The organism is Streptomyces sp. NPDC058664, assembly GCF_042716635.1.
Lineage (GTDB): Bacteria > Actinomycetota > Actinomycetes > Streptomycetales > Streptomycetaceae > Streptomyces.
In genome coordinates this window covers 1-109,751 of the sequence record NZ_JBHXRW010000010.1, presented here as the reverse complement: position 1 = coordinate 109,751, position 109,751 = coordinate 1, and the positions used below count along the sequence as shown (strand labels likewise).

Annotated in this window: 108 protein-coding genes, 4 pseudogenes and 1 riboswitch (1 of these 113 running past the window's edge); of the genes and pseudogenes, 51 read left to right on the top strand and 61 right to left on the bottom strand. The window is 73.1% G+C overall.

Annotation, left to right across the window (positions count from 1 at the left end; all coding sequences use genetic code 11):
• From ACFWUY_RS11110 to ACFWUY_RS11080, 7 genes are all read left to right on the top strand, one after another.
• Positions 1 to 371, top strand: the 3' portion of a protein-coding gene (locus tag ACFWUY_RS11110) for a roadblock/LC7 domain-containing protein (protein WP_384105365.1). Its footprint begins 43 nt before the window's first position; 371 of the gene's 414 nt are visible here — the last part of the coding sequence; its start codon lies beyond the left edge, outside the window; it ends in the stop codon at positions 369 to 371.
• A 197-nt stretch (positions 372 to 568) separates the two neighbouring features.
• Positions 569 to 1,750 carry a DUF6397 family protein gene (locus tag ACFWUY_RS11105; RefSeq protein ID WP_384105362.1) on the top strand — a complete coding sequence of 394 codons (1,182 nt, stop codon included), beginning with the start codon at positions 569 to 571 and terminating at the stop codon, positions 1,748 to 1,750.
• 72 nt (positions 1,751 to 1,822) lie between these two features.
• Positions 1,823 to 3,370, top strand: coding sequence for an ATP-dependent DNA ligase (locus ACFWUY_RS11100; RefSeq protein ID WP_384105359.1), 1,548 nt, complete (start codon positions 1,823 to 1,825; stop codon positions 3,368 to 3,370).
• A 115-nt stretch (positions 3,371 to 3,485) separates the two neighbouring features.
• Positions 3,486 to 3,863, top strand: coding sequence for a hypothetical protein (locus ACFWUY_RS11095; protein ID WP_384105357.1), 378 nt, complete (start codon positions 3,486 to 3,488; stop codon positions 3,861 to 3,863).
• Between the two features lie 189 nt (positions 3,864 to 4,052).
• A complete protein-coding gene (locus ACFWUY_RS11090) occupies positions 4,053 to 4,838 on the top strand; it encodes a polysaccharide deacetylase family protein (RefSeq protein WP_384105354.1) in 786 nt (261 codons plus the stop codon).
• A gap of 281 nt (positions 4,839 to 5,119) precedes the next feature.
• The gene (locus ACFWUY_RS11085; RefSeq protein WP_384105351.1) at positions 5,120 to 5,929 is read left to right on the top strand and encodes a hypothetical protein; all 810 of its coding nucleotides are present in this window, start codon (positions 5,120 to 5,122) and stop codon (positions 5,927 to 5,929) included.
• Positions 5,926 to 6,297, top strand: coding sequence for a peptidase inhibitor family I36 protein (locus ACFWUY_RS11080; protein ID WP_384105348.1), 372 nt, complete (start codon positions 5,926 to 5,928; stop codon positions 6,295 to 6,297). Before ACFWUY_RS11085 ends, ACFWUY_RS11080 begins: the two co-directional genes overlap by 4 nt.
• A 160-nt stretch (positions 6,298 to 6,457) precedes the next feature.
• Here the strand turns inward: ACFWUY_RS11080 and ACFWUY_RS11075 are convergent, their stop codons facing one another.
• The 4 genes from ACFWUY_RS11075 to ACFWUY_RS11060 form a co-directional block, all read right to left on the bottom strand.
• Positions 6,458 to 7,645 (bottom strand): globin domain-containing protein, encoded by a 1,188-nt coding sequence (locus tag ACFWUY_RS11075; RefSeq protein WP_384105345.1) that lies wholly within the window; start codon positions 7,643 to 7,645, stop codon positions 6,458 to 6,460.
• A 71-nt stretch (positions 7,646 to 7,716) separates the two neighbouring features.
• Entirely contained in the window at positions 7,717 to 8,160 is a 444-nt protein-coding gene (locus ACFWUY_RS11070; RefSeq protein WP_384105342.1) for an RrF2 family transcriptional regulator, read from the bottom strand.
• A 97-nt stretch (positions 8,161 to 8,257) separates the two neighbouring features.
• Complete coding sequence (locus ACFWUY_RS11065) at positions 8,258 to 8,707, bottom strand: peroxiredoxin (protein WP_384105339.1); 450 nt, start codon at positions 8,705 to 8,707, stop codon at positions 8,258 to 8,260.
• A 206-nt stretch (positions 8,708 to 8,913) separates the two neighbouring features.
• Positions 8,914 to 9,504 carry a PadR family transcriptional regulator gene (locus tag ACFWUY_RS11060; protein ID WP_384105336.1) on the bottom strand — a complete coding sequence of 197 codons (591 nt, stop codon included), beginning with the start codon at positions 9,502 to 9,504 and terminating at the stop codon, positions 8,914 to 8,916.
• 147 nt (positions 9,505 to 9,651) lie between these two features.
• Between ACFWUY_RS11060 and ACFWUY_RS11055 the strand changes: the two genes are divergently transcribed.
• From ACFWUY_RS11055 to ACFWUY_RS11045, 3 genes are all read left to right on the top strand, one after another.
• Entirely contained in the window at positions 9,652 to 10,137 is a 486-nt protein-coding gene (locus ACFWUY_RS11055) for an SRPBCC family protein (RefSeq protein ID WP_384105332.1), read from the top strand.
• Between the two features lie 173 nt (positions 10,138 to 10,310).
• Positions 10,311 to 10,715 carry a hypothetical protein gene (locus tag ACFWUY_RS11050; RefSeq protein ID WP_384105329.1) on the top strand — a complete coding sequence of 135 codons (405 nt, stop codon included), beginning with the start codon at positions 10,311 to 10,313 and terminating at the stop codon, positions 10,713 to 10,715.
• A gap of 160 nt (positions 10,716 to 10,875) precedes the next feature.
• Positions 10,876 to 11,184 (top strand): CU044_2847 family protein, encoded by a 309-nt coding sequence (locus ACFWUY_RS11045; RefSeq protein WP_384105326.1) that lies wholly within the window; start codon positions 10,876 to 10,878, stop codon positions 11,182 to 11,184.
• A gap of 28 nt (positions 11,185 to 11,212) precedes the next feature.
• Here ACFWUY_RS11045 and ACFWUY_RS11040 read toward each other — a convergent pair whose 3' ends face one another.
• The 4 genes from ACFWUY_RS11040 to ACFWUY_RS11025 all read right to left on the bottom strand — a co-directional run bounded on the left by ACFWUY_RS11040 (position 11,213) and on the right by ACFWUY_RS11025 (position 15,384).
• Complete coding sequence (locus tag ACFWUY_RS11040) at positions 11,213 to 12,028, bottom strand: ABC transporter permease (RefSeq protein ID WP_384105324.1); 816 nt, start codon at positions 12,026 to 12,028, stop codon at positions 11,213 to 11,215.
• Between the two features lie 22 nt (positions 12,029 to 12,050).
• The gene (locus ACFWUY_RS11035) at positions 12,051 to 12,983 is read right to left on the bottom strand and encodes an ABC transporter permease (protein ID WP_384105321.1); all 933 of its coding nucleotides are present in this window, start codon (positions 12,981 to 12,983) and stop codon (positions 12,051 to 12,053) included.
• Between the two features lie 9 nt (positions 12,984 to 12,992).
• Positions 12,993 to 14,195 carry an ABC transporter substrate-binding protein gene (locus tag ACFWUY_RS11030; RefSeq protein WP_384105318.1) on the bottom strand — a complete coding sequence of 401 codons (1,203 nt, stop codon included), beginning with the start codon at positions 14,193 to 14,195 and terminating at the stop codon, positions 12,993 to 12,995.
• A 151-nt stretch (positions 14,196 to 14,346) separates the two neighbouring features.
• Entirely contained in the window at positions 14,347 to 15,384 is a 1,038-nt protein-coding gene (locus ACFWUY_RS11025; RefSeq protein WP_384105315.1) for an ABC transporter ATP-binding protein, read from the bottom strand.
• Positions 15,385 to 15,515: 131 nt separating this feature from the next.
• Here ACFWUY_RS11025 and ACFWUY_RS11020 point away from each other — a divergent pair, with 131 nt between their 5' ends.
• A complete protein-coding gene (locus tag ACFWUY_RS11020; protein WP_384105312.1) occupies positions 15,516 to 16,364 on the top strand; it encodes a FadR/GntR family transcriptional regulator in 849 nt (282 codons plus the stop codon).
• Positions 16,365 to 16,599: 235 nt separating this feature from the next.
• The gene (locus ACFWUY_RS11015; RefSeq protein WP_384105544.1) at positions 16,600 to 17,307 is read left to right on the top strand and encodes a cache domain-containing protein; all 708 of its coding nucleotides are present in this window, start codon (positions 16,600 to 16,602) and stop codon (positions 17,305 to 17,307) included.
• Positions 17,308 to 17,375: 68 nt separating this feature from the next.
• On the opposite strand, the gene ACFWUY_RS11010 is transcribed toward ACFWUY_RS11015, so the two are convergent.
• Positions 17,376 to 18,986, bottom strand: coding sequence for a poly(3-hydroxybutyrate) depolymerase (locus ACFWUY_RS11010; RefSeq protein ID WP_384105309.1), 1,611 nt, complete (start codon positions 18,984 to 18,986; stop codon positions 17,376 to 17,378).
• A gap of 170 nt (positions 18,987 to 19,156) precedes the next feature.
• Here ACFWUY_RS11010 and ACFWUY_RS11005 point away from each other — a divergent pair, with 170 nt between their 5' ends.
• Positions 19,157 to 19,660, top strand: a complete 504-nt coding sequence (locus ACFWUY_RS11005) for a tetratricopeptide repeat protein (protein WP_384105307.1) — start codon at positions 19,157 to 19,159, stop codon at positions 19,658 to 19,660.
• A gap of 143 nt (positions 19,661 to 19,803) precedes the next feature.
• Here ACFWUY_RS11005 and ACFWUY_RS11000 read toward each other — a convergent pair whose 3' ends face one another.
• Both ACFWUY_RS11000 and ACFWUY_RS10995 read right to left on the bottom strand, forming a co-directional pair.
• Positions 19,804 to 20,124, bottom strand: coding sequence for a cupin (locus ACFWUY_RS11000; protein WP_384105304.1), 321 nt, complete (start codon positions 20,122 to 20,124; stop codon positions 19,804 to 19,806).
• Positions 20,121 to 21,383 (bottom strand): MFS transporter, encoded by a 1,263-nt coding sequence (locus ACFWUY_RS10995; RefSeq protein WP_384105302.1) that lies wholly within the window; start codon positions 21,381 to 21,383, stop codon positions 20,121 to 20,123. Before ACFWUY_RS10995 ends, ACFWUY_RS11000 begins: the two co-directional genes overlap by 4 nt.
• A gap of 132 nt (positions 21,384 to 21,515) precedes the next feature.
• Between ACFWUY_RS10995 and ACFWUY_RS10990 the strand changes: the two genes are divergently transcribed.
• Positions 21,516 to 22,460 (top strand): LysR substrate-binding domain-containing protein, encoded by a 945-nt coding sequence (locus tag ACFWUY_RS10990; protein ID WP_384105299.1) that lies wholly within the window; start codon positions 21,516 to 21,518, stop codon positions 22,458 to 22,460.
• Here ACFWUY_RS10990 and ACFWUY_RS10985 read toward each other — a convergent pair.
• Positions 22,415 to 23,710: a M20 family metallopeptidase gene (locus ACFWUY_RS10985; protein ID WP_384105296.1), complete on the bottom strand. Its 1,296-nt coding sequence runs from the start codon at positions 23,708 to 23,710 to the stop codon at positions 22,415 to 22,417. The genes ACFWUY_RS10990 and ACFWUY_RS10985 overlap by 46 nt on opposite strands.
• A gap of 99 nt (positions 23,711 to 23,809) precedes the next feature.
• Positions 23,810 to 24,262 carry an Lrp/AsnC family transcriptional regulator gene (locus ACFWUY_RS10980; RefSeq protein ID WP_384105293.1) on the bottom strand — a complete coding sequence of 151 codons (453 nt, stop codon included), beginning with the start codon at positions 24,260 to 24,262 and terminating at the stop codon, positions 23,810 to 23,812.
• Positions 24,263 to 24,368: 106 nt separating this feature from the next.
• On the opposite strand from ACFWUY_RS10980, the gene ACFWUY_RS10975 reads away from it, so the two are divergent.
• Positions 24,369 to 25,328 carry an SMP-30/gluconolactonase/LRE family protein gene (locus tag ACFWUY_RS10975; RefSeq protein ID WP_384105289.1) on the top strand — a complete coding sequence of 320 codons (960 nt, stop codon included), beginning with the start codon at positions 24,369 to 24,371 and terminating at the stop codon, positions 25,326 to 25,328.
• A 46-nt stretch (positions 25,329 to 25,374) separates the two neighbouring features.
• On the opposite strand, the gene ACFWUY_RS10970 is transcribed toward ACFWUY_RS10975, so the two are convergent.
• The 3 genes from ACFWUY_RS10970 to ACFWUY_RS10960 all read right to left on the bottom strand — a co-directional run bounded on the left by ACFWUY_RS10970 (position 25,375) and on the right by ACFWUY_RS10960 (position 28,320).
• Positions 25,375 to 27,021, bottom strand: coding sequence for an acyl-CoA dehydrogenase family protein (locus ACFWUY_RS10970; RefSeq protein WP_384105286.1), 1,647 nt, complete (start codon positions 27,019 to 27,021; stop codon positions 25,375 to 25,377).
• Positions 27,005 to 27,622: a TetR/AcrR family transcriptional regulator gene (locus ACFWUY_RS10965; protein ID WP_384105283.1), complete on the bottom strand. Its 618-nt coding sequence runs from the start codon at positions 27,620 to 27,622 to the stop codon at positions 27,005 to 27,007. The genes ACFWUY_RS10970 and ACFWUY_RS10965 overlap by 17 nt, the downstream gene beginning before the upstream one ends.
• A gap of 113 nt (positions 27,623 to 27,735) precedes the next feature.
• The gene (locus tag ACFWUY_RS10960) at positions 27,736 to 28,320 is read right to left on the bottom strand and encodes a TMEM165/GDT1 family protein (RefSeq protein WP_384105280.1); all 585 of its coding nucleotides are present in this window, start codon (positions 28,318 to 28,320) and stop codon (positions 27,736 to 27,738) included.
• Between the two features lie 298 nt (positions 28,321 to 28,618).
• Here ACFWUY_RS10960 and ACFWUY_RS10955 point away from each other — a divergent pair, with 298 nt between their 5' ends.
• From ACFWUY_RS10955 to ACFWUY_RS10935, 5 genes are all read left to right on the top strand, one after another.
• On the top strand, positions 28,619 to 29,236 hold the full coding sequence (locus tag ACFWUY_RS10955) for a TetR/AcrR family transcriptional regulator (RefSeq protein ID WP_384105277.1): 618 nt from the start codon (positions 28,619 to 28,621) through the stop codon (positions 29,234 to 29,236).
• Positions 29,233 to 30,729, top strand: coding sequence for an MFS transporter (locus tag ACFWUY_RS10950; protein WP_384105274.1), 1,497 nt, complete (start codon positions 29,233 to 29,235; stop codon positions 30,727 to 30,729). Before ACFWUY_RS10955 ends, ACFWUY_RS10950 begins: the two co-directional genes overlap by 4 nt.
• A gap of 1 nt (position 30,730) precedes the next feature.
• On the top strand, positions 30,731 to 31,840 hold the full coding sequence (locus ACFWUY_RS10945) for a PP2C family protein-serine/threonine phosphatase (RefSeq protein WP_384105271.1): 1,110 nt from the start codon (positions 30,731 to 30,733) through the stop codon (positions 31,838 to 31,840).
• A 177-nt stretch (positions 31,841 to 32,017) separates the two neighbouring features.
• Positions 32,018 to 33,496, top strand: a complete 1,479-nt coding sequence (locus ACFWUY_RS10940) for a CocE/NonD family hydrolase (protein ID WP_384105269.1) — start codon at positions 32,018 to 32,020, stop codon at positions 33,494 to 33,496.
• The gene (locus tag ACFWUY_RS10935; RefSeq protein WP_384105264.1) at positions 33,460 to 33,627 is read left to right on the top strand and encodes a hypothetical protein; all 168 of its coding nucleotides are present in this window, start codon (positions 33,460 to 33,462) and stop codon (positions 33,625 to 33,627) included. The genes ACFWUY_RS10940 and ACFWUY_RS10935 overlap by 37 nt, the downstream gene beginning before the upstream one ends.
• Before the next feature lie 56 nt (positions 33,628 to 33,683).
• Here the strand turns inward: ACFWUY_RS10935 and ACFWUY_RS10930 are convergent, their stop codons facing one another.
• The 4 genes from ACFWUY_RS10930 to ACFWUY_RS10915 form a co-directional block, all read right to left on the bottom strand.
• Positions 33,684 to 34,268, bottom strand: a complete 585-nt coding sequence (locus ACFWUY_RS10930; protein WP_384105258.1) for a nucleosidase — start codon at positions 34,266 to 34,268, stop codon at positions 33,684 to 33,686.
• Positions 34,269 to 34,363: 95 nt separating this feature from the next.
• Positions 34,364 to 34,573, bottom strand: a complete 210-nt coding sequence (locus tag ACFWUY_RS10925) for a DNA-binding protein (RefSeq protein WP_384105254.1) — start codon at positions 34,571 to 34,573, stop codon at positions 34,364 to 34,366.
• A 114-nt stretch (positions 34,574 to 34,687) separates the two neighbouring features.
• Positions 34,688 to 36,061 (bottom strand): VWA domain-containing protein, encoded by a 1,374-nt coding sequence (locus ACFWUY_RS10920; RefSeq protein ID WP_384105249.1) that lies wholly within the window; start codon positions 36,059 to 36,061, stop codon positions 34,688 to 34,690.
• A complete protein-coding gene (locus ACFWUY_RS10915) occupies positions 36,058 to 36,927 on the bottom strand; it encodes an AAA family ATPase (RefSeq protein WP_384105245.1) in 870 nt (289 codons plus the stop codon). Before ACFWUY_RS10915 ends, ACFWUY_RS10920 begins: the two co-directional genes overlap by 4 nt.
• A gap of 182 nt (positions 36,928 to 37,109) precedes the next feature.
• Between ACFWUY_RS10915 and ACFWUY_RS10910 the strand changes: the two genes are divergently transcribed.
• Positions 37,110 to 38,510, top strand: a complete 1,401-nt coding sequence (locus ACFWUY_RS10910) for a PP2C family protein-serine/threonine phosphatase (protein ID WP_384105242.1) — start codon at positions 37,110 to 37,112, stop codon at positions 38,508 to 38,510.
• A 137-nt stretch (positions 38,511 to 38,647) separates the two neighbouring features.
• On the top strand, positions 38,648 to 39,013 hold the full coding sequence (locus ACFWUY_RS10905; protein ID WP_384105239.1) for a luciferase family protein: 366 nt from the start codon (positions 38,648 to 38,650) through the stop codon (positions 39,011 to 39,013).
• Between the two features lie 17 nt (positions 39,014 to 39,030).
• On the opposite strand, the gene ACFWUY_RS10900 is transcribed toward ACFWUY_RS10905, so the two are convergent.
• A complete protein-coding gene (locus ACFWUY_RS10900; protein ID WP_384105235.1) occupies positions 39,031 to 39,546 on the bottom strand; it encodes a PaaI family thioesterase in 516 nt (171 codons plus the stop codon).
• 112 nt (positions 39,547 to 39,658) lie between these two features.
• Between ACFWUY_RS10900 and ACFWUY_RS10895 the strand changes: the two genes are divergently transcribed.
• The 3 genes from ACFWUY_RS10895 (at position 39,659) to ACFWUY_RS10885 (ending at position 41,787) form a co-directional block, all read left to right on the top strand.
• Positions 39,659 to 40,132 carry a winged helix-turn-helix transcriptional regulator gene (locus ACFWUY_RS10895; protein ID WP_384105231.1) on the top strand — a complete coding sequence of 158 codons (474 nt, stop codon included), beginning with the start codon at positions 39,659 to 39,661 and terminating at the stop codon, positions 40,130 to 40,132.
• A 130-nt stretch (positions 40,133 to 40,262) separates the two neighbouring features.
• On the top strand, positions 40,263 to 41,132 hold the full coding sequence (locus tag ACFWUY_RS10890) for a YhjD/YihY/BrkB family envelope integrity protein (protein ID WP_384105229.1): 870 nt from the start codon (positions 40,263 to 40,265) through the stop codon (positions 41,130 to 41,132).
• 160 nt (positions 41,133 to 41,292) lie between these two features.
• Complete coding sequence (locus ACFWUY_RS10885) at positions 41,293 to 41,787, top strand: NUDIX domain-containing protein (protein WP_384105225.1); 495 nt, start codon at positions 41,293 to 41,295, stop codon at positions 41,785 to 41,787.
• Positions 41,788 to 41,839: 52 nt separating this feature from the next.
• On the opposite strand, the gene ACFWUY_RS10880 is transcribed toward ACFWUY_RS10885, so the two are convergent.
• Positions 41,840 to 42,361, bottom strand: a complete 522-nt coding sequence (locus tag ACFWUY_RS10880) for a hypothetical protein (RefSeq protein WP_384105222.1) — start codon at positions 42,359 to 42,361, stop codon at positions 41,840 to 41,842.
• Between the two features lie 106 nt (positions 42,362 to 42,467).
• Between ACFWUY_RS10880 and ACFWUY_RS10875 the strand changes: the two genes are divergently transcribed.
• From ACFWUY_RS10875 to ACFWUY_RS10865, 3 genes are all read left to right on the top strand, one after another.
• Positions 42,468 to 43,103 (top strand): DUF6629 family protein, encoded by a 636-nt coding sequence (locus tag ACFWUY_RS10875; RefSeq protein ID WP_384105219.1) that lies wholly within the window; start codon positions 42,468 to 42,470, stop codon positions 43,101 to 43,103.
• Between the two features lie 7 nt (positions 43,104 to 43,110).
• Positions 43,111 to 43,326 carry a hypothetical protein gene (locus ACFWUY_RS10870; RefSeq protein ID WP_384105216.1) on the top strand — a complete coding sequence of 72 codons (216 nt, stop codon included), beginning with the start codon at positions 43,111 to 43,113 and terminating at the stop codon, positions 43,324 to 43,326.
• 125 nt (positions 43,327 to 43,451) lie between these two features.
• Positions 43,452 to 43,949 (top strand): peptidylprolyl isomerase, encoded by a 498-nt coding sequence (locus ACFWUY_RS10865; protein ID WP_384105213.1) that lies wholly within the window; start codon positions 43,452 to 43,454, stop codon positions 43,947 to 43,949.
• Between the two features lie 130 nt (positions 43,950 to 44,079).
• Here ACFWUY_RS10865 and ACFWUY_RS10860 read toward each other — a convergent pair whose 3' ends face one another.
• The 3 genes from ACFWUY_RS10860 to ACFWUY_RS10850 all read right to left on the bottom strand — a co-directional run bounded on the left by ACFWUY_RS10860 (position 44,080) and on the right by ACFWUY_RS10850 (position 47,554).
• Positions 44,080 to 44,490, bottom strand: coding sequence for a hypothetical protein (locus ACFWUY_RS10860; protein WP_384105210.1), 411 nt, complete (start codon positions 44,488 to 44,490; stop codon positions 44,080 to 44,082).
• A 135-nt stretch (positions 44,491 to 44,625) separates the two neighbouring features.
• On the bottom strand, positions 44,626 to 44,874 hold the full coding sequence (locus tag ACFWUY_RS10855) for a type B 50S ribosomal protein L31 (RefSeq protein ID WP_384105207.1): 249 nt from the start codon (positions 44,872 to 44,874) through the stop codon (positions 44,626 to 44,628).
• 112 nt (positions 44,875 to 44,986) lie between these two features.
• Positions 44,987 to 47,554: a SpoIIE family protein phosphatase gene (locus tag ACFWUY_RS10850; RefSeq protein WP_384105204.1), complete on the bottom strand. Its 2,568-nt coding sequence runs from the start codon at positions 47,552 to 47,554 to the stop codon at positions 44,987 to 44,989.
• A 159-nt stretch (positions 47,555 to 47,713) separates the two neighbouring features.
• Between ACFWUY_RS10850 and ACFWUY_RS10845 the strand changes: the two genes are divergently transcribed.
• Positions 47,714 to 48,478 carry an alpha/beta fold hydrolase gene (locus tag ACFWUY_RS10845; protein WP_384105201.1) on the top strand — a complete coding sequence of 255 codons (765 nt, stop codon included), beginning with the start codon at positions 47,714 to 47,716 and terminating at the stop codon, positions 48,476 to 48,478.
• 124 nt (positions 48,479 to 48,602) lie between these two features.
• Complete coding sequence (locus tag ACFWUY_RS10840) at positions 48,603 to 49,889, top strand: phosphoribosyltransferase family protein (RefSeq protein ID WP_384105197.1); 1,287 nt, start codon at positions 48,603 to 48,605, stop codon at positions 49,887 to 49,889.
• On the opposite strand, the gene ACFWUY_RS10835 is transcribed toward ACFWUY_RS10840, so the two are convergent.
• The gene (locus ACFWUY_RS10835; RefSeq protein WP_384105194.1) at positions 49,883 to 50,767 is read right to left on the bottom strand and encodes a transglycosylase SLT domain-containing protein; all 885 of its coding nucleotides are present in this window, start codon (positions 50,765 to 50,767) and stop codon (positions 49,883 to 49,885) included. The two genes, ACFWUY_RS10840 and ACFWUY_RS10835, sit on opposite strands and share 7 nt — an antisense overlap.
• 4 nt (positions 50,768 to 50,771) lie before the next feature.
• Positions 50,772 to 50,955, bottom strand: a riboswitch (cyclic di-AMP (ydaO/yuaA leader).
• 341 nt (positions 50,956 to 51,296) lie between these two features.
• Between ACFWUY_RS10835 and ACFWUY_RS10830 the strand changes: the two genes are divergently transcribed.
• Positions 51,297 to 51,959 (top strand): hypothetical protein, encoded by a 663-nt coding sequence (locus ACFWUY_RS10830; RefSeq protein ID WP_384105191.1) that lies wholly within the window; start codon positions 51,297 to 51,299, stop codon positions 51,957 to 51,959.
• Between the two features lie 24 nt (positions 51,960 to 51,983).
• Here ACFWUY_RS10830 and ACFWUY_RS10825 read toward each other — a convergent pair whose 3' ends face one another.
• Positions 51,984 to 52,862 carry a LysR family transcriptional regulator gene (locus ACFWUY_RS10825; RefSeq protein ID WP_384105188.1) on the bottom strand — a complete coding sequence of 293 codons (879 nt, stop codon included), beginning with the start codon at positions 52,860 to 52,862 and terminating at the stop codon, positions 51,984 to 51,986.
• A gap of 71 nt (positions 52,863 to 52,933) precedes the next feature.
• Between ACFWUY_RS10825 and ACFWUY_RS10820 the strand changes: the two genes are divergently transcribed.
• Positions 52,934 to 53,875, top strand: a complete 942-nt coding sequence (locus tag ACFWUY_RS10820) for a DMT family transporter (protein WP_384105185.1) — start codon at positions 52,934 to 52,936, stop codon at positions 53,873 to 53,875.
• On the opposite strand, the gene ACFWUY_RS10815 is transcribed toward ACFWUY_RS10820, so the two are convergent.
• Positions 53,872 to 54,309 (bottom strand): nitroreductase family deazaflavin-dependent oxidoreductase, encoded by a 438-nt coding sequence (locus tag ACFWUY_RS10815; protein ID WP_384105182.1) that lies wholly within the window; start codon positions 54,307 to 54,309, stop codon positions 53,872 to 53,874. The genes ACFWUY_RS10820 and ACFWUY_RS10815 overlap by 4 nt on opposite strands.
• 170 nt (positions 54,310 to 54,479) lie before the next feature.
• Here ACFWUY_RS10815 and ACFWUY_RS10810 point away from each other — a divergent pair, with 170 nt between their 5' ends.
• From ACFWUY_RS10810 to ACFWUY_RS10800, 3 genes are all read left to right on the top strand, one after another.
• The gene (locus ACFWUY_RS10810; protein WP_384105179.1) at positions 54,480 to 55,271 is read left to right on the top strand and encodes an alpha/beta fold hydrolase; all 792 of its coding nucleotides are present in this window, start codon (positions 54,480 to 54,482) and stop codon (positions 55,269 to 55,271) included.
• Positions 55,272 to 55,430: 159 nt separating this feature from the next.
• Positions 55,431 to 56,414, top strand: coding sequence for a threonine/serine dehydratase (locus ACFWUY_RS10805; protein ID WP_384105175.1), 984 nt, complete (start codon positions 55,431 to 55,433; stop codon positions 56,412 to 56,414).
• Positions 56,415 to 56,496: 82 nt separating this feature from the next.
• Positions 56,497 to 57,030 (top strand): GNAT family N-acetyltransferase, encoded by a 534-nt coding sequence (locus ACFWUY_RS10800; protein WP_384105172.1) that lies wholly within the window; start codon positions 56,497 to 56,499, stop codon positions 57,028 to 57,030.
• 29 nt (positions 57,031 to 57,059) lie between these two features.
• Here the strand turns inward: ACFWUY_RS10800 and ACFWUY_RS10795 are convergent, their stop codons facing one another.
• Both ACFWUY_RS10795 and tpx read right to left on the bottom strand, forming a co-directional pair.
• Positions 57,060 to 58,334 carry a serine hydrolase domain-containing protein gene (locus ACFWUY_RS10795; protein WP_384105169.1) on the bottom strand — a complete coding sequence of 425 codons (1,275 nt, stop codon included), beginning with the start codon at positions 58,332 to 58,334 and terminating at the stop codon, positions 57,060 to 57,062.
• Positions 58,335 to 58,633: 299 nt separating this feature from the next.
• The gene (gene tpx, locus ACFWUY_RS10790) at positions 58,634 to 59,134 is read right to left on the bottom strand and encodes a thiol peroxidase (protein ID WP_384105166.1); all 501 of its coding nucleotides are present in this window, start codon (positions 59,132 to 59,134) and stop codon (positions 58,634 to 58,636) included.
• Between the two features lie 125 nt (positions 59,135 to 59,259).
• Here tpx and ACFWUY_RS10785 point away from each other — a divergent pair, with 125 nt between their 5' ends.
• The 3 genes from ACFWUY_RS10785 (at position 59,260) to ACFWUY_RS10775 (ending at position 62,270) form a co-directional block, all read left to right on the top strand.
• Positions 59,260 to 60,270 carry a GlxA family transcriptional regulator gene (locus ACFWUY_RS10785; protein ID WP_384105541.1) on the top strand — a complete coding sequence of 337 codons (1,011 nt, stop codon included), beginning with the start codon at positions 59,260 to 59,262 and terminating at the stop codon, positions 60,268 to 60,270.
• Between the two features lie 145 nt (positions 60,271 to 60,415).
• The gene (gene gap / locus ACFWUY_RS10780; protein ID WP_384105163.1) at positions 60,416 to 61,414 is read left to right on the top strand and encodes a type I glyceraldehyde-3-phosphate dehydrogenase; all 999 of its coding nucleotides are present in this window, start codon (positions 60,416 to 60,418) and stop codon (positions 61,412 to 61,414) included.
• A 199-nt stretch (positions 61,415 to 61,613) separates the two neighbouring features.
• Positions 61,614 to 62,270, top strand: a complete 657-nt coding sequence (locus tag ACFWUY_RS10775) for a hypothetical protein (RefSeq protein ID WP_384105161.1) — start codon at positions 61,614 to 61,616, stop codon at positions 62,268 to 62,270.
• Positions 62,271 to 62,345: 75 nt separating this feature from the next.
• On the opposite strand, the gene ACFWUY_RS10770 is transcribed toward ACFWUY_RS10775, so the two are convergent.
• Together ACFWUY_RS10770 and ACFWUY_RS10765 are read right to left on the bottom strand one after the other, a co-directional pair.
• On the bottom strand, positions 62,346 to 62,897 hold the full coding sequence (locus ACFWUY_RS10770) for an HAAS signaling domain-containing protein (RefSeq protein WP_384105158.1): 552 nt from the start codon (positions 62,895 to 62,897) through the stop codon (positions 62,346 to 62,348).
• On the bottom strand, positions 62,894 to 63,265 hold the full coding sequence (locus tag ACFWUY_RS10765) for a PadR family transcriptional regulator (RefSeq protein WP_384105155.1): 372 nt from the start codon (positions 63,263 to 63,265) through the stop codon (positions 62,894 to 62,896). The genes ACFWUY_RS10770 and ACFWUY_RS10765 overlap by 4 nt, the downstream gene beginning before the upstream one ends.
• A 155-nt stretch (positions 63,266 to 63,420) precedes the next feature.
• On the opposite strand from ACFWUY_RS10765, the gene ACFWUY_RS10760 reads away from it, so the two are divergent.
• Positions 63,421 to 64,431, top strand: coding sequence for a LacI family DNA-binding transcriptional regulator (locus tag ACFWUY_RS10760; RefSeq protein ID WP_384105152.1), 1,011 nt, complete (start codon positions 63,421 to 63,423; stop codon positions 64,429 to 64,431).
• Positions 64,432 to 64,569: 138 nt separating this feature from the next.
• On the opposite strand, the gene ACFWUY_RS10755 is transcribed toward ACFWUY_RS10760, so the two are convergent.
• The 8 genes from ACFWUY_RS10755 to ACFWUY_RS10720 form a co-directional block, all read right to left on the bottom strand.
• Positions 64,570 to 64,911 carry a hypothetical protein gene (locus ACFWUY_RS10755; RefSeq protein ID WP_384105149.1) on the bottom strand — a complete coding sequence of 114 codons (342 nt, stop codon included), beginning with the start codon at positions 64,909 to 64,911 and terminating at the stop codon, positions 64,570 to 64,572.
• A gap of 550 nt (positions 64,912 to 65,461) precedes the next feature.
• Complete coding sequence (locus ACFWUY_RS10750; RefSeq protein WP_384105146.1) at positions 65,462 to 66,064, bottom strand: hypothetical protein; 603 nt, start codon at positions 66,062 to 66,064, stop codon at positions 65,462 to 65,464.
• Between the two features lie 229 nt (positions 66,065 to 66,293).
• A complete protein-coding gene (locus ACFWUY_RS10745; RefSeq protein ID WP_384105143.1) occupies positions 66,294 to 66,689 on the bottom strand; it encodes a VOC family protein in 396 nt (131 codons plus the stop codon).
• Between the two features lie 180 nt (positions 66,690 to 66,869).
• Positions 66,870 to 67,484 carry a hypothetical protein gene (locus tag ACFWUY_RS10740; protein ID WP_384105140.1) on the bottom strand — a complete coding sequence of 205 codons (615 nt, stop codon included), beginning with the start codon at positions 67,482 to 67,484 and terminating at the stop codon, positions 66,870 to 66,872.
• Positions 67,481 to 69,163 carry a serine/threonine-protein kinase gene (locus ACFWUY_RS10735; RefSeq protein WP_384105137.1) on the bottom strand — a complete coding sequence of 561 codons (1,683 nt, stop codon included), beginning with the start codon at positions 69,161 to 69,163 and terminating at the stop codon, positions 67,481 to 67,483. Before ACFWUY_RS10735 ends, ACFWUY_RS10740 begins: the two co-directional genes overlap by 4 nt.
• A gap of 180 nt (positions 69,164 to 69,343) precedes the next feature.
• Positions 69,344 to 70,024 (bottom strand): histone-like nucleoid-structuring protein Lsr2, encoded by a 681-nt coding sequence (locus tag ACFWUY_RS10730; RefSeq protein WP_384105134.1) that lies wholly within the window; start codon positions 70,022 to 70,024, stop codon positions 69,344 to 69,346.
• A gap of 173 nt (positions 70,025 to 70,197) precedes the next feature.
• Positions 70,198 to 70,923, bottom strand: coding sequence for a response regulator (locus tag ACFWUY_RS10725; protein WP_384105131.1), 726 nt, complete (start codon positions 70,921 to 70,923; stop codon positions 70,198 to 70,200).
• The gene (locus ACFWUY_RS10720; protein ID WP_384105128.1) at positions 70,920 to 72,059 is read right to left on the bottom strand and encodes a sensor histidine kinase; all 1,140 of its coding nucleotides are present in this window, start codon (positions 72,057 to 72,059) and stop codon (positions 70,920 to 70,922) included. Before ACFWUY_RS10720 ends, ACFWUY_RS10725 begins: the two co-directional genes overlap by 4 nt.
• A 214-nt stretch (positions 72,060 to 72,273) precedes the next feature.
• Here ACFWUY_RS10720 and ACFWUY_RS10715 point away from each other — a divergent pair, with 214 nt between their 5' ends.
• Positions 72,274 to 72,597, top strand: coding sequence for a DUF6223 family protein (locus tag ACFWUY_RS10715; protein WP_384105124.1), 324 nt, complete (start codon positions 72,274 to 72,276; stop codon positions 72,595 to 72,597).
• Between the two features lie 300 nt (positions 72,598 to 72,897).
• Here ACFWUY_RS10715 and ACFWUY_RS10710 read toward each other — a convergent pair whose 3' ends face one another.
• A complete protein-coding gene (locus ACFWUY_RS10710; RefSeq protein WP_384105121.1) occupies positions 72,898 to 73,938 on the bottom strand; it encodes a vWA domain-containing protein in 1,041 nt (346 codons plus the stop codon).
• A 332-nt stretch (positions 73,939 to 74,270) separates the two neighbouring features.
• Between ACFWUY_RS10710 and ACFWUY_RS10705 the strand changes: the two genes are divergently transcribed.
• Positions 74,271 to 76,157: an AMP-dependent synthetase/ligase gene (locus ACFWUY_RS10705; protein WP_384105118.1), complete on the top strand. Its 1,887-nt coding sequence runs from the start codon at positions 74,271 to 74,273 to the stop codon at positions 76,155 to 76,157.
• 277 nt (positions 76,158 to 76,434) lie between these two features.
• Here ACFWUY_RS10705 and ACFWUY_RS10700 read toward each other — a convergent pair whose 3' ends face one another.
• The 10 genes from ACFWUY_RS10700 to ACFWUY_RS10655 form a co-directional block, all read right to left on the bottom strand.
• Entirely contained in the window at positions 76,435 to 76,992 is a 558-nt protein-coding gene (locus ACFWUY_RS10700; protein WP_384105116.1) for an NUDIX domain-containing protein, read from the bottom strand.
• 232 nt (positions 76,993 to 77,224) lie between these two features.
• Positions 77,225 to 78,436, bottom strand: coding sequence for a protein-L-isoaspartate O-methyltransferase (locus ACFWUY_RS10695; RefSeq protein WP_384105113.1), 1,212 nt, complete (start codon positions 78,434 to 78,436; stop codon positions 77,225 to 77,227).
• Positions 78,437 to 78,781: 345 nt separating this feature from the next.
• Complete coding sequence (locus ACFWUY_RS10690) at positions 78,782 to 79,564, bottom strand: class I SAM-dependent methyltransferase (RefSeq protein WP_384105110.1); 783 nt, start codon at positions 79,562 to 79,564, stop codon at positions 78,782 to 78,784.
• Positions 79,561 to 80,184: an NUDIX domain-containing protein gene (locus ACFWUY_RS10685; RefSeq protein ID WP_384105107.1), complete on the bottom strand. Its 624-nt coding sequence runs from the start codon at positions 80,182 to 80,184 to the stop codon at positions 79,561 to 79,563. Before ACFWUY_RS10685 ends, ACFWUY_RS10690 begins: the two co-directional genes overlap by 4 nt.
• A 106-nt stretch (positions 80,185 to 80,290) precedes the next feature.
• Positions 80,291 to 81,358 (bottom strand): phosphotransferase, encoded by a 1,068-nt coding sequence (locus ACFWUY_RS10680; protein ID WP_384105104.1) that lies wholly within the window; start codon positions 81,356 to 81,358, stop codon positions 80,291 to 80,293.
• Complete coding sequence (locus ACFWUY_RS10675) at positions 81,355 to 83,412, bottom strand: ABC transporter ATP-binding protein (RefSeq protein WP_384105101.1); 2,058 nt, start codon at positions 83,410 to 83,412, stop codon at positions 81,355 to 81,357. The genes ACFWUY_RS10680 and ACFWUY_RS10675 overlap by 4 nt, the downstream gene beginning before the upstream one ends.
• A 766-nt stretch (positions 83,413 to 84,178) precedes the next feature.
• Positions 84,179 to 85,048 (bottom strand): oxaloacetate decarboxylase, encoded by an 870-nt coding sequence (locus ACFWUY_RS10670; RefSeq protein ID WP_384105098.1) that lies wholly within the window; start codon positions 85,046 to 85,048, stop codon positions 84,179 to 84,181.
• A 275-nt stretch (positions 85,049 to 85,323) separates the two neighbouring features.
• On the bottom strand, positions 85,324 to 85,722 hold the full coding sequence (locus ACFWUY_RS10665; RefSeq protein ID WP_384105538.1) for a DUF2267 domain-containing protein: 399 nt from the start codon (positions 85,720 to 85,722) through the stop codon (positions 85,324 to 85,326).
• A 199-nt stretch (positions 85,723 to 85,921) separates the two neighbouring features.
• Positions 85,922 to 86,335, bottom strand: a complete 414-nt coding sequence (locus ACFWUY_RS10660) for a DUF2267 domain-containing protein (RefSeq protein ID WP_384105095.1) — start codon at positions 86,333 to 86,335, stop codon at positions 85,922 to 85,924.
• A gap of 123 nt (positions 86,336 to 86,458) precedes the next feature.
• Positions 86,459 to 86,893, bottom strand: a complete 435-nt coding sequence (locus ACFWUY_RS10655; RefSeq protein WP_384105093.1) for an Hsp20/alpha crystallin family protein — start codon at positions 86,891 to 86,893, stop codon at positions 86,459 to 86,461.
• 132 nt (positions 86,894 to 87,025) lie between these two features.
• On the opposite strand from ACFWUY_RS10655, the gene ACFWUY_RS10650 reads away from it, so the two are divergent.
• Entirely contained in the window at positions 87,026 to 87,706 is a 681-nt protein-coding gene (locus ACFWUY_RS10650; RefSeq protein ID WP_384105091.1) for a type III effector protein, read from the top strand.
• A 402-nt stretch (positions 87,707 to 88,108) separates the two neighbouring features.
• Here the strand turns inward: ACFWUY_RS10650 and ACFWUY_RS10645 are convergent.
• Positions 88,109 to 88,196 (bottom strand): annotated as a pseudogene (locus tag ACFWUY_RS10645).
• Between the two features lie 36 nt (positions 88,197 to 88,232).
• Complete coding sequence (locus ACFWUY_RS10640) at positions 88,233 to 88,967, bottom strand: hypothetical protein (RefSeq protein WP_073814360.1); 735 nt, start codon at positions 88,965 to 88,967, stop codon at positions 88,233 to 88,235.
• Between the two features lie 322 nt (positions 88,968 to 89,289).
• On the opposite strand from ACFWUY_RS10640, the gene ACFWUY_RS10635 reads away from it, so the two are divergent.
• Positions 89,290 to 90,924, top strand: a complete 1,635-nt coding sequence (locus ACFWUY_RS10635; protein WP_384105535.1) for an ABC-F family ATP-binding cassette domain-containing protein — start codon at positions 89,290 to 89,292, stop codon at positions 90,922 to 90,924.
• Positions 90,925 to 91,238: 314 nt separating this feature from the next.
• On the opposite strand, the gene ACFWUY_RS10630 is transcribed toward ACFWUY_RS10635, so the two are convergent.
• From ACFWUY_RS10630 to ACFWUY_RS10615, 4 genes are all read right to left on the bottom strand, one after another.
• On the bottom strand, positions 91,239 to 92,444 hold the full coding sequence (locus ACFWUY_RS10630; RefSeq protein ID WP_384105532.1) for a VWA-like domain-containing protein: 1,206 nt from the start codon (positions 92,442 to 92,444) through the stop codon (positions 91,239 to 91,241).
• Between the two features lie 158 nt (positions 92,445 to 92,602).
• On the bottom strand, positions 92,603 to 93,919 hold the full coding sequence (locus tag ACFWUY_RS10625; protein ID WP_384105088.1) for an AAA family ATPase: 1,317 nt from the start codon (positions 93,917 to 93,919) through the stop codon (positions 92,603 to 92,605).
• Positions 93,920 to 94,045: 126 nt separating this feature from the next.
• Complete coding sequence (locus ACFWUY_RS10620) at positions 94,046 to 95,656, bottom strand: hypothetical protein (RefSeq protein WP_384105085.1); 1,611 nt, start codon at positions 95,654 to 95,656, stop codon at positions 94,046 to 94,048.
• 120 nt (positions 95,657 to 95,776) lie between these two features.
• Positions 95,777 to 96,856: an RICIN domain-containing protein gene (locus ACFWUY_RS10615; RefSeq protein ID WP_384105082.1), complete on the bottom strand. Its 1,080-nt coding sequence runs from the start codon at positions 96,854 to 96,856 to the stop codon at positions 95,777 to 95,779.
• A 199-nt stretch (positions 96,857 to 97,055) separates the two neighbouring features.
• Between ACFWUY_RS10615 and ACFWUY_RS10610 the strand changes: the two genes are divergently transcribed.
• Entirely contained in the window at positions 97,056 to 97,412 is a 357-nt protein-coding gene (locus ACFWUY_RS10610; RefSeq protein ID WP_384105079.1) for a phage holin family protein, read from the top strand.
• A 179-nt stretch (positions 97,413 to 97,591) separates the two neighbouring features.
• On the opposite strand, the gene ACFWUY_RS10605 is transcribed toward ACFWUY_RS10610, so the two are convergent.
• From ACFWUY_RS10605 to ACFWUY_RS10590, 4 genes are read right to left on the bottom strand one after another with little or no spacing between them, the layout of a single operon-like run.
• On the bottom strand, positions 97,592 to 98,629 hold the full coding sequence (locus tag ACFWUY_RS10605; protein WP_384105076.1) for a DUF5914 domain-containing protein: 1,038 nt from the start codon (positions 98,627 to 98,629) through the stop codon (positions 97,592 to 97,594).
• A complete protein-coding gene (locus tag ACFWUY_RS10600; protein WP_384105072.1) occupies positions 98,626 to 99,732 on the bottom strand; it encodes a phytoene/squalene synthase family protein in 1,107 nt (368 codons plus the stop codon). Before ACFWUY_RS10600 ends, ACFWUY_RS10605 begins: the two co-directional genes overlap by 4 nt.
• Positions 99,729 to 101,249, bottom strand: coding sequence for a phytoene desaturase family protein (gene crtI, locus ACFWUY_RS10595; protein ID WP_384105069.1), 1,521 nt, complete (start codon positions 101,247 to 101,249; stop codon positions 99,729 to 99,731). Before crtI ends, ACFWUY_RS10600 begins: the two co-directional genes overlap by 4 nt.
• Positions 101,246 to 102,595: a polyprenyl synthetase family protein gene (locus tag ACFWUY_RS10590; protein ID WP_384105066.1), complete on the bottom strand. Its 1,350-nt coding sequence runs from the start codon at positions 102,593 to 102,595 to the stop codon at positions 101,246 to 101,248. Before ACFWUY_RS10590 ends, crtI begins: the two co-directional genes overlap by 4 nt.
• A gap of 260 nt (positions 102,596 to 102,855) precedes the next feature.
• On the opposite strand from ACFWUY_RS10590, the gene ACFWUY_RS10585 reads away from it, so the two are divergent.
• The 7 genes and pseudogenes from ACFWUY_RS10585 (at position 102,856) to ACFWUY_RS10555 (ending at position 109,641) form a co-directional block, all read left to right on the top strand.
• Positions 102,856 to 104,043, top strand: a complete 1,188-nt coding sequence (locus ACFWUY_RS10585) for a lycopene cyclase family protein (RefSeq protein ID WP_384105063.1) — start codon at positions 102,856 to 102,858, stop codon at positions 104,041 to 104,043.
• A gap of 123 nt (positions 104,044 to 104,166) precedes the next feature.
• Positions 104,167 to 104,886 carry a class I SAM-dependent methyltransferase gene (locus tag ACFWUY_RS10580; protein ID WP_384105060.1) on the top strand — a complete coding sequence of 240 codons (720 nt, stop codon included), beginning with the start codon at positions 104,167 to 104,169 and terminating at the stop codon, positions 104,884 to 104,886.
• Positions 104,887 to 104,894: 8 nt separating this feature from the next.
• Positions 104,895 to 106,451, top strand: coding sequence for an FAD-dependent oxidoreductase (locus ACFWUY_RS10575; protein WP_384105529.1), 1,557 nt, complete (start codon positions 104,895 to 104,897; stop codon positions 106,449 to 106,451).
• 59 nt (positions 106,452 to 106,510) lie between these two features.
• A pseudogene (locus ACFWUY_RS10570) lies at positions 106,511 to 106,754 on the top strand (transposase); the annotation flags it as partial.
• 363 nt (positions 106,755 to 107,117) lie between these two features.
• Positions 107,118 to 107,324: a hypothetical protein gene (locus ACFWUY_RS10565; protein ID WP_384105057.1), complete on the top strand. Its 207-nt coding sequence runs from the start codon at positions 107,118 to 107,120 to the stop codon at positions 107,322 to 107,324.
• A 552-nt stretch (positions 107,325 to 107,876) separates the two neighbouring features.
• Positions 107,877 to 108,744 (top strand): annotated as a pseudogene (locus ACFWUY_RS10560) (GNAT family N-acetyltransferase).
• 102 nt (positions 108,745 to 108,846) lie between these two features.
• A pseudogene (locus ACFWUY_RS10555) lies at positions 108,847 to 109,641 on the top strand (IS5 family transposase).
• Positions 109,642 to 109,751 lie beyond the last annotated feature (110 nt).

Sequence of the window (109,751 nt, the reverse complement as noted above, 5' to 3'; positions counted from 1 at the left end):
CCCAGCGGGTCGGATTCATACGGCACGCGCTGGTGCTGTCGAACGACGGCCTGGTGACGGGCGCGAGCAGCGGGCTCGCGCGCGAGGACGCCGAGCACCTGGCCGCCGTCTCGTCCGGTCTGCACAGCCTCGCCCGGGGTTCGGGCCGGCACTTCCGGGCGGGCAGGGCGCGGCAGACGATGGTGGAGTTCGACGAGGCGCTGCTCTTCGTGACGGCGGCGGGTGAGGGAAGCTGCCTGTGCGTCCTGAGCGCGGCGGAGGCGGACGTCGGCCAGGTGGCGTACGAGATGACGCTGCTGGTCAACCGGGTCGGCGAACACCTCGGCGTGGCTGCGCGACAGCCGGGCCGTCCGGGCGGCGGTGTGCTCTGACGCCTCGAGTCCGGCGCCCTGAGTCCGGCGCCTGAGACCGAGTCCGTTCGTCCTTCCCCTCGTCCCGCCGTCCCTCCGTCCGCGCGCAGAGGTGTTGTCCACAGACCGTGCGGGGGTCGTCACTCTACGTTACATTCTTGGTGTGGGGCGGAAGGGCCGCGTCACGGGGAACACGGACGTACGGGGAGGGCCACGGCATGACGGTGGACGAAGGGGCGCGCACGGTGACACCGGGGCGGGCCGCACAGGAACTGGAACTGAGGCGCGAGGAGTTCCGGCTGGCGGTCCAGCTCGGCCTGGTGAGGACGGCGCAGGTGCGAGAGGGCGGCGGACAGCGGCGGATCGAGCGGTGCGAACTCGACCGTCTCAAGGCCGCGCCGGACTTCCCGGCCGGCCTGCGAGAACGGGTGCGCGCGGTCGGAACCGGGGAGGCCGCCGCGCTTCTGGAGATCACCCCGGACCGGTTCACCAGGCTGGCCAGGACGGGACACGTCAGCCCGGTGCGGTTCTCCCTGAACCGCTACCGGGCGGTGGTGTGGACGTATCTCGCGGAGGAGGTCGCCGAGTTCGGCCGCACCTGCCCGGAGCTGCTCACCGGCCGACTGCCCCTGGACCTCCGCGAACGCCTTGCCGCGCACGAGGACCGGCGGCCCGGGAACTGGCGGGCTCGACGGCTCGCCGTGCTGCTCCGCACCGCGGGCGACTCCTGGGCACGGGCCGCCGCCATCGCCTCGCAGCTCGACCCGGTGCAGGTGGCCGAGGTCGTCGACGATCCGTACGAGCGCGCCCACCTCGACCGGCTGCGGCCGGCGCCACCGCCGGGGGTGCCGGTGCGGGCCCCGGCACGGGAGATCGCCGAGCGCCTCACCCGGGCCGACGACCCGGACGAGATCCTCTGGCAGCGGACGAGTCTGGTGCTCGCCCTGGACGAGGCGCGCGCCGAGCGGCCGGCTCCGTACCCCGGCGAGACCGGCGCCGTCGTGCCGGGCGTCGCGGCGGCGGTCCTGGCCGGCGGCTGGGTACCGGTGGCGCCGCGGCCACCGGTACCGACCAGGGCGCCCGTACTGACCAGCGCGCCCGTACCCGCTGTGCGGCCCGGGGTTCCCGTGCCGACCGGATCCTCCGGGGTTTCCGCGCCGCCCGTGCCGGTGGTGCCGCTCGGGGCGGCGGCCGTGCCGTGGGGCGGCCCCGAGGCTCCGCCCGTACCACCGCCCCCGTCCTCGCCGCCCACGGCGGTGCCGGTTCCGGCGGGGCGGCCTGCGGTGACCGACCGTCCGCCGGGCCGTGCGGCACGCGGCAAGCTTCTCGACAGGTTCCGCCGCAGGAGGGCGGACGCCGGACGGGGCGCCGGCCGGAAGCGCCCGGTGTCCTGGCCCTGACGCCGTCGCCCGCGGGCGATCTCGCGGAGGTGTCGGCATGCGGCGCTCGAGGGGTGTGGGGAGGATGGGCCCATGCTGCTCGCCCGTGTCGCGGAGGTGTCCCGGGAGGTCGCCGCCGCCTCCGCGCGTTCGCGCAAGATCGGACTCCTCGCCGAGTTGTTCGCGGAGGCCGCGCCGGAGGAGAGCCCCCTCGCCATCGCGTACCTGTCGGGCCGGCTTCCGCAGGGACGGATCGGGGTCGGGTGGAGCGTCCTCAAGGGCGTCGTCCCACCCGCGGTGCCTTCCGTCGAGCAGCCGATCCTCACGCTCGGACGGGTCGACGAGGTGATGACGGAACTCGCCGAGGTCTCCGGGCCGGGCGCCCGCGCCGCGCGGACCCGCATCGTCCACGCCCTGTTCGCCGCCGCCACCCACGACGAACAGGAACTCCTGCTGCGGCTGCTCACCGGCGAGGTGCGGCAGGGAGCCCTCGACGCCATCGCCCTGGAAGGAGTCGCCCGGGCGGCCACCGTGCCCGCCGCCGAACTTCGGCGCGCCGTGATGCTCGAAGGCGCGCTGCCCCCGGTCGCCCGGGCGGTGCTCGCCGAGGGCGGCGCCGCCCTCGACCGGTTCGCCCTGCGGGTCGGCAATCCCGTCCAGCCCATGCTGGCGCACACCGCCGCATCCGTCACCGAGGCGATCACCGCCCTCGGGCCCTGCGTCGTGGAGGAGAAGTTCGACGGCATCCGCGTCCAGGTCCATCGGCGCGGGGACGAGGTCCGCGTGTACACCCGCTCGCTCGACGACATCACGGGCCGGCTCCCCGAAGTGGTGGCGACCGCCCGCGCGGTGCCCGGCGACGCGTTCATCCTGGACGGCGAGGTGATCGCCCTCGACGCCGGTACGGGACGCCCCGTGTCCTTCCAGTCCATCGCGTCCCGGGTCGGTTCCCGCGTCGACGTGGCCGGCGCGCGGGCGGCCCTGCCCCTCACCCCCGTGTTCTTCGACGTCCTCGCGGTCGACGGAGAGGGCCTGATCGACCGGTCGGGCCGCGAACGGCACGAGGTCCTCACCCGACTGCTCCCCGAGGCCCAGCGGGTCCGCCGGGTCGTCGTCACCGACCCGGCGGACCCTGAGCAGACCGGCGCGGCCGAGCGGTTCTTCACCGACACACTGGCCCGCGGGCACGAAGGCGTCCTGGTCAAGGCGCTGGACGCGCCGTACGTCGCCGGCCGCAGAGGACGCACCTGGCTGAAGGTGAAACCCGTCCACACCGTCGACCTCGTCGTCCTCGCCGCCGAACGGGGCCACGGGCGCAGGACCGGGCTCCTCTCCAACCTCCACCTCGGTGCCCGCGCCGCCGACGGAGGCTTCGTCATGCTCGGCAAGACCTTCAAAGGACTCACCGACGAGATGCTGCGCTGGCAGACCGAGCGGCTCGGAGAGCTCGTCGTGGAGGACGACGGATTCACCGTACGGGTACGGCCCGAACTCGTCGTCGAGGTCGCCTATGACGGGCTCCAGACCTCGACGCGCTACCCGGCCGGTGTCACCCTCCGCTTCGCCCGTGTGGTGCGCCACCGTCCCGACAAGCCGGCCTCGGAGGCCGACACGGTCGAGGAGATCACCGGCCGTCGCTGAGTCGCCGGGTGGGCCTCGCGCGACGACGTCCCCCGAGAGATGCTGGAGTCGTGCCACGACGAGTGCCGGTACGACGAGCGCGGGATGCCCCGAGCGACCGGCGGGCCGCGAGGAGATGAGCGACGTGTACGACTTGCACATCGACACCGACGTCACCGTGCAGCTGTGCGACTGCAGCCAGGAGGACGCCCAGGCCGTCTTCGACGTCCTCGACGGCGTCTACCGGCTGGAGGACACGGCGGCTCCGGGGCCACAGACGGCCACGGGACCTTCCCCCACCGTCTGGACGTCCACCTACGACACGGCCGGGGGCCCACACGAGGAAGTGCGTCCCACGCGTCTGACCTCCCCGATCAACGCCACGCTCACCGGCGGGTACCACGCCGTCGACGAGGTCGAGAAGGTGCTCGCCGCCGGCTTCGACATCCAGTCCCTGCACTCCGTCTCCGGTGATCAGGAGACCGAGGCCCGGCTCCTGCTCGCCTCCCGCTGAGCGGACGGATCGTACTCCCCGGACGGAGCGGACGGGCGCCGTCCGGGGTTCACGTGTGCCCGTACGGCGGAAGGACCCCGCCGATCTTCCCGGTATACACCGTGTGTAGAGTGCTCGTTCGGCCCTGACCCGCCCTGACCAGGTGGTTTCCGGCCGCATCGAAGACATCACCGGGAAAGCGGGTTCACCATGTTCCGATCCAGGCCGGGCCGACGCACGGGGGCCGTCGCCGTCCTGTTCGCCGCCGCGTCGCTGATGCTGACGCTCGGCGGCTGCGGAGTCGACACCGTCACGCCGCAGGACGCCAGAGGAGACGGTGGAACGGACGACAAGGCGGGCTCCACGGCCCGCCGCGTCGACTGCGCCAAGGTCAAGTGCATCGCCCTGACCTTCGACGCGGGGCCGGGCAAGGACACCCCCCGGCTCCTCGACATACTCAAGGAGAAGAAGGTCCCCGCGACCTTCTTCCTGCTCGGCCGCAAGCACGTCGACCGCTACCCCCAGGTGGTCAAGCGCATCGCCGACGAGGGGCACGAGGTCGCCAACCACACCTGGACCCACCGGATCCTGACCGATCTGGACGCGGCGGAGGTCCGTGACGAGCTGTCCCGCACCCAGGACGCCGTCGAGAGGATCACCGGCCGGAAGCCCACCCTCATGCGCCCGCCGCAGGGCCGTACCGACGACACGGTGTCCGACGTCAGCCGGGAACTCGGGCTCGCCCAGGTCCTCTGGAGCGTCACCGCCAAGGACTACTCCACGACCGACTCGGCCCTCATACGGCAGCGCGTGCTCGAACAGGCGCACGGCGACGGGATCATCCTGCTCCACGACATCTACGACGGCACGGTCCCCGCCGTCCCGTCGATCATCGACGAACTCAAGCGGCGGGGCTTCACCTTCGTGACGGTGCCGGAGCTCCTTGCCCCCGGCACGGCCGAGCCGGGCGCCGTCTACCGTCCCGAGAAGGACTGACAAGCCCCCCGAAAGGGGGTGAGGTGACTCACATCCCCCACTCGGGAACGCTCGGAACATTCGGGAAAGGTTTACCGTTCATACGTATGTGACTGCGAAGGGGTCCGGTCCCCAAGGTCCCCCCCAGAGGTGACCGCCCTTCGTGTCACGGCGAGCGGCCCCGGTTGGAATCCCCCGTCCAACCGGGGCTCTGTCGTTCCCGGCCCCTCCCGCACGGCACGTCGACGGCGCCCGAGGGGCGCGCGCCCCGGCGCGTTCGACTCGTTCGAGTGAGGCCCGGCATGGTGGTTCCGCACCCGGGCAGTGATCTTCCCGAGCCGTCGATCCGATCACTCGCCGACCGCTCCGACCAGGGACGATCGCAGGAGGGGACCACTTTGCTCCGCACCACCTCGCGCACCCGCCACGTACTCCTGACCGCGGCGGCCGCGCTCCTGATCTCCGCCTGCACCGCCGTCGGGCCCGGAGCGTCCGGACCCCCCGGGGTCCCCTCCGATCCGGCGGCTCAGGACGCCCTCCTCAAGGCCGCCGAGCACCGGCTCGTCGCCGACTGCCTCGACGGTCAGGGGCTTTCCCTGTCGTCCAGGCCCCGCGCCCCGGACGAGGACCGGGCCTTCCGGGCGGCGCTCTTCGGCACCGGCCCCCGGGAACTCTCCGTCACCCTCGCCACGGGCGCCACGGTCACCGCCCACGAGGACGGCTGCCTCGCCTCCGCCCGCCACCGGCTCTACGGTGACCAGCGCCGCTGGTTCCGGGCCCAGGTCGTCGTCGACAACCTCCGTGCCGAGGCCCAGGCCCGGATGGGCGCCGACCCGGACCACCGTGCGGCACTCGCCCGCTGGACCCGGTGCGTGACGCCTCCCGACCGGCCCCGCCCCGCCCGCCCCGACCCGGCCGCCGCCACCCGCTGCGCCCGCGAGAGCGGACTCGACGAGGTCCGTGCGCGGCTGGAGGACGCCGAGCTGACCACGGTGCGCACGCTGCGCCGCGGTGAGCTCGCCACATACCGGCAGCTGCGCGACCGCGCGCTGCGGCGGGCAGCCGAACTGCCCGCGCCCACCCACCCGCAGAAAGGCCCCACCCCCTCGTGAAGCGACTTCTCGTCACCACCGCCGCGGCGCTGTTCGCCGCCACCGCCGGCCTGGCACTCGCCACCTCCGCGGGGGCCGCCGAATGCCCCAGCGGCGAGTTCTGCGTCTGGCAGAACTCCGACTTCGGCGGTCAGCGCGCCAACTGGAGCGGAGACGACGGCTGGTGGGAGAGCTGGATCTCCGACACCGACTCCTCCTGGGCCAACCACGGCATCTCAGGACCCGGCATCAAGGACCACGTCCAGGTGTACGAAAGCGCTTGGCAAGGCGGCAGCATGACCATCTGTCTCGCTCCGGGACAGGAGGTCGGTTACAACGGCGCGGCGAACGACCGCGGCGACTCCCACGTCTGGTCGACCGGCTGCTGACCCGCCCCGCGCCCCCGACCGCCGGGGGGCGGCCGGGGGCGCGGGGCCGGGTATCGCGCATGCCCGGACCCCGTCCGTCCGGTTCCCGCGTTCCCGTCCTGCTTCCGTCGTGGCGGCCGTACTTCCCGGCCGTCCCCCCCCCCGTGGTCTCGTGAGTGGGTCAGCCTTCGTGGCCGAGCCACAGATCGGGCCCGAACACCTCGTAGTGGACGTCGGCGGCCTCGATGCCCCGGCCGATGAGATCGCCGCGGACCGCGCGGAGGAAGGGCAGCGGCCCGCACAGGTACGCGGTCATGCCGGCCGGCAGGTCGAGCGCGGTGACGTCCGCGCGGCCCGGACGAGCCCCGGAGTCGCCCGGCTCCTCGTACCAGAGGTGGAGCGTTCCCTGCGGCAGCGCGTCCACGAGGCGCCGCAGCTCGGCGGCGTGCGCGTGGGACGCGGGGGAGCGGTCGGCGTGCACGACCACGACCGGCCGGGTCGAGCCGGTCGTCGCGAGGTGGTCGAGCATGGCCAGCATCGGGGTGCTGCCGATTCCGGCGGAGGCGAGCAGCAGGGGGCTGTCGCCCTCGGGCAGGACCAGGTCGCCGAAGGGTGCGGAGACCTCCACCGCGTCCCCGGCGCGGGCGTGGGCGTGCAGCCAGGAGGAGACCTCGCCGGCCGGGTCGCCGTCGACCCGCTTCACGGTGATCCGCCACTGGGGCCGCTCGGGCGCGGCGGACAGGCTGTACTGGCGGATCTGCCGGGCGCCGTCGGGCAGCGTGACCTGGACGCTCACGTACTGGCCCGGCCGGAACGCGGCCGCGGGGGCCCCGTCGGCGTGACGCAGGACGAAGGACACCGTGTCGGCCGTCTCCTCCGTCCGCTCGACGATCTCCATGGACCGCCAGACCTGGCCCTCGGCGACACCGGCTTCCTGGTAGAGCCGGGCCTCCACGGCGATCAGTGCGTTGGCCATCAGCCAGTACACCTCGTCCCAGGCCCGCGCGACCTCGGGAGTCACGGCGTCACCGAGAACCTCGACGATCGCGGCGAAGAGGTGCTCGTGCACGATCTTGTACTGCGCGGACGTGACGCCGAGCGAAGCGTGCTTGTGCGCGATCCGGGAGAGCATGACGTCGGGACGGGTGTCCGGCCGCTCCAGCAGGGCGACGGCGAAGGCGGCTATGGAGCCGGCGAGTGCCTGCCGCTGCTCGCCGCTCGTCTGGTTGCCCCGGTTGAACAGGTCGCGCAGAAGCTCGGGATGAGCGGCGAAGAGGCGCCCGTAGAAGCGCTCGGTGATCCGGTCGAGCGCGCCGCCGACGGCGGGCAGGGTGGCGCGGACGACCGGGACGGCCTGCTCGGACAGCATGAGAACTCGCAATCTGGTAGATCATCTACGTATTTAAGAGCGCGCGGGTGCGTCTTGTGCGCGCGCACGGCTCAGGCGGTGGGGCGTGAGGTGAGGGAGAGGAGCAGGGGGCCGGTCGGTGAACTCACGAGCTCGGCCACGGTCAGGGGGTCGAGCACCCGGTAGAAGGCCTCCTGCGCCTCGCGCAGCGCCCCCCGCAGCCGGCAGGCGGTGCGCAGCGGACACGGTGGATCGCCCTCACAGGCGACGACCTCCTCCTCGCCCTCCAGGGTGCGTGCCAGCCAGCCCACGGAGGAGTGCCTGCCCCGTTCCGTCAGAACCAGGCCGCCACCACGGCCGCGCCGGGCCTCGACCACATCGAGGTGCTGAAGCCGGGTGACCACCTTCGCCATATGGGCGTAGGGCACGTCCAGCGTCTCCGCCACCTCTCGGGTGGTGACGGATTCCTCCGGGTCGATGACCGCCAGGCGCATCACGGCGCGGAGCGCCAGGTCGGTGAATTTCGTCAACCTCACGCCGTGACCGTATCAAAGTGGTATTCCAGATATGCATTAAGGGTGGGCGGTCGACCCGCCCACCCTCATGCTCACGCGCGTGCGTCCTTCCCGCGGTTCAGGCGCCGCGCAGAGCGGCGAGGGCGCGGTCGGCGTGCGCGCTCATCCGCAGCTCGCTGCGCACGACCTCGCGCACCCGCCGGTCCTGGCCGATCACGAAGGTGACCCGCTTCGTCGGCGCGAGCGAGAACCCGCGCTTCACGCCGAACCGTTCCCGTACGGCACCGTCCGTGTCGGACAGCAGGGGATAGCCGAGGGAGTGCCGCTCGGTGAACTCCCGCTGCCGCTCCACCCCGTCGGAACTGATCCCCACGGGCAGCGCGCCGACGGCGCGGAACTCGGCCGCGAGGTCGCGGAAGTGACAGGCCTCGGCGGTGCAGCCCGGGGTCATCGCCGCCGGGTAGAAGAAGAGGACGACCGGTCCTTCGGCGAGCAGCCCGGTCAGGGAGCGCGGGGCGCCCGTCTCGTCCGGGAGGCTGAAGTCCTCGACGAGGTCACCGACGTTCATAGAGGCCCGTCCCCGATCCGTCCCTGTGAGCCGCCGGCGCTTCCGGTGGCCGCGGCCGGTGACGTTACCGCAGAGTAAGGCCGGCGTCACCCCGCATCGTCCGGCCCACGTCCCTGCCCTGGCCCGCCGAACCGCTGCCCTGGCCCGTCCGACCCCGCCCTGGTCCGCCGAACCCCTGTCCGGCGCCTGTGCGAGCGCGCGGCCGGTCACGCCTGTCGCGCCGCCTCCGGCGTTCCGCTCCGCGCCGCGGCGCGCCGGTCGAGCACGGCGAGGGCCCGCTCGCCCCAGCGCAGGTTCTCCTCCTCGAAGAACCGGCCGCGCATCAGGGTGAGGTACGGGCCGATCCGCTCCGCCTCCGCGAGGTACCGCTCCTCGTCCCGGCCGTCGAGCATCCACTCGCGCAGCCGGTCGTATCGGGCCAGCTTCGTCCGGGCCGTCTCCATCCGCTGGGCCACGAACCCGCGGACGGCCGTCGTGTCCCCCTCGTCGCAGGCCTGCACCTGCACCATCAGCTCGTCACGGACGGCGCTGGGGCGCGGCGGAGTCGACGTGTAGGCCGCCAGATCCCGCAGTCCCGGCTCGGTGAGACTGAACATCCGTTTGTTGGGACGCCGTTCCTGCTGCACCACGCGCGCCGTGATCAGTCCGGCCTCCGCGAGCCGGTCCAGCTCGCGGTAGAGCTGCTGCGGGGTCGCGGCCCAGAAGTTGGCGACGGACACGTCGAAGATCTTGGCCAGGTCGTATCCGGATGCCTCGCCCTCCAGCAGAGCTGCGAGGACGGCGTGCTTGAGCGACATCCGGACACGCTAGCAGCACGTTGAATAGTTTCCTCCGCACCTATTCAACGCGTATTCCGGGGGCCGTACGGGCGTCCTTCGCTGGCAGGTCCGTCCGGCGCCTGCCTAGGCTGGAGGGAGGGGACGGCAGACCCGAGGGGCAGCGCGATGGACAGCAGCACGTTCGTCTACACCAGCTACATGCGGACCACTCCCGACGAGCTCTGGAAAGCGCTCACCGACCCCGTGTTCACGCGCCGGTACTGGGGCGTGGCCTTCGAGACGGAGTGGACCCCCGGCTCGACCATGGTCTGGGACGAGGGCGGACGCAGGACCGCCGACCCCGAGCAGGTCGTCCTCGCCGCCGAGCCCGGCCGCCTCCTCTCGTACACCTGGCACACCTTCACCCCGGCCTGGGCGGAGGCCGTGCACCTCGACCAGGAGGTGTACGAGCGTCTCGCCCGGGAGCGCCGGTCCCGGGTGACCTTCGCGATCGAACCCACAGGGGACACGGTCAAGCTCACGGTCACCCACGGCGACCTGGAGGCCGACGGTCTGATGCGGGAACTGATCGGCGAGGGCTGGCCCGCGATGATCTCCAGCCTCAAGTCCCTCCTGGAGACGGGCGAAGAGCTCCCGGAGCCGCCCCGCTGACGCGCGGGAACGCGTCAGGGATCCTCCCGCCGACCGCTGGCCCATTCGAGTCGTCTCGTCCGTCGCTCCGCCGCCACGCCCGCCGCCTTGATCATCTTTTTCTCCTCTCATCCGCTTTGATGCTGAGGTCGGCACCGTCCGCCGACGTCGTCCGGAAGGGGAGAGTGTCCGACGTGCCTCCACACAGATACGTACAGGGGTGGGGAGCGCTCTCCCTGGCCGTCGGGGCCGTGCTCGTCGGTACGGCGGCCCAGTGCTCCCCCGGCCCCGACCGGCCGTCCGACCCGGCGCCCGATCCCACCACCGTCGTCTCGGTGGACGGCTGCGGCGCCGGCGGCCTCTGCTCCGCACTCCGCCACACCGTGCTCCGCCACACCGTCGTACTCGGTGGCGACGGGCCCGTCCTCACCGGGGACCCCGTCACCCTCGACGAGCCGCCGCTCTCCGGGCCGGTGGAACTCGCGCTGCGCACGAACCTGAGCTGGCCCGCATGGCTGCGGGGGAGCGCCCTCGCGGCGAGCACCACCGGCACGCCCTCCCCGGGCCCCGCGGCGACCGTCCTGAGGCCGGCCCTCTGACCGGGATCCCTCCCGCGTACGCGGCCGGCACCCCCCGGAACATCCAGACCCAGGGCGCGGCGCGCGTCCCGGGCCGGTCCCCCCCGGTGATACTGACGGCCTGCCGCTTCCCCTTCCCGCTTCCCCCTTTCCCTTTCCTCGCCGACCGCAGGGAGCTTCGATGACGGACATCACCCAGGTCGACGTCGGGGACGCGACCCTCTTCGTGGAGGCGCGGCGCCTCGGCCCCGACACGGAACTCGAAGGGCTCGGGGGACGCCTGCCCGACCTCTCCGCGGTCACCGAGGCGCTCTCCTCCTTCGCCGGACAGATCGGGGACGCCCTCCACCGGGCGGCCCCCGACCGCGCGACCGTCGAGTTCGGCTGTCAGCTCGGCCTGGACGCCGGCAGGCTCACCGCGCTGGTCGTCCAGGGCAGCGCGAACGCGAGCCTGCGCGTCACCCTCGAATGGGAGAAGCCTTCCCCTTGAGCGGGGGCCCCTGCGGGCCGCCGTGTCGTCACACCCGTCCGCCCCCCGCCGTGTCCGAGGACAACCGCTGCGCCGCGTAGATCGGCACCACCGAGAGCAGCACGAGCGCCGCCGCCACCACGTTCACGACCGGGGCCTGCTGGGGCCGGGTCATGTTGTTGAAGATCCACACCGGCAGTGTCTGCACCCCTGGGCCCGCCGTGAACGTCGTCACCACGATCTCGTCGAAGGACAGCGCGAACGCGAGCAGTCCGCCCGCGAGGAGCGCCGACCGCAGCAGCGGGAAGGTGATGTCCCGGAAGGTGCGGAAGGTGTGGGCCCCCAGGTCCATCGCCGCCTCCTCGTAGGAACCGGGCAGCCGCCGCAGCCGGGCCACCACGTTGTTGAAGACCACCACGATGCAGAAGGTCGCGTGGCCCACCACCACCGTGAACATCCCGAGGCCCACGCCGAGCGGTTCGAGGACCGTGCCGAAGGCCGAGTTGAGCGCGATGCCCGTGACGATGCCGGGCAGCGCGATCGGCAGCACCACCGCGAAGGAGACGGCCTCGCGCCCGAAGAAGGCGTACCGCTGCACCGCGAAGGCGATGAGCGTGCCCAGGACGAGGGCCACCGCCGTCGCCGCGAGCCCGGCCTTGACCGAGGTCCACAGCGCCGCGCGGGCCCCCTCGTTGTCCCAGGCCGCCGCCCACCAGTCGAGTGTGAGGCCCGGCGGCGGCCAGCTCGCCGAGCGGTCGGGATTGAACGAACCGAGCAGCACGAGCAGCAGCGGCAGATAGATCGCGGCGAAGCCGAGACCGGCCGCGGTGCGCAGCGCGATCCGCGCGGGACGGGAGAGGTTCATCGGTCGGGGTCCTTCCGGCCGGTCACAGGCTGCGCAGCGCGCCGGAGCGCCGCACCGCGAGCAGGTACACCACGATGACGGCGACCGGCACGGTGCCGAGCGCGGCGGCCAGCGGCAGGTTGAGGGTGACGTTGGAGTAGACGAGGTTGCCGATCAGCTGGGTCTTGCCGCCGACGATCTGCACCGTGATGTAGTCGCCGAGGCTGAGCGAGAAGGTGAAGACGGACCCGGCCGCCACCGCCGGCCACACCAGCGGCAGGACCACGGAGACGAAGGTCCGCCCGGTCCTCGCGCCGAGGTCGGCCGAGGCGTGCAGCAGGCTCTCCGGGAGCTGGACGAGCGCCGTGTGGATCGGCAGCACCATGTACGGCAGCCAGAGGTACGTCAGGACGAGCACCGTGGCCGTCAGGCCGTACCCCGGCCCGCTCAGACCGAAGGGCCGCAGCGCCCAGTCCAGCGGACCGCCCTCGGAGAGGATCAGCCGCCACGCGTACACCTTCACGAGGTAGCCGGCCCAGAGCGGCATGAGCAGCGCCACCACGAGGAGCGGCCGGCGGCGGGGGTGCGCCACCCGGGCGGTGTAGAAGGCGAGCGGGAAGGCGAGGACGGCGCAGAGCGCGGTCACCGCGAGGGCGACGGAGACGGTGCGCAGGGCGACGGTCCGGTAGACGGGTGAGGTGAGCAGTTCCTCGAAGTTGCGCGAGCTCCAGATCCGTACGACCTCGGAGGTGAAGCTGTCGGTCGTCCAGAAGGCGGAGAGGAACAGGGCGGCGAGCGAGCCGAGATAGGCGAGGACCAGCCAGAGCAGCGGCGCGGTGAGCAGGGCCGCGAGCCGCAGCCGGGGCCGTCGGTGCAGGGCTCCGGCGAGCCGCCGGACGGATCCGGCGGCTCGCGCGGCGGGCTCGGGGGACGGCCCGGAAGGCTTCGGAGCGACTCCGGGGGAGAGCGTGGTCATGGGGTCGGGTCAGCCCTTGATCTCGGTCCAGGCCTGGACCCACTTGGCGTACGGCACGCAGCGCGCGTCCGTCCGGCCGTCCAGGCACTGCTCGATCGGCGTCGTCCAGAAGTGGACCTGCTTCCAGTACGTCTCGTCGGTGGCGTGGAAGACGGCGCAGTGGTTCTTGTCGGCGGTCTCGGCGCAGGACTTGGCGTTGGCCGGGGCCTCGCCGAAGTACTCGGCGACCTGGGCGTTGGTCTTCGGCGAGACGATCCAGTCGAGCCACTTGTAGGCGCAGACGGGGTGCTTGGCCTTGGCGGAGACCATCCAGGTGTCGGACCAGCCGGTGGACCCCTCCTTCGGCAGGACCGCCTCGATCTTCGCGCCCTCGGCCTTGGCGAGGTTGGCGATGACCTGCCAGCTGGTGCCGACCACCGAGTCGCCGCTCTTGAACGCGGAGATCTCCTTGAGGTAGTCGCTCCAGTACTCGCCGATGTGCTTGTTCTGCTCCTTGAGCAGGGCCACGGAGGCGTCGAACTGCTTCTGGTCCAGGGCGTAGGGGTTCTCGATGCCGAGTTCGGGCTTCGTCGCCCTGAGGTAGAGGGCGGCGTCGGCGAGGTAGATGGGCGAGTCGTAGGCGGTGACCTTGCCGGTGTGCGCCGAGGCCTTGTCGAAGACGGCGGACCAGGAGTCGGGGGCGGGCTTCACCTTCTCCGTGTCGTACATGAGGAGGTTGGCGCCGCGGCCGTGCGGGATGCCGTAGGCGACGCCCTTGACGGAGTTCCACTCCTTGTTCTTGAGCCCGGCGAAGACATCGGCGTAGTTCGGCACGAGGGCCGTGTTCACGGGGGCGGCGTCACCGGACGCGATGAGCCGCAGGGACGCGTCGCCGGAGGCGGAGACGGCGTCGTACGCGCCGGTCTTCATCAGCGAGACCATCTCGTCGGAGGTGGCCGCCGTCCTGGTGTTGACCTGGCAGCCGGTCTGCTTCTCGAAGGCGCTGACCCAGTCCACCTTCGGGTCGTTGGAGCCGTCCTCGACGTATCCGGCCCAGGCGATCAGATTGACCTGACCCTCGGCCTCGCCGAGGGCGGTCGGGGCCTTGAGGTCGGGCGGGTTGAGGCCGCCGGCCTTGCCGGAACCGGCCGGGTCGGCCGATCCGCAGGCGGTGACGAGAAGCAGACAGGAGGCGGCCGCGGCTGCGGTCAGGAGGGAACGGTGCGGGCGCACGTGATTCTCCGTTGCGTGAGAGGGCGTACGGGGACGGGGCCTTACGGGAGCAGGGCCTTCACGGGGACGAGGTCGTGACGACGGGGTTGTACGACCACGGGCGCGGCCCCGGCCGTCGGGCGGCGCGGCGGGAGCCCCGCCCCAGCGGGTGTCACAGGGCGTCGGGAACGCGCACGGCGTGGTGCGGGTGCCAGCGGAGGCCGACCCGGGCGCCCCGGAAGGCGGCGAGGTCGGCCGAGGAGATGTCCAGGTTCTGCTGGAGGGCGGTGAGGCGGCCGCCCGCGTCGAGGTCGACCAGGAAGCGGGTGGAGTCGCCGAGGTAGACGACCTCGGCGACCGTGCCGACGGCGGTCGCGAGCCCGGGCTCGCCCGGGGCGGCGTCGTCGTCGAGGACGCGGATCTTCTCCGGCCTGATGCTGTACGTGCCCGGCGCCCCGACGAGCCGGCGGGCGGTGTCCCCGCTCAGCAGGTTGGAGGTACCGACGAAGCCGGCGACGAACGGCGTCGCGGGACGCTCGTAGATCTCGGCGGGGGAGGCGACCTGCTCGATCCTGCCCTGGTGGAAGACGGCGATGCGGTCGCTCATGGTCAGCGCCTCCTCCTGGTCGTGGGTGACGAACACGAAGGTGATGCCGACCTCCCGCTGGATCTGCTTGAGCTCCACCTGCATCCGCTCGCGGAGTTTGAGGTCGAGGGCGCCGAGCGGTTCGTCGAGCAGCAGCACGCGGGGACGGCCGACCAGCGCCCGGGCCAGGGCGACCCGCTGGCGCTGGCCGCCGGAGAGCGCGGCGGGCCTGCGCCGCCCGAGGCCGTCGAGTCCGACCCGGGCGAGCTCGGCACGGGCCCGCACCAGCCGCTCGGCGCGGGGCACCCCGCGCACCTTGAGGCCGTAGGCGACGTTCTGTTCGACCGTCATGTGCGGGAAGAGGGCGTAGTCCTGGAAGACCGTGTGCACGTCCCGCTCGAAGGGGGCGAGCCGGGTGACGTCGCGACCGGCCAGCTCGACGGTGCCGGCGCTCGGTGCCTCGAAGCCGGCGATCATCCGCAGCACGGTCGTCTTGCCGGAGCCCGAGGGGCCGAGCATCGAGAAGAACTCACCGTCGGCGATCTCGAGGTCCACCCCCGCCACGGCCTCGGTCTTCCCGTAGGTCTTGCGGAGTCCCGTCAGCCGGATCGCCATTCCCTCCATGGGCGGGAACCTTTCTGGTGCGGTGGAGCGTTGCTCGGGCGTGGGCATAAACATATGAAGTCATAGTTCAAATCTCAAGACCCCCTTAAGGTAAAGGCTGAGTCAACGCTCGACGCGCGAGGTGGTTAACCGTGAGACCAGACGGCAGGCCCGGCGACGGGGGCGCGGCCGGGACGGGCGCCGCCCGCAGGGCCGTCTTCACGCCCGTCGACACCCGGGCGCGGGTCGACACCGTCGTCCGCCGCATCGGCGACGCCATCGAGCTCGGACTCCTCGCCGACGGGGAGCAGTTGCCCGGCGAGACCGAACTCGCCGGACAGCTCGGCGTCTCCACCGTGACCCTCCGCGAAGCCCTCATGGCCCTGCGGCAGCAAGGACTCGTCACCACCCGCCGGGGCCGCGGCGGCGGCAGCTTCGTCACCCTGCCCGACAGCCCCCCGGAGGAGCGGCTGCGGGCCCGCCTCGCCGACTGGTCCACCGAGGAACTCCGCGATCTCGGCGACCACTGGGCCGCCGTCTCCGGAGCGGCCGCCCTGCTGGCCGCCCGGCGCACCCAGCCCGGCGACCTGCGCCCCCTCGTCCGTACGGCCGAGGAACTGGCCGGCGCCGACGACCCGGCGACCCGCAGCCGGCTCTACGGCCGCTTCCACGTCGAACTCGCCGCCGCCGCCCAGTCCGCGCGCCTCACCCGCGAGGAGATCACCCTCCAGACGGACCTGGGCGCCCTGCTCTGCCTCGTCCTCGACGACCCCGGCCACCTCGACGAGGTGGCGGATCGTCACCGCGCCGTGATCTCCGCCGTGCAGGATGAGGCCGACGAGCGGGCCAGAACGCTCGCCGAGACGTGCGTACGGGAGTCGGTGGGGCGGCTGATCGCGCTGCGCCTCGCCATCCCCGGGCGCGCACCCGAGCCTCGTTCCGAGGAGGACACGCATGGGCAGCAGCACCGGGCTCGCGGGCCGCACGGCGGCCACCGCTGACACCCCGCGCACCGAAGACCCGGCCCCGACCCCGTACCGCGAGACCGAAGGCCCCGCCCCGGAGCCGTCGGAGACGGGCCCCGGCCATGTTCCGGACGCACGCGGTGACGGCGTCGGGCCCGGCCCTGGTCCTCTCGGTGGCGCCGCGGACCCGGGCCCCCTCGGCACTGCCACCGACCAGGTCTCCCTCGGCGCCGCCGCCGGCCAGGGCGCCCTCGGGGACGTCGTCGCGCGTGTGCGGGGCACGCTCGACGAGGTCTTCGCCGTCGTCGCCGCGACCGGCGAGGACACCCGCGGCCTGCTCGCCGAGCTGACCGGCTCCGGCCGGGAGGCACTCGCCGCCGACCTCGCGGCGCTGCGGCCGGGTCTGCGTGACCGGCTCGAGGGGCAACCGCTCGTCTCCGGCCTCGGCTTCGTCGCCGCGCCCGGTCTCCTCGGCGACGTGCCGGGCTGGCTGGAGTGGTGGCAGCGCGGGCCCGGCGGAGCCGGCCGGCCGCTCCTGCTCGATCTGGACCCCGAGCACTCCGCGTACTCCGACTACACCCACTGGGACTGGTACACCCTGCCCCGTGAGACCGGCCGACGTGCCGTCGCCGGGCCGTACGTCGACTACCTCTGCTCCGACGAGTACAGCCTGACGCTCTCCGCCCCCGTCGTGTCCGACGACCGCTTCGTGGGGGTGGCCGCCGCCGACGTCTACCTCCGCCACTTCGAGGCGGCGGTGCTCCCGGTGCTCCAGCGGCTGTCCGGCCCGGCCCGGCTCGTCAACGCGCGCGGCCGGGTCGCCGCCTCCACCGACCCGGCCCACCTCGTCGGATCCCTCAGCAAGGGACCCGACTTCGGCGCCGTCCTCGCGGGGCCGCCGACCGAGCGGCACGCCGACGGACTGCGGCTGCTGCCCTGCGAGGGCACCCCGCTCGTCCTGGTCACCGCGGGGAACTGAGACGGGGCGGGGCCAGGACCCGAGCCCCGCCCCACCCCGCTACCGGTAGACCACCGGTGCCCGGCCGTCTACCGGTACTCGACCGTCAGCGTCACCGGCGCGTCCCGGTTCACGAACAGATACGCCGTCCCGGCCGGCGCCGCCGAGAACCCGAGCCGGAACTGCGTGACCCCGCCCCGGTTCAGCGCCGCGAGCGCCTCCGCCGACAGATCCGTCGACACCGCGCTCCCGGAGGAGAACGCGTCGATCCGCGCCGCACCCGCCACCGAGGCCGCCGCGGACCAGTCCGACGGCTCGACCGCGCAGCCCCCGAAACAGCCCGTGCGCAGGTCCGCCAGGAGCCGATTGCCCGCAGGGGACGCCCACGGATCGCCCGATCCGCCGGACCGGGTGACGGTCATCCAGGCCCGGGTGATCTCCTTGCCGGCCGGAATCAGCGAGGTGTCGAAGGAGACGAGCGACCGGTTCACCTTGCCGTCCGTGCCCCGGCCGAGCGCGAGCCCGGACAGGTCCTCCAGGGTGCCGACCGCCGCCCCCGAGCCGTCCGCCGCCGCCTTCACGTACCCGTCCTCGGCGTCCGCGCTGGACAGGACCGTCCGACCGGACGCGGGCGGCGGTGTCCCGGTGCCGCGCAGGGCCCGCACCATGCCCATGACCGCCTCGATCTGCTTGCCGCCGCGCCGCGCGTAGGCCGTGTCGCCGAGGTAGCCCCACCAGTTCCAGCAGCCGTTCGGGTTCTCCAGGGTCGCGGTGGGCGCCGCCTGCGGATACAGCACGATCATGTCGTTGGTGTCGGCGTACTCGTTCAGGTACGCGTTCTCCACGAACCGGGTCCCGAACCCCTGGTACGCGTACCCCTGCTTGCAGCCGTGCAGGGCCACGAGCAGCCGGCAGCGCGCCCCCTCGGCGCAGGACGCCGGCACGTACGCGAAGCCCTCCGCGCCCATCGAGAGCGCCGACGCCGAGCCGCCCGGCGCGTACGCGTTCTGGTCGAAGCGGATCAGCGAGCCGCCCGTGCCGGACCCGGGCGCCGCGACCGAGCCGAAGAGGTGGCCGAGGAGCGCTCCCTCCGCGTCGATCCCGCAGTTGTTCAGATACGGACTCTGCGTCACCGTGCAGGAGTTGGGGCCGAGCGGAGTGATCCAGGCGTGCCCCGCCGCCGTCGACCGGTTGTACTGGACCCGGGCGCCGAAACGGCCGTAGTAGTCGGCGAGCGCGTCCACCACCGGCCGTTTCACCGTCGAGTCGCCCGAGCCGCCGAAGACGTACACCGGGTCACCGGCCAGATTCTCCACCGGGTCGACCTGCCCCTGCGCCGACCGGTCGCGGGTGGTCTGCTCCAGCGCGGCGAGCTGGAGGTTCTGCGTCGTCTCCATACAGGCGTTGAGCGCCGTGGCGAGCTGTCCGCGAGCACAGTCGTACGGCCCGGAGGCGAACACCGCGGAGCCCTCGAACGTACCCGAGTACGCCACGTGCAACTGGGTGGCCATGTAGCCGCCGGACGACACGCCCGCACTGAACACGGAGCCGATGTCGTACGCCTGGAGCGTGCCCGGCACGGGCGGGGGAGCGGCGGCCCCGGCGGGGGCCGGGGTCGGGAAGAGGGCCGCGGCGGCGCAGAGCAGCAGCGCCGCGAACCGGCGTGGCCCGCGACGGCGGGCAGGGCGGGGTGAACGCATGGGAGCTCCCGGATGACTGGTTCCTGACGGAGGGGTCGGCCGGGAGGCTACGGGTGGTACGGAGCCGTCCTCCATGGGCGAGGACGCCACAATCCGGCCCGCCCGGTATGGCGCCCCGTCACCTGGCAGCCGCCGCGAGGCCACCGGCGGCGAGCTGCGAGGATGCCCCCATGAAGCCTGACGAGGAGAAGAACGGCCTGCTGGCCGAGGCGGTCGCGCTGCGCGAACAGGGGCGGAGGGAGGAGGCCCGCGAGCGGCTCGTCGCACTCGCCGCCCAGCACCCGGACGACGCCGGGATCGCGTACCAGACGGCCTGGGCGCACGACGTCCTCGGCCTGGAGGCGGCGGCGGTGCCGTACTACGAACGCGCCCTCGCGGGGACCGGGCTCGGCCCCGAGGACCGGCGCGGGGCACTCCTCGGGCTCGGCAGCACCTACCGGGTCCTCGGACGCCACGAGGAGGCCGTGGCCCTCCTCACCGACGCCGTCGAGGAGTACCCCGAGGACGGTTCCCTGCGGGCCTTCCTCGCGATGGGCCTCTACAACACGGGCCGCCACCACGAGTCGGTCCGGCTGCTGCTCCGGCTGCTCGCCGCGACCAGCGAGGACCCGTCCGTCCGCGCGTACCGCCGGGCCATCGAGCACTACGCCGAGGACCTCGACGCGACCGAGTGAGGCGAGACGGGCGGACCGGTGAGACGGGCGTGACGGGGCGAGGTCCGTCCGCGAACCCTCGATCGCGTCCGACCGTCAGCCGTGTACGACCGTCAGCCCTTCACGACCGTCAGCCCTTCACGACCGTCAGTCCTTCACGGCCGTCAGTCGTTCACCGCCGTCAGGAGCACCACCGCGTCCTCCAGGGCGGTGAGCCCGTGCCGCTCCTTGGGGAGCATCCGCAGCGTGCCCGACGGAAGCTCCTCCGCCCACCCGGCCGCCGTCAGGTTCACCCGGCCCCGGAGCACCTGGAGGCTCGCGGCCGGCGGCGCGTTGTGCTCGTCGAGGGACGTGCCCGAGGTCAGGGCGATGACGGTCTGCCGCAGCACCCCGTCGTGCACCATCAGATGGGCGCTGCGCCCGTGCGGCGCGGTGCGGGCCGCGGCCATGTGCTCGTCGGCGAGGGCGGTGAGGTCCAGCTTCATGTCTCTCCCTGCGGGGTGCGCGGGCGGATACCCCCAGCCTCCCGTGTGACGTCGGGTACGCAACTCGGGGCCGCCGGTCGTGCGGAGAGCGCCGCCACCAGGACGCCGACGGCGACGAACGCCCCGGCGGCGAGCAGGGCGGCCGACCAGCCGTGCGCGGCGTACAGCCAGGACCCGGTGAGGGACCCCAGGGCGCCGCCGCCGAACGTGGCCAGCATGAAGACGGTGTTGACCCGGGCCGCCACGACCCGGCCGATCCCGAAGATCCGTGCCTGGTTGGCCACCTGGCAGCAGCTGACCCCGAGGACCAGCAGGTTCGCCCCGGCCACCAGGGCCGTGGGGGAGTACGGGACGAGGCCCGCCGTGCCGAGGCCGAGTCCGGCGATCAGCAGCCCGCCGGAGCTCACGGCCCCGGCCCCGTACCGGTCGGTGAGCGCCCCGGCCGTCGCCGAGAGCAGCGCGGCGGGCAGGGTGAGCGCTCCGAAGAAGCCGGCGGCACCCGGCCCGTACCCCAGCGGCGGGGCCGCCAGATGGAAGGCGAGCACCGCCCAGAACACGCTGAACGCGGCGAAGACGCAGGCCCCGAGCAGCGCGGAGACCCGCAGTTCCCCGTGGACGGAGAGGAGCCTGGGCAGTCCCGCCAGGAGCGCGGCGTACGAGGTGCGACCGGGTGTCCCGAGCCGCTCGGGCAGCCGGCGCGGCAGGAAGCACAGCAGGGCGGCCGTGGCCACGGCCGCCACCAGGTACGCGACCCGCCAGCTCCCGCTCGCGTCCGTCACGGCGCCCGAGACCGTACGGGAGAGTGTGGAGCCCAGCGTCAGCCCGAGACCGACCAGGCCCACGACCCGGCCTTGCCGCCCGGGACCGGCGAGGACCGCCGCCACCGGGGTGAGGATCTGCGGCAGCACCGTCGTGGTGGACAGCGCGAGCGTCGCGAGCGTCAGTGTGAGCACGTCGGGGGCCGCCGCCGCGACGAGCAGCGCGGCGGTGGTGAGGGCGAGCAGCACCGAGGTGAGACGGCGCAGCCGCGCGGTGTCGGCCAGTGGCACGAGCAGCAGGATGCCGAGCGCGTACCCGATCTGGGCCGCCGAGGCGATCAGGCCCGCCGTCCGCTCCGAGACGTCGAGACCACGGGCGACGGCGGCGAGCAGTGGCTGCGGGAAGTAGATGTTGGCCACGGTGACCGCTCCGGCCACGGCGAACAGCGGGACGTTCACGGGCCGGGCGGGCTCGGGGGTGGATCGGGGGCTCGGTTCCACGGACTCTCTTCCGGGTGGGGAGGCTGACGCCTCCAGGCTCCTCGCCGAGGACCCGGCGGAACAAGGTGGCATCATGAAACCGGCGTTGAGCCGGACTCAACGATCGGCGTTCAACGCTCACCAGGGGGGAAGATGCTCGAACGCCACGAACTGGAGACGTTCCTCACGCTCGCCGAGGAGCTCCACTTCGGGCGCACCGGGGAGCGTCTCGGCGTCTCCACCGGGCGGGTCAGCCAGACCGTCAAGAAGCTGGAGCACCGCGTCGGCACCCCGCTCTTCGCCCGCACCAGCCGCAGCGTCCGGCTCACTCCGGTCGGCCGGCGCCTGTACGAGGACCTCCTGCCCGCCCACCGGCAGCTCCGCGCGGCCGTGGAACGCGCCATCGAGGCCGGACGCGGACTCCACGGCAGGCTGCGCACCGGCTTCGGCACCCCCTGGGGCGGCGAACTGCTCGCGGCCGCCGCCGACACGTTCCTCGCCCGGCACCCCGGCTGCGAGATCACCCTCCACGAGGTCCCCCTCGACGGCGGGGTCCGGCCCCTCCAGGACGGCGAACTCGACATCCAGCTCACCGCCTTCCCGGTGCGCGAGCCGGACCTCACCACCGGGCCCGTCGTCCTCCACGACGACCGCGTCCTGCTGCTGCCCGCCGCCCACCCCCTGGCCGCCCGTTCGTCCCTCTGCCTCGACGACCTCGGCGACCTGCCCCTGATCACCACCGGCGGCGCGAACTCCAGCCGCTGGCTCGACCACCACCACCCCCGGCGCGCCCCGTCCGGAGCGCCTCTCGCGCGGGGCCCGGTCGCCTCGACCTGGCAGGAGGTCCTCTCGCACGTCTCGGCGGGCCGGGGCGCCGCCCCCGGGGCCGCGCTCGGTGCCCGCTACCACCCCCGCCCCGGCGTCGCCTACGTCCCCCTGCGCGACTCCCCGCCCCTCGCGTACGGCCTGGTCTGGCCCACCGCCGCCGACTCCGCCCTGCTCCGGGCCTTCGTGGCGGCGGTCGGCGCGCAGCGGACCCGAGGCGAGACCGCTCAGCCGCCGGCACGCGGGACGAGCGCCCCCGTCAGATGGTCGTAAGCCACGTGCGCGTGGAGCCGGACGCCGGTGACGAGGGTGTCGTCGTCCGCGTAGAAGCGCGGGTTGTGGTTGGTCACCAGACCGCGTCCGCCCGGCACGGGAACCGGCCGGCCGGACGCGTCGAGCGTCGCGTCCTGGACGCCGAGCATCACGTACAGGCCGCCGAACCGGCTCACGAACTCGGAGACGTCGTCGTACCCGAGGGTTCCTCCCGTCTCCACCACCCGCTTCTCGCCCACCACCCGGCGGAAGGTCGGCAGTCCCGCCTCGACCCACGGACCGCTGTTGTGCACGGGCGGCACGGACTGCAGGTACTCCACCGAGGCCGTCGCCCCGTACGCCGCCGCCGAGTGCTCCGCGAGCGTCGTGAGGCGTCGCTGGACCCGCTCCATGTCGGACTCCACGGCGCAGCGGACCGTGCCCCACAGCGTCACCGTCTGCCCCACGATGTTGAAGCGGCCGACGTCCTCGACGTGCCCGATCGTCACCGTGACCGGATCGAAGGCCGAGACCTGCCGGTACAGCTGGCCGATGCCCGTCAGGACCGCCCCCACCGCGGGCATCGGGTCGATGCCCTCCCAGGGGGTGGAACCATGGGTCTGCTCGCCGGTGACGACGATGCGGACGAGGGTGGAGGCACCGTACTGGTTGCCGGTCCGGTACCCCACGTACCCCTTCGGATGGGGCGTCACGTGCAGCCCGAACACCATCGTCGGCACGGGGTCGACGAAGGCGCCCGCCTCGACCATCGCCCGCGCCCCGCCCTCCTCGGTCACCGGGGGGCCCTCCTCGGCGGGCTGGAAGACGAGGAGCACCGTGCCCGGCAGCCGGTCGCGGACCCCCGTGAGCACCGTCGCCGCGCCGAGCAGCGCCGCCGTGTGGCAGTCGTGCCCACAGGCGTGCGAGACGGGGAACGGGCCGCCCGGATAACCGGCGTCGACCACCTCGGACGCGAAGTCCGCCCCGCACAGGTCCCGCACCGGCAGCGCGTCCATGTCCGCCCGCAACGCCACGACCCGCTCCCCCGGGGCCCCGCCGCGCAGCACGCCGACGACCCCGTGCCCGGCGATGTCCGTACGCACCTCGTCGAGACCGAGGGCGCGCAGCTGCTCCGCCACCAGGCGGGCCGTGTTCACCTCACGGTTGGACAGCTCCGGATGCCGGTGCAGATGGCGCCGCCAGGCCACCACCCGCTCCGCCACCTCGGCCGCCCGCCGGTCCAGTTCGTCGTGGATCGCCTCGCTGCCCAACGGGGACCCCTCTCGTTCCGGCCGTGGCCGTGGGACACATGTCCCACCAGCCTCCCATCCGGAGCGCGCCCCGGCACCGCCTGCGCCGGGGCCCGGGTCCTACGCCCGATCGGCGATCTGCGGGGAGAGCGGCCGCTCGAAGAAGGTCTCGAGCACCACCGTGGCCTGCGTGCCGCTGACTCCGTCGATGGCGTAGATCCGGCGCAGCACGTCCTGCAGCTGTTCGGTGGTCGCGGTCCTGACCTTCACCAGCACCGAGGCGCTGCCGGCGATGACGTGTGCCTCCAGGATCTCCGGCAGGGCGGCGAAGTCCTCCGCCGAATCGCCCATCCAGGAGGACGACTCCACCAGCACGTAGGCGAGGACGGCGCTGCCCACCGCGGCCGGGTCCACCTCGACGGTGGTGCGCCGGATCACGCCCCGTTCCCGCAGTTTCCGCACGCGCTCGTGGGCGGCTCCGGCGGACAGGCCGACGGCCCGGCCCAGTGCGGCGTAGGACTGGGTGGCGTCCTGCTGGAGTCGGGCCAGCAGGACCCGATCGAGGTGATCCACAGTTCTCCGTTCGGCATGTTCTTGTGCTGACCGTAGCTCATCCTGCATTCTTCGCTGCGGGCAGGATGAGATTCGGTGATCGATGCTTCCAGGAAGGCAGGTTCCCATGACCGGCGAGGGCCCCGGGCTGTACGAGATGCTCGACGACCGGTTCCGCACCGGACGGTGCATGAACGGCGACGAGGCGCTGGAGGTCCTGTACACCGGCTGCCGCTGGGCCGAAGGGCCGGTCTACCTGCCCGCCTGGCGCCAGGTGATCTGGAGCGACATACCCAACGACCGGATGCTGCGATGGGACGAGGAGACGGGCGCCGTCGGCGTCTTCCGTCGCTCCGCCGGTCACACCAACGGCAACACCCTCGACCTCCAGGGCCGTCTGATCACCTGTGAGCAGGGCAACCGCCGCGTGACCCGCACCGAACACGACGGCACCGTCACCGTGCTGGCGGACCGGTGGAACGGCAAGCGCCTGAACAGTCCGAACGACGCGGCGGTCAAGTCCGACGGAACCATCTGGTTCTCCGACCCCGACTTCGGCATCACCAGCGACTACGAGGGCTACCGCGCGCAGAGCGAGATCGGCTCGAACAACGTCTACCGCGTCGATCCGGCGACGGGCGAGGTGCGGCTGGTCGCCGACTGCCTCGCCGCGCCGAACGGGCTGGTCTTCTCGCACGACGAGCAGCGGCTGTTCGTCTCCGACACCCGTGCGGGGTTCATCCGGGTCTTCGACGTGCGCGACGACGGCACCCTGTCCGAGGGCAAGGTCTTCGCCGACGCGGCGGCCCGCGAGCGGGCGCGCTTCGACAACCTCCGCTTCGACGACGCCGGACGGCTGTGGGCCGCCGCGATGAACGACGGCGTGCACTGCTACGACCCCGACGGGACCCTGATCGGGCGGCTCAACGTCCCCGAGGCCGTCGCCAACATCTCCTGGGGCGGCGCCAAGCGCAACCGGCTCTTCATCACCGCCGAGACCAGCCTCTACTCGGTCGTCATGGGCGTCACGGGCACGCACCCGACCGGCCCGGGGCACCGGCCCTGGCTGGACACGGCGCCCCGGTGAGCCCGCGACCCCAAGGGGCCGGGTGACGGGCCGGACCGTCACCCGCCTAGGCGGCGTCCGGGCCGCTCCGCGCGATGATCGCCGCCGTGTCCACTCCGGCCGGCAGCGTGCCGAAGGCGAGGCCCCGGTCGCCGTCGAGCCGGGAGGCGCAGAACGCGTCCGCCACCGCCGGGTTCCCGTGCCGTACGAGCAGCGAGCCCTGGAGCACGAGCGCGAGCCGCTCGACGAGCCGCCGCGCCCCGTACGCCACCGCGTCCGGGTCGCCGAGCCCCGCGAGGTCCTTGCGCAGGCCCGCGACCGCCGCGTCAAGGCGGCGGTCGGCACCCGCGCCCCGGTCGACCTCCGCGAAGTACGCCTCCACGGCCTGCGGCTGACGGGCCATCGCCCGCAGCACGTCGAGCGCGGCCACGTTCCCCGAGCCCTCCCAGATCGACGGCAGCGGCGACTCCCGGTAGAGCCTCGGCAGGCCCGAGTCCTCCACGTACCCGTTGCCGCCGAGGCATTCGAGGGCCTCCGCCGCGTGCGCGGGCGCCCGCTTGCACACCCAGTACTTGGTGACCGCCAGACCGAGCCGCCGCAGCTGCTCCTCCTCCGCGTCGCCGCGCGTCGCCCGGTCCACCGCCCCGGCGAGCCGCAGCGCCGCGACCGTGGCGGCCTCCGCCTCCACGGCCAGGTCGGCCAGGACGTTCCGCATCAGCGGCTGGTCGACGAGCCGCGCCCCGAACGCCTCGCGGTGCCTGGCGTGGTGCACCGCCCGGACGAGCCCGAGGCGCATCCCGGACGCCGAGCTGATGGCGCAGTCGAGCCGCGTCATGTTGACCATCCGGATGATGGTGGCGACCCCGCGCCCCTCCTCGCCGACCAGCCGGCCGAGGGCACCCTCGTACTCGATCTCGGAGGAGGCGTTGGACCGGTTGCCCAGCTTGTCCTTGAGTCGCTGGAGACGGATCGCGTTGCGGCTGCCGTCCGGCAGCACCCGGGGCACCAGGAAGCAGGACAGGCCGCCCGGCGCCTGCGCGAGGGTGAGGAAGACGTCCGACATCGGCGCCGACGTGAACCACTTGTGACCGGTCAGGGCGTACAGGCCGGGCTCGCCCGCCGGGACCGCCCGGGTGGTGTTCGCGCGGACGTCCGAGCCGCCCTGCTTCTCGGTCATCGACATCCCGGCGATGATCCCGCGCTTCTCCGTCGGCACCCGCAGCCCGAAGTCGTACGACGGAGAGGTCAGCAGTGGCTCGTACACCTTGGCGAGCTCCGGCTGGGCGCGCAGCGCCGGCACTGCCGCGTACGTCATGGAAACCGGGCACAGGTGTCCCGCGTCCGCCTGCCCCCACACGAACACCTTCGCCGCGCGGGCCACGTGCGCGCCCGGCCGCTCGTCGCGCCAGGGGGCGCCGTGCAGCCCGTGCCGGACGGCCACGCCCATCAGCTCGTGCCAGTACGGGTGGAACTCGACCTCGTCGATCCGGTGTCCGTACCGGTCGTGGGTGTGGAGGACGGGGGAGTGGCGCTCGGCCAGCCGCCCCCACTCCTGGGCCTCCTCGCCGCCGGCCCGCACCCCCAGGTCGCGGACCTCCGCCTCGGCCCACCCGGCACCCTCCCGGCGCAGCGCCTCCAGGAGGGCGGGGTCGTCGGAGACGTCGTAACCGGTCAGGGGCGGTACCTGGTTGGTGACCTCATGCGTGGTCGGCATCGGGGACTCCCAGTGCTCGCAGGGTGAAGGTGACGAGTGCGGGTACGGTGCCGGGCCCGACGGACCCCTCCGCCAACGGGCCGACGAGCGCCTCCGCGCCCGCGCCGACGAGAGCCGAGGCCGTCAGGACCGGGTCCTGCGGCGGCAGCTCGCCGGAGCGCACGCCCTCCTCGACGCGCGCGGCGAACACGTCCCGGAAGGCGCGCCGGAAGACGAGCCGCTCGGCGTCCACGGCCGGGTCGACCGGCTCGGCGAGCAGCGCGTACGCGAGGCGCGGTGACTTCAGGGCGCGCAGGGCGAAGGTCTCGACGACGGCGACCACCCGCTCGGCGGCCGAACGGTGCCCGGGGCGCCCGGCCGCCTCGGAGACGGCAGCGACCTCCCGGCTCACCACGGTTCGGAAGAGCTCCACGGAGAGCTCGGCCTTGCTGGGGAAGTGGCGGTAGACGCTGCCCGTGGCGATTCCGGCGCGGGCGGCGACGGCCGCCACCGTGCAGCCCGCGTAGCCCTGCTCGGCGAGGAGTGCCCGTGCGGCGTCGACGACGGAGGCGCGCTGGGCGTCGAGCCGGGCCTGGACTGCGGGGGTGCGGCGGTAGGGCATGGAAGGAGTGAAGCAGTGATTCACTTCTTCATCAAGAGGAGCGACGGAACCCGAACGGCGCACGGCCCCGCCTCTCGGACGGGGGCGTGCGCCGTTCGGGCGTACGGGCGTTGTCAGCCGGTGAAGACCTCGGTCAGGGACCAGATCGCCAGCGCGGCCATGCAGACACCGCCGATCCGCTGCACGGTCTTGAGCGGAACGCGCTTCGCGATGAACCGGCCCGCGACCAGGGCGAGCGCGGAGACGCTCATCAGGGCGGCGAGGGAGCCGATCGCCGTCGACCAGGTGCCGTTCGTGGCGGCCAGGTTGGCGGTGGTGATCTGGGTGAGGTCGCCCCATTCGCTGATGAAGACGGCCATGAAGGCGGTCGAGAAGACGGGCCAGAAGCCGGTGACCGTCCGCCCGCCCTCGTCGGCCTCGTCGTCGTCACCCCCGCCGCGCAGCAGCATGAACGCGCCGAAGCCGAACATCAGGGCCGAGACCAGCTTCACGGACCAGCCGGGGAGCAGCCCGAGCAGGCTGCCGGCGCCCACGGCGATGGCGACGTGGGCGAGGAAGGCGGTCGAGGTGCCGAACCACACGTACAGCGGACGCATGCGCGTGCCCATGGCGAGGGACGCGAACATCGTCTTGTCGGGAAGCTCGGCGAGGAAGATCAGCCCGAAGGCGGTGAGGATCGCCAAGGGGTCGAGGTGCATACCGGGGCTCTCTGCTCGGTCCGGGCCCGCGGACCCGGCACGGCGCCTCGGTGGGCGACGGGAGGACCACTCGGCCCGGCATGACGGACCGCGCCCACGGAAGCGCGGACGCGGTTGATGCCTGGCCGAAGGTCTCGCCCGTCCGCTTCGTAGGCGGACCCGGTCACCGGGAACCCGGAGGCTCCAGTATGTCGACGACCGGTTCGCAGGGCTACTCCCCTTCGCTGCCCCTCAGTGTAACGGACCGGGATGCGAGCGTGGGTAGACACTGTCTACTCGATCTTGGTAGACAGTGTCTATGCATGATGCGCGAACCGAAGATCCCCGGGCGGCCGACGCCGACGCCGACGGCGGGCTGCGTGGCCGCCTCGTCCGGGTCGGCGTCGAGCTCGTGGACGCCGAAGGCGTCCAGGCCCTCTCGCTGCGCGAGATCGCCCGCCGCGCCGGCGTCTCCCACGGAGCCCCCCGCCGCCACTTCCCGACCCACCTCGACCTCCTGTCGGCCATCGCCCGCCAGGGCTTCGCCGAACTGGCGGCCCGCGTCGCCGCCGAGGACCGGGAGACCGCCGCACCGCGCGAACGGATCGAGCTCCTCGCCCGCGTCTACCTCGACCACGCCGGGACCCGTCGCGGCATGTACGAGCTGATGTTCCGGCACGACCTCCTGGAGAGCGGCCGGCTGGGGCTCCGCGAGACGAGCCTGCCCCTGTTCGCCCGCCTCGCCGGGCTCGTCGCCCTCGTGCGCCCCGGCGCCGATCCCGCCGTCGTCGCGGGTGCGCTCTGGGCCAACCTCCACGGCATCGCCCAGCTCTGGCACTGGGGCAGCCTGCGTCTCGTGACCGGCGGCGACGACCCCGGCCCCCTGCTCGCCGCCGCCCTCGACGCCCACCTCGGCCCCGTGGAGCCGGCCCCGTGAGGCCGCGCCGCGCTCCCGTCCTCGCGTGCAGCGTCGTCGGCGCCGCCGTGGTCGCCCTCGACGGCACCGTCCTCACCATCGCCCAACCGGCCCTCCAGCGCGATCTGCACGCCGACGTCGAACAGGTCCAGTGGACGAGCACCGGTTATCTCGTGGCCGTCGCGAGCCTCCTGGTCTTCGCCGGCCGGCTCGGCGACCGCTATGGTCACCGCCTGGTCTTCGCCGTCGGAGCCCTCGGCTTCGCCGCCACCTCCACCGGCATCGCCCTGGCCCCCGGCATCGGCGCGGTGATCGCGCTGCGCGTGCTCCAAGGGGTGTGCGGGGCGCTCCTCCAGCCCGCCACCCTCGGCATGCTCAAGGCCGCCTTCCCGCCGGAGCGGCTCGGGACGCCGATCGCCGTCCGCACCGCCGCCATCGGCCTCGCGGCCGCCGCGGGACCGCTCGTCGGCGGCGCCCTGGTCTCCGCGTACGGCTGGCGCTCGGTCTTCCTCCTCGGCGTCCCCCCGACCCTCGCGATCGGCCTCCTCGCCCTCGCCACGAGGGAAGGAACCAGGGAACGAACCACGGGACGGCGCACGGGACGAACCGCGCGACCGCGCGCGCGACGGCATGCGGAACCGCACGCGGAGCGACGTACGGAGCGGCACGCCGCCGCGCTCGATCCCCTCGGCGCCCTGCTGCTCGCCACCGCGCTCGGGCTGCTCGTCCACGGGCTCGTCGCGGCGGCCCGGCCCGGGGGCGTGACGGCCGGCCTGCTCGCGTGCGCGGGTGCCGTCGCCGCGGGGGCGGTCCTCGCCCGGCACGAACGCCGCACCGCACGCCCCCTGCTGCCGCCGGAGCTGCTCCGGAGCGTGCCCGTCGTCGCGGGTCTCGCCGTCCTCCTCGCCGCCTCCGCCGCCCTCTTCGGCTCGCTCTTCGTGGCGACGTACTTCCTCCAGGACGTCCAGGGGCTCACCCCCCTCGGTTGCGCCCTGCGGGTGCTGCCGCTCGCCGTCCTCATGGTGCTCGGCGCGCCCCTCTGTCCGCCGCTCCAGCGGCGGTTCGGCCCCCGGCGCACGGCCACCGTCGGTGCCGCCCTGCTCACGCTCGGGGTGCTGCTCCTCTCCCGGCTCGACGCGACGGCCGGCGCGACCTCCGTCGGTATCGCCGCCGCCCTGCTCGGTGCCGGGTTCGTCACCCTGATGGTCACGGCGACCTCGGTCGTCGTACACCGTGCTCCCGAGGCCCACGCGGGAGTCGCAGGCGGCCTCCAGCAGACCGCGATGAACGTGGGGCCCGCGCTCGGTGTCGCCCTCGCGACCCTCCTGCTCGCCCTCGTCCCGCCCGGCGGATTCGTCCCCGCCGAGGGAGCCGCCCTCCCGGCCCTCGCCATGATCGCCGCGCTCGCGCTCCCCGCCGCGCTCGTCCTGCCCGGCGGCGGCGCGGACCGGCGAAGGACACGCCCGGGGCCGCCGGCCCCCCGGCCCGGACGCCGGTCCTGCGTACGATCATGAAATGCCCGCAGGCCGCCCGGGCCGTCCCGGCACAACGACGCGCACCCAGTTCAACCTCGGTCGCGCACTGCCCTTCCTGGCCCTGATCCTGACCCTCCTCGCCGATGTGATCACCCCCGACCGGGAGCGCTTCGACCGCCTCCTCGCCGCCGCGCCCGCGCTCGCCGCCGTCACCTGGAGCGTGCGCGGGACGATCGGCATCGGACTGCTCGCCATGGCCACGCGCGTGCTGCTCGGCTTCTTCCGGGAGGACGCCCTCACCACCGACCTCCTCGCGAGCGAGACCGTGCTGGCGGTCGTCACCGCCGCCGCGGCCTGGGCCAGCCGGGTCCGCACCCGCTACGAGCGGGACCTGCGGGAACTCACCGACGTCGCGGAGGTGGTGCAGCGGGTCCTGCTGCGCCCGCTCCCCGCCCGCCTCGGCCGCTTCGACCTGCACCTCCTGTACGTGGCCGCCGCGGCCAAGGCCAGGATCGGCGGCGACTTCTACGAGGCCGTACGGGTCCCGGGCGCGGTGCGGATCATGCTCGGCGACGTCCAGGGCAAGGGCCTCGGCGCCGTCGAGACCGCCTCCGTGCTGCTCGGTTCCTTCCGCGCCGCCGTCAGCGACGCCCCCGATCTGGCCGCCCTCGCCGACCGGCTCGACGAGGGCCTCGCCCGCTACGGCGCCTGGGACCCGGACTCGGACGCCGCCGAACGCTTCGCCACCGTCGTCCTCGCCGAACTCCCCGACGACGAGGACGTCGCACGGCTCCTCAGCTGCGGCCACCCCGCGCCGCTGCTCCAGCGGGGCGCCGAGGTCGAGCCGGTGCACTTCGCCGCCCCCTCACTGCCCGTCAACCTGGCGGGCCTCTCCGACTCCCGGCACCGGATCGAGGAGGTTCCCTTCGGCCCGGGGGACCGGCTGCTGCTCTACACCGACGGGGTCAGCGAGACCCGCGACAGGGCGGGCACCTTCTATCCGCTCGAACTCCGCCTGCGCGGCTGGGCGCGCGAACCGGCCCAGGAGCTTCCGGCGCTCCTCCACAAGGACCTCATCCACTACGGCGCCGACGGCGTCGACGACGATGTCGCCGCCCTGCTCGTGGTGCATCCGCCCGAACCCCGCTGACCCGACCCGTCCGCGGTATCACCAAACATCGACTTCGGGGCGGCTTGTGTCGTTCCCGCCGGTTTGTGTGACACGTGCGCTGTTCGTGCGCTCTGGCCGCTCCGGCCCCCATACGTGAGGCTTGCGACCGTCCGCGTCGCGGACGGTCACCGGACCAGTCGAGAGGAACGGGTGTACGTGCCCCAGGACAATCCCTTCAGCACCGGCTCGTCCGAACACTTCCCCGGCTTCCCGGACGTCACGGCGGGCCTGACCGCCGCCGAGACCACCCGGATCACGGAACGCGGCCTCTGGGCCGCCGACGGAACGGTGGACCCCGGTGCCGTCCGGCTCGGCCAGACCCTCGCCAACGCGCTCCTCGGCGGCACGGCCGACGACGCGGACGCCGACGACGCCACCGGCGCCGCCGGCAGCGCGGAGGCGTTGCTCCCCGCCGAACTCGCCGCGTTCGTCCGGGAGGTACGCGGCCTGGCCCTGCCCGCCTACCACCGCGTCGAAGGAGCCACGGAGGACGTCCGGCTCCCCGCCTTCAGCCTCCGGCAGCTCGGTCCGGGGCCGCACCCGCTCGTCGTCGTCCCGGCCGGCTGGACCCCCTTCGGCTGGCCGCTGTTCCTCTGGTCGTACCTCGTCCTCGCCCACAAGGGCTACCACGTCCTCGCCTACACCCCCCGGGGCCTCGGCATCCCCGGCCTGCCGTCCACCTCCGGGGGCTTCGTCGACGTGGCGGGACCGCACGACTGGGCCGACGGCTCCGCCGTCGTCGACTTCGCCGTCGACCACTTCGCCCCGAGCGCCATCGGCTTCATGGGCGAGTCCTACGGCTCCGGCATCAGCCAGCTCGTCGCCGCCCACGGCGACCGGGTCGCCGCCGTCGTCGCGCTCAGCACCTGGGGCGACCTCGCGACCAGCCTCTACGACCACGAGACCCGCCACCTCGCCGCCGTGAAGGCCCTCCTCGCCCTCACCGGCGGGTCCGTGGAGAGCAAGTTCGACGAGGACAACCAACGGATCCTCGCCGACTTCCAGGCCGACCGGAACCTGGACACCGTCGTCGACCGGGGCCGGCTGCGCGCCCCCGAGTCCTCCCTCCACCTGACCAACGAGAGCGGCACGCCCACCTTCTTCTCCCACACCTGGCACGAGAGCCTCTTCGCGGTCAACCAGACCCTGGAGACCTCCAACGGCCTGGACGTGCCCAAGCGGCTCAACCTGTGGATCGGTGACCACGCCGCGCCCGAGGGCCCCGCGCTCATCGGACCGCCCGCCACGCCCGGCGAGGCCGACCTCCCCATGGCGGAGGCGTACGCCTGGCTCGACCACCACCTCAAGGGCGAGCGCAACGGGGTCGAGAACTGGCCGCAGGTCTGCAGCCAGGTGATGTTCACCTACGTGACGGAACCGGTCCTCGACCCGGAGACCGGCGAGCCGACCGGAGAGAACCGGATCGTCACGCCCGCCCGCCGGGAGACCAGCCCCGACTGGAGCGAGGTCACCCGCGGCACCGAGGTGTTCGGCCTCACCGGCGACGGCGCGGGCGGCACCGACGGCCGCCTCCTCCCCCTCGGCGGGGGGCGCCAGAGACGGCGGAGACCGGCTGGCGGCGCGCGTTCCTCGCGGGCGTGGACACCGAGGCCATCGCCATGGACGCGCTCCTGAGGACCGGTCAGGCCGAGTGGGCGGGCAACCCCAAGATCTACGACACCCGCAAGATCGACCGCCGCCACGCGGTCGCGTGGACGACCGGACCGCTGGTCCCGTCCACCGGCACGTCACCGAGAAGGGCCTGATCCTCCCGGACGACACGCGTCCGCCCGGCGGGACCGACCCCGCCGGGGACCGACCCTCAGCCGCGGTACGGGGTGTTCGCCTCCGCCCAGTCGGCAAGCGCACGCGCGCACTCGGCGACCGACTCCCGCCAGGTGCGCGCGGCGCCGTCACCGGCCTCGTCGCTGACGTGCTTCACGATGCGCAGCGGCACCCCGGCGAGCTCCGCGGCGGCCGCGAGCGCGTACCCCTCCATGTCGACCAGCGGCGCCCGCTCCGCGAGCCGGGCGCGGGCGGCCTCGTCCGAGATGAACGCGTCCCCGGTGGCCAGGACCACGCCGCCGCCGTCCGGCAGCGACAGCGGCGCCCCGTACGTCTCGCCGGTCAGCGTGGCGAGCAGTTCGCCGTCGAGATCGTGCTGCACCACGGTGCCGACCACATGCGTGCCGGTCCAGCCGGTCCGCAGCGCCCCGGCCGTCCCCAGGTTCACGACTTCGGACGGCCGGGGGCCCCGGGCCAGGGCGGTCGCGAGCGCGGTCGCCGCGTTCACCTTGCCCATACCGGTCAGCAGCACCGGCAGGTCCGTGTCCAGGAACTGCGCCTCCTCCTTGACGGCGAGGACGAGCAGGGGACGGCCGGCCGATATCTCTCCCAAGAGTTCCATGGGGGTCACGCTAGTTCGACAGCCCGCCCGCCGTACATTCGGCAGCCCTCCTGTCCGCGCCGTACGACCGGGACCCGGACCGTGACGACGGACCCTCACCCCAGGGACGGGCCGCGCTCCCCGAGCGCCTCGGCGAGCACGCGCAGCGCCTTCGGACCGACGCCGTGCAGCGCGCCGAGCTCGGCGGCGGGGACCCCCGCGAGCTGGTCGAGCCGGGTGTACCCGGCCGCGGCGAGCGCACGGGTGGCGGGCGCGCCGACGGCGCGGGGAAAATCCGTCTCGGGACGGTCGGATCCGGTGGCCATGGGGCGATCGTGCCACGAACGGGAGCCCACGGCCCCCGCCGGCTTCCCCCGGCCGTACGCGCGCTTCCCACCGCGCCGACGCCCTCCCCGCCGCCGTACGGCCCGCTCCGGCCCTCAGACCGGCAGCAGGCGACCGATCAGCTCCCCCAGCTGGCGGGCGTTCCGGCACGGCCGCATCTCGACGAGGCCGGCGTACGCCGGGGCCACCGAGTCGCCCGTGCCCCACAGCGAGGGCTGCTCGGGGTTGAGCCAGTGGACCCGCCGCGCCCGATCCGCGATCCGCTTCAGCGCCGCGAGGTTCGGGTCGGAGCCGTTGGTACGCGCGTCCCCGAGGACGAAGACCACCGTGCGCGGGCCGACGGCCTCCGCGTACCGCTCGGCGAACTCGCCGAGCGCCGTCCCGTAGTCGCTCTGCCCGTGCCACCCGGTCAGCTCCGCTTCCGCGAGGATCCGGTCGCCGAGCCCCGCCGGATCCGCCGAGCCCCGGGCGATGAGGCCCGTCACCTCGTCCACCCGGTTGACGAAGGCGAACACCCGCACCCGGCTGAACTGGTCGTGCAGGGCCTGGACGAGCAGCATCGTGAACTGCGCGAAACCGGCCACCGATCCCGACACGTCACACAGCAGGACCAGCTCCGGCCGCCGCGGAGGACGTCGCCGGAGGACCGGACGCACCGGCACGCCCCCGGTCGACAGCGAGCGGCGCAGCGTCCGCCGCAGATCGATCTCCCCGCGCGCCGCCCGGCGCCGCCGGGCCGCGAGCCGGGTGGCCAGCTTCCGCGCAAGGGGTCGTACCGTACGCCGCAGCTCGTCCAGCTGCGCCCGCCCGGCGAGGAGGAAGTCCACCCGGTCCGCCGTCCCCCCGACCGCACGGCGTGCGACCGGGTCCCGGCCCTGCCGTTCGGCGACGCGCCGCCGGGCCTCGGTCCGCACCCGCTCGCGGAACGCCTCGATCCGCCGCCGGATCTCGTCGTCGAGCAGCCGGTCGGTGAACTCGGCGTCCTCCGCCGCGGAAGCCGCCCGGTGGCGCTCCCGCACCCGGGCGAGCAGCGTCTCAGGGCGCACCCGGGACAGCGTCCGGTACGAGGACCAGCCGTCCGACTCCGAGCCGGAGCCGTAGCCGCCGAAACCGCCCACCGCCTCGGCGGCCAGCCGGTCGAGCGCCGCGTCGTCACCGGCGGTGAGGGCCTCCGCGAGCCGCTCGCGGAGCGCCGCGAGATCCGCGGGGGCGCTCTCGTACGCCTCCTGCGCCCCGGTGTGCCCGAGCGGGAAGTACAGGTCGAAGACCCGGTCGAACACCGGGCGCTGCCCCTCTCCGTGGAGCAGGGTCGCCGCCAGCGCCTCCCGCACCCGCTCGCGGTCCGTGAAGCCGACGGCCTCGAGTGCCCGCCCGGCGTCGACGGTCTCGCCCGTCCCGATCCCGAACCCGTGGTCGCGCAGCGCCCCCACCAGACCGGTGAGCCGCGCGCCCGGCGCCGCCGTGCTCACACCGCGTCCAGGTCGAGCTTGGCGGTGGCCTTCACGATGTCCTCCCGGTGCTTCAGGAGCACGCCCAGGGTCTCCCGTACGACCCGCTCGTCCAGCCGGTCCGCGCCGAGCGCGAGCAGGGTACGGGCCCAGTCGATCGTCTCCGAGACGGACGGCGCCTTCCGCAGGTCCATCGCCCGCAGCGCCCCCACGACCCGCACCACGGACACGGCGAGGGCGGCGTCGAGCCCCGGGACCTTGAGCGTGACGATCCGGTGCTCGAGGTCCTCCTCGGGGAAGCCGATGTGCAGGAACAGACAGCGGCGGCGCAGCGCCTCGGAGAGCTCGCGGCTCGCGTTCGAGGTGAGCACCGTGAACGGCCGCCGGCTCGCCCTGATCGTGCCGAGCTCCGGCACCGTGATCTGGAAGTCGCCGAGGACCTCCAGGAGCAGGCCCTCCACCTCGACGTCCGCCTTGTCGGTCTCGTCGATCAGGAGCACGGTCGGCTCGTCGGACCGGATCGCGGTGAGCAGCGGCCGGGGGAGCAGGAACTCCTCGCCGAAGATGTCCGTCCGCGCCTCGTCCCAGGACTCGCCGCGCCCGGCCGTGATCCGCAGCAGCTGCTTGGCGTGGTTCCACTCGTAGAGCGCGCGGGCCTCGTCGACGCCCTCGTAGCACTGCAGCCGGACCAGACGCGCGCCCGTCACCTCCGTCACGGCCTTGGCGAGCTCCGTCTTGCCGACACCGGCCGGGCCCTCGACGAGCAGCGGCTTGCCGAGCCGGTCGGCGAGGAAGACGGTGGTGGCGACGGCGGGCGACGCCAGGTAGCCGGTCGAGGCGAGCCGTTCGGCGACGTCGTCGACGGAGCTGAAGAATCCGGTCGTCATGGCGGTCCCCCCGGGAGCGATTCTCTTACTGGTCAGTAGCCTCTGCTGTACTTGATCAGATCGGGCACCGGCGCACAACCGTCCCGCGCGAGGTCCGTGCCGCGCGCGGGGCGTCACCCGCTGGTGCAATGGGGAGGACCGGGTACGTCACCCGGGACCGCGCGCGCGGCGGTGGAGGTGTCGTGGCGGAACAGGACGAGGCCCTCCTGGCCAGGGTGCGGGCCATGGAACAGGCGATCGGCGAGATCGGCACGACGCTCGACGAGACGAGCACCTGCCGCGAACTCGCCGCCTTCGCGGCCCGGCGGCTGCGCGCCTCCGCGGTGGTCGACCTGGTGCCCGAGCGGGGCGCCCCGCCCCGGCGCGCCGCCCACGCGGAACCGACGGCCCCGGGCGGCACCCGAACCGCCCGTCCCGGCCGCACGCCCGTGCGTGCGGCCCCGGGCGAACCGGCCCCCGTCGCGGCGCGGCCCGCATCGGGCGACCCGGCTGCCGCCACCCGTACGGCCCCGGACCAACCCGCTCCCGTCACCGCACGGGCAGCCCCGGACGCTCCCACCACCGCCCCGAGTACCGCCCCGGACGCCCCCGCCGCTCCGAGCGCCACCGCCCCGGGCACAGTCCCGAGCGCCGCCCCGGGCGCCACCGCCCCGAGCGGCCCCGCCGCTCAGCGGGCCGCCGCGCCAGGCCCCCACGGCACCCACCACCTCTCCGTCCCCCTCGCCGTCCACGACGAGGAGCCCCTCGGGGCGGTCACCCTCACCCGTACCGGCGGCGGGCCCTTCTCCGCCGACGAGACGGCCCTCCTCCGCCACGCCGCCCGGCTCGCGGCCCGGCACCTCGGCCATGCCCGGCGCCTCGCGGCGACCGAGGACACCGCGCTCCACCTCCAGCGCGCCCTCGTCGCCGAACCGGGCCGACCGCACCCCAACCTGGAGGTCGCGGGCGGCTACCTCCCGGCCGGGCCCCGCGCGCTCGTGGGCGGTGACTGGTTCGAGACCGTACGGCTCCACTTCGGCCGCAGCCTCCTCGTCGTCGGCGACGTCATGGGACACGGCCTGGACGCGGCCGTCGACATGAACGCCTACCGCACGGCGCTCCGCGAGGTCGCCGCCACCGACCTTCCGCCGCACCGGGTGCTGCGCCACCTCGACTCCGTGGTCGCCGAGGACGACGCCCGCCGCCCCGCCACCTGCCTGCTCGTCCGGGTCGACCCGGCCCGCGGCACCGCCACCTTCGCCAGTGCCGGTCACCTGCCGCCCGTGGTGTTCGGGGCGGACGGCTCGGCGGAACTCGTCGACCTCCCGGTGGGCCCGCCCCTGGGCACCGGCGTCGGGGGCTATGAACCGGCCACGCGGCCGCTCACCCCCGGCGAGACCCTGCTGATCTTCACCGACGGTCTCGTCGAGCGGCGTGGCGAGGACATCGACGTGTCGCTGGCCCGCCTCGCGGCCCTCCGGCTCCCCCCGGACTCCGGCCCCGGCCGGGTCGTCGACGAGGTGCTCCGCCGTCTCGGCGCGCACGGCGCGGAGGACGACGTGGCCGTCCTCGCGGCGCGCGTCCGCGCGCGTGCGTCCCAGTGACACCGAGTCACTTCCTCCCCACGGACCGCCGTGACACACGGTCACACCGCCCATGCCGGCGGCATGTTTCCCACCTGGGCGGGATTCTTCCGGCAGGACGCTTGTGCGCGGCCCCCGGGCCCGGCACGCTCCTCCGTATGAACACGGCCAGGCATGCCAGTGAACGTCTGATGAGCTGGCCCTCGCTGACCCCCGGCCGCGCCCATTGCGGCGCCGCGCTCGGACTGGGCACCGCGACGCACGAGATCGTCCATTTCCACGGTGAGCACGAGGCCGACGTCCACCTCACCCGCGCCATGATCGCGAAACTGCGCCCGGCCCTCCTCGGGTCGAGCGCGGTCCGTCTCCGGGCCGGATCCGGCTGGGTGACGGTCCGTCTCGACATGGGGTCGGACATCGATCTGCTCGCCACCCTGGTGAGCGCCGCCCTCCAGGCCAACGGCGTCCCCGACGTCGCCCCCGACGGCTGCACCCGCACCCGCCCGGTCTCCGGGATCCACTGAGCCGGGCGGCGCGGGCCCTACGCGCCCGTGCCCCCGGAACCCCCCGCCGGGACGGGGAACAGCATGCACGTGCTGGTCGCGTGGGCGAGCAGCCTGTCCTCCGCGTCGTACAGGCCCGCCTCCGCGAGCGCGGTCCTGCGCCCCCGTGACAGCACGGTGCCGATCGCCCGCACCTTGCCGGTGGCGGTCGTGAGCGGCCGGAGGAAGCGGGTCGACAGGTCGAGCGAGGTGTACGCGGTGCCCAGCGGCAACGTCGAGTGCACCGCGCAGCCGGCCGCCGAGTCGAGCAGCGTCGCGTACACGCCGCCGTGCACGCTGCCGATCGGGTTGTAGTGCTCCTCGCCCGGCTCGAAGACGAACACCGCCCGCCCGTCCTCGACCTCTTCGAGGCCGAAGCCGAGGAGCGCGGCGATCGGGGGGGCGGGCAGCCGTCCCGCCACCATCTCCCGCAGGAAGTCCAGCCCCGCCATCGTTCCTGCGGCCCGCGCGGTGGCGCCGGCGTCCTCCCACTCGACCGTGCGCGACCGCCCCATGACCACTCTCCGCCCGCCGTGGCCGGCTGGCTCCCAGCTGGCTCTTTACAGCGAAGCTAGCTCTCGCCGCAGCTGACTGTCAACGACGCAGCCAGGTGGCTACAGTGTGACGATGAAGTGGCTGGAGACGGACACGGAGAACTGCCCGGTTCGCCGCACCCTGGACCTGGTGGGCGAGAAGTGGACCCTGCTGATCCTGCGGGACGCCTTCAACGGCGTCCGCCGCTACGACGAGTTCCGCAGGCACCTCGGGCTCTCCGAGGCCGTCCTCGCCGACCGCCTCCGCAAACTGGTCGCGGCCGACGTCCTGCGTGCGGAGCCCTACCGCGAACCGGGCACCAGGACCCGGTACGAGTACCGGCTCACCCCCAAGGGCGTCGATCTCTGGCCCGTACTCCTCGCGCTCAAACAATGGGGCGACACCCACGCCGGAGACCCCGACGGCCCGGTCCTCGACATCCGGCACACCGACTGCGGCGCCCCCGTCCGGGTCGTCGTCCAGTGCGAGGGCGACGAACGGGCCACCCTCGCGGCCCGCGACGTCACCGCCCGTCCCGGCCCGGGCGCCCGCCCCCTGCGCCCGTGAGACCGGGCGGCGGCCTCCTCCGCCCTTGAGGCCGGGCGGCCGGCGACCGGCCCGGCGCCACGGAACGCCCGGCACCCGTTCGGCCCTGTCCCTGAGATGCCCCGCCGCCCGGCCGGGTACCTCACGAGGCATGCGCTTCACATCCGGCCCGCCGGACGACCGTGCCCCGGCCGAACACGGCCACTGGTTCCATCGACTCCACGCCCGCGTCCTCGCCTCGCCCGTCGGGGTGGCCTGGAACCGCGGCCGGGCCATGGAACTGATGCACCGCGCCATGGGATTCGCGGCGCTCAGCCTGCTCACCCTCGTGCCGCTGCTCATCGTCGTGGCCGCGGCCGACCTCGCGAGCGGCCAGGGCTTCGCCCGCTGGCTCGTCCAGGGCCTCGGCGTCTCCGAGGTCTCCCAGGAGGAGGTCGAGCGGCTCTTCGGCCAGCCGGGACAGGCCCTGCAGCGCACCACCGCCTTCGGTCTCGCCGCCCTCGCCGCCTTCGGCGTCACCTTCGGATCCGCCGTGCAGACCGGCTACGAGAGGGTCTGGGACCTCCCGACGGCCCGCTGGCACACCATGTGGCGGCACGTCGTCTGGCTCGCCGTCCTCATCGCCGCCCTGCTCCTCTTCGTCGCCAATCCCGGCTCCGCCGGATCCCCGGCCGTGGTCACCGCGCTGGTCGCCCTGGCCGATCTCCTCGGCACCTTCGTCTTCTTCTGGTGGTCGCAGCGCTTCCTGCTCTGCGGCCGCATCCGCTGGCGCGCCCTCGCCCCGGGAGCCGCCCTCACGGCGCTCGGCCTCCTCGGACTGCGGGTCTTCTCCCAGCTCGTGTTCTCCCCGCTCATCGCCTCGAACGCGGTGACGTACGGCCAGTTCGGCACCGTCCTCGTCCTCCAGTCCTGGCTCGTCGGCGTCGGCTTCGTCGTGTACGGAGCCGCCCTCGTCGGACGCCTCGTCCACGAACACCTCCTGCGGCGCCGCCTCCGCCGGAACGGCACGACCGTCGGCTAGCGGTGTCGTCGTTCCCGGCGTCGCACCCCGGGCGTCTCCACGGCCCGACGGGACCGGACGCGGTCACACGATCCGGTGATCGACTCGCGAGCCGCCGACCGGCAACGCCGGGACCGCTTGGATGAAGGCGTCCCATCGGTCCGTCGAGAGAGAGCCGCCCATGGCGAACATCTGGCTGCCGCCCGTCGAGTACGTGGCGACCCTGCCGAGAGCGACGGCGTACGCCTGCCTCTACTTCACCGACACCGCGGGCCGCCCCTTCCAGCTGCGCGCCACCTACGACACCGAGCGGTGGCAGTGGCCCGGCGGCAACATGGATCCGGGGGAGACCCCCTGGGAGACGGCGGTGCGCGAGTGCCACGAGGAGACCGGTATCGCCTTCACCGGCGAACCGCGGCTCCTCGGCACGCACTTCGTCACCGACCGCGGCGACGAGTGGCCCGCCAACCACATCGGCTTCATCTTCGACGGCGGTGAGCTGACGGACGAGCAGATCGCCGCCGTCGTCCTCGACCCCGGGGAACACAGCGAGTACAGCCTGCGCACCCTGGACGAGTGGGAGCGGGAGATGGACCCGGGGGAGTTCGGCCGCCTCGCCGGGGTCGACCGTGCCCGCAGGACCGGAGTGCCGGTGTACCTGGACACCGGTCCCTGACGGACCGGGGTACGGGGCGGGGCCGCCCGTGGGACGGCCCCGCCCGGACGGGTCAGGCGCGGCAGCCCACCGGGTGGGCGATGTCGACCACGAAGCGCTCCGGCGAGTGCAGCCGGAAGGTCTTGTAGGCGGGCTTGGTGTCGAAGGCGGCTCCGATGGTGACCACGCCCTCGAAGTCGCCGGTCAGTGCGACTCCCTTGAGCGCGGGCAGATGGATCTTCAGCAGCCGGGGTCCTTGGTAGACGGACTTTCCGGCGTCGTCGTGGGCGGCCGCGGGGGAGAGCCGGATCTCCAGGAAGTGCTTCCCCGCCAGCGGGACCTTCTGTCCCGAGCCGTCGTAGTGCAGCGCGGTGACCTGCTGCACGGTGACCGGGGGCATGGCGCCCCGTACGTCGATCACCAGCCGGTCGAAGGTCGCGTGGCCGCCCCAGCGGGCGTTCACGACCAGGGCCGTGGCCTGGGTCGACGAGCCGGCGGACGGGGCGTTCGCGGCGCCGGCCGGGATCGTGGCGCCGATACCGGCGGTCAAGAGGATTCCCGCGGCGAAGGCCGCGAGGGTGTGACGGTGATGCATGACGTCCCCCAATTCTCCTGCTCGGGGACAGTGGTGTCACTGACAGAGACACCCACCACAACGATACGGTTCCACCCGATATCCCGATATAAGATGAAAGAGCGTTATGTGCTGGAGTGCGACGGCCGACTTCTGGGCGGGCCTCGGGATCGGCGCCGTCGGTGTGGCCTCCCTCGCCTCGGTACGCCGCCCAGGGGACACGCCGCTCGCCGCTCTGCCCCTGCTCCTCGGCGCCCACCAGATCGTCGAGGCGGCCGTCTGGCGCGCCGGAGGCGGAACCGGGACCGCCACCCTCGCCTGGGCCGTGATCGCCCTCCCCCTCCTGGCCCTGTGGGTGCCGGCCGGAGTCCTCGCCGCCGCCCGCCCCGCGGACCGGGCGCGCCTGTACGCCCCGCTCGCCGCCGGAACCGCCACCGCCGGATTCCTCGCGTACCGCCTCGCCGTCCGCCCCGTCACGGCCGAGGTGCGGGGCCACACCCTCGGCTACGCCGTCGACCTGCCGTACGCGCCGCCGCTCCTCGCCGGGTACCTCCTCGCCACCGTCGGAGCGCTGCTCCTCGCCCGCGACCGGATCCTGCGCCTCCTCGGAGCGGTCACCGCGGCCGGAGCGGCCGTCTGCGCACTCCTGTGGCGCACCGAGTTCGTCTCCACCTGGTGCGCCCTCGCCGCCGTCGCCTCCCTGCTGCTCCTCGTCTGGATCCGGCGGCGGCCGGCCGTAACCCACGGGCCGCTCAGTAGTTGACCAGGGCATGAAGAAGCGCAGCATGCTCGCCATCGCCTCCCTCGCCGCAGGCGTCGTCACCGCCCTCATCACCCCTCCGCCGCAGGCGAACGCCGCCGAGAACCCGTTGGGCGGCGCCACCGGCCTCCTCCAGGAGGACCAGGGCGTCGGGGCCGTCGTCCAGGACACCGTGCAGGGTGCCGAAGGCACCCTCCCGGCCCCCGGGGCCGGCGGACTGCTCTGACGGGCCTTCGACACGCCGCGACCGGTGCCCCGCGCCCCCGACGGGACGCGGGGCACCGACGTGCCGTGACCCGGGAGGCGGCAGCCCGTGCGCGCGCCGTGCGCGAGTAATGACAGGATGTCCCCATGAGCGAGAACGTTTACTTCGACATCACCATCAACGACGAGCCCGCGGGCCGGATCACCTTCAAGCTGTTCGACGACGTCGTCCCGAAGACGGCGCAGAACTTCCGCGAGCTCTGCACCGGCGAGCACGGCTTCGGCTACGCCGGCTCCCCGTTCCACCGCGTCATCCCGCAGTTCATGCTGCAGGGCGGCGACTTCACCCGGGGCAACGGCACCGGCGGCAAGAGCATCTACGGCGAGAAGTTCCCCGACGAGAACTTCAAGCTGAAGCACGACCGCCCGTTCCTGCTCTCGATGGCCAACGCCGGCCCGAACAGCAACGGCTCGCAGTTCTTCATCACCACGATCGTCACCGACTGGCTCGACGGCAAGCACGTCGTCTTCGGCGAGGTCGTCGAGGGCCAGGACCTGGTCAAGAAGATCGAGGGCCTCGGCTCCCGCTCCGGCGCCACCAGCGCCACCATCAAGGTCGCCGAGTCCGGCATCGTGAAGGCCTGATCGCCTTCCCACGCTGAGCGGAGGGCGCCACGCGCCCTCGCTCGACCACCCCGACCGGGGCGGGGAACGCCGTCCACGTGACGTGCGACCCCGCCCCGTCGGCGGTTCCGGAGCGCGGCCGAGGCCTTCCTCACCTGAAGGCGGGCGCGTGGCGCCCCGCCCACGCCGAGAAGGGGCGCGGCCCCCGTCCGAGGACACGTTCCACGTCCGGGCTCACCCGCCGCTCCTCCGCACGGGGTTCACCCATCACGGAGAGCATCCCGTCGACCGCCTCCGCCGGCGGGAACCGCACCAGCCGGGCCCTGGCCCCGCTCGCGCTCAGCGCCACGAACCCGACAGGGCAGCCCACCACCCCCGAGAGGGCATCGGCCTGCTCGCGCGGTGACACCGCCACCGGTCCCGCCAGTACGTACGTCCGCCCTGTGTGCGCGGGGTCCCGCGGTGCCTCGGCCGCCACCTCCGTGATGTCCGCCGGGTCCACGACCGGCAGCTCCACCAGCGGTCGTCCGACGTCTCCGGTCGCTCCGGTCACCACGATCACAGCAGTTCCCCTCCAGGAAGTCCTCGGCGGAGCGCGAACGCTCCGCCGTCTTCGTGACCTCATCCTGGAAGGCGAACCGGCCGCCCTCCGGCCGGTTTCACGAGCGGGATCCGGAAGCCGCCGAACGCCGAAGGCTCAGCCCGTCTCGCCGAAACGCCGCTCGAACTTGGCGATCCGTCCCTCGGAGTCCACCGTCCGCGCCTTCCCCGTGTAGAACGGATGGCTCTCGGAGGAGATCTCGACGTCGATCACGGGGTACGTGTTGCCGTCGTCCCACTCGATGGTCCGGTCGCTGGTCGCGGTGGACCGGGTCAGAAAGGCGTATCCGGCCGAGCGGTCACGGAAGACCACCGGGCCGTACTCGGGCTGCTTGTCCTGCTGCACGTGTCCTCCTCGGGCTGCCGCCCTGACTCGTCCGGCCTGGTCGGCGCGGGCACCCCCAGCCTCCCCGCGCACCCGGCCGCCGACCAGTGCCACAGGTCCGACCGGGTGACCCTCAGCCGTGCTCCGGCCGGCGCGCCGCGAGCAGCAGGGCGATGTCGTCCGGGCGGGCCGTGGCCTGCCGGGCCTCCCGGATCACCCGGTCGGCGGCCTCCGCGAGCGGCAGCGAACCGGCGGCGACGAGCGCCCGGCGCAGCCGCTCGATTCCCTCGTCGATGTCCCGGCCCGGCCGCTCCACCAGGCCGTCCGTGAAGAGCGCGAGCACCGCACCGGGATCCAGCCGCAGCCGCGTCACCGGATACGACGCGCGGTCGTCGACCCCGAGGACCACCCCGCCCGCCAGCTCCACCAGCTCCGCCGCCCCGTCGGGCCGAAGCAGCAGCGGCTGCGGATGTCCGGCCCGTACCGCCCGCATCTCACCCGTGTCCGGGTCGAGGAGTACGTAGCAGCAGCTCGCGAACTGCCCGGGATCCAGGTCGATCAGCAGCCGGTTGGTCCCGCGCATCACGTCCTGCGGTCGGTGACCGCCCAGCGCGAACGCCCGTACCGCGCTGCGCAACTGACCCATCGTGGCCGCGGCCGCCACCCCGTGTCCCTGGACGTCACCGATCACCAGGGCCAGGTTCCCCTCCTCCGCCTCGATCACGTCGTACCAGTCGCCGCCGACGTCCATGCCCTGGGTGCCCGGCAGATAGCGGCCCACGGTCTCCACGCCCTCCCGCACCGGCAGCCGGTGCGGCAGCAGCGCGTCCTGGAGCCCCCGCGCGACCGCCGACTCCGAGTCGTACCGCTGTGCCCGCTCCAGGGCCTGCGCGATGAGGCCCGCGAGCGCCGTGAGCACCGTCCGCTCCTCCGCGCTGAACCCGCGCGGCCGGTCGAAGCCCAGGATGCACGAGCCCACCGGCCGGCCCGAGGCGATCAGCGGCAGGAACGCCCGCGCCCCCGAGTGCGTGTCCAGCGGGAGGTCCGGATACGTCCGGCCCAGCTGCTCCATCGACTCGAAGAACAGCGGCTTGCCCGTGGTCAGCGTCTCCACCCCGGGCACTCGGGCGTCCAGGGCGACCCCGTCGAAGGGTTCGAGGAATCCCTGCGGGAAGCCCGTCTCCCAGGCCAGGTAGAGGCGGCGGTCGCTCAGCAGATAGATGGCCAGCTGGCGTCCGCCGAACGCCGGCAGCAGTTCCTCCGTCACCACCGCCGACACCTGACGTGCCGTCACGGCCTCGGAGAGGGCGATCGCCAGGGCAACCGGCCGGTACGGGGCCGTCACCCGGCCGCCCGGCAGGGAGAGCGTGTCGTCCGTGGCCCTCCTGCGGTCGGGTCCCGCCCCGAGCCGCGCCGGGTCGTCCTCGGGGACGAGCACCATCGTCAACCCGTCCCGCCCCGGGTGCAGCGAGACCGACAGCCACGTGCCCGGCGCCGGGCGGGCCAGGAAGCGCACCGGCTCACCGCCGAGGAGGGCGGCACGCAGGTGCTCCTCTTGGAACGGCAGGCCGAACCAGGGGAGCGCCTCCCACAAGGGCCGCCCCGCAAGAGCCCCGCGGGGACGGCCGAGCAGCCGCTCGGTGCCCTCGTTGACGTAGGTGACGCGTCCCAGGCGGTCGATCGCCAGGATGGCCCGTGGCAGCCGGTCCGTGGCGTCCGAGCCGATCAGCCCGGTGCCGAGGTCGACGAGGGTGCACGCGAGCCGCACGGCGCCGCCGCCGCTCCCGCTCACCCCGGCGGCCTCGGCGTACGCGCTCGTCGCCTCCCGCGGGCCGGTACGCGCCCGCGTGGAGACCTCCAACAGGTGCAGTCCGCCGTCCGGGCCCTTCAGCCGGAACCGGCGCACCGCCGGCCGCCCGTCCGTCCCCGTCGCCTGCCGGGCCGCCGCCCACAGCGCGTACCCGTCCTCCGGCTCCAGGAGCGACGTCAGCGCCTCGATCGAGCAGGGCGAGGCCACCTCCGCGCCGAGGATCTCCAGGAGTCCGGCGTCCATGGTGACCGTGCCCGTCCTCAGGTCCCAGTCGAAGGAGCCGAACCGGACCGGAGGAGCGCCCGCCGTGGACAGCTGGACGCACACCGGGTCGCCCGGCCACTCGACCACCGTCCCCCGGCGGGTCAGGCCGGCCAGGGCCTCGCCGAGGCCCAGCGCTCCCCGCGTCATCCGGCTCCGGTCCCGCGCGTCCACCGGTACCCCGGGGGTCGGCGCCCGCATCGCCACGAGCACCCCGAACCGCTCACGGCCCGCGACGACCGGCGCGTACAGCGAGGCGAAGGGGAACGGCAGGCTCGCCACCAACTGGGGGAACCGCCGCATGGACTCCTCGATGTCGGCGAGGTGGACGGGCTGGCCCGAACGGTGCGCCTCCGCGACCGGGAACGGGCGGTTCTCGTGCATCCGCCACCAGGGGCGGAACAGGGGCCCGGGCAACCCCACCAGGATCGCGAGCCTCAGCAGCCCCGTCGTACCGGAGCGCAGGTACACCCCGCCCGCGTAGCCACCGACCTCCTCGACCGTCCGCAGCGCCGCCTCGGCGAGAGCCCAGGTCAGCGCACCGGAAGTAGATCCGTCGGCAGCTCCGTGCCCGGACGGACGCCCGGTTCCGCCGACCGGGCCGGGGCTGGACGCGCCGTGTGAGGTCACACAGACAGCATGCCCCCCACTTGAATCGCCGTGCATCCCGGCCGAAGGAGGCCGGGGGCGTGGCCTGGGGTGTTGACCGCACGCTTTCGTGCCGTCACACTCGGTCGTCGACCGCGCCGCAGGCGCGCGGCGCACACCACCTCGCGACCAGGGAGCACGATGACGGACCGCGTTCTTCCGTACGACGTACAGGGCGACGGCCCCCGGCGGGCCCTCGTGCTGCACAACTGGTTCGGCGACCGCACCAGCTTCGCCCCGCTGCGCGCCCACCTCGGCGACCCCGGCGGCTCCTACGCGTTCGTCGACTGCCGCGGCTACGGCGAGGCCCTCGACCGTACGGGCGCCTACACGATGGAGGAGGTCGCGGCCGACGCCCTCGCGGTCGCCGACGACCTCGGCTGGGACTCCTTCTCCGTCATCGGCCACTCCATGGGCGGCAAGGCGGCCCAGCTGATGCTCCTCGACGCCCCCGGCCGCGTCCGCTCGATCATCGGGATCTCGCCCGTCTCGGCGGCCGGTTTCCCCCTCGACGGCGAGACCTGGGACCTCTTCGCCGGAGCCGCCGAGGAACCGGCGAACCGGCGCGCGATCATCGACAACACCACCGGCGGCCGGTACGACGACGCCTGGCTGAGCACCCTCGTCGAACGCTCCGTGCGACGCTCCTCCGCGACGGCCTTCCGCGCCTACCTGGACTCCTGGTCCCGCACCGACTTCCACGAGCGCGTCCGCGACAACCCCACGCCCGTCCTGCTCGTCGTCGGCGCCCACGACCCCGCGCTCGGCACGGAGGCGATGGAGGCCACCTGGCTGCGCTGGTATCCCAACGCGCGCCTCGAAATCCTCAAGGACGCCGGCCACTACGCGCCGGAGGAGACCCCGCAGGCCCTCGCAGAGGCCATCGAGGCCTTTCTCGCGGCCTGAGGGGCCCTCCCGCGGCCCCGCCCGCCGCCGAGACGCGTCTACCCTGGAGATACGGGCAGGGGGCGGGCCATGGCTCCGGCGCCCGGAGCCGCAGAGGAGCCGCGGCGGCGGAAGGGCGGCGGCCATGTTCTTCGACGATCGGATCGACGCGGGCCGGCAGCTCGCTGCCCGGCTCGGCCACCTCAAGGGCCGTGACGTCGTGGTGCTGGGCCTCCCGCGCGGCGGCGTGCCGGTGGCCGCGGAGGTCGCCGACGCCCTCGGCGCCCCGCTCGACATCTGTCTCGTACGGAAGCTGGGGCTGCCCCGTCAGCCCGAGCTCGCGATGGGCGCGCTCGGCGAGGGCGGTGTACGGGTGGTCAACGAGCGGGTGCTGCGGGAGACCGGCGCGGACGAGCGCGATCTCGCCGCCGTCGAGAAGCGCGAGCACGCCGAGCTCGACCAGCGGGCCCGGCGCTACCGGGGCAGCAGGCCGTCCGTGCCCCTCGACGGCCGGACGGTGCTCGTCGTCGACGACGGTCTCGCCACCGGTGCCACGGCCCTGGCGGCCTGCCGGGTGGTACGCGCCAAGGGGGCCGCCCGGATCGTCCTCGCGGTCCCCGTCGCACCGCAGGGCTGGACCACCCGGCTCGGCGGCGAGGCCGACGAGACCGTGAGCGTCCACACACCGGAGTCGTTCTACGCGATCGGGCAGTTCTACCGGGACTTCACCCAGACCCCCGACGCCGAGGTCATCGCCTGTCTGGACCACAACCGCGCCGCCCACGGCCCGGTCGTCCACGACACGGACGTACGGATCCCCGCGGCCGGAGCGGTGCTCGCCGGGCGGCTCGCGGTGCCCGAAGGGGCCGCGGGCATCGTCCTGTTCGCCCACGGCAGCGGCAGCAGTCGGCACAGCTCCCGCAACCGGGCGGTCGCGACGGAGCTCAACCGGGCGGGCCTCGGAACGCTCCTCTTCGACCTGCTCACCGAGACGGAGGCGGCCGACCGGGCGCGTGTCTTCGACACGCCCCTGCTCGCGGGCCGGCTCGCCGGTGCCACGGACTGGCTCGCCGGGCGGCCCGAGGGCGCCGGCCTGCCGCTCGGCTACTTCGGTGCGAGCACGGGAGCCGCCGCCGCGCTGTGGGCGGCGGGCGAACCCGGGTCGTCCGTGGCCGCCGTCGTCTCACGCGGCGGCCGACCGGACCTCGCGGCCGACCGCCTGGCCCAGGTGCGGGCGCCCACGCTCCTGGTGGTGGGAGGCAGGGACGCGCTGGTCCTCGACCTCAACCGGCGGGCGGGCGCCCTGTTGCGCTGCGAGAACCGGCTGGCCGTCGTGGAGGGCGCCACCCATCTCTTCGAGGAACCCGGTGCCCTGGAGGAGGTGGCGGAGCTGGCCACCTCCTGGTTCACCGAGCACTTCCGGGATCAGTAGGGGCCGTTGACGTTGTCGATGGAGCCGTAGCGGTCGGCCGCGTAGTTGCAGGCGGCGGTGATGTTGGCGACCGGGTCGTACAGATCCGTGGACGTGCCCGGCACGTGGTAGGCGTCGAAGGTCGGCTGGATCACCTGGAGGAGCCCCTTCGAGGGGGTGCCGTTCACCGCGTTGATGTCCCAGTTGTTGATGGCCCGCGGGTTGCCGGACGACTCGCGCATGACGTTGCGGAGGATCCCGTCGTAGGAACCGGGGATACCGCGCTGGGCCATGATGTCCAGCGACTCCCGGATCCAGCCGTCGAGGTTGTTCGCGTACTGGGTGGCGGCGGCCGGGGCGGCCTTGACCGGAGCGGCGGCCGGGGCGGCGGCAGGAGCGGCCTGCGCGGCGGAGGCTCCGGTGGAGGTGGCGGCGGCCGGGGCGGCCGCCCGGCGCTCGGACCGGCTCGCCCGTTCGGCCGAACCGGACTTCTTCGCCTGTGCGGGGGTGGCCTTCACGGAATTCCGACCGACCGTCAGTTCAAGACCGGGGTGAATGAGTGACGGGTTGTCACCCACCGTGCTCTTATTGGCCTTGTAAAGGCTCTTCCAGCCGCCCTGAATTCCCTTCTTCTGGGCGATCAGGGAAAGCGAGTCGCCACTGACGACGGTGTACGTACGCGCGGCGGCCGGGGCGGCGGGAGCCTTGGCCGGGGCTGCTGCGCCGAAAGCGGCGGCGGGCTGGGCGGCGACCTCCGGGGTTCCGGAGACGGGCGCGGCGCCGGCCGCGCCGGGGGCGAGCAGGGGGAGGGCGAGGGCGGCCCCACCCGTGCCGACCAGCGCGAGTCCACGGGAGACGGGGTTGCGACGGGGGCGGCGGTGCTTACCGTGTGCAGGCATGACGGATTCCTCTCCGGCGCCTTCGGGGTGAGCTGTCGGGTTCGGACTGGAGATGTCCGGCCGCACGCACGCGGCTTCACCCCGAGCCGTCCCGGAATCCGGGCCGGCGTATTCGTGGGTCCCCCGCTCCTGCCGTCGGGTGAAAGGGAGGTATTACGAGCGGTGGCAGGATTCGGCGATCCGCTCGAATGGAGGTGACCGTAGGCCAGTGACGCGACGGAGAACAAGAGGAGCGGATGCCGTCGTTCGGCCGAAGGATCACATAATTCGCGGAATTCAAGATCGACCGTCGGCCGGGCCGGCCGAACTTCCTTGCGCCGTGCGGAATGCGCCGGTTCCGGGCGCGGGTGGGGGCGGGGGAAAGTGAGTCGCGTCACCAGGCGTTCAATGTCCGTATATGCACCTTAAATCTGTTAATAGGGAAGTGTGTTGTAAAGAGCTGGTCGATCGTGGGGCACTCAAGGGCATAGGGCGCAAAGCCGACATTCGTCCTGAACGATGGAGTGACCCCGACCGAGGAGCCGCCCGGATGTCGCCCTCCGCCCCCCTGCTCACCCCCGAGACCCTCGACCGCCAGGCCGCCGCCCTCTACGAGAGCGCCACCTGGCAGCGGATCGTCACGGACTGGACCGCCGCCCCGCCGTCCGCGCCCGTCCCCGCGCCCGAGATCACGCCCGTCCCCGCGCCCGACGCGGCACCGAACGCGGCGCCGGACGCCGAGAGCTGGAGAGCTCTGCTCACCGTGCCGGTGGACCGGCTCGTCGCCGACGCGCTCGACGCACTGCCGCCACCCCTTCCCGCCGAGCGCCGCCTCCCGGGGCGGATCGGAGCCGTACTGCCCGACCGGCTGCACGCCTGGCGGCGGGTCGGCCGGTCGGAGCTGCGCCCCTCGGTCCACCTCGGCTACGCGCGCCTCGTGCTGGCGGAGTGGGGCTGGCAGAACGCCCCGTACAAACTGCGCGACGTCCGTGGGGCCCGGTGCGTCTGCGGCGCCCTCCTCGCCGCCCACCGGCTCGGCTACGGCAGCGCGACGACGATGAACGAGGGGGCCGCCTGGATCATGGCCGAACTCCGGTCCCGGGGGTGGCGGGACCTGATCGGACCGTGGAACCGGGCCCCCGGCCGTACCGCGGCGGACGCCCTGGCCCTCCTCGACGCCACGATCCACCGCGCCGCACACGCCGGCCGCTGAGGGCCGCCCCGCGCGCCGCCCCCGTCACACCTCCTGAAGGGCCGTGAGGAGACCCCGCACGGCAGGCAGGGTGAGCGAGGACTCCCGTACCGCCGCGTGGATCGAACGGACCGGCTCAGGACCGCGGACCTTGCGGACGACCACGTTCGGGTGGCGGCTGCCCAAGCCGGTCAACGGGATCAGGCTCACGCCGAGACCGGCCGCGACGAAGCCCTGCGCGGTGGCGTACTCCTCGCACTCCACCGCGATGTCCGGGGTGAACCCGGCCGCCGCGCACGCCTCCATCACCGCGTCGAGGCACGGGCCGGGGCGTTCGCTGCCGACCCAGGGCTCGGCGGCGAGCGAGGCGAGGTCGACGGCGGCGCGGCGGCCGGCGAGCGGATGGCCCTTGGGCAGCACGGCCCGGTAGGGGTCGTCGAGCAGATGGACCAGCCGCAACCCGTCGCCGGACGCTCCGGGGCCGCCGCCCCGGGGCCGTACCACCAGGGTGAGGTCGGCGTCCTCGTCGGGAGCACCGTCGGAGATCCTCAGCTCCACGCGTACGCCCGGGTGTTCGGTGCGGAAACGGGCCAGGGCGGGAGCGACGAGATCGGCGCCCGCCGTGGCGAAGTAGTGGACCGCGATCTGCCCGGTGCGGCCCGCCCGCAGATCGGCGAGGGCGGTCTCGGCCTCGGCGACCTGACGGCCGATGACGGCGGCGTGCTCGGTGAGCAGCCGCCCGGCGGCCGTCGGACGCACGCCCCTGCCGAACCGTTCGAGCAGCGCGATGCCGGCCTCCTTCTCCAGGACGCCGATCTGCTGGCTCACGGCCGAGGGGGTGTAACCGAGGTGCGCGGCCGCGGCGGTCACGGAGCCACTGCTGACGACGGCCCGGAGCACCTGCATGCGTCTCACATCGAGCATGTAGCACAGCTTAACGCCGACCCCACGATTCATCGCTTGTCCTGTCGGATGGGGCGGAGGACCGTGAGGACATGACATCGGCGACACGCATGGGCGTCCTGGCCCTGCTCTGGGGCTCGGGCTTCCTCTGGATCAAGATCTCCCTCAACGAGGGCCTCGGTCCCGGGTGGATCACCTTCGTACGGTGCCTGCTGGGCGCGGCGGTGCTCCTCGCACTCGCGTACGCGGCGGGACAGCGGCTGCCACGGGACCGGGCGACCTGGGGACGGCTCGTCGTCGCCGCCTTCTTCTGCAACGCGCTGCCGTTCCTGCTCTTCTCGGTCGGAGAACAGACCGTGGACAGCGGAGTGGCGGGCGTACTCAACGCCACCACCCCGCTCTGGTCCCTCCTCATCGGCCTGGCCCTGGGCTCCGAACGCCCCCTGCGCGCCGCCCGGTCGGCCGGCCTCGCGCTCGGCTTCGCCGGAGTCCTGCTGATCTTCGCGCCCTGGAGCCGGGGGACCGGCCTGATGAGCTGGGGCGCCCTCGCGCTCCTCGGCGCCTCCGCGAGCTACGCCGTGGCCTTCGCGTACATGGCCCGCCACCTCACCGGCCGGGGCACCGCGCCGCTGGCGCTCTCCGCCGCGCAGCTGCTGACGGCGACCGGCCTCAGCGCACCCGCCCCGGCCGTCGGCGGAGGGCAGACGACGGTGACCTGGGCGGGCGTCCTCGCGGTCGTCGTCCTGGGGGTCCTCGCCACCGGGCTGACCTTCCACCTGAACTACCGGATGATCGCGGACGAGGGTCCGACCGCCGCCGCGACGGTCGGCTACCTGCTGCCGGTGGTGTCCGTGGCCCTCGGCGCACTGGTCCTCGACGAGCCCCTGACGGTCCGCGTGGTGGCGGGCATGGCGGTCGTCCTGGTGGGGGTGGGCCTGACGAGGACGGGGCCGCGACCGGTCCGTGGGGCAGGAGCGACGGACACGGCCGCAGCGGTCGAAGCGGGGGAAGCGGCCGGGCCGGCCAGGTCCTAGCCGACCCGCTCGACGACGAAGAGGGGGATCTCCCGGTCGGTCTTGCGCTGGTAGTCGGCGTAGTCGGGGAACGCGGCGACGGACCGCTCCCACCACACCCGGCGCTCCTCACCGGTGACCAGACGGGCCTTCATGTCCCACACCTGGGTGCCGTCGCGGAGTTCCACGAGCGGCGAGGCGACGAGGTTGTGGTACCAGACGGGGTGCTTGACCGCCCCGCCGTTCGACGCGACGAGCGCGTACGCCCCCTCGTGCTCGACCCGCATGAGCGGGGTCTTGCGGAGCTTGCCGCTCTTCGCGCCGACGTTCGTGACCAGGACGACGGGCATGCCCCGCATGGTCGTGCCCTTGGTGCCGCCGGACGATTCGTACAGCTCGACCTGGTCGCGCACCCACGTCGAGGGGCTGGGCTCGTACTCGCCTTCGAGGGGCATGGGGGTCCTTTCGAGGGTCTGTCGGTGTCACCACCGGCTGCCTGCTGCGTCCTCCGACGCTATCCGACGCGCCACCCGGAGGCCGTGCGGTCCCGGCGGGAGTCTTGTCAGTGCCGACTCCTAGAGTGGCTCATGACTGTACGAGGGCGGCACAGGGGAGAGTGGACGGCATGCGGGAGTTGTTCCTGGCGGAGCAGCGGGCACACATCCGGTGGATCGACCTGCCGGGAGACGGTCCGGTGCGGGTGTTCGTCCACGGCCTCGGCTGCACGGCGGCATCCGACTTCGCCCACATCGCGGCCCACCCCGCCCTCGGCGGCGGCCGGGCGCTGCTCGTGGACCTCCTCGGTCACGGACTGAGCGACCGGCCCGCCGACTTCGACTACCGCATGGAGTCCCAGGCGGCGGCGGTGGCCGCCGTCCTGGACCACCTCGGGCTCACCGGCGTGGACCTCGTCGGCCACTCCATGGGCGGTGCCGTGACCATCCACCTGGCGGCGGCGCGCCCGGAGCTCGTGGCCCGGCTCGTGGTGGCGGAACCGAACCTGTACGCGGGCGGAGGCGCGTTCAGTTCCCCCGTGGCAGCCCAGGACGAGGACGCGTTCGTGGCGGAGGGCTTCGCCCGGATGCTGGCCACCGTCGACCGCCCCGACTACGCGGCCCGGCTGCGCCTCGCCGACCCCGTGGCCGTCCACCGCAGCGCGATCGCGCTCGTCGAGGGGAGCGTGCCCGCGCCGGGCGACCTGCTCGCCGCGCTCACCGTGCCCCGGACCTTCCTGGTCGGGGAGTTCAGCCTGCCGGATCCCGACGCGGAGAAGATGCCGGCCCTCGGCGTCCCGGTCATCGAGATCCCCGCCGCGGGGCACAATCTGATGCTGGACAACGCGGACGGATTCGCCACCGCGCTCGCCCGCGCCCTCTCGGGCGACCCTATCCCGCGTCCCGCCCCCGAGGACGGCTGACGCCGTCCAGGGTGCTTCCCGACCGAGACGTCCGACGCCGCCTCCGGGTGGCCGGCGCCCGTACCGCCGCGGACGCCGTCTCGCGTGGCCGGTGCCCCTACCACCGCGGACGCCGACCGCACTCCCTCGTCACCCCACCCCCCTCTCCAGGAGCCGCAGGTGCACAGCCTCACGTACGCCGACATCAAGACGGCCGCCGACCGGATCGCCGGCCACGTCCGCCCCGTCACGGTCACCGGGGCCGATCCCGACGCCGAGGCGTACGAGCTCCATCTCGCCCTGGAACTCATGCAGTACACCGGTTCCTTCAAGGCCCGGGGCGCGCGGAACTTCCTCCTCGCCCACGGAGAGGAGGGCACCCTCCCCGCCGCCGGCGTCACGATCGCCTCCGGTGGCAACGCGGGCCTCGCCTGCGCCTGGGCCGCCCTCCGGCAGGGCGTCCGCGCCACGGTCTTCCTGCCGGCCACCGCCCCCAGAGTGAAGGTCGACAAGCTCCTCGGCCTCGGCGCGGACGTCCGTCTCGTCGGCACCGAGTACGCCGAAGCGCTGACCGCCTGCGAGACGTTCGCGGCCGAGACCGGCGCGCTCGCCTCCCACGCCTACGACCATCCCCTGATCGCCGCCGGGGCGGGCACCCTCCTCGACGAGATCCACGAGAGGATCCCCGGCCTCGACACCGTCGTCGTCGCGGTCGGCGGAGGCGGCCTCTTCGCCGGTGTCGCCACCGCCGCCCGGCACCACGGCATCCGGACCGTCGCGGTCGAACCCGAGAACTGCCGCGCCCTCGACGCCGCCCTCCGGGCCGGGCACCCCGTCGACGTGGGCGTCGACTCCGTCGCGGCCGACTCGCTCGGCGCCCGCCGCGTCTCCGCCACCGCCCTGGCGGCCGCCCGGCAGGACGACGTCCGCACCGTCCTCGTCACCGACACCGAGATCGTCCGCGCCCGCAGGGCGCTGTGGGACGACCGCCGTCTCGCCGTGGAGCACGCCGCCGCCACAGCCCTGGCCGCCCTCGCGCCCCCGGACGGGTCCGGCCCCACGGACCGGGGCTACCGTCCCGGACCGGGCGAGAAGATCTGCGTCGTCCTCTGCGGAGCCAACACCGACCCCGGAGACCTCACGGGCACCACCGCGACCGTGTAGCGATTCCCCGGACGGAGGGGCGGGCGGGGCAGGTGGGGAGCCGGTGGCGCGGCGGGCCCGCCGCGTGCGTCAGGATGGGGACATGACCGAAATTCGTACCCCCCGCCTCATCCTCCGTCGCTGGAGCGACGACGACCTCGTCCCGCTGGCCGAGATCAACGCCGACCCGGAGGTCATGCGCTGGATCGGTGACGGCTCGGTCCGGGACCTGGAGCAGACCGCCGAGGACATCGAGCGGTACGAGGAGGAGTGGGACGAGGAGGGCTTCGGGATCTTCGCCGTCGAGCTCATCGCCTCGGGCGAGCTCATCGGCTTCGCCGGACTGTCCCTGCCGGAGTTCCTGCCCGAGGTCATGCCGGACGTTGAGATCGGCTGGCGCCTCGGCAGGCCCTTCTGGGGCCAGGGATACGCCTCCGAGGCCGCCCACGCGGTCCTGGAGTTCGCCCTCCAGGACCGCGGGCTCGACCGGGTCGTCGCCATCACGCACATCAGCAACCAGGCCTCCGAGAACGTCATCGGCAAGCTCGGCATGACCGCCGAGCGGGAGACGAACCACCCGGTCTTCGACGTCCCCCTGCGCGTCTACGCGATCGACCTCACCGAGTACGAGGCCTGAGCCCCGGGGCGGCCCCCTCAGGGGACCGCTCAGTGCCGCTCGGGCAGGTCACGCTCCGCCGGCAGCGACGTGAGGTCACGGGCCGCGGACGGGGCGGTGGCGCGCGCGGACGCCGAGGCCGCGGGCTTCTTGCCGCAGAACGCCGCCTCCAGCGTCCCGCCGAGGGCCGTGTTGGCGGCGCCGTGGTTCGAGGTGTTCGCCAGGGCCGAGAGGCTGCGCCGGCCGTCCCGGGTCGAGAAGGCGTACGTGTAGAAGCCCTGCACGGTGCCGGTGTGCCCGTACACCTGCGTACCGCACGACAGGTCGTAGCGGCGCAGACCGAGCCCGTAGAACCGGGTGTTGGTCGTGTCGGTCGGCGTGACCGTCGTCATCGCCTCCATCATCGCCGGGGACAGCAGCCGGCCGCGCATGAGGGCGCTGGTGAAGGTGTTCAGGTCCTTGGGGCTGGAGATGACCGCCCCGGCGGACTGCGCCCAGGAGACGGTCTGTTCCGTCGAGTCCACGAGAGCGCCGCCGGCCTCGTCGGGGTGCAGATAGCCGCGTACGTGCGCGCCCTTGATGCGGGTGTCGGGATGCACGTACGAGGTCTTGCGCAGCTTCAGCGGCTTGAAGATGCGGCGCTCGTACGCCTCGGACACGGGCCGGCCCGTGACCTTCTCGACGAGCATGCCGACCACCACGAAGTTGGTGTTCGAGTACTTGTAGGACACGCCGGGCTCGGTGGTGCGCGGTTCGCTCAGGGAGAGGTCGACGAGCTCCTGGTAGCCGAACACCCGGTTCCGTACGGCCTCGAAGCCCGGCACGGTGTTCGCGAACATCGCGTTGGTGTAGTCGGCCAGGCCGCTGCGGTGCGTGAGCAGGTGACGGACCGTGATGCGGTCGTCGGGGAGCAGGCCGGGCAGGTAGGTGTTCACCGGCGCGTCCAGCTCCAGTTCGCCCTCCTCCACCAGCTGCAGGAGCACGACCGTGGAGAACGTCTTGCTGACGCTGCCGATCCGGAAGCGCGAGTGGATGTCCATGGGCGCCCCCGAGACACGGTCCTGGACGCCGACGGTCCGGCTCCGGACCCCGTCGGGACCGGTGAACCGGGCCATCGCCCCCGGCGCGCCGTTGGCCATGGCCGAGTCCAGCGCGGCGACGACACCGACCATGTCGGGCGCGGGAACGGCGGGCGTCCCGGCGGCGGTGGGGGAGACGGGGGTGCTGGGGGCGGCGAACGCGCTGGTGGCGGGGACGACACCCGCGGCGAGCGCGGCGATCAGGGTGGCGCTCACGGTCAGGCGTCGGTGTGACGACAGGGGCACGGTGATTCCTCGACTTCTTCCGAATCGTTCGGCACGGCACACGGCAGCGGTGCGCCGCGGGGCTCGGGAGGACCGGCCGGCCGGTCCTGGCCCCCCGTGCCCATGGATCATGAGTGCCAACGTCCGAGATCGGTTCCTGACACGGGGCACGGGTTACGGAGCCCACGCTTCCGACCCGGCCCTTCGCACGCACGAGGGAGGACCCGCCGCCGAGGCGTACCCACCGCACGCGAGGAGCCCCTCCACCGTGTCGGTGGAGGGGCTCCTCGCGTGCGTCGTGACCCGGCGGGGCCCGTCGGCTACTTCAGGACGGCCAGAACGGCGTCGTAGTTGGGCTCGTCACCGATCTCGTTCACGAGCTCGGCGTGCAGGACCTTGTCGTTCTCGTCGAGGACGACGACGGCGCGGGCGGTCAGGCCGGCCAGCGGGCCGTCCGCGATCTCCACACCGTAGTCGGTGTGGAACTCGCGGCCGCGGAGCGTCGAGAGGTTCTTCACGTTCTCCAGGCCCTCGGCACCGCAGAAACGCGCCTGGGCGAAGGGCAGGTCGGCGGAGATGCACAGCACCACCGTGTTCTCCACCTCGCCGGCCACCTTGTTGAACGCGCGGACGGAGGACGCGCACGTCGGGGTGTCGACGCTCGGGAAGATGTTGAGGACCTTGCGCTGACCGGCGTAGTCCTTCAGCGACTTGTCCGCGAGGCCCTCGGCGACGAGCGTGAAGTGAGGAGCCTGGCTTCCGGGGGCGGGCAGGCTGCCGTTGACCTGTACCGGGTTGCCCTTCAGCGTGACCTGGGCCATGGGGAATCTCCTTCGGGCGGTGTAGATGACAACGTGAGGAATCGTACGGCGTGCGGACCCGCGCACCGGACCGCCCCGCCACGGACCTGCGGACCCGCGCCGGACCGCCCCACCCCGTCACGGGCATGCGGCCCCGCGCGCCGGACCGCCCCGCCCCGCCACGTACGCTCGGACCCGTGCCACCTGCCCTCCGCCTCCACCGCGTCGCCGTCCTCGTGCTCGAAGGGGCGAAGCCGCTCGACGTAGGCATCCCCGCACAGGTCTTCACGACCCGCGCGAGCATGCCGTACGAAGTGCGGGTGTGCGGTGCGGAACCCGGCCCGGTCACCGGCGGTGACGGTCTCTCGTACGTCGTCGCCCACGGCCTCGACGCGCTCGCGTGGGCCGACATCGTCTTCGTCCCCGGCTACCGCTTTCCCGACCGCGAGGACCCTCCCCGGGCCGTCGTGGAGGCACTGATCGCCGCCCACGACCGGGGTGCGCGACTGGCCGCGATCTCCACCGGCGCCTTCGCGCTCGCCGCGACGGGTCTGCTCGACGGCAAGCGGGCCACCACCCACTGGCACTACACCCAGGCGCTCGCGGCGAAGCGCCCCCTCGTGCGGGTCGACGAGAACGTCCTCTTCGTCGACGAGGGCAGCGTCCTCACCTCGGCTGGCGCCGCCTCCGGCATCGACCTGTGCCTGCACATCCTGCGCGGCGACCTCGGGGTGGCCGCGGCGAACCACGCGGCCCGGCGTCTGGTCGCCGCCCCCTACCGCAGCGGCGGACAGGCGCAGTACGTGCCGCGCAGCCTGCCCGAGCCGCTCGGCGAACGGTTCGCCGCGACCCGCGAGTGGGCGCTGCACCGGCTCGGTGCGCCGCTCACCCTCGACACGCTGGCCCAGCACGCGGCCGTGTCACCGCGCACCTTCTCGCGACGCTTCGTCGAGGACACCGGCTACACGCCCATGCAGTGGGTGATGCGCGCCCGTGTCGACCTCGCCAGGGAACTCCTGGAGCGCTCGGAGCGGAGCGTCGAGCAGATCGCCGCCGACGTCGGCCTCGGCACCGGCGCCAATCTGCGGCTGCACTTCCAGCGCATCCTCGGCACCACGCCGAGCGAGTACCGGCGGACCTTCACCAAGGGGGAATAGCGGGGCCACGAAAAAGGTGACGGGGGCGGCCGCCGCCCCGGTGTCCCCCGCTTGGCGCGATCCTTGCGGACCGTGGCGATCCCGCCTCTGTCGAGACGGGTTCCGCCGAGCGAACCTGGTGGCGACGCAGAAAGGGACACACTTCATGACTCGCATCGCCATCAACGGTTTCGGCCGCATCGGACGCAACGTGCTGCGCGCACTCCTCGAGCGGGACACCGACCTGGAGATCGTGGCCGTCAACGACCTGACGGAGCCGAAGGCCCTCGCGCGGCTGCTCGCCTTCGACTCGACCTCGGGCCGCCTCGGCCGCCCGGTGAGCGTCGACGGGGACACGCTCGTCGTCGACGGCCGCCGCATCAAGGTGCTCGCCGAGCGCGAGCCGGCGCAGCTGCCCTGGGCCGAGCTCGGTGTCGAGATCGTTCTTGAGGCGACCGGCCGTTTCACGTCCGCCAAGGCCGCCCGCGGCCACATCGACGCCGGTGCCAAGCGCGTCCTCGTCAGCGCGCCCGCCGACGGTGCCGACGTCACGCTCGCGTACGGCGTGAACACCGACGCGTACGACGCGGACCTGCACACGATCGTCTCGAACGCCTCGTGCACGACCAACGCGCTCGCCCCCCTCGCCAAGGTCCTCGACGACCTGGCCGGCATCGAGCACGGCTTCATGACGACGGTCCACGCCTACACGCAGGAGCAGAACCTGCAGGACGGTCCGCACCGCGACCCGCGTCGCGCCCGCGCCGCCGGCGTCAACATCGTGCCGACCTCGACGGGCGCCGCCAAGGCGATCGGCCACGTGCTGCCGAACCTCGACGGCAAGCTGTCGGGCGACTCGATCCGCGTCCCCGTCCCGGTCGGTTCGATCGTCGAGCTCAACACCACCGTCGCCCGCGACGTGACCCGCGAGGACGTCCTCGCGGCGTACCGCGCCGCCGCGGAGGGCCCGCTCGCCGGTGTCCTGGAGTACTCGGAGGACGCGCTCGTCTCCTCCGACATCACGGGCAACCCGGCCTCGTCGATCTTCGACTCGGAGCTCACCCGCGTCGAGGGCCGCCACATCAAGGTCGTCGCCTGGTACGACAACGAGTGGGGCTTCTCGAACCGCGTGATCGACACGCTCCAGCTGCTCGCCGCCCGCTGACCCGGACGCCGTCACCGCCCGCTGCCCCCGCCGAACCACACGGATCCGGCGGGGGCAGCGGCATGTCGTGGGCAGGTGCCCAAGCGGCCCCCGCCAGGTCTGGGCTCCCGCGGACGGACAGCCGCCCCGGCGCGCTCGATCATGGCCCTGGTCACGCTTGCGAGGAGGCGCAACGTGCCGGATCCGTGAAGGAGTTCGTATGCCGGGGAGAGCGAGCCGTGTCGTCAGCGGTGTCCTGCTCGCCGCCCTGACCGCGATGCCCGGGCTCTACAGCTCGCTGCTGCGGCACTGGGCAGGCCACGGCTTCATCGTCGTCGCCGCCGACACCCCCACGTCGAACTTGGCGATCAGCATGCGCGCGGGGATCGACGTCCTGGAGCAGCGGAACGCGGACGTCACCGGCCGGTTCCACGGCAAGGCGGGCCTCGACCACATCGCCTCCGCCGGCCCTTCGCAGGGCGGCGCGGCCGCGGCCGACCCGCGGGTCGACACCGCCCTGCCCATCCAGCCGGGGCCGCTGACCGATCCGGACCTGATGGACGAGCCGGTCCCCTACCCGACGGGGCAGCGGGACCTGACCGTGTGGCCGGCCCTGGTGAAGGCCCTCCACCGGGACTCGGGCCACGTCCCCGCCGTGTACGGCGAGGTCCGGGGCGCCGGGCACCTCGACTCCATCGGGAACGGCGGGGACTTCCGCGCCCCGGCCACAGCGTGGCCGCGGTTCTGGCTCCTCGGCGACGAGAACGCCCGGGGGATGTCCTTCGGCCCCGGACGCGCCTACCGCGTCGACAGCGGCCTGTGGCCCGGCTGGGAACGCGACTCCCGGGCGCTCCGGATCCCCGGCCCCACCGCCTGACCGCACCCCGCAGCGGGGACCGGCTCCGAGGCGCCCCCGCCGGGAGACACTTCGGAGCCGGATCGTCCCGGGTCCTCAGCTGCGTACGGCGCGCAGCAGGACGGTGGCGCCGACCGCCGGGACGCCCAGCGAGAACACGACGATCAGCAGGAGTTCGACGGGGCCGATCCGGGACCCGGCCCCGAGGAACGCACCCAGGAACACCAGTACCGGCGCGGCCACGGCGGTGGCGGTGCCGATCGCCTTGTGGCGCGTCTGCCACTGGGGTGTGCCCCACAGCAGCACCAGGCCGGCGATCAGGGCGATCGTTCCCACGACGGAGCTGAACAGGATCAGCACTCCGGAGACGGCGAGCAGGGCCGCGGTCAGCTTCGCGCGCCCGGGAGCGGTCGGGGAGGCCGGCCGGACGGGCGCCTCCTCGGCGAGCGCGGACGCGGCGACCGTACGGGGCTCCCCGAGCCCGGCCAGGACCGCGCGGACCTGGTCGTCGTCCTGCGCGTCACTGGCCTCGACGTGCTCGCGAAGATCCGCCAGGAGCTCGGCCCGGCGCTCGGCGGGCAGTTCGGCCGTCTCGCGCGCGACGGCGTCGAGGTAGGCGGCGACGAGCGGATGGTCGATGGCGTTCATGCGGAGTCCCCCTGTGGGTCGGTGAGGAAGTGGTCGACGGCGTCCCGGAACAGCGGCCACGCCCGGGCGAACTCGGTGAGGGAGGCCCGGCCGACGCCGGTGAGCGTGTAATAGCGGCGCGGCGGCCCGCTGGGGGAGTCACGCAGCTCGGTGTCGACGAGCCCTTCGCGCCGCAGCCGTGACAGCAGGGGATAGATCGTGCCCTGGCTGGTGGTCATGACGCTGACCGCGGAGAGCTCGGCGACGAGCTCGACACCGTACTTCGGCTCGTCCCTGAGCAGCGCGAGGACGCAGTACTCCAGCAGCCCCTTGCGGAGCTGGCTGGGCACTCTGCCGCCCGCCTCGTTCATTGCGTTACCAGGAACCATGCAATGCAAGATAGCTCCGGGAGGGGCTTCCGGCAAGCCTGGTCCCGGGGCGCGGTCTCGTGCGGGGGCGCTGCCGGTGACGTCGAGGCGGTCGAGGCCCCTGCGCCGAACGCCCGACGCAACTCGCTTGCGAAGCTGGCGATACTCTTGCGTTCATGACGCGACGACTTGCTCAAGTGGCCAAGAAGGTGGGAGTCAGCGAGGCGACGGTCAGCCGTGTCCTCAACGGCAAACCCGGTGTCTCCGAGGCGACACGGCAGTCCGTGCTCACCGCTCTCGACGTGCTCGGATACGAGCGGCCGACCCAGCTGCGCGGCGAACGCGCGCGCCTCGTCGGCCTCGTGCTGCCGGAGCTGCAGAACCCCATCTTCCCCGCGTTCGCGGAGGTGATCGGCGGCGCCCTCGCGCAGCAGGGCCTGACCCCGGTGCTGTGCACACAGACCAAGGGCGGCGTCTCCGAGGCGGACTACGTCGACCTCCTCCTCCAGCAGCAGGTGTCCGGCGTCGTCTTCGCCGGCGGACTGTTCGCGCAGGCCGACGCGCCGCACGACCACTACCACCAGCTGGCCGAGCGGAACATCCCGGTGGTCCTCATCAACGCCTCCATTAAGGGGCTCAACTTCCCCTGCGTCTCCTGCGACGACGCCGTCGCCGTGGAGCAGGCGTGGCGGCACCTCGCCTCCCTCGGCCACGAGCGGATCGGTCTCGTGCTCGGCCCCGACGACCACGTCCCCTCGCGCCGCAAGCTCGAAGCCGCCAGGGCCGCGGTCGAGGCCGCCGGCGGGAAGCTGCCGGACGAGTACGTCGTACGGTCGATCTTCTCGCTCGAAGGGGGCCAGGCCGCGGCCACCCGCCTCCTGGAGCGGGGCGTCACCGGGATCGTCTGCGCCAGCGACCCGCTCGCCCTCGGCGCCATCAGGGCCGCGCGCCGCCGCGGGCTCTCCGTCCCCTCACAGGTGTCGGTCGTCGGTTTCGACGACTCCGCCTTCATGAACTGCACCGAGCCGCCGCTCTCCACCGTGCGCCAGCCCATCGAGGCGATGGGCCGCGCCGCCGTCGAACTGCTCTGCGCCCAGATCCAGGGCACGCAGACGGACCCCGGCGAACTCCTCTTCGAGCCGGAGCTCGTGGTGCGCGGGTCGACGGCGCCCCCGCCGGTCGACTGACCACGGGGATCCTCCCCTCGACGCCTCTCCTGATCGCTCGATCGCTCCCCGGTGATGCAAGAGGTGAACGGGAAAACTCAATATCTCGGTATCTCGCCGCTATTTCTTGTCAGAGTTCCGCCGGGTTCTTGGCGAGGATCACTGTGCCGGCGGAGAGGTACCGATCCGGTTCACCGCCGCTCCCGTTCCCCGCACCAGGCGCGTCACTTCCTCCGCCACCGTGCTCAGCCGGGGCTTGCGGAGGTCCAGGACGGGCCTCGGGTTCGAGGCGCCGTGGACGACGAGCAGGTTCATCAGGAGCCAGAGGGCCTCGGAACGCGCCGGCAGGACGACCTCCCGGCCCTCAGGGGTGATGATCCTGGCCGTCGTGACACCGGCGAGGAGATTGGTGCGGGCCCAGTCGACCACGTGCGACCTGCCGTTCGGGCTCGCGACGAGGACGACGTCCCTGGTGTGGTGCAGAAGCGTCAGATAGTTCATCGGCACCGTGAGGCGCCTGGCCGCGTCGAACGGCGGAGAACCGTCCGCCCCCGTCGGGGGCGTACCGCACGAACGACGCCTCGAGGACGTCCGCCCGTGCCGGCCGTGCGTCCGCCCGACCCGGCGCGGACCTCGGCGCCCACACCACGAAGGTGTCCTCCCCGTACCCCACGGTCCCGTCGGCCACGCGGTCCCGCCGCATGATCCGGGGGAAGTCCTGGCGCGCGACCCTGAAGGCCGACACGGGGATCATGACCGTACCGGCGCCCCCGATGCCGAACGAGAACACCGCCCAGCCCCATGGGGCACCCTCGACCCAGGCGACGTACCCGACGACGAGGAACACCGGTCCTGCCAGACCGGCGAACGCGGCGAAGACCGGATTGCCGATGAGTACGCCTGCGTAGCCGCGCATGGATCCTCCTCGAAGCGGGCACCGGTCATGGTTCTTCCTGGGCCCGCGGAAGAGAAGGGGTTCCGGAGCGGTTTGCGGAGCGAACCGGACCCGAGCGGCTCTGAGGGCGAGCCCTGGATGGAGACCGTCGCGGCGTTAGTACGGGCCGCCGCGGAAGAGGAGGCTGCCGTGGTGGCGTGGGCGGAAGCCGTGCTCATGGGCCGCGTCGGAGCGGTCGGCGGGGGCCGAACGCCCGGCGAGTGCCCGGAGCTTCGCCAGGCCGGCCAGCACCTCGCTCCGGTGGTCCGCCGACTTCATCCAGACGGGAAGCCGGGCGAACATCGCCATCGTCGGGGAGGCGTGACGCTCGCGCAGCCGGGCGCCCACGTGGTCGGCGAGCGCGTCGACGTGCGCCTCGTCGTACGCCCACAGGATCCGCCCCGCGCACCGGGTCTGCAGCCAGAGCGGCCGCCCGAAGAACGGGTCCTCGGTGCCGCCGGGCACCGCCCCGACCAGCCCGGTGCCCCGCTGCTCTGCCGTCCACTCGGCGACCGCCCCGCAGCCGGCGCAGGTGAGCCGCCGTGGCTGGAAGAGCAGGGCGCTGAAGTATTTCGGTGCCGTGAGCCGGGGCAGGGGTGCGACGAGCGCCCGGCCGCCACACCTCGGACAGACCACGAGCACCCGGCCGGTGAACTCGACGAGCCACGTGCCGTGGTCGTGGTGGCGATCCGGTCCGGGGCGTGCGGGCTGGGGACTCATGCCTGACACCCTGCCAGGCCGCCGCGCCCCGGGCGACCGGATTGCGGGGCCCCCGGGCGGCGGACCGGCGCCCGCCCGAGAGGCGTCCGTACGACCGTCCGTGGGCCGCGGCCCACGGCGCCTCCTCCTCGTGAGAACCGGCCTCGCGCTCGGTGACGCGCCACCACCGTCCTGATCCGGCAGACCCGCCGGGCGGCGACCCCGCCCGCGGACTGATCGGGCGCCGGCGTCAGCGGCCGGGCCGGTCGCCGCCTCCGCCGAGGACCTCCAGGTAGTGGGGGTTGTGCATGATGCCGAGGATGTTGCCGAACGGGTCGAGCACGGCCCCGGCACGGAAGTCCCCGTAGTCGCGCAGCGGTTCGTGTTCCTTCGCGCCGAGACTCAGCAGCCGTGCCATCTCGGCGTCGACGTCGTCCACGTGCCAGTACGCGACGACACCGGCCGGGGCGGACGGGGTGCGGGAGACTCCGAACTCCTGCAGGTGGTCGCCGAGCCGGAACTCGATGTACTCGGGACGCTCGAAGTACGGCTCGACGCCCAGGACTTCGGAGTACCAGGCGCGAGCGGCGGCCAGGTCGTCGGCGTGGTAACGGATCGTCGCGAGACCGCGGAATGTCGTCGTCATGGGAAGTATTCTGGCCTCCATATAGGCCAGTTGATGTCCTAGATCGCCCGGCGCCCCGGGCGAACTCTCCCCGTTCTCCGGCATCATGCGCGGCCACCGGTCCCGTACCGCTGATCCGGCACCCGAAGGGCGGCACGTCACCGTTCCGCGGCGACCGATCCGAGTCCGCGGCCCGGCGGATCAGCCGCACCGATACGTGAACGTCGTCGCGGACGTGTGGACGGTGGGCGAGGTGATCACGAGGCGGGCCTCCGCGTGGTGCGTCCCGGGGCCGTGGAAGGTCCACAGGAGGTGCAGCCCTGCCGTCTCCTGACCACGGGTCAGGCGCTCGCGCAGCGGCGCGGACCTGGTTCCGTCGCTCCGCTCCCAGTGGTACGTGAGGGTGCCCGGACGTCCGTCCGTACGCACCACGCCCACGACGTCCGCCGTGCCGTCGCAGCCGACGCTCCGCCCCGGGGTGCCGAGGACGCTGACCGTGACGTCCCGCACCGCGACGCGGGGCCCGTACTCCCACCAGGCGAGGAACGCGAGGACGGCGGCCAGCACGACGGCGGCGAACGCGTAGCGGAGCGGCCGCCGGGAGCGGACGGGCCGCGGCGCGGGGACGCCGGGGAGGGTGCCGTGCCAGATCTGGATCGCGGTGGGGGTGTTCTCGGCGCGCCGAGCCGCCGCCGCGGTCACGCCCGGACCGAACCGCAGGACCTCGCCCTCCGCCCGATCGGGCGCCGTCTCCCGCGCCGGATGTTCGAACCAGTGGCTGCCGAGCTGGGTGGCGCTGTAGTCGTCGTCGTTCATGAGATCACGCACCGCCGGATGAAGACCTGCTGGAAGGAACCGCTGTTCGCGGCCGCGGGGTTCGTGGTCGCGCGCAGCCCCCAGTAGCAACCTGTGCCCCGGACGTCGTGGGCGAGCGAGAGGGTGTACCGGGTGGCGCCCTCGCGTCGGAAGGTCTCGGAGCCGTCGGGCGCACCAGGCGATCCCTTCTCGTCCCCGGTGAACCACTCGACGGAGATCGTCACCGGTCCTGTTCCGTCCGTCGTGACCTCGACGGTGCCGGTGGCGGTGGCCGGACCGGTCTGGCGCAGGCCGGTGACGGACACCGCCGTCACGGACACGGGCGGAGAAGTGGGGGGCGTGGTCGGGGGAGTGGTCGTCGGGGTCGTCGGCGGGGTGTCGGTGGGTGTGGACGTCGTGGTCGACGCGTGACCGGAAGGCGTCACCGTCGGAGGCGTGGTCACGGTCGGCGCCGTCGTCGTGCCGCCGGTGGGGGTCGCGTCCGGGGAGACGGTCGGTCCCGGGCTCTCCGGGGCGGAGGGCGAAGGACTCGTCACGGTCGGATCGGGCGCCGTCGCGGAGGGCGTGACCGGGCCCGACGGCGGTGGACTCGACGCGGTGCCGGACCCGGTACGCGTCGTCGCGAACGCCTGGGCGGCCTCGTCGCCGTCCGCCTCCTCGCCCCCGGCCCGCGCGGCGAGGGCGAGCAGGAGCGCCAGGACGAGCGCGGCCGCTCCCGCCGGCAGTCCGCGGGGCATCCGCCACCGGGAGCGGGGCGGCGGGGTCGGCAAGGTGGTGGTGGCGAGTGCCGTCGTACCCTCCGCCGTGCCGCCGGAGGAGGGGAAGAGCAGGGGCAGGAGCGCGGCCAGCGCGGCCAGTCGCCCCCTGCCCCGCTCCTCCCAGTCAGGTCCGTACGCGGCCGTGGCGACCGACTCCAGCTCCGTCACGAACGCGGCCGCGTTCTCCGGCCGCTCGTGCGGGGACTTGGCGAGCCCCCGCCGAATGAGCGGACGCAACGGCTCCGGAGCCTGCCCGTCGGGAACGGGCGTGTCCAGGTGCTGCAGGGCGAGCTCCGCGACGTTGTCACCGGAGAACGGCTTGCGCCCCGTCAGGCACTCGAAGAACGTCGCGGTCGCCGCGTAGACGTCGGCGGCCGGCGAGGCGGGAGCGCCGTTCCACTGCTCGGGCGCCATGTACGCGGGCGTACCGGCGATCCCCGGAGTGGCACCCCGCCCGGTCGCGATGCCGAAGTCGACGAGCTTGGACGCCCCGTCGGCGGAGACGAGAACGTTCTCGGGCTTGTAGTCACGGTGCACGACGCCCGCGCGGTGAGCGGCGGCGAGACCCAGGAGCGAGCCCTTGAGCACGACGAGAGCGGCCTCGGGGCCGGTCGAACCCTCCCGCGCAAGGAGTGAGCGCAACGCGACGCCGTCGACCAGTTCCATGACGATGGCCGCGCCCCGTGGAGCCTCGACGTACTCGTAGAACCCCACGACGTACGGGCTGTCCAAGGCGCCGAGCAACCGGGCCTCGGCCCGGAACCCCCGCACGAACGTCTCGTCCGCGCGGAACCTCTCACTCAGGTACTTCACGGCGACCGGCGCACCGGTCGAGTCGTGCGTCGCCAGCACGACCCGCCCACTGCCTCCCGCACCCAACTCCCGGGCCTCTGTGTACCCCGGGACCACCCATGCGCCCATCCCCGCCCCCTCGACACCGTTCCCGGCACTTCCCCTCACATGGACAGATTCCGGCCACGTCCGGTTCCCGGTGAAGGAGACGTCGAGGAGCTCATCGGCACCGTGACCGGTGAGCGGCGGCGGAGTCATAGCCCCTCTTCGAGGGCGGACACCAGCGACACGGGCTTCTCGGCGGTCGTGTCAGCCGGAGCTGTGCTGCTCCCAGGCCTCCTTGATCGCGAGCGGGACACGTCCGCGATCAGGCAGGTCGTATCCGTTCGCACGGGCCCAGTCACGGATCGTGCGTGTGCTGACGGACATCCTGGAGGTCGTGGCCGGTGCGCTGCCGCGGAGAGGTGACGGAGTGAAGGTGATCCCGCGGTCGAGAAGGTCTGCCGGGAAGAGCGGGACGCGTACCGTCCCGCCGAGCACGGCGACCAGGAACTCCGTCACGGACCCGCCGTAGGTGAACCAGGGTCCGCTCAGGGCTTCGTTGACGGTGACGATCCAGTCGTCCGGAGCGGCCGAGGGCCGAGTGACCCAGAAGAGGTAGTCCCCGTTGCCGGTGACCCCCATGGCGAAGAGGTCCTCGATGGTGTGTGGCAGCGGCCGGGGCTGCCGGGCGGCCTGCCGGACCTCTGCGATCTGCCCACGCAGACGCCTCGGCATCGGGCCGGTCAGATCGAGCCACTCATGGGAGGAGCACGGCTGGTACAAGGAGAGGAAGTCGCAGAACTGCCCGGGGCCGTACGCGGCGACGAGGCCCTTGTAGTCCTCGGGGAGTCCCGTGCCCAGCGTGTCCTCGACCCGGGGCCAGTCGGGAGCGGGGGGAACGGCGGCGGGCGGCGGGCACAGCGCCGTCAGCGCGGTGAGAGCGGTCATCGGCTTCCTCGGAGGTCAAGGGCGGCGTCCAGCGGGGAGCGTACGCCGGATACGCGTCGCACCGGACGACACCACGATCCTGGACGGACAGCGTCGTACGGCCGGTACGCGGTGCCCTCCGGCCACCGCCGCTCACCGTCCGGGACCGGCGGCTCCGCCGCCCCCCGCCCCGCTCACCGCCGGTCACACGAGCTACGAACGTGTCCTTCCCCTCCCGGGGCGGATTGCTTTCGGGGTACTTGCGGAGCCACCAGGCCGGATTCATAGGCGAAGACGACCAGTTGGGCGCGGTCACGGGCATGGAGCTTGGTCATGGCCCGATTGACGTGGGTCTTCGCGGTGAGCGCCGTGATCACCATCCGGGCGGCGATCTCGTCGTTGGACAGGCCCTGCGCGACCAGGGTGACGGCCTCGCGTTCACGGCTGGTGAGGGTTTTCAGCGCCCTGAAACCGCCGGCGTCGCCGGGGAGCAGCCCGGTGACGTACCGGTCGATCAGTCTGCGGGTGATCGACGGGGCGAGCAGGGCGTCACCGCGGGCGGCGACGCGTACGGCGTGCAGGAAGTCCTCCGGCATGACGTCCTTGACCAGGAACCCGGCGGCCCCGGCACGCAGCCCTTCAAGGACGTACTCGTCCATGCCGTAGTTGGTCAGGATGACGACGTGGACGTCGGCGAGTGCCGGATCGGCGGCGATCCGCCGGGTCGTCTCGATGCCGTCGAGGACCGGCATCCGGATGTCGACGAGCGCCACGTCCGGCACGTGCTCCCGCGCCAGGGCGAGCCCCTCGGCCCCGTCGCCGGCCTCGGCCACCACCTCGATGTCGTCCTCGAGGTCGAGGAGGGCACGGAATCCGCTGCGGATGAGCGGCTGGTCGTCGATCAGCAGGACACGGATCATGACGACCCGTCCAGGGGGAGTTCGGCCCGGACGGTGAAGCCGCCCCCGTCCCGCGGCCCGGCACGCAACCGGCCACCGAGGGCGGTGACGCGTTCGCGCATGCCGAGCAGCCCGAGGCCGGGTGCCGTGACGCTCGCCGGGGCCGCCCCGCCGTCGTCGTCGACGCGTATCGCGACGGCGTCCTCACGGCAGTCGATCCGCACCGAAGCCGTGCCCACGCCCGCGTGCCGGGCGACGTTGGTGAGCGACTCCTGGACGATCCGATAGACGGTCCGGTCCACCGCGGCCGACACACCATGGCGCTGGCCCTCGATCGTCAGAGTCGCGTCCACGCCGAACGCACGGGCCCGCTCCACGAGTTCCGGGACGTCGTCGAGCCCGCACGGCGGCGTCGTGTCGTCGTCGCGCAAGGCCTCCAGGGTCGCGCGCAGCTCCCGGCTCGCCTCCCGCCCGGCCTGCTGGATCGCCAGCAGCGAATCCGGCACGTCCTCGCCCCGCTTGCGGGCCACGTGCACGGCGACCTCCGCCTGTACCTTGATGACCGAGATCTGGTGGGTGAGCGAGTCGTGCAACTCGCGCGCGATACGGAGCCGCTCCTCATCGGCGCGGCGCCGGGCGGCCTCCTCCCGGGTGCGCTCGGCCTCCTCCGCCCGCCGCTCCGCCTGCCGCAGCGCCTCTCCCGCGGCACCGGCCGCGATCAGCCAGGCGATTTCGAGGGCGCCCCGGGCCTGCGCGAAGGCCTGACCCGTGTCATGCGGACCGGATACCAGGGCCGCGACCGGGAGTACGGCCAGCATGGCCACGCTCGCCGCCGCCGTGGCCGCGCGGTACCCCGCCCGTACCGCCGCGTACACCGCGAAGAGGTACGCGACGACGGGTACGTCGAGACCGGCCGCCTGGTACCCCACCGCGCAGAGCCCGGTCACGGCGAGGACGACGACCGGCGCCCGGCGGCGCGCGGCCAGGGCGAGCCCGCCCGCCGCCAGCAGCCCGAGCCCGAGCACGTCGAGGCCCGTCGCCGTGCCCATGACCGGACGCAGCTCGGAGACCCCGGTGACCAGGAGCGCCGCCGCCACGCCGGCCGCGATGACCCAGTCCCCGTACCGACCCCACGCAGCAGCCGTTTCTGTCCTCATGCGGGCACCCTAATCGGACGCCGATGGCGGCGAATCCTCCTCGCGGCCCAGCGAACGACTACCGCGCCCGCGGTATCCGGCGCCGTGCCTGCCGCAGCCGCGGCAGCGCGAGGTGTCTGCGCTCGCCGGACGACCCGAGGGCGGTCCGAGGGCCACGATCTGTACGGCGGGGGCGAGACCCCGCCCACCCGGTCCTCAGAGAAGGAGCATTCCCATGAGCCCCGACCCGCTGCTCGCCGCCGACCTCTTCACCCTCAGCCTCGGCCGCCTCGGAGCCACCACGGGTGCCCTCCTGGGACTCGCAGGCGTGATCATCGCCTGGCGTTCCCTGGTCCGCCCGTCCAGCCGTCCCGGCGCCGTACCGGCCGTGGTGGCGGGCCTGGTGAGCGTCTTCCTCGGAGGAGTCGTCGTGGCCACCGCCGAAGGCGGCCTCGGCACCGGTAACGGCCTGGGCGGCGCCTACGTGGCCCTGCTGATGGGCGTGCTCGCCACCGCACTCGGCGGCCGGGCCTTGTCCCGCTCCCGGCGCGTCAACTGAGTGCCACCGCGGGCACCCGGCCCGGTACCGGGCCGGGTGCCTACCGCGAGGCGGCGAAGACGGCCGCGGAGAAGGCCCACCGGGCCGGATGCGTACGAACCGCGGCCGCCTTCGCGTCGCGGTCCGTGGGCGCGAGCGTACGTGTGGCGCGGCCGCGCCACCTCGGTCGCACGCCCGTCCACGAGGAGCTCGCCCGCCGGCGGACACCGGCCGTCACGGAGCCGAGCGGCCGGCCGGAGTGCTTGGGCGGCCGGGCGGAGTGCGGAACCCCACTCCGGGACCCGGCGCGCTCCCAGGGCGTCACAGCATCAGCAGCAGCCGCGTGTTCGACACCAGCTTCCGGTTCACGCTGGTGCTCTGCACGAAGATGGTGAAGTCGTCGTTGTGGTCCGGCTTGACGCGTACCTCCACGTCCGGCAGGCCGAGCAGCGCTCGGGCCTGAGGACCCGTGTACACCCGGTCCGTCTTCTTCTCCAGCACCGCGATCTGCTTCCGCGCCTGGATCTTCTCCGACTTGCTCAACTGATAGAACGCTCCACCGGTGCGGTACGTGTGACCGCATTCGACGATCCACTCCCTGATCGCCGCGTCACGAGCCACCGGGATCAGCTGGTATTCGGACTTTTTCGCAGGGGTGAGCCCGGCGGCCTTTATGGTGTCCTTGTTGACCGTCTCCGCACCCGCGGAGAAAACCGCTCGCGATCCACGGATTCCCTTGGTCCGGCCCACCATGAATTTCTCGGTGGCTTCCTGGATGACCTGTCCGGCCTCCTCCAGACCCTGCGTGCTCGTGGCGTCCCATATGGCGATGTTGTCCTTCGGGAAGCCGTACTGCATGGCCTCGCGCTTACCCATCTGGTCCGGCACGAGGACGGCCAGCGTCCAGTTGTCCTCCTGCGTCTCGATCATCCTGGCCACCGCCTCGACCAGTTGACGCGGGTCCCTGACAGGGGCGTCCGGGCAGCGATGGCTCGCGTTCTCCTGGCCGTCGGTCAGGACGAACGTCAGGAAGCTGTGGTCGCCGTACAGTTGAGCCGTCTGTGCCAGCTCGCGCTGAGACTTCAGCGCGGCCGCCAGCAGGGCCGTCATTCCCCCCACCCGGTACAGCTGCTTCAGCGACGGCATCCGCAGGACGTCCTTGTCGTAGATGACGCACTCCACCTTGTCGGCGAATACGTAGACCGTGACGCGGGTTTCCTGGTCCAGTTCCCTCGACCGGCGGGCGAGATAGGCGATTTGCTGGTCGGCGACTTCGACGACCTTCCGGCTCAGCCGCGACATGGACGAACTGGCGTCCAGGACAAGAGCAACGTGGTTGATGTAGTTCTGCGTTCGGGACATGGAAACTCCCCCTCTTTCCGACTCGATGCTTCTACCTTCTCACCCACCACTGACAATCGGTCTTGGCCGAAGCCGGACGAGAACGGGAACGGGAACGGGAACGGGAACGGGAACGGGAACGGGAGGACAGGCCGAGGCGTCCGCCTCGGTCGCGCCTCGGTCTCGGCCCCGCCCGCCGCCTCCCGGCCACGACCGCCGGAAGGCGGCGAGGCGAGCACTCCACCGACTGCTCCCCTTACACCCCGCGCGGTTTCCCCTTAGCCTCACCACTACTCGCGAGTCACCAGCCAGTCAGCGAAGCCGTGATGGGCGCACCGGGCCCGGAGGTCGACATGAGTTCCGCGCAGTACCTGCTCGAAAGCCGCCCGCCCTCAGTGGCGCATCTCTTCCTCTCACGGGTCGAGGCGACACCCGGGCGCGAGGCGTACCGCTACCCCGTGGCAGCCGGCCACGGTGCTCCCGGCGCCGAGGAGTGGCGTTCACTGACGTGGGCCGAGGCCGCGAAGCGCGTGAGGGCGATCGCGGCCGGCCTGCTCGCCCTCGGGCTGCTGCCGGAGGAGCGGGTGGCCATCTCCTCCTCGACACGGGTGGAGTGGATCCTCGCCGACCTGGGCGTGATGTGCGCGGGAGCCGCCGCGACCGCCGTCTACCCGAGCACCAACGCCGATGAGACGGCGTACATCCTCGCCGACTCCGGCAGCCGGGCGGTCTTCGTCGAGAACGCCGCCCAGCTGGCCAAGGTGGCCGCCCACAGAGAACGCCTGCCCGGGCTCGACCACGCGATCCTCTTCGACCCGGCGGAGGACCCGCTCCCGATCGAGGGGCTGGACGTCCTGACCCTCGCCGATCTGGAGGAGCGCGGCGAGGCGTACCTGCGGGAACGTCCGGACGCGATCGAGACGACGGTTCGGGCCATCGGGCGGGAACAGCTCGCCACGCTGATCTACACCTCCGGAACGACCGGCCGCCCGAAGGGCGTACGCCTGGTGCACGACTGCTGGTCCTACCAGGGCGTCGCGCAAGAGGCCACCGGGCTGGTGCTCCCCGACGACGTGCAGTTCCTGTGGCTGCCGCTCTCCCACGTCTTCGGCAAGGCCCTGATCTCCGGTCAGGTCAAGTCCGGTCACGTGATGGCGGTGGACGGCCGGATCGACCGCATCGTCACCAACCTGCCCGTCGTCCGCCCCACCGTGATGGCGTCCGCTCCGCGGGTCTTCGAGAAGGTCTACAACGGCATCGCCGCCCGGGCGAGGGCCGAGGGCGGCGCCAAGTACAGGATCTTCCTGTGGGCGGCGAAGGTCGCCCGCGACCACGCCAGGACCGGACAGGAGCACATGGTCGCGACGGGCAGACGGAAGGTGCCCCGGTGGCTCGCCGTCCAGCACGCCGTCGCCGACAAGCTGGTCTACGGCAGGATCCGGGCGGCCTTCGGAGGGCGGCTGCGCGGCAGCGCCTCCGGCAGCGCCGCACTCGCCCCCGACATCGGCTACTTCTTCGCCGGCGCGGGCGTACCCGTTCTCGAGGGCTACGGCCTGACGGAGACCGGCGCGGCCTGCACGGTCAACCCGGCCGACGACTACCGGGTGGGCACGGTCGGCAAGCCCTTGACCGGTACCGAGGTCCGCATAGCCGAGGACGGGGAGATCCTCCTGAAGGGCCCCGGCGTCATGCGTGGCTACCACAACCTTCCGGAGAAGACCGCCGAGGTGCTGGAGAGCGACGGCTGGCTCCGCACCGGCGACATCGGCGACATCGACAAGGACGGCTACGTCCGGATCACCGACCGGAAGAAGGACCTGTTCAAGACCTCGGGCGGCAAGTACGTGGCACCCACGGAGATCGAGAGCCGCTTCAAGGCCATCTGCCCGTACGTCAGCAACATCCTGGTCATCGGCAACGGCCGCAACTACTGCACCGCCCTGATCGCGCTCGACGAGAGCGCGATCATGCCCTGGTCGGCATCCCACGGCCCGGAGGGCCGCACCTACGCCGAAGTCGTCTCCTCGCCGGAGGTGTACGCGCTGATCGAAGACTTCGTCCAGCGCGTGAACGGCGACCTCCAGCGGTGGCAGACGATCAAGAAGTTCTCCCTGCTGCCGCGCGACCTCGACATCGAGCACGGCGAACTCACTCCGAGCCTCAAGGTCAAGAGGCCTTTCGTGGAGGGCGAGTACGCCGAGGTCATCGAGGCCATGTACGAGGGCACCCGCGAAGCGTGACGCCCGCCCGTCCGGGGCGGTCGGCTCCGGCCGGCCTCGGGACGGCCACCATCGCGGCGGGTGCGTCAGCACTGCGCGTCATCGCCGGGTACCTCCAGCGGCGCCGCCGGGAAGGACGGAGCGGTGCCGGCGCGGCTGCGGGAAACGTGGCGTTCTGGTGGACTTTGACGAACCAGACGCCGTCGGCGGCGCTTTCGGCCCGCCAGACCCGGCTGCTCTCCCGGGCCCAGGAGACATCGGACCACGCGGCGATCCGGCCGACCGCACGTTCGGCGAACTACCGCACCTCCCGCCCGGGCCGTGGCCCCGCGGCACCATGCGCCGGCAAGAGGCGGAGCCGGTCGAGGGCCGGGTCGTAGCCGATCGGGTCTCCCGGCTCCTGGAAGTGCAGCGCGACCCCGGCACCCGCCCGGTACGCGTCAAGACCGGCGCGGCAGTACGCCACCATCGGCTCCGGCAGGGCGTCGAGCCGGAACCATCCCATGCCGTCGCACACGTCGGGTTCCATGACCCTCGGCGTGCCCGTCCAGCGGCGGACCTCGAAGAAGAACCCGACGCGCGCCCGCCCGGCCGGCGAGCGGTGATGCACGGTGACCGCGCCGCGTACGTCGTCCGGATCCACGGCCATGCCGGTCTCCTCCCGCGCCTCGCGTGCGAGCGCGGTGACGACGTCCTCGAAAGGTCCGTCGACGTGACCGGACGGAAAGTGCCAGTGCCCGGCGGCGTAGACGGTTCCGGCCCGCCGGGACAGCAGTGCCTCCGGACCCCTCTCCCCGTCGCGGACGGCGATCAGGTGCACGTCCACCGGCACCGCGTGCCGCCCGCCGCCGCTCATGAGACACCTCCGGTACGACAGGCGGGCAGGACCGTGAACACCGCGGCCGTTCGCGCGCGTCGCACGCCCCTCACCGGAACGGCCCGCGGTGCGAGGAGGGGGCTGTGAGGACATGAACACTCCTGCTCTCGGATGACGACTGCCGTGGACGGACGCGGAAACAGCCGGAGCGTGGTCGGCCTCCCGCGGCAGGCACGGCGTCGCTTTCCGCGCTGTCGCGGTGGTGCGGCGGTCACGAGGCCTGCTGGGGAAAGGACGCGAGCGGCGGCAGCGTCCAGGCCAGAGCCCTCGGCTCACCGCCGGAGGTGACGTGCTGCGGGCCGTCTCCCTCGGGAACGTCGACCAGGTACCGCTCCGGCCGGCCGGCCGCTTCCCAGCGGTCGTGGACGTCTTCCAGCTCGGCCCACACGTCCCGTGCCCCGTGCACCCTCACGGTTCCTTCTTCGGGACCGGGCACGGCCCAGGAGTCCTCGTCGGGGGCGACGATCGTCATCGTCCCTTCCGGGAAGTCCCACACCAGGCCCGGAGCCAGATAGGCCGCCGCGACCCAGAACCCGCAGGTCTCCCGATCCGGTGGCGCGAGGCGGGTCGGGCGCGGACGGCCGGGCTCCGCCTTGATCCGGGAGCGGTGGTTCACGGCGGTGAGCCACCGGTGGCCGAGCACGGGCCGGTACCCGCGCGGCCGGCCCTGGAGGACGGCCTCGATCCGGCCCTGCGGGGTACGGGTGACCAGGACCTGTCCCGGCCAGCTCGGCGTCTCCGTCGCGAGCGTCGTCAGCAGCCGTCCGCTCGGCGCGAGCTGTTCCACCCAGGCCGGTGGAACACACGGCACACCGATGCCGGAATGGATCCGGTCGTACGGGCCCCCGGCAGGATGCCCGTCGAGCGCGTCGCCCTCGACGACCGCGGCGCCGAGTCCGAGAGCGTCCAGGTTGCGTCGGGCGAAAGCCGTCATGTGCGGGTCGCGTTCCACGCCGTCGGCGAGACCGGGGCCGGTGACGACGACGGCGAGCGCGAGGGAGACGCCCGGCCCGCACCCGAGGTCCAGGAACCTCTGCCCCGGGGCGATCCGCAGGGCCTGCAGGGCTTCGACGGTGGCCGGGGTGTACGTGGACATGGAGGTCATGTGGCCGCCGGTGACCGGACCCCTGCGCAGGGCGTCGAGCGGCTCTCCGTCACGCTGGAGCAGGATCGACTCGTGGCTGTGGACGAGGTCGAGCCACTCCGCCCGGTCGTCGGGGTGGGAGCCGTCCAGGAGCCGCCAGTCGATGGGGTCCGCGCCGGGGCCGCTGACCCGGACGTAGGCATGCGGCAGGAGCCTCTCCCGGGGCAGGGCGACGAGGGCGTCGCGCAGGAGGCGGTCGGTGAGCAGGCCTTCGGCTTCCAGACGCTCGGCGAGGGAGGCACGTGGCGTGCTTGCCGTGCTGGGGAGGTCGGTGGACATGACGGTCGTCCTCCTGGAGCGAGGGACGCCGGTGGACGGTGTCGGCGTCGGAAGACAGGGCATGAAGGGCGGGCGGCGAACCGCCGGAGTTCCACAGGGGCCGGCCGGGGCGAGGCGAGTACGGTGCCGGCCGACGGCGCGGCGGGCACGGAGAGGACAGGGCCGTGCCGATGACGGACGGGGGAGACGGAGCTGACGGAGCTGACGGGTGGCGGCGCCGACGGTCACGGTGTCGAAGGGGGCGGGGCTCCGGCCGTACCGCGGGAACACCGCCGTCGCCGTGCCCCCGGCCGTACCGCCGACGTCGCCGTGCGTCCCGACCGTGGGGGACAGTGCTGGAGGCGGTCATGGCCTGCTCCCCGTCGGTTCGCGGCGGGCCAGGGTGTGCACCTGGCGCCCCATGTCCCGGTAGGGACTGAGCCAGGACGCGGTCCATTCCAGCCGCAGCGCGGCCTCGTACGCGTCGTCGCCGGGAGCCCACGCTTCGGAGAGGTGGTCGTGGAAGACGCGTACGCCCTGCCACGGCAGCGGAACGAGTCCCTGGGCGCGGGCGAGGCCGTCCAGGGCCTCGGCGGTGTCGCCCCGGGTCGCGAGCCCGAGGTGGCCGATGCTCGAGTCGGCGCCACCGCCGATGAGGCGGGTCGCCGTCGCGTAGTCGCCGCGCAGCGCCTCGCGCACCCCGATCGCCGCCCGGTTCTTCGTCAGAACGCTCAACAGCCCGCCGGGCGCGACCAGTCGGGCCAGGCGGGACACCGCGTCCGCGCTGTCGTCCAGGTACATCAGCACCCCGTGACAGCAGACCGCGTCGTACCGCTCCCCGTACGAGGGCAGGGTGTCGATGCTCGCCGCGAGGAACCGGACCCGCCGTCCCGGTTCGGGGCGGTCGGCGAGGCGGCGGGCCGCGGCTTCGAGCATGGCGGCGGACGGGTCCGCGGCGGTCACGTGATGACCGGCCGCCGCGAGCCGGAGGGTCATCTCTCCGTCGCCGCAGCCGACGTCGAGGATCCGTGCGGGCCGGGCCGGAAGCTCGGCCAGGAGGCGGCGCGCGACGAGGTCGTGGCGCAGGCGGCCCCGTGCCCCGCGCGAGTGTGCGGCGTACGCGGCGCCGACCGTGGCGAAGTCGGTCACCGCGACCACCCCAGCTCGGTGTAGGACCGGCCCGCCCGGATGCCCTCGATCGCGGCGCGGGTGTAGGGGACGATCGGCTCGGGCAGGTCCTCGGCGCTCCACCACCGCCAGGCGACGCATCTGTCCGGTTCACGCACCTCCGGACCGCCCTCCCAGCGGCGGGCCCGGAAGAAGAGCTGGATCCGGGGCCTGCCCCCGGGAGGCTCCACCAGGTGGACGGTGTGGACGAGTTCGACGTCGGCCGGGTCGATCACCAGACCGGCTTCCTCGTACGCCTCCCGGACCAGGCCGGCGGTCGCCGCCTCCGCTTCGAGATGGCCCGCGAGCGCGTGCCAGCACCCGCCCGCGTACGCCGAATCAGGGTGCCGCATCCCCAGCAGGACCTGACCGTCGCGCTCCAGGTGGAGGTGGACGCCGACCACGTGGAGCACGGTGCCCGACGGCACCGTCGTGGCCGGCCCCCGCTCTGTCGGTGGAGGGCCGGGCAGGGTGGAACGGCTGGTGACATCGGTGCCCGGGTCGAACGCGCCCAGTGGTTCGGCCAGGGCGGAGCGTTCTTCGGGGTGGCGATCGAGACAGCCGGTGACCGGGTGTCGGGCGGAGGAGGAAGCAGCGGACATGTCGGAACCTCGCCGGGAGAAGGAGTTCGGGGGCAAGCCACTGGTCGGGCATCGGCCGTGACGCCGGCGCTCCCGGAGTCTCGTCCGGTACGGCTCGGCAGGAAGGTCACCGGAGGTGGTCACGCAGGACCTCCTCCGCCTCGCCGAGCCGCTCACGCAGGACGGCAGCGGCCTGGACGCGGGCCCGGGCGTACGCCTCCAGCGACTCGGTGACCGGCCCGATGCGGTCCACGACCGTGTTGAGCGGGTACACGATGCACCCCAGATACGCGGCCGTCAGCCGTACCACGCCGGTCAACTCGTCGGCCGGAACCGTTGGATGGAGCCGGTGATAGGCCGCGGCGAGGCGGCCCAGCCCCTCGGGCCAGTCCGGGCGGGTGAGGACCGTGCGGGGGTCGAGCGCGAGCCGGCCCAGCTCCCACACGGGACCGCGCCGTACCGGCGGGGCGAAGTCGATCACCGCCGCGACCCGGTCGCCGCGCAGCAGGACGTTCGGACCCGACAGGTCCCCGTGGACCAGTTGGGAGACCATCCGCTCCGGTACCCGCTCAAGCAGGCGCTCCACCGCCGGCAGCCCGGCCAGCCGCTCGCGTGCCGTCTCCAGCGCCCACCGTTCGAACTCGGTACGGGGAGGGTCCGCTTCGTACCGGCGTACGAGGTCGTGGAGCCGGGCGCGGGCGCGTACGGTGTCGACCGCCCTGTCGCGTCCGTCGGCCCGGGGCGGCCCGAACCGGTGACGGGCCAGGCTCCGGTGCAGACGGCCGATCGTCTCGCCGACGGCCTCCCACCGCGCCCCGGTGAGCCGCCCGTCCGCGGTGACCGTGTCGTGCAGGTAGGAGGTCACCGACATGGTCACTCCGCCGCCGGAGGCGACCAGGCGTTCCTCGCCGACCGTGTAGTGGCCGCGGGCGGCCGGTACCCGGCACAGGCGTGCGTACTCGCTGAGCGCGGCGGCGCTTTCCGCCGTCCTCACGTCCGTGCCCGCGGGATAGGTCTTGACGAACCAGGCGCCTCCGGCGTCCGTCGTCGCCACGTAGTTGCGGGTCGCGGTCCCGGCCGGTCCCTGCGAGACCGACGTGGGGACGATGCCGAACCCGGAGGCGAGCAGCCGGGTGACGGTCCGCGGTTCGACCGGCGCGCGGTCGGGGGCGGAGCCCGCCGCAGGCGAGGTCACGTGCTCGTTCCTTCCGCCGCGGTGGGCATGTCGGCATCCGTGTCGGCGGGTACGTGGGCGTCGGCGGGCACAGGGACGCGCACGTCGGCCGGTACGGCCTGCCCGGGAAGAACGGGTGCGTGGAACTGCCGGGCCTGCAGGTCGTACGCCTCGCGGAACACCCCGTCACCGGTGGCCGGGTCCATGAGCTCCTCGAACGTGCCGTGCTCGATGACCCGGCCGTCCTCCAGGACGTAGATGAGGTCGGCGTGCCGGACGCTGTGGAGGCGGTGGGTGATCAGGACGGTGGTCTGGCCGGTGCCGGCGAGCCGGTGGATCTGGTCGAAGACCCGCTGCTCGGCCACCGGGTCGAGGGCGCTGGTCGGTTCGTCGACGACGAGGACCTGCCCGTTCCGGTACCTCGCCCGGGCCAGGCCGACTTTCTGCCACTGCCCGCCGGAGATCTCCTGACCGCCCCGATAGCCGCGGGCCAGCAGGGTGTCCAGACCGCGGGGCAGCTTCGCCAGGACCTCGTCGGCGCCCGCGTAGGCGGCCGCGGCGCCGACCGAGTCGTCGTCGATCACCCGGCCGGGGCGGCCGATCCCGATGTTCACCCGCGCGGTGAAAGGCCACCGCTGGAAGTTCTGCGCGACCATGGCGACCCGCGAGAAGAGCTGGGCCCGGCAGACCTCGGCGACATCCGTCCCGCCCCACGTCACCCGCCCCGAGGCGGGCAGGTGCAGGCCGCACAGCAGCTTGGACACCGTGGTCTTGCCCGACCCGTTCGCGCCCACCAGCGCCACGGTCCTGCCACGCGGGATGACCAGGTCCACCTCCCGCAGGGAGGGCTTGTCGGCGCCCTGGTAGGAGAAGGTGACCTTCTCGAACCGGATCGCGTCGAAGTCCTCGGGCAGATCCAGTCCCTGTTCGGGGATGGCCCGCCGCTCCGCTTCGGTGCACAGCCGCTCCAGGTCGGCGACGAAGAGGGACTCCTCCTGGATGTCGGCGACCCGCAGCACGAGGTCGGTGATGCTCGCCGACCCGGCGCGGATCGCGAGCACCGCGGTGCCGCCGACGGCGAGCGCCATCTGCCCGTTCCACAGCAGCAGGCCGAGCACCCCGTACGCGGCGACCGTGGCCAGCCCACGGACCCCGTCGGCGGCCAGGCCCGTGCGGGCCCCGATCCACGCGAGCCGGGTCTGCTCCCGCTCGCTCGTCTCCGCCATGCCCCGGAAGTGCTCCAGCAGGAACGGGCCCACGTCATGGACCCGGACCTCGCCCGCGGCCTGCTGGTCGATCAGCAGCCGGCTGAGCAGCTGCGCGGCGCGCGCGTGCTGGACGAACCGGTGCCAGCTCTCGTACCGCGCCCGTGCCATCGTCAGCGACCCCCACGCGCTGGGCAGCGCCATCGCGACCAGCAGGGGCAGCAGCGCGGGGTGCAGCACCGTCAGCACACCGGCCGCGGCGATCAGCGAGATCACCGAGGCGACCACGGCCGTGCAGTAGCCCACCATCCGCCGCGCCCCGTCGGCGCCCCACTGCGCCGAGTCCATCAGCTTGTGGAAGGCGTCGTCCTCGATCGCGTCCATCTCCACCCGGGCGACGAGACCCAGGTACCGCTCGGTGGCGACTCGCTGGACCTTCGGTTCCAGGACTCCCGTCGAGGCGGTCGACGCCGACTTCAGCAGTGACGCGACGACCGCCATCACCGACACGAACACCAGCGACGGCACGGACGCGCGCAACCGGTCCACCAGGATGCCCGACGCCAGGAGCTCGGTCAGCAGTGAGTTCACCGCCACGAGGGAGAACGCCTGCGCCACACCGCGGCCGAGCTCGCTGACGGCCACCGTGTACAGGGCGCGCCGGTCGGCCTGCCGGGCCAGCCGTACGGCGATCGCGACCTGCCGGGGAAAGCCCACGGCCATGCGCCACATGCCCAGCTTCACCCAGGTGCCGCGGTGCTGGCTCCAGCCCTGGTCGTAGGCGAGTTCACCGCCGAACAGCAACTCCTCGGACGCCGAAAGCGTCTCCGTCCCGGCCGCCGGCGATTCGTCGTGCGCGGTGGTCGTCATGCCCCCCACCTCGTATCCGGACGTACTGAACGGAACGCGCCGGTGCCGCGCCGGTCCCCGCGGGGCCGCGGGGACCCGGCGGGGGAGGGAGCGTCAAGACGGTCGGGAAGGGGGTACATGGCGTTCTCCAGACGGTCGGATCCGTGGTGTCGGAGAGCTCAACGACGAGGACCGGTCTGTCGAACACACGTATTTCGGACGCCGTGCGAACCCCGTGCCGGGGCGAAAACGCGTTCGTGTCGGGTGCATCGACCCTTGTGGCACGAGGGCAGCGCCCTGGCGGGGGTGTGGCCGAATCGCCGACATAGGGGTGCACGGTGCGGGATCGGTGGGGAGGAAGCGAGGCGCGTCGACGCGGTGCCCGGAAGAGCCGGGGCGTGACCCCGGTGGCGGTGCCCTGCGGAACGCCCCCTGAGCGAAGGCCCGTCGTACACGATGCGCGCGTTCCCGGGCTCGCCCGGACCAGGACGCGCCTCGGCAACGGCCACCCGGGCCGGCACAGCGCCAACTCCATGAGCAGGCCCTGGAACTCGCACGCCTCGCACAGCCGCCGCTCCTCCGCGACCGGGACGCGCTCCGTCGCCACCGCGGACGGACCCCACGCGGCCGGGCCTCGCACCGGGCCCGGCCGTGAGGGTACGGCGACCGGTTCCTCATCGAGGGATCGGCAAGCCCGAAGAGCGGGCGGAGGACCCCCGACGGTTACGGTCACGCCGCCGACGGAACACGTACTGGCTCCGAGATCACGCGCGTACCGGCCGCACGTTCACGCTCGTGCTGTCCGTACGGCGGGAACGGTGTGGTGCCGGGCGATGTTCCTGGTCAGCAGGCGAGTGGACTCGGCCACACCGACCTCGTGGTCTCCGTCGGCGGCGGGCAGACGCCCATCGGCGAGCCGGAGTTCGGTCAGCGCGCTGTCCATCGCCCGGTGCGCGGCGAACAGGCACGGAGTGCTGTAGATCGCGACGTCGACGCCGAGCGCTTCGAGTTCGCCGAGCGAGAGACGCGGGGACTTGCCGCCGGCGATCTGGTTGAAGAGCAGCGGCTTGCCGCCGACGACGTCGCGGATCCGCTCGATCCACTCGACACTGCGGACACCGTCGACCAGGACGACATCGGCATCGGTGGCGGCCAGGGCCGTCGCCCGGGAGATGATGTCCGCCTCTTCGGTGGCGTCGGTACGGGCGACGACGACCAGGTCCTTGCGGGTGGCGAGCACCATGTCGAGCTTCTCCAGGTACTCCGCCAGCGGCAGTACCTGCTTCCCGTCCGCGTGCCCGCACCGGCGGGGGCGTTTCTGGTCCTCGATGATGACGCCGGAGGCGCCGGTCCGTTCGAGGCCCTCCACGACGTGACAGGCCACCTCGGCGTCGACGTACCCGTCGTCGATGTCGACCAGGAGGTGATGGCGGGGGAAGGCTCCGCGCAGCCGCTGAACGAACGCCATCATGTCCGGCCAGGCGATGAACCCGATGTCGGGCAGCCCGTAGTAGGAGGCCGCGAAGCCGAACCCGGACACGAACAGTCCGTCGTAGTGCCCGGCTGCCACAGACGCCGAGTACATGTCGTACACGCCGATCAGGGGCGTGGTGCCCGGCTTCGCGATGGCTTCGCGCAGTGTGTTCCCGTAACTCATGGTCAGGCGCTCCGAGGGTGGGTCTCGCATCGTGGAGGGGAAGACGCTGCGACTCGGCAGCGGCTTCCCCGGAACGGATCATCTCGTGACCTTCTCGTGATGAATGGTTCCTGCAGTGACGCGGACACCAACACGTCGCCCTGTTCACCGGAGAAACGTCCCTGCGGTGACGGCTCGACCATGCCCAGGACAGCTTCCCCCGCTCCTGCCCGGACGAACACTCGGTCCGGTGGCCACCCTCCGTCCGGCGTCCCGTACGGAGGGGGCGGGCGAGGTCAGGAGGGGTCGGACCTGTGCCAGGACTGGTGGAGTTCGGGCTTTCCGAAGAGGAGGGCGTAACCGGAGGGGAGCCGGCTGACGATGCGGTCGACGAGTTCCGGTCCGGCGAGCCGGGACACGGCGGCCAGGACGGCGCCGACGTTCCAGCGGGCGACGGCGGGCGTGCTGCCGGTGTGCTGGGCGAGGTCCTTGACGAACTCCCACCCGGTGAGCGGTGTGACGGCGGGGATCTGGGCGGTGAGGACCAGGGCGGCTTCGGTGGGGAGCAGGGCGGCGAGTTCGACGCGTTCGTCGCCGACGAGCTGTCGTCCGAGAGCGGCGAGCACGGAGTGGACGACCTCCTCGGCGCGCTCGCGCGTCGGGTAGGCGCCCTCGTAGCGCACACGCTCGAGCATGCCGGAATAGGACGCCCTGCCGGTGACGCGCGTGCCGGTGCGGGGAGCCGTGCCGACGATGTGCCTGCCGGTGCGGGCAGCCCTGCCGGTGACGTCTCGGGACGCGGGCGCTGCCATGGTCTCGGTCTGAAGAGTCATGCTGCTGGAGATCGCCGTTCTCTTCGGGCCCGGTCCGTGGACCGGGCGGAGTGAACACGTTTCAAGGGGTGTCGGCTGACCGGGGCTGCTCCGGCCGGCCGAAGAGGAGGTCGTAACCGGGTGGAAGCTGAAGGAGTATCCGGTCGGTCAGCTCCTCGCCGGCCGCGTCGGCGACGACACTGAGGACGGCGCTGACGTCCCAGGCGGCCGTCCGCTCGGTGGCTCCTTCGATCCAGGCGGCCGTCGCGCGCACGAAACGCTCCGGCGACAGGGGCTCGGCGGCCTGGAGCGGGTTGAGCAGGACGACGGCGAAGGTCTCCGGCAGACGGGCGGCGAGTGCGGCCCGCACATCACCGACCAGATGGGCTCCGAGCAGCGCGAGTACGGTGCGGGCGGCGCGTTCGGCCTCATGAGGCGTGCTGTAGTCGCCGCGTTCCGTGACCTCGTCGAGGAACGCCTGCCATCGCAGTCTCATCACGGCCCCTTTCGCCTACGGGGATGCGGGGTGGCGGGCGCGGAGGGCGAAGGAGGGGGAGGAGCTTCCGCCCTCCGCTCCCGGCTTTCCTTACGGATCAACCGCTGATCCGCGTGTGACGGCTCAGCCGCTGATCTGCTTGCGGTCGTCGCCCCTGCTGATGGTGATCTTGCGGGGCTTGGCGCGCTCGGCGATCGGAATGCGCAGCGTCAGCACTCCCGCCTCGTAGTCGGCCGTGATCTTCTCGGTGTCCAGCGTGTCCGCCAGCATCAACTGCCGGGAGAAGACGCCGAGGGGCCGCTCGGACAGCTCCATCTGGACGTCGTCGGCCTTCGCGACCGGTCGGCGCTCGGCCTTGACCGTCAGCATGTTCCGTTCGACGTCGATGTCGATCGCGTCCGGCGAGACGCCGGGGAGATCCAGGGCGATGACGTAGACGTCACCCTCGCGGTAGGCGTCCATCGGTACCGCGGAAGGCCGTGACCAGGTCCCCGTGGTGCCCAGCATCTGCTGGGTGAGGCGGTCGAGCTCGCGGAACGGGTCGGTGCGCATCAACATCGCGAAACACCTCCAGTCGGATCAGGCAGGGACTGCCAATGCGCTTCGTCTGTCACCGTTGTAGCATGTCATCCAAACGACGACAAGTCTCATGTCAACGAATGGATGACATGACGGAGAGGATGCGATTCCGTGACAGAGGCGGACCACCCGGTCGCTTTCCGTGCGGCCCTCGCGGCCCTCGCGACGATCGACGAAGCCGTACGGGCGGCCCGAGCCGTGCCGGCCTCCGACGCAGCTCCTGGCTCCGCGGCTCCCTCCGTCCCCGGCGCCGCTCCGCACGGCTCCCCCCAGGAGGCGCTCACCGCGCTCCTCCTCCTGCGGCAGGTGCGCGAACAGCTCGCCGAATGGGAGCCCGGATTCATCGAAGCCGCCCGGGACGCCGGCGCCAGCTGGGCCGAACTCGCCCACCCCCTCGGCGTGACCAGCCGGCAGGCCGCCGAACGCCGCTATCTGCGGGTACGCCCGGGCGGTCCCGGCACCACCGGAGAACAGCGCGTCCAAGCCACCCGGGACCGCCGCGCCGCCGACCGGTCGGTCACCGCCTGGGCCCGGGGGAACGCAGCCGAACTGCGCCAGCTGGCCGGGCAGATCACCGCACTCGACGCCCTCCCGGCCCCCGCCAGGAACGCCCTGTCCGAGGCGCTGGCGGACAGCGACCCGGCCCTCCTCCTGGAACCGCTCACCGGCTCCCTCACCCACCTCGCCGGCCTGCGCCCCGACCTGGCCGAGCGCGTCGACACGCTCACCAGCCGCACGACCCACCTGCGACACGAAAGCGACCAGCGCCGCTCCGGCACCCCGCGGCCGTGACACGGCAGGGGGCCCGGTGGTGTGGAGCCCGTACGCCTCTCGGTCCACGACCCCGTACTCGCCGAGGCCGGTCCACGACCCCGTGCTCGCCGAGGCCGGTCCGCGAGAGGCCTCGCGAGGAAAAGGAGCGGGTCCGAGGGCGTAGCCTGCCCCCGGACCCTGTTGATGCCGCTCACATCACACGCCGGCACACTTGAGGACCCGGATCATTCGTCATTGCGTCGCGTCCTGCCTTTGGACCACCGCCGATCGAGCTCGGCGGACCAGATTCGAACTGGCATTTCGACGCGTAGGGCCCGGGCCCGGTCGATCCGGCGATGAGCGGCGCATGCTGAGTCTGGAGCAATAGTCTGAGATTGACCGCGGTCTGCCTCTGCCTGGTTGGGCCATCCCGGCGGGAAGTGCCGGGAGGAGGACTCGAACCTCCACTGGAACCGCGGATGTCACGACAAGGCTCAGCTTCAGCTTTGCGCTCCTCGCGCACCCCGGCCGCGTTCCACGGCCGGGGAGTCCGGTGTGTCCCCGGCTACCCGAAGAGGTAGCCGAAGACGGCGTCGCCGACCCGCTGGTCGGTGACTTCGGCGCTGTTGGCCTCCTCGCGGGCGAACTTCACCGCCTGCTGGAGCTTCTCCACCCGCTCCAACAGCTCGTTGACCCGGCGGGCCGGCAGCGCGCCCGAGAACTTCACCGTGGTCCAGTAGCCGACCGGCACGTCCTCGTAGTAGACCTCGACCTGTGCCGGGTGCTTGTCCGTCGCCTCCGCCTTGACGTGGTTGCGCGGCACCTTCTTCGTACGGACCGTGCGGACGACCTCGGTCTTCCACGCGTCGGTCGACGGGTCCTGCGTCCACGACTCGGCGGCGTCCAGCACCGGAAGCTTGCGGACGAACGTGTTGATGTCCGTCAGCTGCTTCTCCAGGAAGAGCAGATACGCGACGGGCGCCTGCCCCACGAGCACGCGTCCGTCGACCGTGATGTCGGCACGCGCCTCGCAGTTCGCCCAGTCCTTGGTGGCCGTCACGTCGAAGAGGCGGGTCAGCGCCCGCGCGGTGTCGCGCAGCACGTCCTCGGCCTTCACCTGCACCAGTGTCGACTCGGGCGGCAGCTGCTCGCCCTCCTCGTCCTTCGGCTGGTACGTACGCGAGATGCCGGCGAGCAACGCGGGCTTCTGCAGGCCATGGTGAGCTGCCGTCAGGTCCTGGTGGGCCCGGGACTTGACGCCCTTCTCCACTGCGATGATCTGATTGAGTTTCGTTGCCACGACGCCGACCTTAGAGCGGGGGGCCACGGCCGGTCGAACGGTTATTCCGCTACGGGCCCGGCGCGTCGGCCGGACGAGCCACGGCATGCCCCGGGGGACGTGCGTTGTTATGATCCGAGGGAGACAGACCGAGTATCGAAGTATCGAGGAGTCACAGACGTGGTGGGTGAAGACGACATCTCCGGGTGAGATCCGGATCTGACGGCCACCGGCAGGCGCCCAGGAGCGCAGCCGAGGTGGTCCGTTTCGTCGTTCCCCTTCTTCCATGTCCGTCCAGGGTGGAAGCCCGTGCTCCGCCCTCCGCGCCTTCGAGGTCGCTTCCATGTCCCACGCCGCCGTCGTCTGCTCGAACCTCTCCTTCGCCTGGCCCGACGACACCCCGGTCTTCCACGACCTGTCCTTCAGCGTGCCCCCCGGCCGCACCGGCCTGATCGCGCCGAACGGCGCCGGCAAGAGCACCCTCCTGAAGCTGATCGCCGGTGAGCTCGAGCCCCGCACCGGCTCGGTGTCCGTCAGCGGCACCCTCGGCCACCTTCCGCAGAGCCTGCCCCTGACCGGGAACCTCACCGTCGCCGAGGTCCTCGGAGTCGCCGAGGTGATCCGCGCCCTGGACGCCGTGGAGTCCGGGGACGTGGGCGAGGAGCACTTCGCCACCATCGGCGACGACTGGGACATCGAGGAGCGCACCCGCGCCCAGCTCGACCGTCTCGGCCTCGCCGGACTCGCCCTGGACCGCAGCCTCGGCACGCTCAGCGGCGGGCAGATCGTCTCCCTGGGGCTCGCCGCCCAGCTGCTCAAGCGCCCCGACGTCCTGCTGCTCGACGAGCCCACCAACAACCTCGACCTGGAGGCCCGGCACAAGCTCTACGACGTGCTCGGGGACTTCAACGGCTGTCTGCTGCTGGTCAGCCACGACCGCGCCCTCCTCGACCGCATGGAACGCGTCGCCGAGCTGAGCAGTGACGAACTGCGCCTGTACGGAGGCAACTTCACCGAATACGAGGAGATGGTGCGCGCCGAGCAGGAGGTCGCCGAGAAGAACGTCCGCAACGCCGAGCAGGAGCTGAAGCGGGAGAAGCGGGAACTGCAGCAGGCTCGCGAACGCGCCGACCGCCGTGCGAGCAACGCGGCACGCAACCTGAAGAACGCCGGACTGCCGCGGATCTTCGCGGGCACCATGAAGCGGGGCGCTCAGGAATCCGCGGGCCGGGCCGGTCAGACGCACGCGTCCCGGGTCGGCGACGCCAAGGCCCGCCTCGACGAGGCCGGCCGGGCGCTGCGCAACGAGCAGCGGCTCACCCTGGAACTCCCCGATACCGAGGTGCCGGCCGGCCGCAACCTGTTCGTCGGCGAAGGCATGCGGGTACGGCTCGGGGACAGGGACGTGTTCGCGGCGGGAGGCGTCGACCTGACCGTGCGCGGCCCCGAGCGCATCGCGCTGACCGGCCCCAACGGCGCCGGCAAGACCACCCTGATGCGCCTGATCACCGGCGATCTCACCCCGGCCGGCGGGGAGATCAAGCGCAACGACGGCCGGATCGCCTACCTCTCGCAGCGCCTGGACCTGCTGGACCTGAACCGTACGGTGGCGGAGAACTTCGCACGCTTCGCTCCCGAGCGGCCGGAGGCGGAGCGGATGAACCTGCTCGCCCGCTTCCTCTTCCGGGGCGCGCGGGCCCACCTCCCGGTCGGGGTGCTCTCCGGCGGAGAGCGGCTGCGCGCCACCCTGGCCTGCGTGCTGTGCGGCGAACCGGCCCCGCACCTGCTGCTGCTCGACGAGCCGACCAACAACCTCGACCTGGTCGGTGTGGGCCAGCTGGAGAGCGCGCTCAACTCCTACCGGGGCGCCTTCATGGTGATCAGTCACGACGAGCGGTTCCTCGCCGAGATCGGGGTGAACCGCCGGCTGAGGCTGGCCGACGGCGTACTCGAGGAGACGGCGGCCCCCGCGGTGTGAACCACCGGCGTGTGACGTGCCCGCCCAGGAGGTGTCACCCTCCCACCGACCTGGGCCTCCCGCACCAGGAGACGCCGTTCGACGCCGCCCCGGCCATCGTCGTCGTGCTGGACGAGGCGCTCCGCGAGGCCCGCGAAGACCTCGCGGAGCCGGACCGCCCCGGCGGGGAACCGACCGGTGTCCCCGGACCCGACCACCAGGAGCTCCTCGCGCCGTCGAAGGTGCCCCGAACGGGCCGGCACCGGGAGGCCCGGGACACCGGCCGCCGCGACGCCGGGGCCGGCCAGGACCACCGGGCCGGCCCCGGCGTCGTCTCAGGTGAGGGTGACGACACGTGCCCAGGCGGGAGGCACGTCGGGGACGTACTCGGGGTTCTCCTCGTCCACGGCGCGGGCGGGACGAGGGAAGAGACCGACGACGGTGCGGCAGCCCGGCGGTGCGGAGGGCCAGGGCGTCTGGCCGTCCGTCAGGGCGACGATGACGTCCGGACGTGGCCGGGAGCGGAGCGCCCGGGCGAAACCGGAGCGCAGGTCCGTTCCGCCACCACCGACCAGTTCGATGTTCTCCGCCCGGCAGAGCGGCACGGCGACACCGGCCGCCGCGTCGCAGGAGATCACCGAGACCAGGTCACGCCGCCCGCCCACCGCCCGTGAGATCGCCGTCACCTCCAGGAGCGCACTGCCCAGCTCGGCGTCGCTCACCGATCCGGAGGTGTCGATGACCACGCAGACCCTGGGCGGCGTACGGCGCAGGCTGGGCAGCACCACTCCCGGCACGCTGGCCGAGCGCCGGGACGGGCGCCGGTAGCTGTGGTTCTCGCCCACCCCCGGCGCTCCCGCCGCCGAACGGATCGCGGCCCCCAGCAGGCGTCGCCACGGCTGCGGCGGGTGGAACGCCTCCTCCGCCCATCGGCGCCACCCCTCCGGCGCGTCACCCGGTCGGCCCTTGATGCCCTCCGCGACCCGAAAGCGAACCGCGTCCCGCTGTTGTCCGCTCAGCCCGTGCGCTCCGTCGGGCCCCAGCTCCCACGGCCGGTCATGGCCGTCGGCGCCACTGCCGCAGTCCAGCCAGGCCAGGTCGGCCGTGAGCCCGGACATCGACGCCGTCCGCAGGTACTCCTCCATCAGCTGCCCGTCGGGCAGCCGCAGCAACGACGGCAGTACCGCCCCGGTCGGCCGGGGCAGGCCGTCGCCGTAGATGTCGTCGTTGATCTCGAAGTCGGCGGCGATGTTACGGCGCAGCCGCTCGCCCGGCCCGTGCTCGCCGTGCTCCCTCGCGTACCGCTCGCCCCGCCCGTGGTGGTCCCGGAGCAGGTGGGAGACCTCGTGCACCCAGACGCCCGCCAGTTCCTCCACCGGGGTGGAGGCCACGAAGCCCGGGGAGACGTAGCAGCGCCAGGACGCGTCCACCGCCATCGTCGGCACCGACCGGTCCTCCACCACGTGCAACGCGAAGAGCGCGCCGGCCAGATAGGGCCGCACCTTGACCGCGTGCAGCCGGGCCGACAGCAACTTGTCCATGTCCAGGGGGAGTCCGGGCCGACCGGACGGGCCGCCGGAGCCGGGCGGGGACTTCGGTACGGCGGCCCGCACCGGACGCGGCGGCGGGGGCGGGGCCAGCGGGCGTGGCAGCGGGGGCGGGGCCTTCCGGTGCGGCGCCGAGGGCGGCGCGGTCCCGGTCATCGGCGCGTCCCCGTCGCACGCCCGGTGCCGGCCGCCGCGGCGACGGCCCGTCCCACCGACCGGTCCGCGCGCCGGGCGAGCCCGACCACCCCGGCCAGCCGTTCCACCGCCTCCGGGATCTCCCAGTCGTCGCGACGCAGCGTGGCCAGCACCGTCGCCGGGGCGACGAGCAGGTCCGGGGCGCCGGTCTCCAGCGCCCGGACCAGCACGGCCCAGCCCGCCTCCCACCGCTCCCGCTCCGGACGCGCCCCGACGGCGGCCACCACCGCCTCCAGCGCCGCCTGGCGCAGATCCCCGCGCTCCGGCAGCTCGGCGGAGGCCGGATCGGCCAGCAGCGACTCGGGGTCCGGCAGGTCCATCCGGTCCAGGTGGGCGAGGAGTTCGAGCCCCGGGCCGTCCCCCACCGCTCCCCGTACCAGCAGCGCCAGCACCTCCCGGGAGACGGAGGCCGCCGTCCCGAAGGCCAGCAGGGTCAGCGCGGCCTCCCAGCTCCGGGGCGAGGGCCAGGCGCCCCCGCGCTGTGTCTCGGTGGTCGGCAGCCGGTGGATCATCGTCGGCCGGGCCTTCAGGAAGCCGCAGACCGCGCGCCGGGCGAAGGCCACCGACTCCGGCAGCCTCTCCGGGGCCAGCCGCGGCAGTTCCGCCCGGGGCCAGACGCCGCCGAGACCGCGCACCACCACCTCCCGGTCGTGCACCCAGTACAGGTGCACGAACCGGTTGGCCAGCGGAGGGCTCAGCTCCCATCCGTCCGCCGCCGACGCGCGCGGATTGGCGGCGGCCACGATCCGCACACCCGGCGGCAGCCGCAGCGCGCCGACCCTCCGCTCCAGGACGACCCGGAGCAGCGCGGCCTGCACGGCGGGCGTGGCGGTGGAGAGCTCGTCCAGGAAGAGCAGGCCCCGCCCGGCCCGTACGAGTTCCACGGCCCACTGCGGTGGCGCCATCGGCACACCCCGCACCGCGGGGTCGTCGCCCACGATCGGCAGCCCGGAGAAGTCGGACGGCTCGTGGACGCTGGCGATGACGGTCGTCAGCGGCAGGTCGAGGGAGGCGGCGAGCTGGGTCAGGGCCGCGGTCTTGCCGATGCCCGGTTCGCCCCAGAGCAGTACGGGCAGGTCGGCGGCCACGGCCAGGGTGAGCGCTTCCAGCTGCTCGTCGGGGCGCGGCTCGGTGACCGTCGTCCGCAGGAGCCCGAGGAGGTCGTCGGCGAGGGCGAGACGGGTGCCGGCGTCGGGCGCGCAGGCGGGGGCGGGGGCGGACACGGGGGTGTCGGACGCCGGAGCGGAGGCGGGCATGAGGGTGCTGGACGTCATGAGCATCACCTGAGGGGGATGAGGGGACGGGGCGACCCGTCCGGATGTCGTGGGGTACGCGATGTCGTGGGGTACGAAAGCGCTCGACGCGCGGTACGAGCGGAGGAGTTCAGGGGGGCGAGCCGGTCACCGGGGCAGGGCGGTCCGGGGCCGGGCCAGGCTGTTCCGCTTGTGGCGCACCGCGCGAGGCGTTCGACGGTCGAGCCTCGGCCGGTGGCCCGCTTCCACGGGCCCCGCGTCCGAAGCGTTCCCGCCGTTGGTCGCGCCGGTACGTGAGCCGGCAGGGGAGTGCTCGGAGACCAGCCCCGCGCGAAAGAGGCCGTGGTCGACGCGGCGGGCCGCGGCGGACGTCAGTTCCTCACGGAGCGGACCGTCGCGCAGGACCGCGTCCGGCCTGAGGAGCCCCACGACGACGGCCAGCGCCCCGGCGACGTCACCGTGTCCGAGCCGCTCCCGGACCGCTGGCAGGGCCTCCGGGTTGCGGTGCACCGCGTCGATCGCCCGCAGGCAGGGCAGCGCCGGTCCACCGAGGGCCACCAGCAGCTCCTCCCGGCGCAGAGTGGTCCGGTCGTGGTCGATCGCCGACAGCACCCCGTCCCTCAGCGCGATCCGATGGACCTCGCCCCCGCACTCCACCCGGTGCGGATCACCGGGCTCGTGACCGGGTCCGGACAGCGATGTCCCGCCGGTCACGTCCACCGAGTCGGGCCCCACCGCGGGGACGGACGCGGCCAGCGCCCCGGCGACGAGGGGGTGCAGCCGCTCCGCCGTGATCAGTCCGGCGCGCAGCAGCTCCAGATCGGGAAGGGTCCGGGCCGCCGCTTCCGGCAGTACGGGAAGCGCCGCCACCTCCTGCGGCGGCAACGACTCCCGCAGTGGTCTGAACGTCGGGGCGTGGCTGTCGTCGGGAGCGACGAGTTCGAGCACGGCGCGTCGCCCGGCGCCGAGCCGTACGGTGAAGGCCCCGCGCGGAGGCCGTCCGTCGGACCGCAACAGCGACTCCGCCTCGGCCGCCCATCTCCCGACCGCCCACGGGGCGCCCTGGAAGGAGGGCGTATCGGACCGGCCGAGTACGTCGGGCCCGCCGGGCGAGGTGGCCGAACCGAGTGCGCCGGACCGGCTGAGGGAGTCGGGCAGGGTGAATGCTTCGAGCGGCTCGGGCGGCGCCGTGGACGGTGGCTGGTCCGCACCACACCGCCGCGCCAGGTCGCCGGCCCGCCCCGCGTCCCAGAGATGGCGGTGCAGGTCGAACCGGAAACGCCGTTCGGGACGCGGATGCGGGTGGGCGTACGGAGGGTGGCCGGGAATCCCGCTCCCGGACGCCGCCCACACGGCGAGCGACATCCGCTGTCCGGCGTCCGCCCAGGCCGGCGGCGTCCGCACCACCAGGCTCAATGGCGCGGCGCCGGGACTCCCGTAACGCGCCAGAGCCATGGTCAGACCGGGCCGCAGCCGTCCGTCGGGGGCGATCCGGGGCATGTGCCAGCGGAGCAGATCCGGTGCCAGGCGACGCAGGTCGGCCCGGAGCCGGGCGGTGAGGTCGGTGCCGTGGCGGTCGGCCACGGCGCGCAGATCGAAATCGACGTCGATCCGGGCAGCGGCGCAAGCCCCCGCCCAGTCGCCGACCGCACGTCGTGCGGTCGCCGTTTCGATCATGGACGGTGGCACGGCGTACTCGCGTACGCGTCGCCACATCAACAGGCGGGTCGGAATCCCGTTCGCGAAGTGATGTGCCATCAGCACTCACCGTGAGCGAACGAGTCCCCCAATCGGTACGAGGAGAAGTTCTTCATCTCCGGGATCGTAACCCACCGTTGGCTGAACCCCCAGGCGATTTTCCCGGGGGCCGGAGGGCGCTCAGCGAGCGACGGTCCACCGCTGGCCCTCGGAACCGTCGCAGGTCCACACCCCGAGCTTCTTGTAGTCCTCGTGCCAGGTCAGGCAGTCCTGATCGCTGATCCTGATCTGGTAGGTGCCGCCCGAGAGGGGGAGCACCTCCCACTTCTGGTCCGGGCTTCCCTTCCAGGTGTCGATCTGGGCGAAGTAGGTGTGCCTGTTCTCGGTGAGGACGGGACCGTGGCCGTTGGCGATCTCGTAGCGCCCGCCACCCGCGTCCTTGAACGTCCAGGTGCCGCTCGTCGTACCCGTCTTGCCCGCGATCACCGTCGAACCGGACGAGGAGTTCGTGGCGACGGCTCCGAGGTCGTTGACGGTCCTCAGCCGCACCGGGACGCCGACGGGCGGCCCGCCCGGTCCGGAAGGGGCCGTCGCCGCGCTGTCGGCACGGAAACCCGGGCGAGGGCCGGGGTGGGCGGGCACGCCGGGGGTGATGGGGGTGTCACCGGGGCCGGGGGTCTCCCCCTTGGGCACGCCGGGTACCGTGACAGGCTCCATCGTGGGGCGGAAGTCGACGGTGGAGCCGCTGCGATCCCACAGGCCGTAGAACCCCCAGTTGATCCAGCCGCCGTCGCCGTGGTTGGTGAAGCTGCCGCCGCCGGAGAAGATCCAGATGCGGTAGGTCTGGTCCTCCCGCGAGGTCGCGTCGTTGTAGTCGATGTCGCCCCGGAACGCCACGTCCTGGAGATTCTCCGTGTAATGGTTGACGAACCACGGATCCCCGAAGGCGTTCTTGCCCTTGACGTCGAAGATCATGATGTTGTAATTGCCGCCGGTGTGGTTCGTCAGCATCTCGAGCAGACCCTTGACGAAGCCCTCCCGGGCCACTCTCTTGATCTCGCCGCTCTGCTTGGCCGCCAGGATGCACCACGACAGCGTCCCGGTCCCGAACGAGCCCGGAGCCACCGCGGCCGCGGCGTTGCAGTTCTCCGTGGGGCCGTCGACGGAACCGTCCGCCCGGGCGGGTCCTGCCGGACCCCCGACCGTCAGGGCACTCACGCACAAGGCGGCCAGAACCGACGACTTCCTTCTCGAACGCACGGATTCTCCTCGATGATCGCGACCAGGGGTACGGGCCCTAAGAGCGGTACGGGAGTCGGTTCGTTGCATCGATTTCCGGACAGCCTTGTTCGGTCGTCCTCATTCACGGCAACGGCAACGGCAACGGCAACAGCAACGGCGCCGAAGCGGTCGGCGGCCCGCGCCGTCTACGCGGCGGTGTCGGGGGTAGCGGGAACACATGCAGGCATTGTCACGCGAGGTGATCGAGATCGTTCGTGAGGACCTGGACCAGGTGAGGGCGGAGTTGACGGCCGCCGCGTCCGAGGGGCGCCGGGGCACGGCGGCGCTGGGGGCGGGCGGGGTGCTCGGAGCGCTCGCCGTCCTGGCCGCGCACGAGTCGGCGGTGCGGGCGCTGGAGCGGGTGTGGCCGGCGCGGCGGGCGGCCGGGGCACTGGCGGCCGCGTACGGCGTCGGGGCCGCGGCGTTCGCCGGATACGGGTACGGCAGACTGCGCCGCGCCCGAGCCGCGTCGCGGGAGGCGCTGGCGGGTTCGCTGGACGCGGTGAAGGAGGTGGCCGACGAGCTGGCGAACTGACTGATGGTCCGACACGGGCGGCCGCCCGGCCGCCCGGTTGCCTCGGTCCCGGCGCAAGCGGGCCCGTACCCGCTCACGTGCCCGCCGAAGACCTCTGCGCCGATGAGCCGGCTCTGAGTCGGCTCGGCACCGACCGCGCCGCGCCGAACTCCGGTGCGGGCCCGCGCGGTGACCCGGAGTCAGCCCGGGAACCTGCCCGTCGAACGCAGCTGCCAGCGGCGCTCGGCGTAGGCCAGGTCGTCCCTCCACAGCCGGGCCGCCGCGGTGCGCATCACCGGGCGCAGGAGCGGGGCGGCCCGGCGTACGAACGCGAAGCCCGGCCGGTCGGAGGCGGCCACCACGGCCTCGGTCACCGCCGTGCGCGGACGGCCCCGCTCGTCCGGCCCGAGCGGGGTCGCGTGGGTCTCCACCACGGAGCCCGTGCCTTCCCCCCCGGTGATGCGCATGACGACCGTGCGCGGCTCGGGCGCGGTGAAGACCGCCCGTACCGGCACCACGAGCCGCCCGGCCACCTTGAAGGAGACGTCGACGGTGAAGCGGTCGTCGGGGTCGTCGGGGTCGTCGGCGTCGTCGGAGGGCTCGTCGGGCGAGCCGACCACCGTCAGGTCGACGAACGAGTACGGGTGGAACCACGCCCCGTGCCACGGGTCCAGGCGATTGGCCACGACGTCCTCGGGTTCGCAGATCCCGGTGCCCTCGTACACGGCCGTCACCCCTCGCGCGGGAACCGGGCGGACCGGTACGACGGGGGCGTCCAGGGGCGCCTCCCCGCCGGTCTCGTCGAGCCGCACCCAGACGAGGACGCCGTCGTCGAAGACGGGCAACGGCTCCCAGCCCGCGGTCGGAGCCCCGTCGAGGGCGAGTCCGTGCCAGTGGCACACCAGTGTCCCGCACCGGACGGGGCTGTCGGCCAAGGGCGCCCCGAGGTGCGGGCAGACACCAGGTCCGGCGACCAGCCGACCGTCGGCGCCGCGCCAGACGACCACCTCGCCGCCCGCGACCGTCCGGGCCAGGGGGCGGTCGGGGCGCACCGAGGCGGAGGCCCCCACGACGTACCAGTTTCCGGACGGCCTGGCCTGCGCCCGCTTCAACGCCTTCGCGATGAGGCCCGGTCTGGCGTCGCGCCAGGTGGGCCGCTGCCGGTCCCACGGGACGGGCCCGCGGCGCAGCGAGAGGGGGAGACGGGCGCGCCGTGCGGACGGCGGTTCGGCGTTCACGCGACCTCCTCGGAGACCGGTCGGGCGAGGGCGGCGGACGGGGCCGGGCTGACGGGCGGGGGCGGAGTGGCGGACGGTGCCGGGGTGACAGGCAGGGCTGGGGTGGCGGGCGGAGCCGGAGTGACAGGCGGTGCCGAGCGCGCCGGTGCCCGGGGTGTCGCGGACCGACCCCGGTGCCGCAGCCTGGCCGCCAGTACGCGGGCCAGTCCGTCCGCCGCGACCGCCGCACGCTCCCGGCGCGGCACCACGGAACGGTGGTGCAGTACGGCGTAGCCGTCCCGGGCGACGGCGTCGAGGATGCCCCCGTACAGGATGTACGCGGTGCGGATGCAGGGGCGGGACACGGGATCCAGCATGGCGAGGCCGGGTTCCGCCTCGCGGTAGACGCGGCGGGTGAGCGCCTCGAACTCCCGCAGGGCGGCCGTGACACGCGTGTCCTGACGACCCGTGTCCCGGCACCGGCGCAACAGCCCCCGGTCGACACCGTGCCCGGCCAGCAGGTCGGCCGGCAGGTACACCCGGCCGCGGTCGAGGTCCTCGCCGACGTCCCGCAGGAAGTTGGTCAACTGGAAGGCCACCCCGAGGGCCGCCGCGTGCGGCTCGGCCTCCGCGCGCGGCACCACCGTCCCGAGGACCGGCAGCATCTGCAGGCCGATCACGGCGGCCGATCCGTGCATGTAGCCGCGCAGGTCGGCGTAGGTGGCGTAGTCCGTGACCTCCAGGTCCGACCTCATGGCGGTCATGAAGTCCTGGAAGTGGCTGTGCTCGATCGCGTGGCGGCGCGCGGTGTCGGCGAGGGCCAGCACCACCGGTTCGTCGCCGGCCCCCTGCCGCAGCCCGCTGTCCAGACGCCGCTGGAGCGCCGCCAGACGCGCACCGCGCAGGCCGTCGTCCTCGCCGGGACCCGGTGAGTCGACGATGTCGTCGGCCCACCGGGCGAAGCCGTACAGCGCGTGCACGGAGGGCCTGCGATCGGCCGGCAGCAGGCGGGTGGCCAGGAAGTACGTCTTCCCGTGCGCCGCGTTCAGTTCACGGCACCGGCGGTACGCCGCCCGCAGCGCCGGGTCGGTGATGCCGGCGGCGTCGAGTTCGCGTGCGGTCATCGTGCCACCCCCTCGGTCCGGGCGGAAGGACGCCGGACGCCACCGGTGATCCGGGCCGCCGCCAGCTTCCCCGACACCAGGGCGGTCGGCACGCCGACGCCCGGGGTGGTGCCGCAGCCGGCCAGGACGGCGTTCTCCGTGCCCCGTACCAGGTTGCGGGGCCGGAACGGGCCCGTCTGCAGGAAGGTGTGGGCGGCCGAGAAGGGGGTGCCCGCCGCATGGCCCTGGCCCAACCAGTCGGCCGGGGTGACGAGGGACTCGTCCTCGACGGCGGCCTCGACGCCGTCGAGACCGCGCCGTTCCAGCTCGCGCAGGAGCTCGGTCCGGTAGCGCGGGCCGAGCTCGCCCCAGACGGCCGCGCCGGGTCCGATGTCGGTGTTGGGGCAGGGAGCGAGGACGTAGTGCAGATGACGGCCCGGTGGGGCGAGAGTGGGGTCGGTGGCCGTGGGCCGGGTGATGAGCAGGGACGGATCACTCATCAGCCGCCCCTGGCGGGTGAGCTCGTCGAACGTGCTCCGCCAGGCGGCCCCGAACGAGATCGTGTGATGGGCCAGCTGCGGCCAGGTGCGGTCCGTGCCCACGTGCAGGACGACGGCGGAGGGGGAGTGCCGCAGCCGCACCGGCCGGCGGGGCCGGCGGCCGAGGAGCCGGTAGGTGACGGGCAGGTCCGGCGTGAGGACGACCGCGTCGCAGGGGACGCGGTCCCGGGCGGTGACGACGGCGGTGACGCGCTCGCCCGACCGTTCCAGCCGGGTCACCCGCTCGCCGAACCGCAGCTCGGCGCCCGCGTCGGCGGCGGCGTCCGCCATGGCCCGCGGCAGGGCGTGCATGCCGCCGCGCGGGAAGTACACCCCGGCGACCGTGTCCATGTAGGCGATGACCGCGTAGGCGGCGAGCGCACGCTCCGGCGGCACACCCGCGTACAGGGCCTGGAAGGAGAAGACCCGCTGCAACCGCTCGTCCCTGAGGAAGCCGCCGATACGCCGGTCGAGCCGCCCGAAGCCGCCGAGCGCCGCAAGCCGGGCGAGGTCACCGGTCAGCAGGTCGAGGGGGGAGTCGAAGTTGGCGTCGATGAAGCGGCGCATCTGGACCCGGTAGAGCCGCTCCAGCCAGGCACGCAGCCGCCGGTAGCCCGCCGCCTCACGGGCCCCGGCGAACCGCTCCACCTCCGCGGCCATCGCCTCGCCCTCGGTGTGCACGTCCAGCGTGCTGCCGTCCGCGAACGACGCCCGGTAGGCCGGGTGGAGCGGGATCAGGTCGACCCGCTCGCGCAGGCTGTCGCCGACCGCCGCGAAGGCCTCGTCGGCGAGGTCGGGCATGGTCAGCACGGTCGGACCGGTGTCGATCCGGTAGCCGCTCAGATCCAGGCGGCCCGCCCGGCCGCCGGGCAGGACGCCTTGTTCGACGACGGTGACCCGGCGCCCGGCGCCCAGCAGATGAAGAGCCGCCGACAGACCGGCCAGGCCCGCCCCGACGACCACCACATGGTCCGTACGGCCGGACAGCGTGCGCGTCATCGACGGGCCTCCCGTGCTCCGGAGCCCACCGGAGCGAGACCCGGCGCCGGGCGCGAGCGGGCGGGCGGGTGTGAGCGGGCGGGCGGGCCGTCCGCGGCACGGGAGACCGTCGCCGCGGTCAGCAGCTCGCGCAGGCGGCCCTTGGCATCCGCGTCGAGCAGGGCGCCGTCGAAGCGACGCAGTCCCTGCGCCGACAGGCGGTCGATCTTCGACTCGACCGCCGCCCGGGCACCCGTACGCACCAGGACGTCCCGCACCTCTTCGAGCCCGGCCGCAGACAGGCCCTCGTCGCCGAGCGCCTGTTCGAGCACCGTCAGAGCGGGCCGATCGCCCGCGGCCTGCGCGCGCGCCACCGCCAGGGCGACCAGATAGGTGGGCTTCCCCTCGCGGATGTCCCCACCGAGGCTCTTGCCGGTGTGCCGGGGGTCGCCGAAGACGTCGTCGAGGTCGTCGCGCAGCTGGAAGGCCATCCCCACACAGCGGCCCGCCGAACACAGCGCCCGCAGGGTGCGGCCGTCCGCACCCGCCACCGCCGCGCCCAGGGCGAGGGGGCGTGCCACCGAGTACAACGCGCTCTTGAGGCACGCGGCGCGCAGCGCGCGCGGCCGCGAGCGCGACCCGGTCAGCTGGCCCTGGAGGTCGAGGAACTGCCCCGCCACCATCTCCGTGCGCATGTCGCCCCACAGCCGGCGCACCACGGCCGCCGTCCGCGGATCGAGCGCCGTCCCGGCCACCACGTCGTCCGCCCACGCGAGCGCCAGGTCCCCGGCCAGGACCGCGGCCGCCTCCCCGAAGCGGGCGACGCGGGCCGGGGACGCCACACCGCTGTACCGTGCGCGCACGTCGGCGTGGAGCGCCGGACGGCCGCGCCGCAGCGTCGAGCCGTCCATCACGTCGTCATGGACCAGCGCGCAGGTCTGGAGCAGTTCGAGCGCGGCCCCGACGCGCAGGGCCGCCGTGAACGTCGGATCACCGGCCCCGCCGCAGGCGCGCATCGACCACCAGACGAGCTGCGACCGGATGCGCTTGCCGCCCTCCTGGGTGAAGCGGGTGACCCGCTCGGCCAGTTCGCGGGCGAAGAGGGCGTCCAGGTCCCCGGCCCGGACGAGCCGGTCGGCGAGCACCCGCTCCAGCACGCGCCCGACCGCGGCGGGCACGTCCGCGTCGACGGCCTCGGGCTCGACCGCCACAAGGGCGGCGCCTCCGGCCGGGCCCGTGCCGTGCGCCGCGCCGGCGACCGCCCTGCCCGGCCGCCTTCGCCGCGGCGGGGACCCCGAAGGGGCGACCGGGCGGGGGAGGGGCGACGGCGTGGCCGCGGGGTGGTCCTTCGCCTGGGTGGGGCGCATCCCGGTTCCTCTCATCGTGGTATCGCTCGCTCCTTACGGGTCTTCAGTCCCTTCCCGTGATACGGATGCGGTGCGGAACAGGTACCCGAAATGAGCGGTAATGCCGCCGTGTGGGCGTACTGGTGCGGGGGCGGCGGCCTCCGACGGCCGCATCCGAGTCCGTGCCGAGGCCAGAACCCCCATGACCGGTGTGAGGCCAGAACCCTCATGACCGGTGTACGGAAGAAGCGGGACAGAAGAGCGGGACGGAAGGAGCGAGCGTGCTGAAGGCGGACGTGGCGGTCATCGGGGCGGGAGCCGCCGGGCTGTCCCTGGCCCATCGGCTGAACGGACCCGTGGCCGGGGCCCTGACTCCGTCCGTGATCCTCGTCGACGCCCCGCCCGGCCCGCTGCGGCCTCCTCCGCGCACCTGGTGCTTCTGGGAGTCCGGCCGCGGCCGTTTCGACGCCGCGGTGCGATCGGAATGGCGTCACCTGCGGGTACGGCCGCCCGACGGCCGCGCGATCGAGGGGGACATCGCGCCGCTGCGGTACAAGATGATCCGCTCCGACGACTTCGAGTCCCTGATCGCCCGGGACCTCGCGCACAGCGCCAACGTCCGGCGCCTGGAGGCGGCCGTGGACACCGTGGAGGAGATCCCCTCGGGCGCCCGCGTACTGATGACCCGGTCCGACGGCCGCCCCCGCGTCCTGGAGGCCCGCTGGGTGTTCGACTCGCGCCCCCTGGGCAGCCTCCCGGCCGCCCGCACCACCCTGCTGCAGCACTTCCACGGCTGGTTCGTGCGCACCGCCCGGCCCGCCTTCGACCACGGGACCGTGGAACTGATGGACTTCCGCACCCCCCAGCCCGCCGACGGGCTCTCCTTCGGTTACGTCCTGCCCACCGGCCCGTGCGAAGCCCTCGTGGAGTACACGGAGTTCTCCCCGCGCCTCCTGACGGCGAGCGGCTACGAGGCGGCCGTACGGCACTACGCCGACGACGTGCTGCGCCTCGGCGACCTGGAGATCGTCGCCACCGAGACCGGAGTGATCCCCATGACGGACGCTCCCATGCCCCGACGGGTCGGCGCGTCCGTGTTCCGGATCGGTGCCGCGGGCGGTGCGACCCGCCCGTCCACCGGATACGCCTTCGCCGGCCTCCAGCGCCAGACACGAGCGGTCGCCGCCGCACTGCGGCAGGGGCGCGGACCGGTCCCGCCGGCCGCCCATTCCTGGCGGGCCCGCACCATGGACTCGGTGCTCCTGCGCGCTCTCGACAGCGGCCGCGTCGACGGTCCCGCCCTGTTCTCCCGGCTGTTCGCCCGCGTCCCGGCGGGCCGGCTGCTGCGCTTCCTCGACGGGAGCACGGGCCTGTTCGAGGACCTCTCCGTCGGCCTGCGCACCCCGGTCGTCCCCATGCTGCGCACCGCCGTCGAACTGCCCGGACTACCACGCCGCCCCTTCGACTGACCGGCTTGTTCCCACTGCCCCTTCGTCCGACCGGCCTGTTCCCACCGTCTCTTCGTCCGACCGGCCCGTTTCCGCAGTCCCTTCAACCGCCCCGCCCGTTCCCACCGAGCTCCTGGAGAGCGCATGACCCTGCTGCGCGACGAGAACCTCGCCGCCGCGTTCGACCACGCGTCCCGCAGTTACGACGCACTGGTGGCCGTCAATCCCGGCTACCACGCCCATCTGCGGCGCTCGGTGCGCCGCCTCGGCCTGCCAGGGCAGGGGGCCGGGCTGCGCGTGCTGGACCTCGGGTGCGGCACCGGCGCGTCGACGGCCGCGATCCGGTCCGTCCTTCCGGCGGCCTCCGTCACGGCCGTCGACGCCTCGGCCGGCATGCTCGGGCGGGCCGCCGCCAAGCCGTGGGCGGACGGCGTGCGGTTCGTCCACGCGCCGGCCGAGGGACTGGCGGAGGCGGGGGTCGAAGGGCCGTTCGACGCGGTGTTCGCCGCCTACCTCTTCCGTAACGTCTCCGATCCCGACGCCGTCCTCAATACGGTCCGCACCGTCCTGCGCCCGGGGGGACGGCTCGGGGCGCACGAGTACAGCCTCAGCGGCCGCCGCGCCGACCGGGCGGTGTGGACGCTGGTGTGCCGAGGCTTCGTCCGGCCCGCCGCGACCCTGCTGGGGGACGGGCCGCTCTACCGCCACCTGTGGCACAGCGTCGTCGGCTTCGACACGGCCGACCGGTTCGCCGACCGGATCCGGAAGGCCGGCTTCGACCGGGTCAGGGCCCTGCCCCTGCCGGGCTGGCAGACGGGCATCACCCACACCTTCGTGGCCTCGCGCGGGAAGGACGACCGATGACCGGCCCGATGACCGGCCCGGTGTCCCGCCCGCCCGCCGCACGCCGGGGCCGGGACCGCCGGGCCCGCGTGCTGCCGGCCCGCCCGGGAGCCGACCGCGCCGACGGCCGGCCCTCGGTCGCCGTCGTCGGCGGAGGGATCGCCGGACTCGCCGCCGCCACCGCGCTGGCCGAACGGGGCGTGGCGGTGACGCTGTACGAGCGCGAGCCCTGCATCGGCGGCCGGGTGGGCGGATGGCCGACCCGCCTGCGCGACGGCAGCACCGTGACGATGAGCCGTGGCTTCCACGCGTTCTTCCGGCAGTACTACAACCTGCGGGGCCTGCTGCGCCGTACCGACCCCGCCCTGGCCCGGCTGGCCGGACTGCCCGACTATCCGCTGTTGCACGCGGACGGGTCGCGCGACAGCTTCCGGCACGTGCCGCGCACCCCGCCGTGGAGCGCGCTGGGCTTCGTCGCGCTCAGCCCCTCCTTCGCTCTGCGGGACCTGCGCGCCATGGACCCGGTCGCGGCCCTGCCGCTGCTCGACGTCCGCGTCCCCGACGTCTACCACCGCCTCGACGGCGTCAGCGCCCACGACTTCCTCGAGACCGTCCGCTTCCCCGAGCGCGCCCGCCACTTGGCGTTCGAGGTGTTCTCCCGGAGCTTCTTCGCCGACCCGCGACAGCTGTCGGCGGCCGAGATGGCGCTGATGTTCCACATCTACTTCCTCGGCTCGGCCGAGGGCCTGCTGTTCGACGTGCCCCGCTCGCCCTTCCCGACGGCGCTGTGGGACCCCCTGGCCGGATACCTGCGGCGGCACGGCGCCGAACTGCGCACCGGCAGTGCGGTCGAGCACGTCGCACCCGCCCGGGGAGGCGGGTTCGAGGTCGCCGGGGACCGCGGCGAACGCCGGTACGACGCCGTGGTCCTCGCCCTGGACGCCGCCGGCCTGCGGTCCCTGGTCGCGCGCTCGGAGCGGCTCGGCGACCCCGCCTGGCGGGAGCGCGTCGCGCGCCTGCGCACGGCCCCGCCTTTCCTGGTCACCCGGCTGTGGCTGGACCGGCCCGTCGCCCCCGACCGCCCCGGCTTCCTCGGCACCAGCGGATTCGGTGGCCTGGACAACATCAGCGTGCTTGACCGCTGGGAGGACGAGGCGGCGCACTGGGCGGCACGTACCGCAGGATCCGTCGTGGAACTCCACGCCTACGCCGTCGACCCGCACGAGCCCCACACCGTCGTACAGAAACGCCTCGTCGAGCAGCTCCACCGCGTCTACCCGGAGACCGGAGCCGCCGAGGTCGTCGACGTCCGCCACGAATGGCGGGAGGACTGCCCGCTGTTTCCCGTGGGCGGCTATACCGACCGCCCCACAGTCCGCACCTCCGATCCCGGCCTGGTGGTGGCCGGCGACGTCGTGCGAACCGACCTGCCCGTCGCTCTGATGGAACGGGCGGCGACGACCGGGTTCCTGGCCGCGAACGCCCTCCTTGAGCGTTGGGGCGTACGCGGGCAGACCCTGTGGACGGTGCCGGACCGAGGTCGTGACGCCGTACTGCGGAGGGTGGCCGCGTGGGCAGGGCGCTGAAGAGGAGGATGCCGAAGCGCGGAAGGGCCCGCACGGAAAGGACGTACCGCGTCCGTGGCCGGACGCCCAGAGAGGAACCCGCACCCGCCGAACGCCTCACACCCACCCGCGTCCGCCGCGACTTCCGACGCATCCGCCTGCCCGGCCAGAGAATCGAAACCCTCTCGCCTCGGTCAGGGACGGCCCCTGGGCCGAAAGAACACCCGACCCACACCCCGCCACGACGTGCGCACACCCCGCAAGAGACAGCCGACGAAGCAGCGAACGAAGAAGTCGACCACTCCACGGCCCTGCCGCACGGGACGGAGACCAAGCCAGGTACGAAGCAGTGAGGCATGGATGCGGGCGATGGCCCGCAGCACCTCGTCACGGTTCTTGGCCTGCTGCATCCATGCGGGCAGGCGGGCCACCACGGTCGTCTTCCGGCCGTGGTCGTGCCAGGGAATCCCTTCACGCGGCGGTGCCCGCACGCATCGTTTGATCAGGTCCAGCTGTTCCAGGTCGTAGGCCCCTACCCACCCGTGCCGGGTCTCGGTCCGCAGCCGGAGACGGACATCGAAGTACGCGTCTGTGGCCGGCGTCGCCGGCGACCGCGAACGCGCGGTGACATCGAATGAGCACAACGCGCCCTGTCTCTTCCCATCGCTTCAGCTGCCCGGAAGGCCGATGGCGAGCAGGAATCCCGCCCGTCGGCTCCGTGGCATCGGACTCTCCACCGAAGCGGGACGATGCGCGGTCCTGCTCGACCTCTGCAGTCAGATGCCGCCGGCGGCCCTTCAGCGCCTGCTCGGCATCAACCCCGCAGCTGCCGAGCGCTGGACCGCCGGAGCCGTCAGGACCGCCTACGCAGCGGAGATCGCCCGTCGAGCATGACCCTGCTCAGTAGGTTCATGCACAGATTTCATGAAGGTGAGCCAGAGGTGGTGACGGTCTGCTGTGGTCGGCCGGACGTATGCTCGGACGGCTGTGTCGGGCGGATCTCTGTGAGGGAGAATGCTCGGCATGACGACTTGAAGAGCATTGGCGGGGCGACAGCGTTGGCGAAAGGCCAGGAGCTGGGACACGATTCCCGACGGCGATCGACGAGTCTGCGCCGTCTGCGGAACGCCCGTCTGCTCGTACCAGTATCGCGTTTACCCGCCCGAGTCCTCGATGTTCGAACGCTGCATCGGCTTCGCTTGGTGTGCGGGTTGCAGGGTCTACTCCGGCGACATGGTCCACGTCCCACGGAAGCGAGACCTGGTCGACCTCCTCGTCTCTCTTCCTCTTGAGCGGCGAGAGCGACTTCTGCGTTCGGAGACGCGAATGATCGAGTTCCTGGACCGCCAGGCCCGACGCGGCAGAGGTTAGGGCGTGTCCTGTCGATCTGACTGGCTGAGTAAAACCAGGTGCGGCCGGTCGCCGCGATGGTGTGGGATGCGGGACATGACGATCGTTCTGAACGAGCCCGGCGTCGATGGGTTGACCGGGGTCGTGGATGCCCTCCGCGTATGGCAGGACGACCGCACGCCGCTGCAACTCCATCCGGGAGACCTCGGCTGGGCGCTGGGCGCTGGGCGCGGAGAGGCTGGCCGCGGCCGTCCGCACCTGGAGCGTGGACGGACGGATCATTGCCGTCGGATACCTGGACGACCCTGATGTGCTGCGCCTGACGACCGCGCCGGATCTGCGGCAGGACGGTGATCTGGCGCGCCGGCTGCTGGCGGACCTCGGTGATCCGGAGCGCGGGGTCCTGCCGCCCGGGAAGGTCGGCCTCGAAATCCCCAACGGCGCCCTGCTCCGCGAGGTCCTCTTGGAGGCGGGCTGGATTCTGGACGAGCCGTGGACGCCGCTGCGCCACGACCTTGCCCAGCCGGTGAAGGACTCCGGCCTGCGGATCGAGGTAGCCGGTCCGGAGACGGCGGGGGTGCGGACCGCAGTGCATCGCTCGGCGTTCGGCAGCCCGGCGTTCACCGAGGAGATTTGGCACGTCCTCGCGGCCGGACCGGTCTATGCCGACGCCCGCTGCCTGATCGGCTACGACGACCAGGACAATGCGGTGGCCGCGGCGACGGTCTGGTCGGCCGGGCCCGGCAAGCCCGGCCTGCTGGAGCCGGTGGGCGTGCACGCCGACCATCGCGGTCGCGGCTACGGGACGGCGATCAGCGTCGCCGCTGCGGCGGCGCTGCGTGAACTGGGTGCATCAAGCGCACTCGTCAGCACTCCGACCTCGAACGCTGCCGCCGTCGCCGCCTACAGGGCAGCCGGCTACGAGCCGTCGTCCGAACGGCTGGACGTCAGCCGAGCCGCCTGAAAATGATCAGGCGGCGGTATCGGACAGGCCGCGTCGCTGACCCTGGCTGGGCCCGAACGCCCTTTGAGGACATGGGATAGGTCAGGGTTCGATGATGGTCGGATGATTCGTCGTGGTGAATGGACCGATGCGGCCTGGGCGCGGATCATGCCGCTGTTGCCGCGCTCCAACGTCCAACGGGCGTCGTGGCCGGTGGCGGGATCCGCCGGAGCGGTACGGGCCGTGGAAGACCTGCCATGAGCGGCTGCGCCGGTGGACGGCGGATGGGACCTGGGATCGGATCCTCACGCAGGTCCAGGCGCACGATGACGCGGTCGGGACGATCGAGTGGGCGGTGTCGGTCGACTCCACCATCGCCCGGGCCCATCAGCATGCGGCAGGGGCCCGGAAAAAGGGGGCTGCGGCATGTGGCCGGTTGCGCCGGTCGGCGGCGAGGCACTGGGACGATCCCGCGGCGGGTTGAGCACCGAAGTGCACCTGGCTGTGGACGGGCGCGGCCGTCCACTGTCGTTCCTGCTGACGCCCGGACAGGCTGGTGACAACCCGCAGTTGGTGCCGCTACTGGAGGCGATCCGGGTGCCCCGGCTGGGGCCGGGGCGTCCCCGGTCGCGGCCGGATCGGGACATCGCCGACAAGGCACACTCGCATCCGTCTACCCGCGCCGAGCTACGCCGGCGCCGGATCGCCACCACCATCCCCGAGCGTGCTGATCAGAAATCCCGGCGCCGCGGCCGACCACCTTGCTTCGACCGCGACCTCTACCACGACCGGAACGTAGTCGAGCGCTGCTTCAACCGGCTCGAGCAATGGCGCGGCATCGCCACCCGATACGCCAAGCGCGCCGCGATCTACCGAGCCGAAGTCGTCATCGCCGCCATCATGATCTGGCTCCGCTGATCGACAGGACACGCCCTAGTAGTACTTCGTTAGGTTCTTCGTCTGGTTCTGTTGCGGGGTAGGGGTCGGCCGCAGGTGGTGCAGGTGCCGGTCCAGCACTGCAGGAGGTC

Coding starts and splice junctions, on each gene's coding strand:
- ACFWUY_RS11105 (WP_384105362.1), top strand. CDS start 569: ATGACGGTGGACGAAGGGGCGCGCACGGTGACACCGGGGCGGGCCGCA.
- ACFWUY_RS11100 (WP_384105359.1), top strand. CDS start 1,823: ATGCTGCTCGCCCGTGTCGCGGAGGTGTCCCGGGAGGTCGCCGCCGCC.
- ACFWUY_RS11095 (WP_384105357.1), top strand. CDS start 3,486: ATGAGCGACGTGTACGACTTGCACATCGACACCGACGTCACCGTGCAG.
- ACFWUY_RS11090 (WP_384105354.1), top strand. CDS start 4,053: ATGTTCCGATCCAGGCCGGGCCGACGCACGGGGGCCGTCGCCGTCCTG.
- ACFWUY_RS11085 (WP_384105351.1), top strand. CDS start 5,120: ATGGTGGTTCCGCACCCGGGCAGTGATCTTCCCGAGCCGTCGATCCGA.
- ACFWUY_RS11075 (WP_384105345.1), bottom strand. CDS start 7,645: ATGCTGTCCGAGCAGGCCGTCCCGGTCGTCCGCGCCACCCTGCCCGCC.
- ACFWUY_RS11065 (WP_384105339.1), bottom strand. CDS start 8,707: ATGAACGTCGGTGACCTCGTCGAGGACTTCAGCCTCCCGGACGAGACG.
- ACFWUY_RS11060 (WP_384105336.1), bottom strand. CDS start 9,504: ATGTCGCTCAAGCACGCCGTCCTCGCAGCTCTGCTGGAGGGCGAGGCA.
- ACFWUY_RS11055 (WP_384105332.1), top strand. CDS start 9,652: ATGGACAGCAGCACGTTCGTCTACACCAGCTACATGCGGACCACTCCC.
- ACFWUY_RS11045 (WP_384105326.1), top strand. CDS start 10,876: ATGACGGACATCACCCAGGTCGACGTCGGGGACGCGACCCTCTTCGTG.
- ACFWUY_RS11040 (WP_384105324.1), bottom strand. CDS start 12,028: ATGAACCTCTCCCGTCCCGCGCGGATCGCGCTGCGCACCGCGGCCGGT.
- ACFWUY_RS11035 (WP_384105321.1), bottom strand. CDS start 12,983: ATGACCACGCTCTCCCCCGGAGTCGCTCCGAAGCCTTCCGGGCCGTCC.
- ACFWUY_RS11025 (WP_384105315.1), bottom strand. CDS start 15,384: ATGGAGGGAATGGCGATCCGGCTGACGGGACTCCGCAAGACCTACGGG.
- ACFWUY_RS11010 (WP_384105309.1), bottom strand. CDS start 18,986: ATGCGTTCACCCCGCCCTGCCCGCCGTCGCGGGCCACGCCGGTTCGCG.
- ACFWUY_RS11005 (WP_384105307.1), top strand. CDS start 19,157: ATGAAGCCTGACGAGGAGAAGAACGGCCTGCTGGCCGAGGCGGTCGCG.
- ACFWUY_RS11000 (WP_384105304.1), bottom strand. CDS start 20,124: ATGAAGCTGGACCTCACCGCCCTCGCCGACGAGCACATGGCCGCGGCC.
- ACFWUY_RS10990 (WP_384105299.1), top strand. CDS start 21,516: ATGCTCGAACGCCACGAACTGGAGACGTTCCTCACGCTCGCCGAGGAG.
- ACFWUY_RS10975 (WP_384105289.1), top strand. CDS start 24,369: ATGACCGGCGAGGGCCCCGGGCTGTACGAGATGCTCGACGACCGGTTC.
- ACFWUY_RS10970 (WP_384105286.1), bottom strand. CDS start 27,021: ATGCCGACCACGCATGAGGTCACCAACCAGGTACCGCCCCTGACCGGT.
- ACFWUY_RS10965 (WP_384105283.1), bottom strand. CDS start 27,622: ATGCCCTACCGCCGCACCCCCGCAGTCCAGGCCCGGCTCGACGCCCAG.
- ACFWUY_RS10960 (WP_384105280.1), bottom strand. CDS start 28,320: ATGCACCTCGACCCCTTGGCGATCCTCACCGCCTTCGGGCTGATCTTC.
- ACFWUY_RS10955 (WP_384105277.1), top strand. CDS start 28,619: ATGCATGATGCGCGAACCGAAGATCCCCGGGCGGCCGACGCCGACGCC.
- ACFWUY_RS10945 (WP_384105271.1), top strand. CDS start 30,731: ATGCCCGCAGGCCGCCCGGGCCGTCCCGGCACAACGACGCGCACCCAG.
- ACFWUY_RS10930 (WP_384105258.1), bottom strand. CDS start 34,268: ATGGAACTCTTGGGAGAGATATCGGCCGGCCGTCCCCTGCTCGTCCTC.
- ACFWUY_RS10925 (WP_384105254.1), bottom strand. CDS start 34,573: ATGGCCACCGGATCCGACCGTCCCGAGACGGATTTTCCCCGCGCCGTC.
- ACFWUY_RS10915 (WP_384105245.1), bottom strand. CDS start 36,927: ATGACGACCGGATTCTTCAGCTCCGTCGACGACGTCGCCGAACGGCTC.
- ACFWUY_RS10905 (WP_384105239.1), top strand. CDS start 38,648: ATGAACACGGCCAGGCATGCCAGTGAACGTCTGATGAGCTGGCCCTCG.
- ACFWUY_RS10900 (WP_384105235.1), bottom strand. CDS start 39,546: ATGGGGCGGTCGCGCACGGTCGAGTGGGAGGACGCCGGCGCCACCGCG.
- ACFWUY_RS10895 (WP_384105231.1), top strand. CDS start 39,659: ATGAAGTGGCTGGAGACGGACACGGAGAACTGCCCGGTTCGCCGCACC.
- ACFWUY_RS10890 (WP_384105229.1), top strand. CDS start 40,263: ATGCGCTTCACATCCGGCCCGCCGGACGACCGTGCCCCGGCCGAACAC.
- ACFWUY_RS10885 (WP_384105225.1), top strand. CDS start 41,293: ATGGCGAACATCTGGCTGCCGCCCGTCGAGTACGTGGCGACCCTGCCG.
- ACFWUY_RS10880 (WP_384105222.1), bottom strand. CDS start 42,361: ATGCATCACCGTCACACCCTCGCGGCCTTCGCCGCGGGAATCCTCTTG.
- ACFWUY_RS10875 (WP_384105219.1), top strand. CDS start 42,468: ATGTGCTGGAGTGCGACGGCCGACTTCTGGGCGGGCCTCGGGATCGGC.
- ACFWUY_RS10870 (WP_384105216.1), top strand. CDS start 43,111: ATGAAGAAGCGCAGCATGCTCGCCATCGCCTCCCTCGCCGCAGGCGTC.
- ACFWUY_RS10865 (WP_384105213.1), top strand. CDS start 43,452: ATGAGCGAGAACGTTTACTTCGACATCACCATCAACGACGAGCCCGCG.
- ACFWUY_RS10845 (WP_384105201.1), top strand. CDS start 47,714: ATGACGGACCGCGTTCTTCCGTACGACGTACAGGGCGACGGCCCCCGG.
- ACFWUY_RS10840 (WP_384105197.1), top strand. CDS start 48,603: ATGTTCTTCGACGATCGGATCGACGCGGGCCGGCAGCTCGCTGCCCGG.
- ACFWUY_RS10835 (WP_384105194.1), bottom strand. CDS start 50,767: ATGCCTGCACACGGTAAGCACCGCCGCCCCCGTCGCAACCCCGTCTCC.
- ACFWUY_RS10830 (WP_384105191.1), top strand. CDS start 51,297: ATGTCGCCCTCCGCCCCCCTGCTCACCCCCGAGACCCTCGACCGCCAG.
- ACFWUY_RS10825 (WP_384105188.1), bottom strand. CDS start 52,862: ATGCTCGATGTGAGACGCATGCAGGTGCTCCGGGCCGTCGTCAGCAGT.
- ACFWUY_RS10820 (WP_384105185.1), top strand. CDS start 52,934: ATGACATCGGCGACACGCATGGGCGTCCTGGCCCTGCTCTGGGGCTCG.
- ACFWUY_RS10815 (WP_384105182.1), bottom strand. CDS start 54,309: ATGCCCCTCGAAGGCGAGTACGAGCCCAGCCCCTCGACGTGGGTGCGC.
- ACFWUY_RS10810 (WP_384105179.1), top strand. CDS start 54,480: ATGCGGGAGTTGTTCCTGGCGGAGCAGCGGGCACACATCCGGTGGATC.
- ACFWUY_RS10800 (WP_384105172.1), top strand. CDS start 56,497: ATGACCGAAATTCGTACCCCCCGCCTCATCCTCCGTCGCTGGAGCGAC.
- tpx (WP_384105166.1), bottom strand. CDS start 59,134: ATGGCCCAGGTCACGCTGAAGGGCAACCCGGTACAGGTCAACGGCAGC.
- ACFWUY_RS10785 (WP_384105541.1), top strand. CDS start 59,260: ATGCGGCCCCGCGCGCCGGACCGCCCCGCCCCGCCACGTACGCTCGGA.
- gap (WP_384105163.1), top strand. CDS start 60,416: ATGACTCGCATCGCCATCAACGGTTTCGGCCGCATCGGACGCAACGTG.
- ACFWUY_RS10775 (WP_384105161.1), top strand. CDS start 61,614: ATGCCGGGGAGAGCGAGCCGTGTCGTCAGCGGTGTCCTGCTCGCCGCC.
- ACFWUY_RS10770 (WP_384105158.1), bottom strand. CDS start 62,897: ATGAACGCCATCGACCATCCGCTCGTCGCCGCCTACCTCGACGCCGTC.
- ACFWUY_RS10765 (WP_384105155.1), bottom strand. CDS start 63,265: ATGGTTCCTGGTAACGCAATGAACGAGGCGGGCGGCAGAGTGCCCAGC.
- ACFWUY_RS10760 (WP_384105152.1), top strand. CDS start 63,421: ATGACGCGACGACTTGCTCAAGTGGCCAAGAAGGTGGGAGTCAGCGAG.
- ACFWUY_RS10755 (WP_384105149.1), bottom strand. CDS start 64,911: ATGAACTATCTGACGCTTCTGCACCACACCAGGGACGTCGTCCTCGTC.
- ACFWUY_RS10750 (WP_384105146.1), bottom strand. CDS start 66,064: ATGAGTCCCCAGCCCGCACGCCCCGGACCGGATCGCCACCACGACCAC.
- ACFWUY_RS10745 (WP_384105143.1), bottom strand. CDS start 66,689: ATGACGACGACATTCCGCGGTCTCGCGACGATCCGTTACCACGCCGAC.
- ACFWUY_RS10740 (WP_384105140.1), bottom strand. CDS start 67,484: ATGAACGACGACGACTACAGCGCCACCCAGCTCGGCAGCCACTGGTTC.
- ACFWUY_RS10735 (WP_384105137.1), bottom strand. CDS start 69,163: ATGGGCGCATGGGTGGTCCCGGGGTACACAGAGGCCCGGGAGTTGGGT.
- ACFWUY_RS10730 (WP_384105134.1), bottom strand. CDS start 70,024: ATGACCGCTCTCACCGCGCTGACGGCGCTGTGCCCGCCGCCCGCCGCC.
- ACFWUY_RS10725 (WP_384105131.1), bottom strand. CDS start 70,923: ATGATCCGTGTCCTGCTGATCGACGACCAGCCGCTCATCCGCAGCGGA.
- ACFWUY_RS10720 (WP_384105128.1), bottom strand. CDS start 72,059: ATGAGGACAGAAACGGCTGCTGCGTGGGGTCGGTACGGGGACTGGGTC.
- ACFWUY_RS10715 (WP_384105124.1), top strand. CDS start 72,274: ATGAGCCCCGACCCGCTGCTCGCCGCCGACCTCTTCACCCTCAGCCTC.
- ACFWUY_RS10710 (WP_384105121.1), bottom strand. CDS start 73,938: ATGTCCCGAACGCAGAACTACATCAACCACGTTGCTCTTGTCCTGGAC.
- ACFWUY_RS10705 (WP_384105118.1), top strand. CDS start 74,271: ATGAGTTCCGCGCAGTACCTGCTCGAAAGCCGCCCGCCCTCAGTGGCG.
- ACFWUY_RS10700 (WP_384105116.1), bottom strand. CDS start 76,992: ATGAGCGGCGGCGGGCGGCACGCGGTGCCGGTGGACGTGCACCTGATC.
- ACFWUY_RS10695 (WP_384105113.1), bottom strand. CDS start 78,436: ATGTCCACCGACCTCCCCAGCACGGCAAGCACGCCACGTGCCTCCCTC.
- ACFWUY_RS10685 (WP_384105107.1), bottom strand. CDS start 80,184: ATGTCCGCTGCTTCCTCCTCCGCCCGACACCCGGTCACCGGCTGTCTC.
- ACFWUY_RS10675 (WP_384105101.1), bottom strand. CDS start 83,412: ATGACGACCACCGCGCACGACGAATCGCCGGCGGCCGGGACGGAGACG.
- ACFWUY_RS10670 (WP_384105098.1), bottom strand. CDS start 85,048: ATGAGTTACGGGAACACACTGCGCGAAGCCATCGCGAAGCCGGGCACC.
- ACFWUY_RS10665 (WP_384105538.1), bottom strand. CDS start 85,722: ATGCTCGAGCGTGTGCGCTACGAGGGCGCCTACCCGACGCGCGAGCGC.
- ACFWUY_RS10660 (WP_384105095.1), bottom strand. CDS start 86,335: ATGAGACTGCGATGGCAGGCGTTCCTCGACGAGGTCACGGAACGCGGC.
- ACFWUY_RS10655 (WP_384105093.1), bottom strand. CDS start 86,893: ATGTTGATGCGCACCGACCCGTTCCGCGAGCTCGACCGCCTCACCCAG.
- ACFWUY_RS10635 (WP_384105535.1), top strand. CDS start 89,290: ATGTCCCACGCCGCCGTCGTCTGCTCGAACCTCTCCTTCGCCTGGCCC.
- ACFWUY_RS10630 (WP_384105532.1), bottom strand. CDS start 92,444: ATGGACAAGTTGCTGTCGGCCCGGCTGCACGCGGTCAAGGTGCGGCCC.
- ACFWUY_RS10625 (WP_384105088.1), bottom strand. CDS start 93,919: ATGACGTCCAGCACCCTCATGCCCGCCTCCGCTCCGGCGTCCGACACC.
- ACFWUY_RS10620 (WP_384105085.1), bottom strand. CDS start 95,656: ATGGCACATCACTTCGCGAACGGGATTCCGACCCGCCTGTTGATGTGG.
- ACFWUY_RS10610 (WP_384105079.1), top strand. CDS start 97,056: ATGCAGGCATTGTCACGCGAGGTGATCGAGATCGTTCGTGAGGACCTG.
- ACFWUY_RS10600 (WP_384105072.1), bottom strand. CDS start 99,732: ATGACCGCACGCGAACTCGACGCCGCCGGCATCACCGACCCGGCGCTG.
- crtI (WP_384105069.1), bottom strand. CDS start 101,249: ATGACGCGCACGCTGTCCGGCCGTACGGACCATGTGGTGGTCGTCGGG.
- ACFWUY_RS10590 (WP_384105066.1), bottom strand. CDS start 102,595: ATGCGCCCCACCCAGGCGAAGGACCACCCCGCGGCCACGCCGTCGCCC.
- ACFWUY_RS10580 (WP_384105060.1), top strand. CDS start 104,167: ATGACCCTGCTGCGCGACGAGAACCTCGCCGCCGCGTTCGACCACGCG.
- ACFWUY_RS10575 (WP_384105529.1), top strand. CDS start 104,895: ATGACCGGCCCGGTGTCCCGCCCGCCCGCCGCACGCCGGGGCCGGGAC.
- ACFWUY_RS10565 (WP_384105057.1), top strand. CDS start 107,118: ATGGCGAGCAGGAATCCCGCCCGTCGGCTCCGTGGCATCGGACTCTCC.